The 115343-nt window shown below is 41.7% G+C and carries 92 protein-coding genes, 1 tRNA gene and 1 pseudogene (1 of these 94 running past the window's edge); 54 read left to right on the top strand and 40 right to left on the bottom strand.

Translation table 11 applies throughout. The annotated features are described in order from the left end of the window. Nucleotides 1-410 carry the 5' end (the start) of an AraC family transcriptional regulator gene (locus AAFF35_RS16575; protein ID WP_342327641.1) on the bottom strand. The gene continues 583 nt to the left of window position 1, outside the view, so 410 of the gene's 993 nt are visible here — the first part of the coding sequence; the start codon lies at nucleotides 408-410; the stop codon falls past the left edge of the window. A 190-nt stretch (nucleotides 411-600) separates the two neighbouring features. Between AAFF35_RS16575 and AAFF35_RS16570 the strand changes: the two genes are divergently transcribed. Next, nucleotides 601-1230 carry a methyltransferase domain-containing protein gene (locus tag AAFF35_RS16570; RefSeq protein ID WP_342327640.1) on the top strand — a complete coding sequence of 210 codons (630 nt, stop codon included), beginning with the start codon at nucleotides 601-603 and terminating at the stop codon, nucleotides 1228-1230. 60 nt (nucleotides 1231-1290) lie between these two features. Here the strand turns inward: AAFF35_RS16570 and AAFF35_RS16565 are convergent, their stop codons facing one another. After that, nucleotides 1291-1494 carry a hypothetical protein gene (locus tag AAFF35_RS16565; protein WP_342327639.1) on the bottom strand — a complete coding sequence of 68 codons (204 nt, stop codon included), beginning with the start codon at nucleotides 1492-1494 and terminating at the stop codon, nucleotides 1291-1293. 161 nt (nucleotides 1495-1655) lie between these two features. Between AAFF35_RS16565 and AAFF35_RS16560 the strand changes: the two genes are divergently transcribed. The 9 genes from AAFF35_RS16560 to AAFF35_RS16520 all read left to right on the top strand — a co-directional run bounded on the left by AAFF35_RS16560 (nucleotide 1656) and on the right by AAFF35_RS16520 (nucleotide 14432). After that, a complete protein-coding gene (locus tag AAFF35_RS16560) occupies nucleotides 1656-2030 on the top strand; it encodes a hypothetical protein (protein ID WP_342327638.1) in 375 nt (124 codons plus the stop codon). A gap of 118 nt (nucleotides 2031-2148) precedes the next feature. Then, nucleotides 2149-2730 carry a sigma-70 family RNA polymerase sigma factor gene (locus AAFF35_RS16555; protein ID WP_342327637.1) on the top strand — a complete coding sequence of 194 codons (582 nt, stop codon included), beginning with the start codon at nucleotides 2149-2151 and terminating at the stop codon, nucleotides 2728-2730. A 99-nt stretch (nucleotides 2731-2829) separates the two neighbouring features. Then, on the top strand, nucleotides 2830-3996 hold the full coding sequence (locus AAFF35_RS16550; RefSeq protein ID WP_342327636.1) for a FecR family protein: 1167 nt from the start codon (nucleotides 2830-2832) through the stop codon (nucleotides 3994-3996). A 272-nt stretch (nucleotides 3997-4268) separates the two neighbouring features. Then, nucleotides 4269-7652: a SusC/RagA family TonB-linked outer membrane protein gene (locus tag AAFF35_RS16545; protein WP_342327635.1), complete on the top strand. Its 3384-nt coding sequence runs from the start codon at nucleotides 4269-4271 to the stop codon at nucleotides 7650-7652. Nucleotides 7653-7663: 11 nt separating this feature from the next. After that, the gene (locus tag AAFF35_RS16540) at nucleotides 7664-9172 is read left to right on the top strand and encodes a RagB/SusD family nutrient uptake outer membrane protein (protein ID WP_342327634.1); all 1509 of its coding nucleotides are present in this window, start codon (nucleotides 7664-7666) and stop codon (nucleotides 9170-9172) included. Between the two features lie 17 nt (nucleotides 9173-9189). After that, entirely contained in the window at nucleotides 9190-10032 is an 843-nt protein-coding gene (locus AAFF35_RS16535) for a DUF4843 domain-containing protein (protein WP_342327633.1), read from the top strand. Nucleotides 10033-10054: 22 nt separating this feature from the next. Further along, complete coding sequence (locus AAFF35_RS16530; protein ID WP_342327632.1) at nucleotides 10055-11476, top strand: PKD-like family lipoprotein; 1422 nt, start codon at nucleotides 10055-10057, stop codon at nucleotides 11474-11476. A gap of 23 nt (nucleotides 11477-11499) precedes the next feature. Then, a complete protein-coding gene (locus AAFF35_RS16525) occupies nucleotides 11500-12639 on the top strand; it encodes a TlpA disulfide reductase family protein (RefSeq protein WP_342327631.1) in 1140 nt (379 codons plus the stop codon). An 89-nt stretch (nucleotides 12640-12728) separates the two neighbouring features. Then, a complete protein-coding gene (locus AAFF35_RS16520) occupies nucleotides 12729-14432 on the top strand; it encodes a trypsin-like peptidase domain-containing protein (RefSeq protein ID WP_342327630.1) in 1704 nt (567 codons plus the stop codon). 15 nt (nucleotides 14433-14447) lie between these two features. Here the strand turns inward: AAFF35_RS16520 and AAFF35_RS16515 are convergent, their stop codons facing one another. The 3 genes from AAFF35_RS16515 to AAFF35_RS16505 form a co-directional block, all read right to left on the bottom strand. Beyond that, nucleotides 14448-15566 (bottom strand): FAD-dependent monooxygenase, encoded by a 1119-nt coding sequence (locus AAFF35_RS16515; RefSeq protein WP_342327629.1) that lies wholly within the window; start codon nucleotides 15564-15566, stop codon nucleotides 14448-14450. An 8-nt stretch (nucleotides 15567-15574) separates the two neighbouring features. After that, a complete protein-coding gene (locus AAFF35_RS16510) occupies nucleotides 15575-16729 on the bottom strand; it encodes an MFS transporter (RefSeq protein ID WP_342327628.1) in 1155 nt (384 codons plus the stop codon). Between the two features lie 130 nt (nucleotides 16730-16859). Beyond that, nucleotides 16860-17450 carry a Crp/Fnr family transcriptional regulator gene (locus AAFF35_RS16505; protein ID WP_342327627.1) on the bottom strand — a complete coding sequence of 197 codons (591 nt, stop codon included), beginning with the start codon at nucleotides 17448-17450 and terminating at the stop codon, nucleotides 16860-16862. 203 nt (nucleotides 17451-17653) lie between these two features. On the opposite strand from AAFF35_RS16505, the gene AAFF35_RS16500 reads away from it, so the two are divergent. The 9 genes from AAFF35_RS16500 (at nucleotide 17654) to AAFF35_RS16460 (ending at nucleotide 25425) form a co-directional block, all read left to right on the top strand. Then, entirely contained in the window at nucleotides 17654-18412 is a 759-nt protein-coding gene (locus AAFF35_RS16500) for a hypothetical protein (RefSeq protein ID WP_342327626.1), read from the top strand. A 514-nt stretch (nucleotides 18413-18926) separates the two neighbouring features. Further along, the gene (locus tag AAFF35_RS16495) at nucleotides 18927-19418 is read left to right on the top strand and encodes a TIR domain-containing protein (protein ID WP_342327625.1); all 492 of its coding nucleotides are present in this window, start codon (nucleotides 18927-18929) and stop codon (nucleotides 19416-19418) included. Then, nucleotides 19418-20032 carry a hypothetical protein gene (locus AAFF35_RS16490; protein ID WP_342327624.1) on the top strand — a complete coding sequence of 205 codons (615 nt, stop codon included), beginning with the start codon at nucleotides 19418-19420 and terminating at the stop codon, nucleotides 20030-20032. The genes AAFF35_RS16495 and AAFF35_RS16490 overlap by 1 nt, the downstream gene beginning before the upstream one ends. A gap of 2 nt (nucleotides 20033-20034) precedes the next feature. Continuing rightward, complete coding sequence (locus tag AAFF35_RS16485) at nucleotides 20035-20592, top strand: toll/interleukin-1 receptor domain-containing protein (RefSeq protein ID WP_342327623.1); 558 nt, start codon at nucleotides 20035-20037, stop codon at nucleotides 20590-20592. A gap of 3 nt (nucleotides 20593-20595) precedes the next feature. Next, nucleotides 20596-21378, top strand: a complete 783-nt coding sequence (locus AAFF35_RS16480; RefSeq protein WP_342327622.1) for a TIR domain-containing protein — start codon at nucleotides 20596-20598, stop codon at nucleotides 21376-21378. 1 nt (nucleotide 21379) lies between these two features. Further along, on the top strand, nucleotides 21380-22552 hold the full coding sequence (locus tag AAFF35_RS16475; protein ID WP_342327621.1) for a toll/interleukin-1 receptor domain-containing protein: 1173 nt from the start codon (nucleotides 21380-21382) through the stop codon (nucleotides 22550-22552). A 5-nt stretch (nucleotides 22553-22557) separates the two neighbouring features. Continuing rightward, complete coding sequence (locus AAFF35_RS16470) at nucleotides 22558-23487, top strand: hypothetical protein (protein ID WP_342327620.1); 930 nt, start codon at nucleotides 22558-22560, stop codon at nucleotides 23485-23487. Between the two features lie 54 nt (nucleotides 23488-23541). Further along, nucleotides 23542-24426, top strand: a complete 885-nt coding sequence (locus AAFF35_RS16465) for a nucleoside triphosphate pyrophosphohydrolase family protein (protein WP_342327619.1) — start codon at nucleotides 23542-23544, stop codon at nucleotides 24424-24426. A gap of 30 nt (nucleotides 24427-24456) precedes the next feature. Continuing rightward, nucleotides 24457-25425, top strand: coding sequence for a nucleotide kinase domain-containing protein (locus AAFF35_RS16460; protein ID WP_342327618.1), 969 nt, complete (start codon nucleotides 24457-24459; stop codon nucleotides 25423-25425). 392 nt (nucleotides 25426-25817) lie between these two features. Here AAFF35_RS16460 and AAFF35_RS16455 read toward each other — a convergent pair whose 3' ends face one another. After that, complete coding sequence (locus AAFF35_RS16455; RefSeq protein WP_342327617.1) at nucleotides 25818-27812, bottom strand: DUF262 domain-containing protein; 1995 nt, start codon at nucleotides 27810-27812, stop codon at nucleotides 25818-25820. Next, nucleotides 27812-29638: a DUF262 domain-containing protein gene (locus AAFF35_RS16450; RefSeq protein WP_342327616.1), complete on the bottom strand. Its 1827-nt coding sequence runs from the start codon at nucleotides 29636-29638 to the stop codon at nucleotides 27812-27814. The genes AAFF35_RS16455 and AAFF35_RS16450 overlap by 1 nt, the downstream gene beginning before the upstream one ends. A 1044-nt stretch (nucleotides 29639-30682) precedes the next feature. Here AAFF35_RS16450 and AAFF35_RS16445 point away from each other — a divergent pair. Both AAFF35_RS16445 and AAFF35_RS16440 read left to right on the top strand, forming a co-directional pair. Continuing rightward, on the top strand, nucleotides 30683-32203 hold the full coding sequence (locus AAFF35_RS16445) for an SIR2 family protein (protein WP_342327615.1): 1521 nt from the start codon (nucleotides 30683-30685) through the stop codon (nucleotides 32201-32203). Between the two features lie 56 nt (nucleotides 32204-32259). Next, nucleotides 32260-33495 carry an IS256 family transposase gene (locus tag AAFF35_RS16440; RefSeq protein WP_342327613.1) on the top strand — a complete coding sequence of 412 codons (1236 nt, stop codon included), beginning with the start codon at nucleotides 32260-32262 and terminating at the stop codon, nucleotides 33493-33495. Between the two features lie 226 nt (nucleotides 33496-33721). Here the strand turns inward: AAFF35_RS16440 and AAFF35_RS16435 are convergent, their stop codons facing one another. Next, the gene (locus tag AAFF35_RS16435; protein WP_342327612.1) at nucleotides 33722-35662 is read right to left on the bottom strand and encodes a hypothetical protein; all 1941 of its coding nucleotides are present in this window, start codon (nucleotides 35660-35662) and stop codon (nucleotides 33722-33724) included. A 341-nt stretch (nucleotides 35663-36003) separates the two neighbouring features. Between AAFF35_RS16435 and AAFF35_RS16430 the strand changes: the two genes are divergently transcribed. Next, entirely contained in the window at nucleotides 36004-36627 is a 624-nt protein-coding gene (locus tag AAFF35_RS16430) for a hypothetical protein (RefSeq protein ID WP_342327611.1), read from the top strand. 457 nt (nucleotides 36628-37084) lie between these two features. On the opposite strand, the gene AAFF35_RS16425 is transcribed toward AAFF35_RS16430, so the two are convergent. Both AAFF35_RS16425 and AAFF35_RS16420 read right to left on the bottom strand, forming a co-directional pair. Next, nucleotides 37085-37351, bottom strand: a complete 267-nt coding sequence (locus tag AAFF35_RS16425; protein ID WP_342327610.1) for a hypothetical protein — start codon at nucleotides 37349-37351, stop codon at nucleotides 37085-37087. A 27-nt stretch (nucleotides 37352-37378) separates the two neighbouring features. Next, entirely contained in the window at nucleotides 37379-37978 is a 600-nt protein-coding gene (locus AAFF35_RS16420) for a hypothetical protein (protein WP_342327609.1), read from the bottom strand. Between the two features lie 431 nt (nucleotides 37979-38409). On the opposite strand from AAFF35_RS16420, the gene AAFF35_RS16415 reads away from it, so the two are divergent. Together AAFF35_RS16415 and AAFF35_RS16410 are read left to right on the top strand one after the other, a co-directional pair. Continuing rightward, entirely contained in the window at nucleotides 38410-38622 is a 213-nt protein-coding gene (locus AAFF35_RS16415) for a helix-turn-helix transcriptional regulator (RefSeq protein ID WP_342327608.1), read from the top strand. Between the two features lie 22 nt (nucleotides 38623-38644). Beyond that, nucleotides 38645-39106, top strand: coding sequence for a DUF4265 domain-containing protein (locus tag AAFF35_RS16410; RefSeq protein WP_342327606.1), 462 nt, complete (start codon nucleotides 38645-38647; stop codon nucleotides 39104-39106). Here AAFF35_RS16410 and AAFF35_RS16405 read toward each other — a convergent pair. The 5 genes and pseudogenes from AAFF35_RS16405 to AAFF35_RS16385 all read right to left on the bottom strand — a co-directional run. Continuing rightward, a pseudogene (locus AAFF35_RS16405) lies at nucleotides 39099-39338 on the bottom strand (tyrosine-type recombinase/integrase); the annotation flags it as partial. The gene AAFF35_RS16410 and the pseudogene AAFF35_RS16405 sit on opposite strands and share 8 nt — an antisense overlap. Before the next feature lie 105 nt (nucleotides 39339-39443). Next, entirely contained in the window at nucleotides 39444-41264 is a 1821-nt protein-coding gene (locus AAFF35_RS16400; RefSeq protein ID WP_342327605.1) for a reverse transcriptase domain-containing protein, read from the bottom strand. Between the two features lie 729 nt (nucleotides 41265-41993). Beyond that, complete coding sequence (locus AAFF35_RS16395) at nucleotides 41994-42821, bottom strand: site-specific integrase (protein ID WP_342327604.1); 828 nt, start codon at nucleotides 42819-42821, stop codon at nucleotides 41994-41996. Between the two features lie 242 nt (nucleotides 42822-43063). Next, a tRNA-Lys gene (locus AAFF35_RS16390) sits at nucleotides 43064-43139 on the bottom strand. A 213-nt stretch (nucleotides 43140-43352) separates the two neighbouring features. Beyond that, on the bottom strand, nucleotides 43353-44594 hold the full coding sequence (locus tag AAFF35_RS16385) for a hypothetical protein (RefSeq protein ID WP_342327602.1): 1242 nt from the start codon (nucleotides 44592-44594) through the stop codon (nucleotides 43353-43355). Nucleotides 44595-44655: 61 nt separating this feature from the next. Here AAFF35_RS16385 and AAFF35_RS16380 point away from each other — a divergent pair, with 61 nt between their 5' ends. From AAFF35_RS16380 to AAFF35_RS16350, 7 genes are all read left to right on the top strand, one after another. Beyond that, nucleotides 44656-44859: a hypothetical protein gene (locus AAFF35_RS16380; RefSeq protein ID WP_342327601.1), complete on the top strand. Its 204-nt coding sequence runs from the start codon at nucleotides 44656-44658 to the stop codon at nucleotides 44857-44859. Between the two features lie 191 nt (nucleotides 44860-45050). Beyond that, entirely contained in the window at nucleotides 45051-46613 is a 1563-nt protein-coding gene (locus AAFF35_RS16375) for a glycerol-3-phosphate dehydrogenase/oxidase (protein ID WP_342327600.1), read from the top strand. 51 nt (nucleotides 46614-46664) lie between these two features. Beyond that, entirely contained in the window at nucleotides 46665-48167 is a 1503-nt protein-coding gene (gene glpK / locus AAFF35_RS16370; RefSeq protein WP_342327599.1) for a glycerol kinase GlpK, read from the top strand. A 136-nt stretch (nucleotides 48168-48303) separates the two neighbouring features. Then, nucleotides 48304-49032, top strand: coding sequence for an MIP/aquaporin family protein (locus tag AAFF35_RS16365; RefSeq protein WP_342327598.1), 729 nt, complete (start codon nucleotides 48304-48306; stop codon nucleotides 49030-49032). A gap of 6 nt (nucleotides 49033-49038) precedes the next feature. Next, nucleotides 49039-49818, top strand: coding sequence for a hypothetical protein (locus AAFF35_RS16360; protein ID WP_342327597.1), 780 nt, complete (start codon nucleotides 49039-49041; stop codon nucleotides 49816-49818). A gap of 78 nt (nucleotides 49819-49896) precedes the next feature. Then, entirely contained in the window at nucleotides 49897-50199 is a 303-nt protein-coding gene (locus tag AAFF35_RS16355; RefSeq protein ID WP_342327596.1) for a hypothetical protein, read from the top strand. Between the two features lie 55 nt (nucleotides 50200-50254). Next, a complete protein-coding gene (locus tag AAFF35_RS16350; RefSeq protein WP_342327595.1) occupies nucleotides 50255-50692 on the top strand; it encodes a tail fiber domain-containing protein in 438 nt (145 codons plus the stop codon). A gap of 51 nt (nucleotides 50693-50743) precedes the next feature. Here the strand turns inward: AAFF35_RS16350 and AAFF35_RS16345 are convergent, their stop codons facing one another. From AAFF35_RS16345 to AAFF35_RS16330, 4 genes are all read right to left on the bottom strand, one after another. Beyond that, nucleotides 50744-51775 carry an adenylate/guanylate cyclase domain-containing protein gene (locus tag AAFF35_RS16345; RefSeq protein WP_342327594.1) on the bottom strand — a complete coding sequence of 344 codons (1032 nt, stop codon included), beginning with the start codon at nucleotides 51773-51775 and terminating at the stop codon, nucleotides 50744-50746. Nucleotides 51776-51846: 71 nt separating this feature from the next. Further along, nucleotides 51847-52806 carry a hypothetical protein gene (locus AAFF35_RS16340; RefSeq protein WP_342327593.1) on the bottom strand — a complete coding sequence of 320 codons (960 nt, stop codon included), beginning with the start codon at nucleotides 52804-52806 and terminating at the stop codon, nucleotides 51847-51849. Nucleotides 52807-52951: 145 nt separating this feature from the next. Beyond that, the gene (locus AAFF35_RS16335) at nucleotides 52952-56485 is read right to left on the bottom strand and encodes a M1 family aminopeptidase (RefSeq protein WP_342327592.1); all 3534 of its coding nucleotides are present in this window, start codon (nucleotides 56483-56485) and stop codon (nucleotides 52952-52954) included. Continuing rightward, nucleotides 56479-57381 (bottom strand): ABC transporter ATP-binding protein, encoded by a 903-nt coding sequence (locus AAFF35_RS16330; RefSeq protein ID WP_342327591.1) that lies wholly within the window; start codon nucleotides 57379-57381, stop codon nucleotides 56479-56481. The genes AAFF35_RS16335 and AAFF35_RS16330 overlap by 7 nt, the downstream gene beginning before the upstream one ends. 207 nt (nucleotides 57382-57588) lie before the next feature. Between AAFF35_RS16330 and AAFF35_RS16325 the strand changes: the two genes are divergently transcribed. Beyond that, nucleotides 57589-59085 (top strand): histidine kinase, encoded by a 1497-nt coding sequence (locus AAFF35_RS16325; protein ID WP_342327590.1) that lies wholly within the window; start codon nucleotides 57589-57591, stop codon nucleotides 59083-59085. Beyond that, nucleotides 59082-59825 (top strand): LytTR family DNA-binding domain-containing protein, encoded by a 744-nt coding sequence (locus AAFF35_RS16320; RefSeq protein WP_342327589.1) that lies wholly within the window; start codon nucleotides 59082-59084, stop codon nucleotides 59823-59825. Before AAFF35_RS16325 ends, AAFF35_RS16320 begins: the two co-directional genes overlap by 4 nt. 74 nt (nucleotides 59826-59899) lie before the next feature. Here AAFF35_RS16320 and AAFF35_RS16315 read toward each other — a convergent pair whose 3' ends face one another. Then, nucleotides 59900-60469: a DUF922 domain-containing protein gene (locus tag AAFF35_RS16315; protein ID WP_342327588.1), complete on the bottom strand. Its 570-nt coding sequence runs from the start codon at nucleotides 60467-60469 to the stop codon at nucleotides 59900-59902. Nucleotides 60470-60576: 107 nt separating this feature from the next. On the opposite strand from AAFF35_RS16315, the gene AAFF35_RS16310 reads away from it, so the two are divergent. Continuing rightward, a complete protein-coding gene (locus tag AAFF35_RS16310; RefSeq protein ID WP_342327587.1) occupies nucleotides 60577-62601 on the top strand; it encodes a hypothetical protein in 2025 nt (674 codons plus the stop codon). On the opposite strand, the gene AAFF35_RS16305 is transcribed toward AAFF35_RS16310, so the two are convergent. Then, nucleotides 62598-63212, bottom strand: coding sequence for a hypothetical protein (locus tag AAFF35_RS16305; protein WP_342327586.1), 615 nt, complete (start codon nucleotides 63210-63212; stop codon nucleotides 62598-62600). The two genes, AAFF35_RS16310 and AAFF35_RS16305, sit on opposite strands and share 4 nt — an antisense overlap. Before the next feature lie 7 nt (nucleotides 63213-63219). After that, complete coding sequence (locus tag AAFF35_RS16300; RefSeq protein ID WP_342327585.1) at nucleotides 63220-63885, bottom strand: DUF2625 domain-containing protein; 666 nt, start codon at nucleotides 63883-63885, stop codon at nucleotides 63220-63222. A gap of 105 nt (nucleotides 63886-63990) precedes the next feature. Here AAFF35_RS16300 and AAFF35_RS16295 point away from each other — a divergent pair, with 105 nt between their 5' ends. Beyond that, the gene (locus AAFF35_RS16295; protein ID WP_342327584.1) at nucleotides 63991-64848 is read left to right on the top strand and encodes an SDR family NAD(P)-dependent oxidoreductase; all 858 of its coding nucleotides are present in this window, start codon (nucleotides 63991-63993) and stop codon (nucleotides 64846-64848) included. Beyond that, nucleotides 64832-66355, top strand: a complete 1524-nt coding sequence (locus AAFF35_RS16290; protein WP_342327583.1) for an AMP-binding protein — start codon at nucleotides 64832-64834, stop codon at nucleotides 66353-66355. The genes AAFF35_RS16295 and AAFF35_RS16290 overlap by 17 nt, the downstream gene beginning before the upstream one ends. On the opposite strand, the gene AAFF35_RS16285 is transcribed toward AAFF35_RS16290, so the two are convergent. Further along, nucleotides 66326-68935, bottom strand: a complete 2610-nt coding sequence (locus AAFF35_RS16285; protein ID WP_342327582.1) for a glucosidase — start codon at nucleotides 68933-68935, stop codon at nucleotides 66326-66328. The genes AAFF35_RS16290 and AAFF35_RS16285 overlap by 30 nt on opposite strands. Before the next feature lie 51 nt (nucleotides 68936-68986). Here AAFF35_RS16285 and AAFF35_RS16280 point away from each other — a divergent pair, with 51 nt between their 5' ends. The 3 genes from AAFF35_RS16280 to AAFF35_RS16270 all read left to right on the top strand — a co-directional run bounded on the left by AAFF35_RS16280 (nucleotide 68987) and on the right by AAFF35_RS16270 (nucleotide 72965). Further along, nucleotides 68987-70117, top strand: a complete 1131-nt coding sequence (locus AAFF35_RS16280) for a helix-turn-helix domain-containing protein (RefSeq protein ID WP_342327581.1) — start codon at nucleotides 68987-68989, stop codon at nucleotides 70115-70117. 94 nt (nucleotides 70118-70211) lie between these two features. Next, nucleotides 70212-70400, top strand: a complete 189-nt coding sequence (locus tag AAFF35_RS16275; protein ID WP_342327580.1) for a hypothetical protein — start codon at nucleotides 70212-70214, stop codon at nucleotides 70398-70400. Between the two features lie 168 nt (nucleotides 70401-70568). Then, the gene (locus AAFF35_RS16270; protein ID WP_342327579.1) at nucleotides 70569-72965 is read left to right on the top strand and encodes a TonB-dependent receptor; all 2397 of its coding nucleotides are present in this window, start codon (nucleotides 70569-70571) and stop codon (nucleotides 72963-72965) included. 55 nt (nucleotides 72966-73020) lie between these two features. On the opposite strand, the gene AAFF35_RS16265 is transcribed toward AAFF35_RS16270, so the two are convergent. The 8 genes from AAFF35_RS16265 to AAFF35_RS16230 all read right to left on the bottom strand — a co-directional run bounded on the left by AAFF35_RS16265 (nucleotide 73021) and on the right by AAFF35_RS16230 (nucleotide 81767). Further along, complete coding sequence (locus tag AAFF35_RS16265; RefSeq protein WP_342327578.1) at nucleotides 73021-74931, bottom strand: amidohydrolase; 1911 nt, start codon at nucleotides 74929-74931, stop codon at nucleotides 73021-73023. Nucleotides 74932-75050: 119 nt separating this feature from the next. Then, a complete protein-coding gene (locus tag AAFF35_RS16260) occupies nucleotides 75051-75839 on the bottom strand; it encodes a hypothetical protein (RefSeq protein WP_342327577.1) in 789 nt (262 codons plus the stop codon). 75 nt (nucleotides 75840-75914) lie between these two features. Beyond that, nucleotides 75915-76547, bottom strand: coding sequence for a response regulator transcription factor (locus AAFF35_RS16255; RefSeq protein ID WP_342327576.1), 633 nt, complete (start codon nucleotides 76545-76547; stop codon nucleotides 75915-75917). Beyond that, nucleotides 76516-77349 (bottom strand): ATP-binding protein, encoded by an 834-nt coding sequence (locus tag AAFF35_RS16250; RefSeq protein WP_342327575.1) that lies wholly within the window; start codon nucleotides 77347-77349, stop codon nucleotides 76516-76518. Before AAFF35_RS16250 ends, AAFF35_RS16255 begins: the two co-directional genes overlap by 32 nt. After that, a complete protein-coding gene (locus tag AAFF35_RS16245; RefSeq protein WP_342327574.1) occupies nucleotides 77319-77972 on the bottom strand; it encodes a hypothetical protein in 654 nt (217 codons plus the stop codon). Before AAFF35_RS16245 ends, AAFF35_RS16250 begins: the two co-directional genes overlap by 31 nt. Continuing rightward, nucleotides 77972-78454, bottom strand: coding sequence for a hypothetical protein (locus AAFF35_RS16240; protein WP_342327573.1), 483 nt, complete (start codon nucleotides 78452-78454; stop codon nucleotides 77972-77974). The genes AAFF35_RS16245 and AAFF35_RS16240 overlap by 1 nt, the downstream gene beginning before the upstream one ends. 73 nt (nucleotides 78455-78527) lie before the next feature. Next, nucleotides 78528-80237 carry a hypothetical protein gene (locus tag AAFF35_RS16235; protein WP_342327572.1) on the bottom strand — a complete coding sequence of 570 codons (1710 nt, stop codon included), beginning with the start codon at nucleotides 80235-80237 and terminating at the stop codon, nucleotides 78528-78530. Between the two features lie 12 nt (nucleotides 80238-80249). Next, a complete protein-coding gene (locus AAFF35_RS16230) occupies nucleotides 80250-81767 on the bottom strand; it encodes a hypothetical protein (protein WP_342327571.1) in 1518 nt (505 codons plus the stop codon). A gap of 209 nt (nucleotides 81768-81976) precedes the next feature. Between AAFF35_RS16230 and AAFF35_RS16225 the strand changes: the two genes are divergently transcribed. Both AAFF35_RS16225 and AAFF35_RS16220 read left to right on the top strand, forming a co-directional pair. Further along, nucleotides 81977-82192: a hypothetical protein gene (locus tag AAFF35_RS16225; protein ID WP_342327570.1), complete on the top strand. Its 216-nt coding sequence runs from the start codon at nucleotides 81977-81979 to the stop codon at nucleotides 82190-82192. 48 nt (nucleotides 82193-82240) lie between these two features. After that, a complete protein-coding gene (locus AAFF35_RS16220) occupies nucleotides 82241-83608 on the top strand; it encodes an SMI1/KNR4 family protein (protein WP_342327568.1) in 1368 nt (455 codons plus the stop codon). Here AAFF35_RS16220 and AAFF35_RS16215 read toward each other — a convergent pair. Further along, the gene (locus tag AAFF35_RS16215; protein ID WP_342327567.1) at nucleotides 83599-84099 is read right to left on the bottom strand and encodes a DinB family protein; all 501 of its coding nucleotides are present in this window, start codon (nucleotides 84097-84099) and stop codon (nucleotides 83599-83601) included. The genes AAFF35_RS16220 and AAFF35_RS16215 overlap by 10 nt on opposite strands. 297 nt (nucleotides 84100-84396) lie before the next feature. Between AAFF35_RS16215 and AAFF35_RS16210 the strand changes: the two genes are divergently transcribed. The 11 genes from AAFF35_RS16210 (at nucleotide 84397) to AAFF35_RS16160 (ending at nucleotide 104127) form a co-directional block, all read left to right on the top strand. Beyond that, nucleotides 84397-84990, top strand: coding sequence for an RNA polymerase sigma-70 factor (locus tag AAFF35_RS16210; RefSeq protein WP_342327566.1), 594 nt, complete (start codon nucleotides 84397-84399; stop codon nucleotides 84988-84990). Nucleotides 84991-85111: 121 nt separating this feature from the next. Next, complete coding sequence (locus AAFF35_RS16205; protein ID WP_342327565.1) at nucleotides 85112-86320, top strand: FecR domain-containing protein; 1209 nt, start codon at nucleotides 85112-85114, stop codon at nucleotides 86318-86320. A gap of 256 nt (nucleotides 86321-86576) precedes the next feature. Then, the gene (locus AAFF35_RS16200) at nucleotides 86577-89963 is read left to right on the top strand and encodes a SusC/RagA family TonB-linked outer membrane protein (RefSeq protein ID WP_342327564.1); all 3387 of its coding nucleotides are present in this window, start codon (nucleotides 86577-86579) and stop codon (nucleotides 89961-89963) included. An 11-nt stretch (nucleotides 89964-89974) separates the two neighbouring features. Beyond that, nucleotides 89975-91417: a RagB/SusD family nutrient uptake outer membrane protein gene (locus AAFF35_RS16195; protein ID WP_342327563.1), complete on the top strand. Its 1443-nt coding sequence runs from the start codon at nucleotides 89975-89977 to the stop codon at nucleotides 91415-91417. An 18-nt stretch (nucleotides 91418-91435) separates the two neighbouring features. Further along, nucleotides 91436-92194 (top strand): hypothetical protein, encoded by a 759-nt coding sequence (locus AAFF35_RS16190; protein WP_342327562.1) that lies wholly within the window; start codon nucleotides 91436-91438, stop codon nucleotides 92192-92194. Nucleotides 92195-92256: 62 nt separating this feature from the next. Then, nucleotides 92257-93180: an ABC transporter ATP-binding protein gene (locus AAFF35_RS16185; protein WP_342327561.1), complete on the top strand. Its 924-nt coding sequence runs from the start codon at nucleotides 92257-92259 to the stop codon at nucleotides 93178-93180. Nucleotides 93181-93223: 43 nt separating this feature from the next. Continuing rightward, on the top strand, nucleotides 93224-95533 hold the full coding sequence (locus AAFF35_RS16180; RefSeq protein WP_342327560.1) for a DUF4350 domain-containing protein: 2310 nt from the start codon (nucleotides 93224-93226) through the stop codon (nucleotides 95531-95533). Nucleotide 95534: 1 nt separating this feature from the next. After that, nucleotides 95535-98207, top strand: a complete 2673-nt coding sequence (locus tag AAFF35_RS16175) for a hypothetical protein (protein ID WP_342327559.1) — start codon at nucleotides 95535-95537, stop codon at nucleotides 98205-98207. A 1-nt stretch (nucleotide 98208) separates the two neighbouring features. Beyond that, complete coding sequence (locus tag AAFF35_RS16170; RefSeq protein WP_342327558.1) at nucleotides 98209-100992, top strand: insulinase family protein; 2784 nt, start codon at nucleotides 98209-98211, stop codon at nucleotides 100990-100992. 11 nt (nucleotides 100993-101003) lie between these two features. Continuing rightward, nucleotides 101004-103292, top strand: coding sequence for a Gldg family protein (locus tag AAFF35_RS16165; RefSeq protein ID WP_342327557.1), 2289 nt, complete (start codon nucleotides 101004-101006; stop codon nucleotides 103290-103292). Between the two features lie 37 nt (nucleotides 103293-103329). After that, the gene (locus tag AAFF35_RS16160) at nucleotides 103330-104127 is read left to right on the top strand and encodes a sterol desaturase family protein (protein ID WP_342327556.1); all 798 of its coding nucleotides are present in this window, start codon (nucleotides 103330-103332) and stop codon (nucleotides 104125-104127) included. Between the two features lie 144 nt (nucleotides 104128-104271). Here the strand turns inward: AAFF35_RS16160 and AAFF35_RS16155 are convergent, their stop codons facing one another. Together AAFF35_RS16155 and AAFF35_RS16150 are read right to left on the bottom strand one after the other, a co-directional pair. Further along, nucleotides 104272-104967, bottom strand: coding sequence for a hypothetical protein (locus AAFF35_RS16155; RefSeq protein WP_342327555.1), 696 nt, complete (start codon nucleotides 104965-104967; stop codon nucleotides 104272-104274). 104 nt (nucleotides 104968-105071) lie between these two features. Then, nucleotides 105072-105728: an ankyrin repeat domain-containing protein gene (locus AAFF35_RS16150; RefSeq protein WP_342327554.1), complete on the bottom strand. Its 657-nt coding sequence runs from the start codon at nucleotides 105726-105728 to the stop codon at nucleotides 105072-105074. A 326-nt stretch (nucleotides 105729-106054) separates the two neighbouring features. Here AAFF35_RS16150 and AAFF35_RS16145 point away from each other — a divergent pair, with 326 nt between their 5' ends. Together AAFF35_RS16145 and AAFF35_RS16140 are read left to right on the top strand one after the other, a co-directional pair. Continuing rightward, nucleotides 106055-106861: an AraC family transcriptional regulator gene (locus tag AAFF35_RS16145; protein WP_342327553.1), complete on the top strand. Its 807-nt coding sequence runs from the start codon at nucleotides 106055-106057 to the stop codon at nucleotides 106859-106861. A gap of 61 nt (nucleotides 106862-106922) precedes the next feature. Further along, nucleotides 106923-108521: a serine hydrolase gene (locus tag AAFF35_RS16140; protein ID WP_342327552.1), complete on the top strand. Its 1599-nt coding sequence runs from the start codon at nucleotides 106923-106925 to the stop codon at nucleotides 108519-108521. Nucleotides 108522-108595: 74 nt separating this feature from the next. Here AAFF35_RS16140 and AAFF35_RS16135 read toward each other — a convergent pair whose 3' ends face one another. From AAFF35_RS16135 to AAFF35_RS16110, 6 genes are all read right to left on the bottom strand, one after another. Further along, complete coding sequence (locus tag AAFF35_RS16135) at nucleotides 108596-109582, bottom strand: 2-hydroxyacid dehydrogenase (protein ID WP_342327551.1); 987 nt, start codon at nucleotides 109580-109582, stop codon at nucleotides 108596-108598. A 50-nt stretch (nucleotides 109583-109632) separates the two neighbouring features. Continuing rightward, nucleotides 109633-110958 (bottom strand): paraquat-inducible protein A, encoded by a 1326-nt coding sequence (locus AAFF35_RS16130; RefSeq protein WP_342327550.1) that lies wholly within the window; start codon nucleotides 110956-110958, stop codon nucleotides 109633-109635. Further along, nucleotides 110945-112264 carry a paraquat-inducible protein A gene (locus tag AAFF35_RS16125; RefSeq protein WP_342327549.1) on the bottom strand — a complete coding sequence of 440 codons (1320 nt, stop codon included), beginning with the start codon at nucleotides 112262-112264 and terminating at the stop codon, nucleotides 110945-110947. The genes AAFF35_RS16130 and AAFF35_RS16125 overlap by 14 nt, the downstream gene beginning before the upstream one ends. 258 nt (nucleotides 112265-112522) lie before the next feature. Next, nucleotides 112523-113293 (bottom strand): ABC transporter permease, encoded by a 771-nt coding sequence (locus AAFF35_RS16120; RefSeq protein ID WP_342327548.1) that lies wholly within the window; start codon nucleotides 113291-113293, stop codon nucleotides 112523-112525. Then, on the bottom strand, nucleotides 113286-114194 hold the full coding sequence (locus AAFF35_RS16115) for an ABC transporter ATP-binding protein (RefSeq protein WP_342327547.1): 909 nt from the start codon (nucleotides 114192-114194) through the stop codon (nucleotides 113286-113288). Before AAFF35_RS16115 ends, AAFF35_RS16120 begins: the two co-directional genes overlap by 8 nt. Continuing rightward, nucleotides 114191-115327 (bottom strand): erythromycin esterase family protein, encoded by a 1137-nt coding sequence (locus AAFF35_RS16110; RefSeq protein WP_342327546.1) that lies wholly within the window; start codon nucleotides 115325-115327, stop codon nucleotides 114191-114193. Before AAFF35_RS16110 ends, AAFF35_RS16115 begins: the two co-directional genes overlap by 4 nt. Nucleotides 115328-115343 lie beyond the last annotated feature (16 nt).

The raw sequence follows: 115343 nt of genomic DNA, 5'->3' as shown, positions 1-115343 counted from the left end.
TCTTTAGCAAATTGGACTTCAAAGAAACGGTAATTACTGTTCGTATCATATTCACCTGTACCATCCAGTTCAGGCATATAAATGATGTTTTGCTGGTTGGAATTAAAGATATAGCGTTGCTTGTTCACCTCGTTATATATGGTTCCATTACCAGATAGGGTGAAACGCAACTTAATCATATCCCGTTTATCATTGTTGGGACTGAAATAGATTTGACGCTGTTTGAATGAAATGTCCCCATATACGATATAAAGATCCGGAGTGGTGATCTGCAGGAATTCCGCATCGCTAAAAGAAAAATTGTACCGGTCTCTGCTTTCTTTAATGAATTGTCCCTGATTAGAAAAGGGTTCGAAATTCCCACCTACTTTTTTCCAGGCCCCATAATCTTTACCAACATTAATTGACATAATGGCAATGATAATCATAAAAAAGACCTTTTATGATTCCGATTTTCAAAAATTACAATTTCCTGTAAAAGAAAATCCCTTTTGTGTAAATCCCTGTAATCGCTATTTCTGAATTTGCGCGCCGAATAGGCTCACAAGAAATCGAGACTATTTATAGAATTTATTTGGAAAGAGATTTAGAAAGCAAAATATGGAAGAGCAGATAGATTTTATTAAAGAAGCAGGCAAGAAAAATACGACTGACGTTTCGCCTTTTAGTCGTACGATGATTTCCAAAACCCTGGATCAGCTGGAATTAGCCGACCATGCTTTGGTTTTGGAAATCGGCTTTAAAAGCAGGGAATATCTTCCGTTTCTTTTTAAAAAAGCTACAGGAATTAGTTATTACGGCAATCATATTTCTGAAACGTTGGTAGTGGCGGCTTCATCAGCCCCAGCATTAAAAATAAATGGGGGGACAGCCCAATTTAGCCATGCAAAAGAAGATGGTAAGTTGGATTTTGGAAATAATTTCTTTGATGGTTGCTTTACCGTAAATACCATTTATTTCTGGAAGGATCCCGTGTCTCATTTAAAGGAAATATATCGTGTGCTACGGATCGGAGAAAAACTTAGTTTGTCATTTATAGACAAGAAAAATGGAGCAGAGCTGCCCTGGACACAGGCCGATTTTAATTTTTATGATATTAATGAGGTCAAAACGTTTTTCAAGAAAGCAGGTTTCGTAAATATTGAAGTCAGACAAATGACCGAAGAAGTAACTGGTCAGGATGGGAAAGGAATGATCAGGCCTTTTATTAATGTAGTTGGGAAGAGATGAAGTGCATTAATACATCGAAAAAAAAGTACAGCTGATATTTTACCAGCTGTACTTTGAATTTTAAACTACTTCAACAAGATGCGCGCCTGAAACGCAACTAGCTGACCCAGATTCTTCTACTGTAAATGTTACAGATGCACTGCAATTTTGGGGATTTGAATTTAAGCAACATTTGTAAGTACAACCGCCTGCAAGTCTTGAAGTTTCTCCACCTCCAGTTAGGTTTTTCATTTGATTTCTCGTAAGTGTTTTTAAATTTTTCATAATAGGGTTTTTTGATTAGTTATACTAATATACATATAAATCTCATAAGTGAGAGATATATTTAACCATTTGTTTTTAATCACTTTGGGTTGTAATGAAAGAATGGATTGATACCCACTGAGTGTTTCTGTAGAACCCATTTTGCCAAAGACAAGAGTTACATGAAAAGATCAACCAAAATAATTATAGCCGGCATCTTATTTAGCATCGCATTGGCATTTATTTTTAATCCGTTTTATTGGCTAATGCAACCTGGGCAACAAATTAAGCAACCAGAATTATCATCACAGGAACAAGTATATTTTAAAGAATTGGAGAAAAAATACAATAGCAAAATAGAAAGATTTTATCATAATTATACCTTTCGACTATGCTTGTCCATTGATTTACCCGCAAATAAAAGTCTTGAACAAGACTCCATCTTTACTATTGCTGAGCATATTAAAAATTCCATTCTGAATAAGAATAAAAACTTAAAAAGAATCATGATCTATAGAAATTACAAGACTTATGAATATGTATTTGATGGAAGTTAAAATTTATACTGAAAAGGTCGATTCATCTCTTGTTATGGCTATAAGCTATTTGGTGTTTATAGCAGCCAACTATAGGTAATATTATAAATATTTATAGATTTGGTTGTTAAAGGGGAAGATGTACGCTGACAGTTTAAATAGTTCCGGGGACGATGAGCTTTTGCTCCAACTGAGTGAAGGGAGCAAGCCTGCTTTTGATATTTTGTATAACAGGTACTGGAGGCTTGTTTTTAATACGGCCTTTAAAAGGTTGAATGATATGGAACGGTCTCAGGATATTGCTCAGGATGTATTTGTCCAGCTTTGGATCAGGGGCACAAGGACTCCAATTGAAAATCTTCCGGCTTATTTAAATGTGGCTGCCAGAAATGGGGTGTTCAAACATTTGGAGAAAGAAGGAAGATATGCAGCGCTTCCTGATACAGTAGGTGAATTAGAAGGTACCCAGGGTGATGCCGATGCAAAAATTTTACATAAGGAGTTTCTTCAAGCCTTTCATCAGCTCATAGATAGTCTTCCTGCACAACAACGTATTATCTTTAAAATGCGCTTTGAAGAAGACTTAAGTAGTCAGGAAATTGCGAATAGACTACAAATTTCACCAAAAACAGTAAGAAATCAATTAGGTAAGGCATTAAATACGCTTAGAACTTCACTAATGCTGTTTTATACCCTTGTTTTATATTGTCAGACGCGATAAAAACTGTGTTTTTTGTTGTTGTAGTCTGAAATAAAAATAAATTTCATTTTCGCGTGGGCTATTTTGGGTTTTGTGACTCATATAGGTATAACACGGATAATGAAAAGCGCTTACAAAAATTATTTTAGAGATATTCTTGCAAAATACAGGCAGCATAAGAGCAGTTTGGAGGAAACGAAGTTCCTGGAAACTTATTATGATATGTTTGAGGTCAATGAAGACCTGATTAATTCAGAAAACGAACCCTTGTTTTCTGAATTAAAAGAGGACATCAAGGCAAAGATAGACCAGCAAATTGCCGGGCCAAAGGTAAAGAAGCTAAACTATGGATGGCTCAAATACGCAGCAGCAGTATTGTTGTTGGTTTCCGTTTCCATTTATTTCTTTTCTGACCAGCAAAAGAGTGATCCTATCACTCAAATGGATGCTGCCATTAGTCCCGGGGGTAATAATGCTATTCTTACACTGGCTAATGGAAAGAAAATTGCGTTAAATGATGCCGCCAAAGGCGAAATTTCTAATCAATCGGGCATTAGCGTCAGTAAATCTAAGGATGGGGAACTGATTTATACCGTTGTTTCCAGGGAAGGTGATGAATTAAGCGAAAATACACACAATACCATTTCTACACCTAATGGCGGGCAATATACCATCATACTTTCAGATGGGACTAAAGTGATGCTGAACTCGGCTTCGTCCATGACCTTCCCGACCTCTTTTAAAGCGGCAGACCGTAGGGTTGAATTAAATGGGGAGGCCTATTTTGAAGTGGCTAAAGATAAAAACAAGCGGTTCAGGGTGATTTCCGGCTTGCAGACTGTAGAGGTATTAGGCACCCATTTCAATGTCAATGCCTATGGAGATGAAAAAATCATAAAAACAACATTGCTGGAAGGTGCGGTAAAAGTATTTACTGCTAAAAAATCAGTTTTAATTGAACCGGGAGAACAGGCCGTGCTGGATAAGGTGGATGAAAATTCTATTGCCAAACACCTGGTCAATATCAATAAAGAAACTTCCTGGATCAATGGCATTTTCTCTTTTGAAGGGGATGACCTTAAATCTGTCATGCGGCAGGTTGCGAGATGGTACGATGTCAATGTCATATATGTGGGCCCGATCAGTGAAGAAAAATATTTCGGAGAGATCTCCAGAAACAGTAAACTTTCAGAAGTGATTAAAATATTGGAACTCAATAATGTAAAATTTGAGGTTGCAGGGAAAACCATCAAAGTATCGTATGACCAACGAACTCCTCCGCAATAGTTCCAGAATCAATAAAATAATGAACCTAAATCTTTAACCAACCAAACCAAACACAGATGATAAAAAAGCTACAATAAATCAGGAACCACAAGAGATTTGACTAAAAAACCGGAAGTATCTCACCACTTCCGGTTACAAAAAAAGTCAGCAGCCAGATATTGAGACCGGGCTGCCATTTATTAACTTAATTCTATTCCAAAAGTATGAAATTAACTTTTCTTTACAACCCCGTATTTTTTATGCGGCGGGTAAAGTACAAATTACTATTAGTGATGAAATTAACTGCTATTTTATTACTGATCGGGACGATGCATATATATGCCGCCAGCTATTCACAAAACGTTACTGTTTCCAGAAAAAACACCACACTTGAAACCGTTTTCAAGGATATAAAAAAACAAACCGGCTATCTGTTTTTCTACAGTGGGAAGGTGAACCTGAACAGGCAGATACTAAATGTTGAATTGAAAAATGTCCCCCTGGAAGAGGCGCTTAAAGCATGTCTTACTGATCAGAATTTAACCTTTAACATCGTCGATAAGACCATTGTTGTTCGAAATGAGGTGGTTGGCAATACGACCGAAACTGCCAGCAACCGGATCGACATTACAGGAAAAGTGATTGACCCCCAAAACCAGCTTGGAATTCCTGGTGTAAATATTACCGTCAAGGGGAATAAGAATATCAGGTCTCAGACCAATAGCAAAGGGGAGTTCAAAATTGATGCACAACCGGGCGATATCCTCGTGTTTACTTATATCGGATATAAGGAAAAGGAAGTAAAAGTGGGCGATGCCAAGTTTCTAACCGTGAGCATGGAAGATCAGGTAAACCAGATGAGTGATGTCATTGTTACCGGTTACCAAACGATCAAAAAAGAGAGTTATACCGGGAATGCCATCGTGATTAAGGGCGAAGACCTGCAAAGAACCAATCCGCAAAACGTGCTGAAAGCCATTCAGACATTTGATCCATCCTTCAGATTGTTGGACAATAACCTGGCCGGATCAGATCCAAATGCCCTGCCAAGAATCAATGTGAGGGGGGCTACCGCATTACCTGGCATACCGGCTAACAGGGATGATGTATTGGACCGGAACAATTTGTCCAGTTCTTTTAACCTGCCGGCCTTTATATTGGATGGATTTGAAGTTTCCCTGCAAAAAGTAATGGACCTTGATGTGAACCGCGTTGCCTCCATTACCTTACTTAAGGATGCTGCCGCAACGGCTGTTTACGGATCGAGAGCGGCCAATGGCGTGATGGTGATCACCACCAAAGCCCCTGTAGCGGGAAAACTGCAATTGGGATACAACTATGAACTTACTTTTTCAGGAGCGGATCTTTCCGGTTATCAGGTGCTCAATGCCAAAGATAAAATTGCGTATGAGCAGCTTGCCGGGATGTACAGAACAGGCGGATCAAGCGGCGATACTCCACAGGATGTATTGGATGCACAGTTGTTTTCCAGGTTAAGAAACGTCGCCAGTGGGGTAGATACCTATTGGTTGTCGCAGCCGCTTCGCAATAGTTACGCACAGAAACACGCGCTGAATGCCCAGGGCGGGGACCAGAATTTCCGTTATGGCATTGACATGAGGTACCAGACCCAGCCAGGGGTCATGAAAGGGGCTACAAGAGATCGGTTTAGCGGGGGGATGAATTTCACCTATAATCCTTCTCCCAGACTGATCCTGAGAAATGACCTTTCCATCAACCAAACCAATGCCGTGAATTCGCCCTATGGCAGTTTTTCTACCTATGCGCTGATGAACCCTTATTTTCCTAAAGCCGACAGCACCGGCCGGATCATTCAGGAACTGGCAAACTGGCGGGTAAATACCTTCAGAAACCAGGACAATCAATATAAAAATGTCTATGTATTTAACCCCTTGTTTGAGGCCGGGTTAAACAATTTCGATAAGGAATCCTATCTGGAAATCATCGATGCCTTTTCTGCTGATTATAAACTGTCGCCCAGTCTGCGGATTAAAGGATTGATCAGTTTAAATCAAACCAATTCAAAATCTGATTTATTTCGTTCCCCTTCCAGCAATGAATTTTACGATTATGCGACAGATAAGCTGAATAACAGAGGAACTTACCGGTACACTACGACAAACAGAACTGCCGTTGACGGAAATTTGACCATCAATTACAACAAACAGGTTGCAGACAATTTCTTCAATTTGGTACTTGGGGCGAATGTCCTTTCTGCCAAGTCTGATTTTAAATCTGTGGAAGCTCAGGGATTTTCTAACGACCGGTTTACGAATATCGGTTTTGCCAGGATCTATAAAGAAAATTCCGGACCTGGTGGCAATGTGCTCATCAGCAGAACGGCGGGAGCCTTCTTTTCCGGTAACTATTCCTATAAAAACAAATACCTGTTCGATGGATCTTTCAGGATGGAGGGGTCTTCAGCGTTTGGATCAAATAAGCGTTTTGCACCTTTCTGGGCGGTAGGAACCGGATGGAACATTCATAATGAAGAATTCCTTAAGGGATCCGCAGTAATTAGTCAGCTGAGGTTAAAGGCGAGTACAGGAACGCTTGGTTCCGTAGGATTTGAACCATACATGTCCAGATCCATGTACGGCTACTATTCGCAGAACTGGTATTCTACCGGTATCGGAGCAGCTCAGCTTGGCTATGGCAACAGTAATTTGCAGTGGCAGAAAACCAAAACCTATGATGCAGGACTGGACATCGGCTTGTTTAAAGATCGAGTAGTCCTTTCCCCACGCTATTATTACAAACTTACCAAAGGTCTGATTACGGACATCAGCCTTGCGCCGTCTACAGGTTTCACTACGTATAAAGAAAACCTGGGCGATATGGCCAATAAAGGATACGAGATCTACCTTACCGCCAATGCGATTAATACTTCGGGTTGGAACGTGAACATTACCGGTAACCTGGCCCACAATACCAATACCTTGGTAAAACTGTCCAATTCCTTAAAAGTGCTGAACAGTAAGATCGACGATCTTCAGAATGACCCTGCCTACAATGAGAATGCTGCAAACGGCTTAATCTCCATGCCTTTGCTGCGGTATAACGAAGGCCAGTCGCTGAATACGATCTATGCCGTAAAATCTTTAGGAATTGACCCGGAAAATGGCAAAGAGATCTATGTAAAAAGAGATGGAACTTTAACCTACGACTATGACATTAAAGACACTCAGCCGGTAGGGAATACCACACCTAAGGTAGCGGGTAATCTTGGCAGTAACATCAGCTATAAGAATTTCATGGTCAGTTTTAGCTTTTACTACCGCATGGGCGGACAGATTTATAACCAGACCCTGGTAGACCGAATTGAAAATGCTGATCCCCGGTTTAATGTAGACCGGAGGGCATTGTCGCAAAGATGGCTTAAGCCGGGAGATCCTGCTTTATACAAGAATATACAAGATCTTTCTTTAACCAGAGCGAGTTCAAGGTTTATTCAAAAAGAGAACTTGATAGAGCTGCAGTCGGTTTACCTGTCGTATGATTTTAAAAAGGATTTTGTACGCAAAGCAGGATTCCAGAGCTTAAGAACAGCGCTTACCATGAATGATATTTTCAGGGCATCGACTGTAGAAATAGAGCGGGGTATCGATTCACCCTTCGCCAGAAGCATTACATTTTCTTTACAGGCCACCTTCTAAAAACTACCGACATGAATTCATTAAAATTAATTTATATAGTGACGATCTGCTTGCTGATTTGTGCTTCATGCAAGAAATTTCTCGATGTACAGCCAGAATCTGATGTAACCAAGGAACAATTATTTACCACAGAAGAAGGTTTCAAAGAAGCATTGAATGGGGTGTATACCTATTGTGCCACCCGCGATTTATATGGAGGTAACCTGACCGTGTCTAATCTGGACATTATGGCGCAAAATTATACGCTTACCGATCTTAACCTGCAGAAGATTGCTTCATTTAAATATACCGATCAGACGCTGATCAGCAAATATGATCAGATCTGGATCAATTTCTATAAGGCCATCAGTAATTGCAACGCCATACTTGAAGCGATAGATCAGAAGAAATCCATTTTTCAGGATAAAAACTTTGAGCTGATCAAAGGTGAAGCGCTGACGCTCCGTGCTTACCTGCACTTTGACTTGTTAAGGATGTACGCACCATCCTATAAAAACAATCCCGGCGTTTCGGCAATCCCTTATGTAACCACAGTTTCTATAAAAAGCACTCCTTTCTCTACGGTAACTGAGGTATTGGATAAAGTGATTGCCGATCTTTCTGCAGCTAAAGTACTGCTGCGAACTTCCGATCCTATTTTGAGTCCGGGATACATCATTGGTTATCCGGGAAAAGTTTATCCGGATGAAACACCGACAGCAAAAAAATCAACGGAGACGAGTAGTTCCTCGCTGTTTCTTCAGAACAGAAGGCACCGCATGAATTATTTTACCGTCTGCGGTCAGCTGGCCAGGGTTTATCTGTATAAGAACGACCTGCCCAATAGTTTGCAAAATGCGAGGGAGGTGATCGATGCTAAAAAATTCCCCTGGACGGAGAGTGCAGATTTTAACAATACCAATCCTGAACAGCGGGATAAAATCTTTTATCCGGAGCTGATTACGGCCTGGTATGTTTCACAAGACAACAATCAGGTAGATCATTTCTCCGCCTTGTTTACAAAAAATGATGCCATGTATGTGCCTTCGATTACACAGAAGGACCTGATCTATGAAAAAGGAACAGTTGGTGCAGATGACTGGAGAAGGGCACAATGGTTCCGCGATGTACCCTCATCCAATAATGCCGGAAAAGCTTTTTTACAGAAGTACACGACAAATTCGAGTCCTTTAAAAAATCTTCATCCCACAGTAACGCCTGGCCTGCGGCTCTCAGAAGTCTATTACATTGCTGCGGAAGCCAGTTTTGACAGTGATCCGAACAATGCCACTGCTTTGGTAGACACCGTACGCAAACACCGCGGCATTGGTACGCCATTACCAAAAAACATCAGCAAAACCGAATTTATGACTAAGCTCGTTGGAGAGGCAAGAAAAGAGCTCTACGGGGAAAGCCAGATTTTCTTTATGCATAAAAGGTTAAACAGGGACGTCATTAATGCCAATGGATTGATCTATCCTGCCTCCAACGGCATTTTTGTATCCCCAATTCCGGTTGACGAACAAGCTTACAGAAACTAAATACAGAGATGATGAAAATGAACATATTTTACGTTTTTATACTTGGCTCATTGCTATTTGCCTGTAAAAAAAGCGACATATCGACTTATGAATCCGGCGATAATATTTACTTAAATTATTACGATAAGGACGGTGTTTTTGACACTGCAGCAGTTACTTATTCCTTTTCTACCCGTCCGGGATTGGCAAAAGATACCGTTTGGGTGCCGGTGGTGGTTTCCGGTAAACGACTGAACCGCGACAGGCAGTTTGTTCTGACGGTTGTAGATACGTCGACGACCGCAGAAAAGGAGAAGCATTACGAACCGCTTCAACCTTTTTACATCATGCCTGCAGATTCCGGAAAAATAAAAGTTCCGGTGATCATTAAGAATATCGACCAGGAATTAAGCAGTAAGTCTGTAGCCTTAACCTTTATGCTGAGCGGAAGTACTGATTTTAAACCGAATTTGCCAGCTAAGCTGCGGACCAAAAAAATCATTTATTCCAATAGACTGGAAATGCCTTCCTGGTGGATGTTCTGGCAAGGACAACTTGGACAATACAGCAGGGTAACCCATCAATTGTTCCTCATTTCCGGTGGAAAAGACCTGGTCAACCCAACATTACCCACTGCTTACCTGGAGATCCCGAGAACCTTGTACTATCTGGAAAATGTGAGGTTGTTTGTGAAGGATCCCTTTACCTGGGTCAGCAGAAATCCACAGGCGGGATATGTCCTTACCAAACGTCAGGATGGAACGGAGGATTATGATTTCTACCACACGACATCACCGGAAATCAAATTTTATGTAAAGTTCTTTCCTCAGGTAAACGGGTATTTCTTTATCAATGAGGCTGGTAAGCAGATCATCATGTAGTTCACGTATTAACAAAAAGATCATGAATTTTAAATATATATTTATACTGGCCATCACAGTCCTATTTTATACCTCCTGTAAAAAGGACCTGGGGAACTATTCCTATTCCCCTCCTTCAGTGCCTGTGGTAGAAGGGGTTGCCAATGTTAATTTTCCGGCACTTACCGGCGATACACTGGTGATCAAACCGAAAATTAGTCTGGAAGACGCAGACCCGATGAAAGACCTCAATTTTGAATGGCGGATATTTGTGTTGGAGGAACTTAAGGAAATCGTTTATACCGGTTATCCCTTAAAAATGCTTTATGGACTAGGTCCGGGCGAAAGAGCGGGTACATTGGTGGTTACCGATAAAAGAAATGGCCTTATTTATAAGTTCAAGTTTAAGGTAACCGGCACCACCCAATTTTCTACAGGTTCGGTGGTATTGAGCAGTGATGGCGGCGTTACAAAATTGTCGTTCGTAAAGCCAGACAATACGGTATTGCCAAATATCTATCAAAACCTTAACAACCTATCTCTGGCTGGGAATCCGGTGCAGTTGTACTATTCAAAACCTTTGCCTTTTCAATTGCTGAGCAAGGAAGAATACTGGGTATTATGTAATGATGAGGTTAAGGGAAGTACCATAGTCGACGCAAATACTTTGCTGCACAAAGATAACTTCAAATCGCAGTTCTTTTTGCCTCCTGCTATGGTTTCCCCCGGATATATAGAGCCGGTGATGGGGACGATCTCAAATGGGGTCATCAACAATAAATTATACATCGGTATCACAAGCACAGCACCATTTGCACCAGATTATGGGAAGTTTGCGAATGAACAGAATGGCGATTATCAATTGTCCAGCTTTTTTACGCATGGGAGCTCATTTTATTTTGGTTTCGATAAGAAAGCAAAAGCATTTGTCATTTTTGGTGGAGATGGGAGCTACCTCGGGACCACTTATCTCGTAAAGGAGACCAGTATATTCAACCCTAAATCCATTGGCTTGCAAAACCTGATTTTCATGAAAGCAGGCGAGTCGGGCACTTCTTACGCTTACTTTAAGGAGGCCGAGGGGAATACCTATGAACTGAAGTTCAGCTACAAACTCACCGGCACGGATAAGGAAATTATTCCTGAGCATAAACGTCTCTTTAAGGGCTCCTCATCGGTGAATGCAGACTCAAAATGGGTACGTAACAACCTGAATGTATTCTATTTCTCCTCAAATGATAAAATATGGAGGTATAATCCGGTAAATGAAAGTCTGACGGAGCTTGAAACCAGCTTTAGCGGTAAAAAGGTGACGATGTTAAAAATAAGTGCAGATGGAAATACCCTTTCAGCAGGCGTAAATGGATTTGTATACACACTTGATGTAACCGTGGGTAAAAATGGGAACATCACCAACACGATCAGTGGCATTCCCGGTGAACCGGTTGATTTAGTCATCAGATAAAAACGATAAACACATAGAACACAATGAAAATAAAACTATTGATAATTGCTGCATTAGCACCCTTTGTGGCAGCAGCACAGACACCTAATTTTACCATTACCGGCAAAATTGGCAACCTTAATGCACCTGCAAAGGTCTATCTTGATTACAGCTCAGAAGGAGAGGGGAAATCGGACTCTGCCACCTTTGTAAACGGGACATTTAAATTTACAGGGAATATAAAAGGAATCGCTTCTTCCAGAATGACACTTTCGCGTGAAGGGATCAGAGATAAGGAAATTTATGCCAGCGGCATCGGAGATGTAATTTATATGAACTTCGGTAAGGAAAACATACATATCAGTTCTCCGGACTCTTTATATAATGCAAAATGGACGGGATCAAAAGTATATGAGGAGATGAAAGCCTTCGAAAAGGAAGTGGGGCCAACAGTGATGACGGTGCATCATAATGCCAATGTGCTGCTGAAAAAGGCTACACCTGAGCAGCAAAAAGACACTGCTTATTTTAATGTTCTTGATAAAAAAGTGAAGGCACTAAGGGTTTCCCGCGGACAAAAGATGTTGCTGTTCGCGAAAAATAATCCAGGTTCTTATTTTGCGTTGCAGGCTTTATCTGAATCTGTAAGTGGATATGGTGTAAAGTCAGACATCGCATTGCCTCTATTTAATGGTCTCACTGAGCCGCTGAGGTTGTCTTATACTGGTCAGGGTCTTTATAAAATTCTGAATGCCACTACCATCACTGCGCTGGGTTCAAAAGCCCCTGATTTTACACAAAAGGATGTAAATGGCAAATCTGTGTCGCTATCAGATTTTAAGGGAAAGTATGTATTGGTGGAGTTTTGGGCCAGTTGGTGTTCTCCTTGTCGCGCGGAGAGTCCTAATTTGTTGAAACAATATGCTGCCTATAAAGATAAGGGATTTGAGATCCTTGGTGTTTCTGTAGATCATGATAAGGCTAAATGGATCGAGGCGATTAAAAAAGATGGCTTAACCTGGCCTCAGGTCTCTGACTTAAAAGGTTGGGAAAGCGACGCAAGAAAGGTCTATGGCATATCAGGTGTGCCTGCTAATTTTTTGATCGCGCCGGACGGTAAGATCATTGGCAGTCACTTAATGGGTGAAGTGCTCAATAAAAAACTGGCTGAGTTAATGAAATAGGTATTCTATTCTGCTATTGCATACTTGCCCGGACAATCATTTAATCATCGTTTAATCCGATTGCCGGGCAAGTATTTTTTTAAACGCTAATGACCATTCTTAAAAATAGTTTTAAAGCCGCTGTATTCTTTTTTCTTTTATGTGGCCAATCTTATGGTCAAAATATTCATTCCCGAAAATTAGAACAAACGCTAGGCAAAGCGATAGAAAAGGCTTATGTTGCCAGTGTAAGGATCTGGGGTTTTGATACTTTAAAAAAGGTTCAGACAAGTGCGCAGTTTAGTGGGGTTGTTGTGAGCGCCCAAGGCCATATTTTAACAGCTGCACATGTGAATGAGCCCGGTAATACTTATCTGGTCAGTTTTCCCAATGGGAAATCCCATATTGCAATAGGCCTGGGTGAAATCGAGTTTACCGAAAATAAGCGCTTCCCTGATGTTGCTGTCATGAAAATGACCGGAGCGGACATTTGGCCTTATGCGGAAATGGGCTGGTCATCATCATTAAAGGTAGGCGAGCCTTGTTTAAGTATCGCTTATCCGGAGACCTTAAATCAACCCTTGCCAACCATCAGGTTTGGCCGGATTACGAATAAGAAAAATGAGTTTGGCTTTATACAATCCACCTGCATTATGGAACCCGGAGATTCCGGAGGTCCACTATTTGATCATTTAGGACGGGTTATCGCTTTACATAGCGCAATTGGAATCCTGGAAGATGAAAATTATGAAATTCCAATCGATCTCTACAGGAAGTACTGGACCGCTTTAAATATCCCTAGAACCTATGGTTTACTCCCTTCAATTGAAGATGCTGTGGGTACTGATCCATATCGGTCAAGGATGATGAATGGTTTTGCCCTCCTCAAAGATCAACAGCCTGGCTTTGCTCGTTTACCTACTCCGTTAAAGCAGAGTTGTTTACGGGTCAGCAGCGTGATAAATGGTAAAACACAACAGATCAATGGAACTTTATTCTCCATGTCTGTAAGGTCTGCAGGTACCAATAGCAGTTTTGTGATCAGTAAAAGTTCGCTGATTGGTGACCATCTGGTTGTATTGGCCGGAAACAAATCTATTGTCCTTAAAGTGATTTTCCGGGACTCAGAAAATGACCTTGTTTTATTGCAGCCGCTAAGCACAATTAAGGGAGGAATACCATTAAAACAGTTTAACAGGGATAGCTTATCATTTCAGGATTTTGGTAAATTCCTGATTTCTCCACAATCAGTCTCCGATGGTCAGATCAGTACTGTCGGAAGTATGTATTTTAAATCTCTAAAGAGATTTAGCATTGGATATTTGGGTGCTATGGCTACGTTCAAAGAGAACAATATTGTGATTACCGCGGTGCAACCCGGTTCTCCGGCAGGTGTAAGTGGCATAGCGGTAGGTGACCGGATTTTAAGTGTCAATGCTGTAGCGATAAATAAGCCTGAAGATTACGGCGCTGAGTTGATGAAGTTCTGGCCATATGATCAGCTTACTTTTGGCATAAAGCGTTTGGATAATCTGTCTTCAAAACAACTGACCTTGGGCGTTTATCAGGCTCCTTTGTCAGATCATCCTGCAGAACAATTTCCGGGAGGTAAAAGCATCAGACGTGATGGGTTTAGCCAGGTATTTAGTCATGATGCTAAAATCAAACCTGATGAATGTGGCGGTCCTGTTTTTGACATTAATCATCGTTTCTATGGCATTAATATCGCACGTTTCAGCAGGGCCGCCACATTTGTTATTCCTGCAAATGTGATACTGCGCTTGATGGAGAAGTATCAAAGTAGCGTGATGTGACCATATGATCACCGTTTAATGAGGTCCGAGTCCACTCTGGGCGGCCAGTTGCCTGCCATGCATGTCCAGCGAGATGGCATGTCGGATCTGGTATTTGTTCCAGTTTTGCAAAGCAGTATTCAGGTCCTTTTGTTCGCTTAAGTTCATGGCAAGGGAAATGGCATCACGGTAGGCTTTGGCGGTGCCGGATGCGGTATGTGGCCTGACCAGGTTGGCTGCATCACCAAGGATGGCGATACGGCCTTTAAACATTTTCGGTACTGCCATGTCCAGAATGACTTGCACAAATGGGTTTGGTGTTTGCTGCACCCGGTTTTTTAAGACTTCCGGCAGTTCCTTTGCTGCGCGTTCATTAAGCTGGTGTTGTTGATCCGGACTTAAAAAGCCGGCTGGAACGGTAAACTGGCGGTGGGTACCGTTTTTGTCGGTTAACAGTTCTTCCAGTTGCTTTGTGGTTTTGTTCTGATACCAAACCCAGTTGTATAAGCGCTGACCTTCCCTCAGATCGCCATTTATTCCAGGAACCAGGTAGGAGAGGAAGTGGGAATTTTGATAGTGATGGATGGAGAATTTATCGCTGAAGAAGCTGACTTCATCCGCGGTGAGTTCACTTTCGGGGATCAGACCACGGTAGGCTACATAGCCCGCATATTGTGGGTTTATTCCAGGTGCGACGTAGTTTCTCACAGTAGAACTTAGCCCGTCGGCGCCAATGATCAGGTCAGCTGTTCTGTGCTCGCCGTTTTTGAATCTTGCGGTTACCTTATTTTCTTCTTCATTGATGCTTTCGAGTTCAAAACCTGCGGAATAGCTGGATGCGGGGAAGTAATCTTTCAGCTGTCGCCAGATGTAGTTCCAGGAGGTAAACACCGTGTCGTTTGGGTACAAAAGCGCCGCACGACCCTTATCATCGAGGATCTGTCTTTTCGTCGCTGAAACGCCGAAAACGGATCGGGTGCTAATGCCTTGTTCGATGAAGTACTCCATCATGTCGTGCTGGATGACAAGACCTGCGCCTCTGTCCTTCATTTCTCCTGCGCTGCGTTCATAAATATGAACATCGTGACCTGCGTCCATTAATGCAATGCCTGCGCTCAGCCCTCCAATAGAGCCTCCGATTATAATTATTTTCATGATAGCTGTTATTTAGTTTTGGTTGTAAAGACGTTGATGATGGTGATAATGGCCATTACTCCCATAAATGAGGTTGACCAGCTCCAGCCGCCAGCGTTATAGAGCTGGATGGCGATAAAAGATCCCAGGGCGCCGCCGATGAAATAGCTGGTCATGTAGACTGTGTTGATCCTGCTGTTGGCTGTGGGATCCAGCGTGTAAATAATTGCAATGTTGGTGACCTGAGTTGCTTGCACACCAATGTCGAGCAGCACTACGGTAACCCAGATGGCTGCAAGGGAAACTGGAAAGAATTTCAACACGATGATACTGATCAGGGTTACGCCGGTGGAGAAAAGGAGGGAGCGACGTGGAGAGCCTTTGTCCGCGAGTTTACCAAAAACCGGTGCAATTAGTGCACCTGCTGCGGCAAGCAGGCCAAATAAGCCAATCTTCGCGGCGGAATAGTGGAAGGGTGCAGCACTGAGGTAGAAAGTCAGGGTTACCCAAAAAGCGCTTAGAGTTCCAAAGGCCAGCATGCCGGTAAATGCGGTACGACGCAGCAATGGGAATCTTTTGAATTGGGTGATTGTTGATTTTAGCAACGAGGGATAGCTGCCGGTAAAACGTTCGCTAGTGGAAGGGAAGTCTGCCTGCATGAGTATGCCTGTACCTAAAACCATCGCTGCTGAGATTAGGTATACGTATTGCCAGCCTAAGGTGCCGGTGATGAAGCCGCTGAACACACGTGCAACCAGGATGCCAACGAGGATTCCTGTGAAGATCTGGCCCACTATTTTACCTCTGTTTTCTGTGACCAGGCTGGCGGCCATTGGCAGGATTACCTGGGCGACTACGGAGAAAACGCCGATCAGCAGGCTTCCGGCATACAGGGTATACAGATTGGGAGAGAAGGCGACGAGTAAAAGCGATAGGATGAGTCCGCCCTGCAGGTATAAGATGAGCTTTTTGCGTTCGATCCTATCGCCCGCCGGTGTGAGAAAAAATAGTCCGATGCCGTAGCCGATCTGGGAAAGCACTGATATGGTTCCTGCTTTTTCTGCTGTGGTATGGAATTGGGTGGCGATGGCTTGTAAAATTGGTTGACTGTAGTAAACATTTGCGACCGCGATGCCGGCTGTTGCCGACATGATTAAAACCTGGGTTCTTGTTAGTGATGCCATTTTGTTGGGTGTTTTGTGATTTATATTGTCGCTTCCGACAATACAAATGTGGCGAACCCCATGGCCGTTTTTCAACGAACTGGTTTAGGAAATTCCGGCGAACTGGATTAAGAAAAAAGGTTGAACCAGATTAAGTTTTTGTGGATACGCGCCGGTTACGCAGTTTGGAGAGGTATTCTGTAGTCATGCCGAGAAAAGAAGCTAATGCGTACTGGGGCACTTTTGTGACGATGTCGGGATATCTTTCCAGAAATATTTCATAACGCTGTTCGGCTGTTTTAGTGAGATTGGTAATTACGCGTCTGGCCATATAGGCTGCGGTGCCTTCGGCAAGAATGCGGAAAAAGGTTTCAAAAACATGCCGTTTTTGTTTGAGCGCAGATTCGGCTTCATGGGAAATTTGCAGGATAAGGCTGTCTTCCAGGGCGACGATGAACATGGAGGCAGGCTGCTGAAAGATATAGCTGTTGTAGTCTGAGATCCACCAGTCACTGATTGCAAATTGGATGGTGTGTTCCTGACCTTCATCGCCAATGACGTATGCACGAAAAGTTCCTTGGACAACGTAGAAACGGTTTTTTGCCACAAACTCAGGCTGGACAATGAATTGTCTTTTTTTTACTTTAACTATTTTGAAAGCTTCACAGAATTCAGTCAGCTCATCTTCAGTGATGGATAGTCGTTTCTGTACGTGGGCTTTGAGTTTGTCGTATTCACTCATCGAAATGAATTGCTTGTTGGGCTAAGATAGGTATTTTCTGATGTTCTTCTTGTGTGTACTGAGGCAGTCTATCGATGTTCGATTCCAGGTAAACCACCTTTTTTGATTTTTCTATATAAAAATCCACTTACGGTTTCCCGGATTTATAACTGCTGAGTTGTGTCTAATTTAGTTCCAATCAAATGAATAAAACAATATAAATTATGGCATTATTAGATCACAACGGGGAAAGTGAATTTCCCTTCTCAAAAAACAAGGTTTTTGATGCATTGTGCATCGTTATCCCATCTATTTCAGGACTTAAAGTTGAAAGTGCAGACCGGTTGATTGGACGTATTCTTGTTAAAGGCGGGGTTAGTCTGGCTTCCTGGGGTGAGAATATTCCTATTCAGTTGACTGAAATAAGTGAGAATAAAACGCGAATTCAGATCACTTCTACTCCTAAAACCGGGATCATGATGGGAGGTGCATTTGACATGGGAAAAAACAGGAAGAATATTGAAAACATATTGAATGCTACTTCAGGTTTTCTATCCAATGGATACGATCGCAATTCGAACGTAAGTCATCTGCCGCAACAGGTTATCGTACCGAAAAAGAAATTGACATTTGGTAAAGGGGTTTTGTATGGGTTTTTAGGGTTTCTCGGGATAGGTATATTATCTGCAATGTTTGGAAAAGAAGAAACCGTATCTACGGAAAAGATTGCAACAGAACAGATAGGGACATCTGTAGATGTTACTCCTGCAGAAGACAATGTTAAAGTGGACAGCGAAGAGGAGGAGGTTCTGGCAAAGCTGAAAGCAGACTGGCCTGATGATTATAGTACACAGGAATATTGGGTAAAGACAGAGCTCGAAGATTATAGATACATGAAAGAGGTGCCTGCAGGATCATTAAAATCTAAAGTTCAGCGGGATTGGCCTTTAGACTTCTCAACTCAAAAATATTGGTATAGTTAACAGATAGAAGCACAGAAAAGGATGAAATAATATGATGAAAGCAGTTAAAGGTTTTTGGTTACTTGTCAAAAGAAGTACAGCCGATAAAATATCAGATGTACTTTAAGTCTTACGCTGCAGTTAAGGTAGAACCTGCAGAGCAACTAACTGTTCCCGATTCTTCTACTTTAAATGTTACGGATTCGCTGCAAATTTGAGGGCTTACGTTTGAGCAACATTTGTAAGTGCAAATGTTTAAAAAGAATACTAAATGAATTTTTCAGTTGTATAGATTTGTTATGTAAGGTAAAAATATTGTTTGTATAATATCATTTAGCGTGTCATTACGGGAAACAGTATGAATAACAATTTATTCTGTTGTATTTTTCAGAAAAATGACGCCGTGTAATAGAAATTGTATTAAACTAATAATCATATTTATTGTTTTTTTGTTGTAACTTTCAATTATATTTGAATTTATACCATTAGTAATCAGTGTTATAAGTCTGTTTTTTTTAACCTTAATTTTTTTGTTATGTATGCTACAAAAAATATTTTCATTAGTCACCACCACAAAGACGATAAATCCGTAACTGATTTTACCAACCTTCTTGCGGGTAAAAATTACAATATTAGAAATAGTTCGATAAGAGTAAATGAAAAAAACAAAGAACGACTTGAAAAGAAACAGATTCCCAGAAAAACTTTGGAAAGATTATTAAGTATGAAAATGCGTTGGGCGGGAACAGTAGTTGTACTTATTGGTTCAAAAACACATTCAAGAGAATGGGTTAACTGGGAAATAGAGCAAGCTGCACAGCAAGGAAAAAGAATTCTTGGTGTCTTTATGCATGGAGGTAAGGACGTTAACATTCCAGAGAACTTAGATAAATATGGTGATGGCTTAGTTGGATGGAATTCTGCGAAAATTATTGCTGGTTTGGAAGGTGAGGATGTGGGGTGGTGTAATTCAAGCGGAGAGCAACGAAGCCCAGTTAATAATGTTAAAAGAGTCGTTTGTCAATAATGGGTATTTATGGATATAAAATTACCAGAGACTACGGTTTTGCTCCCAATCCCTTTGGTACTTACTGTACATTAGCTTGCTGTAAACCCCATGTTAGGAAAAAAGCAATTGTTGGGGATTGGGTTATTGGTACTGGGGCGATAGAAAATAATCTACTTTATCACCTAATTTTTCTAATGAAAGTTACTGAAAAGCTTACTTTTCAAGAGTATTGGGATGATGTAAGGTTTGATTATAAGAAACCAAGATTGAATGGCAGTATTAAACAATTATATGGAGATAATATTTACCACCAAGATGGAAATGAATGGTGTCAATTAGATTCTCATCATAGTCTTCCTGAAGGGGTGCTAAACGATAAGAATCTTAAGCAGGATTTAAGTGGTAACTACGTCTTAATTTCTAATGAGTTTATTTATCTAGGTGACAAGAGCCTGAAAGTTCCAGAAAAGTATATTGAAATATGTCCAACCGCTCGGCATAGAGATTACATTACAGTAAAAAATGAAGAATTGGCTGAAGAATTTATAACGATGATTTTTAACCTTTATAACCCTGGTTTAAACGGAAAACCAATTAACTGGAAAGAGCATGAACAATTACAACTACTTTAATAATGGCATTAAATAGATCTCATCACCATACAAAATACGACACAAGAGGCCAATTTGCTTCATTAGGAATTAAATGTGTTTTTATTTCTCATCAACAAAAAGATAAAGAATCTGCAAAAAAAATCGCTGATTACTTAATGGAGGCTGGAATCGATGTATACTTTGATGCATATGACAACGATTTAAAAATTCATCATCAATCAAACAATGCAAAAGCTGTAACCGACTCCATTAGAAAAGGTATAAATAATAGTTCCCATATGGTAGTCTTATGTTCTCCAAATACATTATATTCTACATGGGTGCCGTTTGAGATAGGATATGGTTTTGACAAAACGGATCTATGTGTATTATGTTTGAAAGGTATTCAAAAAGGTGGATTACCTGAATATATAAAAACAGCCAAAATTATTAGAGATATCTATGACTTGAACAATTTTGTAAGAGATATGACTGGATTGGGAAAAGATATATTATTGAAGTCTAATCTAATAGAAGAGTTCAATAGCCGCGCAAATCCTTTGTATGATTATATGGATGGACTAATCAATGAGAGCTAGATTATGAAATGGACAGATTTTTGTGTCAGTAAGTTAACATTAAACGAAAATGGAATGATTGACAGTATCATTTATAGGGAGGACTTGGTTGATACGTTGAGCGCGAACTCAATGGAACAAAGTAGAGATTGGATGGTAAATAAAATACTTGAAGGAAAAACATTTTGTTCTATAAAAAAGGTAGACGATGGAAAATGGCACTACATCGGGAATTTTTCATACGATGGAAAGATATTTGAATGGTTTAAAATACCTAAAAACCTCCCTAAGAGAAAAACTTTTAAAAGTTATTATCATTACGAAGATCAAGACTATAAAGAGAAGTTTAAAAACTTATTTGATGATTTAATAATACATAAATCGGTTGAAGATGGAGATATTGATGCTGATAACTCTGATGCGTATATCAAGCAGCTAATACGTCAGGGATATCTTAATGATACTACTGTATTAATTGTACTAATTGGACCTAATACAAAACATCGGAAGCATGTTGATTGGGAAATTTCTGGAGCACTTAACTATAAAGTCGGCGATAAGTACTCAGGCATTTTAGGGTTGAAATTACCTAATCATCCTGATTATGCTACAGGTAGTCACAGTTATGATTTATTGCCAGCACGTTTATCAGACAATTTGAAATCAGACTATGCAATTATAAGGGACTGGACTGACGATAGAATAAAAATGCAGGAATATATTGAGCTTGCTTTTGAAAGACGCGACACTCATTTAACTAAAATAGATAATACCAGAAAACAAATGACTGAAAATACTAATGAGTAAGATGAAATATCCACTGAATATTTATATCGTTTGGCATCCCAATTCAGCTATTTGCAAAGAAATTGGTGAAGAACTTTATTCTACATTTTGTAGGGATTATAAAAATCCTTTATCAAGAGGGATTGGTATTCCTGTTTATTTTAGAAGCATTATTCTTGAGGATAGTAAACCTTTAAACATAGATTTAAAAAATTCAGAAAAAAATGCTATCGTCTTACTTATTGATGAAGAGTATTATTTGGATGAAAACTTCAAGAAATATACTGAAGAAATTGCAGGTAAAGTAGATGGAAACAATCGAATTTTCCCCATTTCTCTTTTTGATAAAGCTTATTCAATTGGTTGTAATTTGAGTACACTTCAATTTATTGATGGAACAAAGTTCTTTGACAAAAAACTAAACTTCGAAAAGAAAAAGCACCTTGATAAGGCCATAAGGAAAATTAAAACGGAATTATTACATGATTGTTGTAGATTGATTTTAGATTTTCATCCAAAACAGAATGATAGAGAGAACCATAGAATCGGTTCACCTGTAAAATTATTTCTAAGCCATGCAAAAAAAGATGGTGAAATAACTACAATTAAATTTAAGAAATTTATTGAGGATAATCTTAAACTGGATGTTTTTTTTGACACTGTCGATATAGCAAATGGATATGATTTTGCTGAGCAATTTAAACAGGAAATTAGACATTCAGCTTTGGTTGTTTTCCATACAGATGAATATTCAAATAGAGAATGGTGTAGGAAAGAAGTCTTGATTGCAAAAAAGCATAAATCTCCAATAGTAGTAGTACACAATATTGTAGAGGGAGAAAAAAGAGCGTTCCCATATCTGGGTAATATGCCAACAATAGTTATTGCTAAGGATGAAATTTTAGGGTTTTACAAGATTATAAATTTAACCTTATATCAAGTCTTAAATAATCTATATCAGGGGCGGCTTTTAGAGCATTACAGAAATATTCATTATCAAGAAGAAAGTGAAATTAAAATTTTAACATCTCCTCCAGAGTTATTTAATTTTCTTGCTATCAAAGAGTATAAAAATGGACTAGATAAAAAATTAATAATGTTATATCCTGATCCTCCCCTTGGAATTGAAGAATTAAATATTTTAAATGAATTGGATGAAGATGTAGAATTTACAACACCTATTAATTTGAATTAAGCCTAATGGAAAACGATAAAATAAATATTTCTGGAGTTGAAACAGACCTAGTTGAAACTACAGAGAAACCTGTAAAACTAGGCGTTTTGAATGGTAAAAATGTAGCAATATCTGTTTCTGTTAGTGAGGATTTAGAAAAAAATGGTTTTTCTGAACAGCACCTGAATGATATTTCTATTGAAATTGCAAGATACATTATTGCTAACGATGGAGTCGCTATGTATGGTGGAGATTTAAGAGTGGGCGGATTTACATATTATTTTTCAGAGTTATCAAATCAATATAAAAAGCCTAATGATAAGTCTTTTAAATTTATCAACTATTTTGTTTTTCCGAATACAAAGGCGCTAACAAGAGATGTTAGAATCGATTTTCAATCAAAGCAAATTTTAGTCAAAGAAATCGAATTGCCTAAAACACTAGTTATAGATAGGAATAGGGAATATAGTCCGTTAGGAAATAATGAGGACAGATTTACATTATGTGAATGCTTTAGAAATTTAAGGGATCAAATGACTAAAGACTGTAAAGCTCGGGTATTGGTGGGTGGAAAAATATCTAATTATTTGGGGTACATACCTGGCATAATTGAAGAGGCATTAACTACATTGATAGAGAACAAACCAGTTTTCCTAGTTGGTGGATTTGGTGGCGCGACGTCGAAGCTTATAGGATTAATTAAAGGAGAAAGTGTCGATGAACTAACTGATGATTTTCAATACAATACTATATTTTTAAAAGGCTATAAAGAGTATATAGTGGGTAAGTATAAGTATTCAAACTATGAAGATATTAAACAGGAGTTTGCTAACTACAACGTCGAAAGGCTTTCGGAATTGAATAAGCTAAGTGTAGAAGAAAATGAAATACTGTTTGAAAGCAAAAATATTCATGAGATTGTCTACTTAATTATGAAGGGCCTTAGGGCTATTTAAATAACTCGAATTAACGTCAAAACTAAATTATTCAAATACAAAATATTCTAAATTATGGAGTTCTCAACTTACCAACAAGAAGCAAAAAAGACAATTCAAGATTATATACAGGGTAAGGAAGCTAATAAGCTAGTTCCTTTTCTCGGGCTAATTGGGGAGGCGGGATCAGTAATTACTGAATTAAAGAAAAATTTAAGAGATGGTAACTCATATACAAATTATAATAATAAGCTAAAGGAAGAGCTAGGTGATCTTCTATGGTATATTTCGACAATTGCTACTGAAAACAATCTTGGGTTATGTGAAATAGCTGAATCAAATTTAACAAAAATAAAGGATAGATTTGATCTGGAGCAATCTGGAGATTTCATTATTTATGACGCTGAATATCCTACAGAGGAACAATTTCCACGTGAGTTTGAAATACAGTTCGATGTTATATGCGAAGGTGGTAGAGAAAAAGTAAGGGTTACAAATAATACCAACAACTCGAAATTAGGCGATGATATAAGTGATAATTCCCATAAAGAAGATGGATATAGATTTCATGACATTTTTCATTTTGGTTATGTAGCTTTTCTTGGCTGGTCTCCAGTTGTAAGAAAATTAATGGGTATAAAAAGGAAAAGTGATAGTGCTACAGATGAAATAGAAGACGGTGCAAGAGCAACCATTACTGAAGAGCTAATTAGCCTCTATATATATAGCCACGGCATGGATCACCAATTGTTTAAGTATAGCAATAGCGTTGATACGGAAATTTTAAAGACTGTGCAAAAATTAGTTAGCGGTATTGAGGTTAAAAACTGTACTCAAAAGCAATGGGAAACGGCAATAATAAATTCCTATAAAGTCTATGATGAATTAAAAAGAAACAATGGAGGCCGGGTATTAATCAGCATTAAAAATAGAAGGCTTATTTATCTTGGTAAATCTTAAATAACACTTATTTTTGACAAAAAAATTGATTTGATTATATATAATAAGACAACAATACAACCAAGTATAGTATATAATACCTACTGGCAATTTGCGGTGGAGAGGCAGAATATTTTCTTTAATAAAATCAACAATAAGAATGTTCTGACAAGTGACCCCATACTTTTAAAACATAAATTCACTAATGTATATCGGGCGTCAGATCGAGTTAGTCAATATTTAATTAAAAACGTAATTTACCGAGGAGATCAAAATCCTAAAGAAGTTTTATTTAGAATTCTACTTTTTAAGATTTTCAATAAAATACAAACTTGGGAATTGTTGGAAAATGAGTTAGGAACTCTTTGTTGGAGCGAATACTCATTTAATCACTACGCTGGAATTTTACATGATGCCTTAAAGGCAAAAGAAGCCATTTATTCTGGAGCTTATATTATGGCATCTGGAAAGAGCACTTATGGTTTTATTAGAAAGCATGAAAATCACCTCAAAATCATTGAGCAAATGATTTCGTCCGGCTTAGCAGATAAAATTCAAGATGCAGAATCTTTAGAGAATGTTTATCGCTTGCTCTTGTCGTATCCAACTATTGGTGCATTTTTAGCCTATCAATATGCTATAGATATAAATTATAGTGAAATTATCAATTTTAGCGAAATGGATTTTGTTAAGCCTGGCCCAGGAGCAAAAGACGGAATACGAAAATGCTTTAAAAGTTTCGGAAACTATTCTGAAGATGATATTATTCGATTTGTAACTGAAAATCAAGATCAAGAATTTGATCGACTTGGCCTTGAATTTAAAGCTTTATGGGGAAGACCTTTGCAGTTAATTGATTGTCAGAATTTATTTTGCGAAACTGATAAATACGCCAGAGTTGCTCACCCTGAAATTATTGGTTTGTCGGATAGAAAAAGGATAAAACAAATTTATAAAAAAACCAATGTTGATATTCAATATTGGTATCCACCTAAGTGGGGCATAAACCCACAATTTTAGATTGCATAGGTTAGGTTTCCTGGCCAGAAAAATTAACAAATTGATTTTGGCATTGAATCGGTAGTAGCCGATCTCTTGATATTTTAATAAAATCATTAAAGCTTTTCTTGGTTTGAGCATAATTGTTGTTGAATCCATGGATTAACAACATGATTGAATGGCTATCAGTGGGCAAGGCTCCTTTTTGCCTATAAACGGCCAGCAAAAAAGGTGTTTCTTAGTTTAAGTTCAAAAGAAATGGTTTATATATGGCTATTTTTTATGAGATTTGATCTCGCTGATTAGGTCATGAAATAGACTAAAAAAAACAGATAACCAACGGTATAAAAGAGCTTAAAGCTTGCACCGAATTTCGCTATCAGTAATCGGTGCAAAGCTAAAGTTGTTTGTCGTTATTTGATCATTTTTCGTAGTTCCTTAAAACCACCAGAGGCTTTCTGTTTTTCAAGTAGAAAGATAGAAGCAATAGATTCATCTCGGAAGCATGCCTGTTTTTTGCTGCAATAGTTGAGTATCTTGGGGTTCTTAATGAAATGATATCGCCAAGAGTTTTCAATATTTTCTTCTTTGTATTCATCTATGATTTGTTGAAGGATAGATTGCTGTTCAGCTAAGTTTTCTGATTCTTCTCTTTTAATATAGTCTTTAAGGAATTCCTTAAGTATAATCATATTGGTTTGCCGTTCAAAAATCTCGCGCCATTTATTTGCACCTTGGCCGAATGACCAACGGGGTGCCTGGAGGGTGGGTGAGTAGCCGTCTTCTTCGGAATAATCTCCTTTACTCAATAATGCCCTTCGCATCATGTCATCTGCATTGGAGAAGAGCTGTTTGAAGGTGGCAAAATACTTGTCGAATTTTCTTCTGTCCAACAGGTCTTTTCCGGAATGTATTGGGCTATAATCAATACAGGTCCAGAGCAAGCTAATCTTTCCGTTACAAATTGGGAAATCCTCTGCCTCCCAGAATAGTTCTTCGAGTTCCTGTCTATCAAAGTCAGGCCCGTCATTGCCATAAGCAAGCAGCTTTTTTATTTCCTCCGGTGTCAGTATGGTCTGATTGGTATCCATGTCAATATATCTAGTCAGATCAGTTATATCGTTATGACCGTCTTCGATAAGTCTATCTGTCAATTGCACGCTTAGTATAAAGGCTTGGTAGGGTGACTTTGAGATGTTGTCGAAGTTGGCAATATTGTAATAAAAACGTACTACTCGCAGTAGTTCTCGCTCAGTTGCTTCTGGGAATTTTACTGAATACATCATCACTGGGAGTATTCGTATATAGTCCGCTGCGGTAGTATCGGTTGAGAAGAAACTCGCTGTGAAATACTTTGAGGGAAGTTTTTCTAATACGCGCATCAAGGCTTCATAGTAGGTGTGGATGAGTTGTAGACTCAGGCCATCGGGAGTGATTTTATTTTTTTCTCGGATCGCTCGTAATGTTGTTTCCAGGCTTGCTAGGGATGGATATTCTTGATTGGTTATGATCTCTACTGATTTTATCCATTTTAGGAATTCATCGAAACCTTTATCTGCACTTGGCCTTTCTCCGCGCTTAATCCAGAAGAAACTCTGCCATTTTTCCCAGGTTTCGCCCCACGTATTTTTCTCACTTTCAGCTACATGTTCTAGAAGCTGAGCTTTGATGTTTTCATTTGGCTGTACGGATTCGCCTCTACTGTTCATATAGAGATAAAGGTCTTCGCCTTGTTCGCTTTCACTGATGTCGAAATAAAAAATCTCTATCTGGTCTTCCACAAATTGTTTGGAAAGGGGGGTGTTGCTCAAAAATGTAGCGATCTGCGCATAATTGTCGATTAGCGAACAGATGGTTTGATCGGCTTTATAGCTGTTAAAATACCAGTATTGATTTTTAATCTCGCTAATGCTCCCGCCATTTAGTAAAAACTTTACGAATTCATAAAGAAATACATGGGAGTTTTCTCTGACTTTGTAGTCTACCTTTAGCTGTTCATATGGGAAATACCGTCTTCTGAAGAGTTCTGTCTCGTTTTCGTTTATATGTACTGCCAATAGCAATAAGAAAATTGTAGTTAGTCGCTGCTGGCCATCGATAAGAATATACTTACTAATCTGTTCGGGATCGTGATAACCATAGATAAAGCCGATGTTGCAGAAGACCTTGCTGTTTTCCAATTCCCGGAGCAGAGATTCGCGCATTTTTGGACTAAGTTTTTGCAGCATCTCCTCAGGGTAGGATTCCTTGGTTTCATTCCATTTTTCCTGGTCCTCTATAAAGGAGTTCAGTAGTTTTTTGACATTTTCGATTTTCCATACGTAATCTCGCTGTATTTCAGGAACTAGTATTTGTTCTAGGTTCTGGAATGTGAAAAAATCCTTTATGCTATATTTTGCTGAATTCATTATTTGATCCCTTCTTTGGTTAGATTAGTTATTTTATCCATTATCCATGTTTGGTGAGCACTCATGTCATTTTCGGTCCAGACCGATAGGTCACTGGTCATTTTGTTAGAGAGCAACTTTGAAAATACATCGTACGTATGCTTGGGAACGAAACTGCCCTTGCTGATCCGCCCAACGATGTTATGTCGCTTCTTGCCGAACATTCCGTTACTGTTTGAGCTATTGTCAGAGGAAGTAAGAAGTGCCATGTTGCCGATTGTGTTTAGTTTTTCGCTTCTGATTACCTTGAAAAGGAGTTCTTTTTCCTCATCGTCAAGAGTGCAGGTATTCTTCTGCATCTTGGTTCTCAGAGAATTGAGTTTAGTAAGTTTGATTTCCCCAAATTTTTCTTGCAATGCACTTTCATCCTCTAGTCGATTTTCTAATAGACTGTTCAGCAGTGAAATGTCAGCACTGTCCAATCCATCTGGAAGTTCTGCAGGATTCTGTGGAAAGATGTGTTCCAAGGACCAGTTTTGTGCACTAAATGATGCAAAGTCAAACCGGTTCTTACTTTGGAAGATGCTTAGGGCAAGCAAAAGAGAATGGATCTGGCTTTCGTTTTCTCGATAATCCAATTCTTGGATGTCGTTTGGAATAAGGGCAAGTGCCAGGTTGCTCAATTCCTTCCTTAACTCTTCCATTGGACTTTCTAATAATGGTAATAAGTTGTTGAGGGTATGTGGGGTTCCTTTTGCTGAAAGGATGTAGCCGATCAAATTGTAAATGTTTGGGTCACTAAGCCAATTTTGCAGGATGTACTGAATCTTTTTCAATTCATCAAAGAGTTCTCCTGCGGATGATTTCTCTGTCTTGATCCTAGATTGGAAGAAGTTGAATAGTGCGTATTTGTCATTGCCTGAATTGAGCGGCAGGAATTGGTGTCTGGCACCAAGCATTTGCAATAGTTTATATACTGGGTTTTCTTCTTTGTTGAAATAAAGGGCTCTCGCATCGGGTGATAAGGCCCAAAGTATAAGCTCGTCCCATTGCCGGCCGAGTAGGGTTCTCTTTTTGACGATCTCGGCATAGCTGATCTCTTTGGTTGAATGTTGTTTTCTTGCCGCTTTGGTCAAGAATAATCCTTTGATAAGTTCAACGTTGGTTAGTTCTATCTTGTTAGTATTTAGGTTGCTGAATATCTTTTCGCAGCTTACGTTTCCTTCTACGTTATTTAGTATCAGCATAACGGCTTCGTGAAGGTATTTACAAAAATTTATAGCCGGGTCTGGTTCGTTAAGGCCCGCACTACGGAGTTCGGTATCTAGCCGTTTGATCGCATGAAAAAGAAAGTAAATGTCCTGCTCATCATAGCTAATATGCTCCTTGACAAAATTTTCCCAGTCCAGTTTAAGTAGTTCTCCGATATTTTCATAGATAAAACGATTAAAAAAGTCTGTCACTTTATCACGTACCTCGTATAGAAGCCGATGCTTGGCTATAGATGGATTTTCTTGCGGATTGTAATGTTCTAGGACGCTCGACAGTAATGTAAGTGTGGTTAAGCGCTGTTGACCGTCGATGACCTCAAGTACGGGGTGCTCTTGAACGGTGTTTTTCTTAATTGTTATATACTGAAGATAGTATTCGCTACTTCTGGCCTGATAAGCCTCGATCAGGTCGCGAATCAATACGCTGACTGCCCCATTTGGCATATCTGCGGACCACTTGTAACCTCTTTGGTACGGGGCGATGTAATAACGTGCAGCTTTGTGCTGGTACAGCGCAGAATCTGGAGAGTCTGTGCTGAAGATGTGTTTGATCGGAAAAACCAACTGATTGCTCATTTAGATTTTGTATTTAGAATGAAGTGTTGTTGGATGATAGGACTTAGGCCCTGTTCAAATGCTCACTACGTGAGCAATAAGTCTGCTGACTTTGTAAACGCCCGGAAAATTTATCCTAGCCGATTGAAAAATGATGCAGATAATTTGAGATTTTCATGAGAGTGTCCTTTTGTTCGCAAGTTAATTTATTGATTTCATTTTTTCAATTTTATATTGAATTTGTTTTTTAAACAATATGTTTGATAATGACTTTTATTAAAAGATTATTTGTTAATAATATTATTAATTATATATTAAATAAAATTTTATGATTAACAAGTTTTGAGGCTCAACGCCTAGCATGATTCCCAAAACCCCCACGTACTATTAATCCCACATATCCTTTTTTAGTGATTTACAGATTGCTTAGTTATAGGTTAAGTTAAGACCATTCAACTTTCCAGTAGGGGCTTAATCATTTTACATCAGGAAGCCGGAGAAAGTATTTGTAGGGCTTTTTACTTTCCTTTAATTAAAGGAGATTTCCTTATCAATATCGTCATGTCCCCACCCAATATTAAGATTAGTCCTTTTACATAAATAGGAGGATATGCTTATATTGTTAATTTTGTTCAGAACGAAGATGTAGTAAGGAAAAAATTCTCAGCGATTGCTTCTTCTATCCAACAACCTGGGGTGCAATGGTAGGCTAGGCCATTATCCTTGATCATGCCAACGACGGATATATATGGAACAGAAGATTTCCATGAGGTGGCTATATGGGGGATGGAATTAAACTAATCCCTAAAGAGTGGCTGGTGGGAAGGTCATCGTCTAAAATAAAAATTCATAAAAGAAGAAATAGTCTTTGAATATTGATGCTTGTCAATATTAATTGTTAGATTACAAGTCTAAATTCTCTCCTCATGCACTATTTTATATTAAACTGTTATGAGCACATATTGTAAATGCCATATGCTGACGCTGCAATCATCGATTGTCCAGGTTTTTAGTAGTCGGGAATTATCTTAAATAAAATAGAAAACAACTTAAATTTTATTCTCAATGTTGATAGACGAAATTTTGTCAAAATTTATTGATTCAGGGCCAAGAAGTTACTATTCATTTGAAACTTTTATCCTTAACTTATTAAAAATACATATAGAAGGACTAGGTAAAAAATTTACAATTTCTAATAATATTAGAATCCCGGGAGATGCAATTGCAGATGAAGGATTTGATGATTTTAAGGGAAGAACTCTAATAGATGTCAAATTAAATTTGGACAGAATTTCTCCTAAAATTTTCATTGAACAATTTCAAAATAGATTAAATAGGTGGGAAATTCTACCTGAAATAAAAAATATTTTAATAATAAACGGGAGGCCTATATCTGGGAAGTCCAAAACGATAATTTTAAATGAATTGCAAGTTCTGGCCGGTGATTTACAAATCACATTATGGGAACCTGAGGATATCAATAGAATTGTTTCCAAGCATCGAAAGGAAGCTAATAAGATTGCGAGTAATCTATTCTCTTTAAGGTTAGAAAGTGCTGTAAAAAAAGACAATAGAAATTGGAAGGAAGAGAGGGATGAGAAGATCGAACAATTAAAAGAATTTTACGAAAGAGGTCAATTCTCAATGTTTCTAGGGGCTGGTGTTTCGAGTAGTGCTGGTATGCCAGACTGGAATACGTTATTAAACTCTTTATTTGTATCTTACCTTTCCAATGAATTTACGGATTCTGAATCCATATCAGATGACGATATTAAACAAATTGTAAGTAGATTAAATGAGGTGGATGAGCCTTCTGCGTTAATGGCTGCGAGATATTTGAGAAAAGGGTTATCGAAAGAAAGAACAGAGGTGAAGATTTTCACAGATACCATTACGGATAACTTATATAAATTAAGAAACAAATCAAAAAATATAAGTTCTGATTTAATCCAATCAATATCAAATTTATGCATGCCAAGAAGAACTGGAGCAAAGGTTAGGTCTGTTGTGACATATAACTTTGACGATTTGATAGAACGAGAACTTGATCGAAAATCAATTAGTCATCATAGTATTTATACTGATAACGAATTATCTGACCCGGATGAATTACCTATTTATCATGTCCATGGATTTTTGCCGGAAGATAAGTCAAAATATGATCTTTTAGATAAAACCACTCTAGTGTTTTCTGAAGAAGGTTATCATCAAATTTATTCTGATTCTTATCACTGGTCAAACTTAGTTCAGCTTTATAATTTTAGAGAATATAATTGTTTAATGATTGGATTATCAATGACAGACCCAAACCTAAGACGTTTGTTAGATATCTCTGCTAGAAATATTGAAAGTAGTAGGCACTTTACATTCTTAAAAAGAATATCCATAGATGATTTTTGTTATTTTACAGATAAAAAGAGTAAGGAAAAAAAGCAAATCGTTCAAAATATTAAAGGAGCTGAACAGTTTTTGAATAGGCATCATAAATTAAATGAAGAATTAATGAAAGAATTAGGAGTTTCAATTCTTTGGTACACTAATTATGATGAAATTCCAGATATCTTGAATAAAATCAACGTAAAGTAGACGAGGGTGTTTCACAAACTGTGTCAATAGTGTAACTTTAAACTATCGACATAATTATGGCAACACAAGAAGACTTTGATTTCGAAAGCTTCAAAAAGGAAGCTATAGCTGGCTTATATGCCGGGAAGAAAATGACTGGCACGGATGGGGTACTAGCCCCGATGATGAAACACTTTCTGGAATCTATGATGACCGGAGAGCTGGAGCACCACATTTCAGAAAGTAAGCTAGCCGGTCATTCCAACCGTAAGAACGGGAAAAGTAAGAAGACGGTTCGCAGCTTGAGCTCGGGAGAGTTTGAATTGGAAACCGGTCGGGACCGCCTGGGCACTTTTGACCCTAAGGTTGTCCCCAAACGCCAACTGATCATTACAGAAGAACTGGAAGGGAACATCCTCTCGATGTATGCAATGGGGATGAGTACGCGTGCTATGCGTGATTATATCCAGGAAATGTACGCCATGGATATTTCTGCAGCTGAGATCTCACGCATTACTGACAGCGTACTACCAGCCGTGCAGGAATGGCGCAACAGACCCTTAGAAGCAGTTTACCCCTTTGTCTTCCTGGATTGCATGTTCTTTAAGGTCAGGGTAAATGGTGTAGTGGAAACCCGTGCGATCTACAATATCCTGGGTGTGGATATTGAAGGCAAAAAAGATGTTTTGGGGCTTTATACGGCTGAAAACGAAGGCGCCAAATTCTGGCTTTCGGTACTCACTGATCTAAAAACGCGTGGTGTTGAAGATATCCTGATCGCCTGCATTGATGAACTAAAGGGCTTCCCTGAAGCTGTAGAGGCTGTCTTTCCAAAGACCAGGGTACAGCTTTGCATTGTTCACCAGATCCGCTGTTCTATGCGCTATGTTCCTGAGAAAGATAAAAAGGCAGTAATGGCCGATATGAAGCCAATCTATCAGGCGAATAATGAACAGCTGGGATATGAAAAATTGCTGGAGTTCGAAGAGAAATGGGGGACGAAATATCCCCTGAGTTGTAAGTCCTGGCTGGACAACTGGGTAAACCTTTCTGCATTCTTTGAATACGATCAAGGGATCCGTAAGATTATTTACACCACCAATCCGATTGAGGGCGTACACCGCCAAATCCGCAAAATCACCAAGACCAAGGGGGCTTTTTCTTCTGAGCAGGCACTGATGAAACTCATGTACCTGGTCATCAAAAATATCAGTAAGAAATGGACGATGCCAATCCATAATTGGGGACCGGCATTTTCACAACTTTATATTAAATTTGGTGACAGAATTCTTCAAGAGAATAAAGGATTCTGAGAGGCGTTAATTTTTGAAACTGACACAGTTCATGTTACACTCCCAAGTAGACAGTACCTATGTTAAAATATTCGAACCTAAGATTTGTTATTTGGAAGGTACCCTATATTGCATTTTCCAATTGTACTCACCGAATCACTTACCTTTTTTTATATACGTTTTTGCAGCAAATGCTTATCACGTAAAAATGCAAATTTTGTATAATAAAGTCAACGCTTTGAAATGGTTATTTCCAAACGTTTATATCCTCCTTTATCTTTTCCTTCGCTTTATTAATATATTGAGTGTCGGTTGCACCATAGAGTTTATAAAAATTTGATCTCTTAATTAACCACAAGTAGTATCCCTTGAAAATTCTTGAATATAAGTTGGTCTTAGTAGAAATTGAAAATTTTATGCATTCAATTACTAATGTCCCGCCAATGATTATTGTTAAATTAGATGTAATTGATTTTAATAATAAGATTGATAAGGGTATTAAAACTATAGTAAGAATAACATCTAAGATTTTCACCATATTTTTTGACCTATTAAAAATCTTATCGATATCCATTATTGCCTTATCTAATGCAGCTTGAAACATTGTATTGCCTTGTTTTGTTGTCTCAAACATCTTATCAAGATGGGTTTCAGCAAATTCTTTAATGGACTTATATTCAGGCTGAGAACGAGTAGATTTTAATGATTGTTCATATTTTTTATCTGAATAAGCTTTTATTAAATTTTTAATACTTTCAGTATGAGTAGTATAATGCCTTACTTCATCAATATATGTCAAAACATCTTTGCCATTATATTTAAACTCAGATGTGCGCCTTTTTAGAAATTTATTAAAAGCCTTGTAATCACGCTCATCCTCATTCTCAGAAAGAGCGTTATGCAGAATATATAATTGAGAGGGCAATATTGTTTCCGCTATTTTTTCACTATTCTCTTTGGCCATTATTTGATTTAAAGTACGATCTGTTGTTAAATAGAAAGACTTTATGTCAGAATAATTATAGTCATTATTGCCTCTTAAATGTCTCACAACTAATACATTTTTTGCATCTACTTTTGCAGCAGTCTTAGTGTAATGAGAATGACCATTTAACAATTCCTTTTTTTTATCAAATAATTTTTTTTGCCAATGATCAATCGTTTCTGCCTTTATTTTGACGTCTATCGACTCAATCTCGAACTTTTTAAACAAGCTTCTTAAATCCGCTAACAGCTTCATTTGATATTGTTCAGGAGACTTAACTTCTTTCTTCAGTTTACAATTAGCATAATGGACAATAAATCCATTGTTGAATTCTACTCCCCCTTCTGAAATTAATTCTTCAAGTATTTGAAGTGAGTTGTTCTCAGTTCCGTGTTGTATCTCTACAATACTTGAATTTATTTTCCTAGTGACTTCTTGATATGTTTCTATGCAATATTTGAATTTTATTCCCTGGTGGATACACGATTCTATCAATTTTAATAAACTGTCTTTTCTTTCTTCTCCTCCAACTCCAAGCAATCTGAAAATTATGTTTGAATCTAAACAATATTCCTTACCAAGGAAAATATCTTTGGTGAACTGTTTAACCCCTTTACCAGAAGTTATAATTGCGAATTCAACTGCTTTAAGGAAAACATTAAATAGAGCAATATCTTTTTGATGGTAATTTTCATCCAAAAATTGATTAAATACTTCAATTTCTTCCTTTTTGAATTTATGGTGAAGACTTTTAGGAAGTATAGATTTAATATCACTTAATGTAAAAGAGTTCACATTCTCATATATTGATTCACATAATATATCTAGGATTGAGTCTTTAAAAGTTGGATCTAATGTGTTTTTCTTAATGAATTTCTCTATATAATATTCTATAGAATGATTTAAAACCTTTGAATTAATTTCTTCGTATTTCTCAGATTTCAGTTTTAACAAAACATCGTTAGAACCCGAAACAACTATAAAGTCATCGTTTTTTTCTAAAATTGAATAAAATAAATCAGGCTCAATTTTGATATTTAGTGTGTCGACCAGATAGCGATAGCATTCATCCCTTGAAACTTCAGTATTTCCTTTTTCATATATTAGCTCAAAAATTAAAGAGGTGATAATTGCATTATAATTTTTTGATTTGTTATCATCCATCATGCAATTCAACCTAAAAAGATTGAAAGTTCCTTCCATATAAGAGACTGTTAAATTTTTTTGTTTAAATATATAAAATACATTATATAATATGATGGAATAAAGGATTGAACTACAGCATTCTATTTGGCGATAGAGCCCGAATGAATGAGATTTATGTTATCTTTCTAAAAGATTAGAAAGAATATTAAGATATCATGATTTATAACCGCGGATCATCATGGATTGGCTTAAAAAAATGGCTAGCGCAATGATCTTTATTGAGTAGAATTAGATACGCTATCTTTTTCGGATTGATTGTTTGCTATTTACAAACTTCTGAAGTAAATTTGTATGAACTATAGCCCGGTTCGGTTCCGGAATACAAATGCCGAGTATTTATGGAAATAATCAGAAATTTGGACAAACTGTCGGATGTCCTAACACCGGATGCGATTGTACGCGTGCAGAATGAAGCGTCTAATTATCTAAAGCAAGACAATTTATTTTTTACAGTGTTGTCCTATGAACAGGAAGGCTTGACAGTTAAAGTAGAACAAGACAGACCACTTACTGAAAAGATATACACTTTTGATGAACTGGTTTTTATTGCCAAGGATTTGTTTGGACGGTATATCATCAATGAAGTATTTGCCCATCCACATCCTTATGTAGAATCTCCAGCTGAGGTGGTAAATGGTAAATGGGTGCAGCTCCACATGAACCACTATGAAATAAGACTTAAAAATGTAGCTTTTCAAACGGGTATCGATAAAACCAATCTCTCCGCATGGATCAATGAGAAAAGGCCGATGAGTCGAATCGTAAAGGCAATGTTCTTTAATTTCTTTAAAGTTTACGCCATCAATGATCTGGTGACCAATTTAAGTGGAGAATATAAGGGGTATTATTACATTAAAAAATACTTTGGTATTGAACTTGTTGAAAGACTAGTATCCTTGACCAAACATAAAGATGTAGTGATAACAGAAAGCGGGGAGGATATCAAAATTTTTATTCCTTAATGATAAATGGATTCATTCTCGAATTTTAATAAAAGGCATCTTCGAATGCCTTTTATTGTTTTGGTGGTTGTCGAATTAATTCCACGTTTTCAACGAGGTAACCTAAGCTTATTTGAGGACAAGTCAAAGGAGCAAGCGGAAGTTGGGCAGAGCCCTACTTTATGCCCTCTAAGGTATCGCTAGACGGGTTTCAAGGATCCTCCGGGGATCCTTTGGCGTATTGAAGGCTGTTAGAAGGGTGAAACTAGGATACCACAGGGGATTCCCTCTATATACTATGTTTGGTAAGTTGTAAAAACAGGAGGATAGAGGTTTAGAATGGCGTTATCTTACAGAAGGATTTCCCCTCGCGCATTTTCGGCCTGCAAAACCCCTAACGCTCATTACTCCAATTGGGTTTTACTTTGGTACTTACGGAATTGTCCTCTGCACTAAACGACGGTAAGATGTTTAACGCTTAATGAAGGAGCTCTTTTAGGCTTCTGGCTTCTGGATTTTGCCTCGCCAGTGTTCCCGGTTCAAAATCAAACAATTGTTCCATGAGGACTACTTTTTCGTAAGGAATGTCCTGAACATCATCGACCAGAATCTTCCTATAATTGTGAAATGTGTTTAAGGAAACGCCCAATAGGTTTGGAAGAAGTTGTATTGCTTTACGGTATTGCCATACGTTTAGGTTGTACAAATATTCATTGATCCTGTATTTGCTAATCTGTTCTTTCATAACATTAGTTTTAAGGGTGTAGGTAAGTTAGTTTACGGTTGTGGTATTGCTTACATAGAGTACTGTTTGAGTAATGTCAATCAGATAGATGACCTCTATCAGCTTTTCCAGATACTCTTTCACAAGTACCATTGCACTTCCATCTTCAATAACTTCGTCAATGGTAATCTGACGATAGGCATATTCTACAATCCTGCTCAACATTAACCGCCATTCGTTCAGACTGAGGAAACTGAAAAAATCTTTAAAAAAGCAATGGGTATTTTTGATCTCCTCCTCAGAAAGACTTTTAAAATGGGTGCTTATTAATACATTGTAATAACGGGTGAGGTCTTTTGCACATGGTGAGGCGTTGGACGATTCACAATGGAGTGAGAATCTTGTGCCCTTACAAAAGAAGATGTGTCCAGCTTCTAAAAATTTAAGTAAGCATCGGTATTTATAAAAGTACTCTTCGCTTTTCCCATATTGAGTTGTGCTGCATGCCGAGCGGATCATGTGATGGATTTGTGTGCGAAAGGCTTCTATGTCAATTTCATATCTGCAAAAATCCGCAATGAAGGTGTGAGGGTTTAAGATCTGCTTATCCGTAAGCTGATTGTACCGAAGTTTGTTTTTGTTGCTCATTATTAAAGGGTTTTAATAACAAGCCCCGGACTAAATAATTATCGCAGCTGTTTTTAAATAGGGCTGGTAACTCGCTTAATCTGTTGCAGCTAGGTTCTGGTAAACCACCAAACCTTTCGGAATGGATCTCAGCAACATACATAAGCGAGCACCAGCCCTATTAATTTATAGGGTGGTGGATGCTACACTTACGCTCGCTGAGATTAAATTTACCAGATTTAGCTGCGAGGCTCGTATGCAATCCTAATTTTTCGTGACTAGAATTACAAAAGTATAATATTTAATTAATAACAATTTTTATCAAACTTAGTATTTAGTAATGTAAAACACAAATTAAATAATAAATAACATTAATATATTGACGTAATACATTATTTAAATGAATAATATGATTGTTTCGTGAGTGCTATATTTGTTGTACATCAGTTTATATGAGTAAAATAACTTATAACCGCATTAAGTCAGTATTGGCTGAAAAAAAGAAGACGAACAAGGATTTGGCAGATGCTTTAAAGATCGCACCTGAAACAGTTTCCAGTTGGTGTACAAATTCGGCACAGCCATCTATTAAAAAACTGTTTGAAATCGCCGTTTATTTGGACGTAGAAGCAGGTGATTTATTGGTTTCTTCCAAAAAAGCATAAATTCAGTTATCTATAGATCAGAATGGCAGAAGAAGAGGTTAAAGTACTTTTTCAATTTTACAGTAACGTGCTGGATCAGGAAACCGTTGAAACAATGTGGGCTGTAACTATTGATAAAGAGAAAGGATTGTACAAACTCGATAGTATTCCTTTTTATGCTCCCAGTGTGGCAGCCGATGATATTATATATGCAGAATTTGATGAAGATCAGGAACGGTTAACTTACAGATATACCGTAGAATCTTCTGGAAATTCTACGGTACAGGTTGTGATATTGGATTCTGCAACAGAAACTAATGACATTAGAAGCCTGTTTGATGCTTTAGGTTGTTCTAGTGAGAAAGCCCATGAAGGGTATTTTGTAATTGATGTTCCATTTGCTCTGAATTACACCTCTGTTCAAAATAAACTAACTGAATTACAAGAATCAGGCATTTTAGATTATGCAGAACCGTGTTTATCTGAAAAGCATAGCATCAGCTAAAATTCAGAAAACTTTTCTTCCTCAGTTCATTCATGTCAACACCGACTTTTGTATCCAGAATCTTTGCGTAGTGCTGAGTAGTTCTAATATTGGTATGGCCGAGCATCTTTGATACACTTTCGGTCGGCACTCCATTTAACAGCATTACCGTAGTAGCAAAAGTATGACGGGCAATATGAGAAGTTAGTTTTTTATCAATTCCGAACAGGTCTGCTATTTCTTTCAGTAGGCTAGGCCAACAGCGCTTTGCCACCTTACGGTGGTAAGTCTCTGCTAACCAGCCCCGAACCGTACTTACATGTCTCTATGTATACGGCTCTCCATTGTCAACATAACTTTACTTGTCATAGCTTTTATGGATTAATGCATCACAATCGTGACAGACTGCGAGGGTTTTACGGTGGCGTTTGATCATCACTGCATTCCATCTGGTGTCATCTTTAAGCTGATTGATGTTACGTACGTGATGCATCACGAGGTCTCCCACTACATCGCATAGTTCACACTTTCTCTCTTTGAGCCTTTCCACAAGTGTGGGGGCAGGAAGATACATGGTGTTGGGTGTCTTGTCGTAGTGATTATCCTCGTAGATATCTGTGAAACGTTTACATCTGAATCCACCATTGTACCACACTCTTTGTTTCCCGTTGCCTTTATTATCCCTGTAGGGGATGACCACATCCGTCCCGTCTTTATACTTCTCAAGTATTTGTCCGACGGTTCTTTTGTGCTTACGGCCGAGCGTTTTGAGCATGCTATATTTCATGAAGTAATTGAACTTCCATCCCCAATAGCTGATGTTGTCTGCGATGGAATAGTAGTTGTAGAATCCCCGCAATTCAAGATTGTATTGCGCCATGATATCTGCATCTTGTCTATTCACCATATACTTGCGAGACGAGGGTTTAAGCGTTTGTTTCCTGTCTACTTGTGTGATAAGCACAGCGTTATAGGATTGAAGTCGCTTAAGTACGGTTTCGTAAGATAAATTTAAGACAATTGTTCCTGACCAGGGACGGCGCTGTAGTCCACATTGTGTACGCGTGTGGTCCATAGACCGGCGTGCATTGATTTCGTATCCAAGGAATTTTGCGGGTTCTTGTGCGCTGGTAATCAAAGTCTTCTCTTCAGACATTTCCAATTTGAGTTTTTCACTCATAAAAGTCGTAATATCAGCCTTGATTTTCTCATATTCTCCCTTGCTGCCGATTACTCCGATGAGAAAGTCATCAGCATACCTTATGTACTTCAATCTTCTGAACGTGTCATCCATGTCCCTTGTTGCTGGAATATCCAGCATTTGCTTACGCATTTCGGCCATTTTCAATTTCAGTTCAGCTTTGCGGTTTTCATCCGTTTCCGCTTCCAGTTTCCATCTTAATGCATTTCTCTGATTCCGGTTACGCTGATACTCACTGGTTAGTCTACGTGCTTTGCCTTTATTGAAACTTTCTGCATACTCTTTTACATACTTGTCGAACTTGTCAAGGTAGATGTTAGCCAGGATAGGACTAATGATTCCGCCTTGCGGTGTTCCCGAGTAGGTGTTGTTGTACGTCCAGTTCTCAATATAGCCAGCATTCAGGAACTTACGGATTAAACGAAGGAAACGTTCATCAGAGATACGTTCTCTGAGGATATCGATCATTACATTGTGGTTGATATTGTCAAAGAAGCCTTTGATATCGCCCTCAATGAACCATCGTGTCCCCTTGAATGTAACCTTAATGTCCCTTAATGCCGTGTGGCAGCTTCTGTTGGGACGGAAGCCATGTGACGTGTCTTCAAATTGCCCCTCATAGATGGCTTTCAGAATCATATGTACCACTTCCTGCACGAGTTTATCCTCAAAAGATGGAATGCCCAGCGGGCGTTTCTTTCCATTCTTTTTGGGGATATATACCCGGCGGGCAGGATAAGGCTGATACGATTCGTCTCTCAGACTTGCTACAAGTTTCTGAATGCGGTCAATGCTCATTCTGTCGACGGTTCTGCCGTCGGCGCCCGGCGTCATATTGCCTTGATTGGCATATTTACGCTGATAGGCAATGAAGAACATTTCCTCATTAAACAGAATTCGGTAAAGCCTTTCGTAACGGTAACCCGAATCTTTGCTATGTTCGCATAAAGCGTTTAATACTTGCTCTGGATCTCTCATACGTCTCACACGTTTTCCATAGTTTGTATTAGGTTGACAACTGCTTCCCTTCGCCATGTACAGGGTGTTACCCTGCTCGGACTACTACGGAAGCTCCGTTTCCATATCGGGTATTCAGTATCTTCATACATAGCCTGTTTTCATGGGCATCCCGACTTAGGAAATCCCCGTTTAGTTTCGTAATGACTTTTAGCGCGACAGACTGTCGGATGCGACTTTCGTTCTTTTCTCCGCTTATTGAGGTTGTGCCGTAGCGGTGTTCTATGCTCTCAAAGGCTACCTGTCAAATGAGAGAGCTACGGTGTGACAATACAACTGCCTTTCGTCACAGGTCCAACATGCCCCACTGAACTATCGTTCAGCCAGTATAGGCTTCATCCTTGTGTCTGTCTTTCTCCCCAGCGATGCACTCGCCTTTGGCAATTAAAGCGGCCATGCTGCAACCGACATGCTACACTCCCTATTGGGTTTCCCCTCCAGATAAGTCGGTCGGGAGTAGACTTGGAACCTAGTCTAGTCTCTTGCTAAAGAGACATTCATTACGCAACCTTTACGGGCGCACGGTATTCATTCATCTTTTGGTTGCTGGGTACAGGAAGCAAATTCCCATTATTGATACAGACCTTGTTTTCTGCATACTGATCTATTATGTTAATCGCTGTAGGCAGTAGGGGGATAGCAGAGCGGGTCTTTGTCTTTTGTCTGTTAATGAAAATCCATCGTTCTCCGTCATTGCCTTTTTGAATATGTTCCTGTTTTAATTTGAAAAACATCCACATAGGCCAATCCGGTAAAGCAACAGAAAATAAATACGTCGCGTACCTGCCTTAATCTTTCAGATATAAACTGTTTTGCTGCGATCTGGGAGAGTTCTTCCTGATTGAGGTAATAGCGGTCAACATTCTTTGTTTTTCCCTTGTAAACGATAAATGGATCTTTTTCCATCCAACCCTTTTCTAAACAAAGCCGAAGGATTTTTCCCAGATTCTTGATGTTTTTAACGACATAGTTATTCGCACAATTTTTATCAGATCTTAGATAATGGTCAAAGTCATTTAGAAAGGCCTGATCAATATTCCTGATGTTTATATCAGTTACCCCATATTTTGAAGTGACGAAGGCTGACAAGTGGCTCTCTAATACTTTATAGCGGTTTAAAGTGCCCTGAACATAATCCTTACCAACCAAAGATTTCATCTTCTCATTGTGATCTTTAATTGCTTCCATTAAGGTATGAATGCTATCAGCTTTGCCCAGATACTTGTTTTTAATTGCTTCGGCAGTAATAAACAAACCAGAATTAACTACCGCCTGATGTGCAAGATAAACAGATTTTTGCAATTGATCCAGATATACATTCAGCATCTTAACATCTTCTTTAGATCCAATAACACGCCCAGCCCTGGCATTCCATCGGCCAGGTTCACAATCCCGACTGGTTGCGATTTCCGCACGTTTGCCCTGAACGGTAATTCTCATGTAGATAGGAACGTTGCCGCTGATGTAGTTCTTTTGCTTTTTCAGATAGAAAAGCAGGCTAAAATTAGTTTTCATCATTCAATCATTAAGGGTGAAACAAAATTAGCTTTGCTGCTTAACGTCTACAAGATGTTTAATTTATAACCACCTGTTCAATAGTTGATTATGTCGGATTTGGTGAGTAGGACTGATCTTTAAAACTACTCACCGAATCGCTCACTTTTTATATGCGAATCTGTGCAAGTTTTGTTACCCTTGAAAAAACAAAAACCCTGCTAACATATCGTTTGCAGGGTTTTGTACGTTTTTGATATTGAATCTGGTGATCCCGCTGGGATTCGAACCCAGGACCACTACATTAAAAGTGTAATGCTCTACCAGCTGAGCTACGGAATCTTCTTCGTTGTTTTGAAGAGCGGCAAAGATAGAATTTTAAAATTAAGTTGCCAACCTAATCATGTTAAATTTGAACATTTATTGGCAAAATATTGTAAAGCATTGAAATCCAGCTAAAATGTTTTTGCGTAAAAAACAGAAACAATACCCAGTCTCAAAATTAAAGAGGAAAACAACAGAAAAGCCTGCTTTTCCTCTTTAATAAAATCTCGTTTATTGAAGCTTGTTTACGCCCATTAATTTGCTGCCGCCTTTTAAGCGGAAGTTTTCTTTCGTTACACCGGTTTTTGGATCCAGTTCATATAAACTTGAGAAGCTATCCACAGCATTGTTCGAGATGAAGTATATTTTGCCGTCCGCATGGAACGGTTGCTGGTAGCAGAAGAAGTTGTCTACCGGGATGTTTAACCTCGTCGCTCTTTTAGATACAGCATCGATTGAAGTCCAGTACCAGATGTCATCACGGTATCTCGTTCCATGTGTACCACCGCTGTAATATCCGGCAGGGAGGGAAGAGATCTTTGTATAGATCTTACCATCATAAGCGAATAAAGCATTGAAATCACTTGGGTATTGGTAATCTTTTATGCTCAACTGAAATGTAGCGTCAAAAGCAGTGGAGCCTTTTTTAATCCGGAGAATCTTTGATTCAGGAGTTTGAGTCTTCATATTGCTCACTGCTACTACATACAGATCTCCGGTTACCGCGTCAACATTCCACAGTGGATGATCGCCAAAAAGCCCCAGATTAGATGCTTTACCGTATTGCGTGGTGCTTTCGTATTTCTGACTGGCAATGTCAATCACCGCGATATATACATTTTCATCGTTCGGTACAATCTGCCATGCCGCCGTTCTGGTGCCATATTGAAGGTCCACAAACAGTTTCCCTTCTTTCTCTGCAATCACCAATTGTCCTGCTGCTTCGTAAGAAGCGCCTTTAGTTAAAGCACTCAGGTCGATTTCTCCCGTACGAACCATCGTGGTCGGATTAAAGGTTTGAATTTTCATTCTTCCTCTGGAAGAGTCCCAGTAATAACCTTTATCCGCGCTGCTGATGTGGAAATTTCCTTCTTTCGCATCACTGCTGAAGGGTGTTTCCAGGAATCTACTTTCTATCACAGTTCCCGAAGCATTTACTTCCAGGCGCTGAATGCCCTTTTTAGCGTTACTGTTTAGCTTATAGATGAACTTGCCGAATACACGGCCACCTGCAGCATAACCTAGCTGATAGCCACCTTTAAGACTTGATATTGGAAATTCTCCGGTGGGAAGACCTTGAGAAGGGCTGATTAATCCGGACCAGGTCGCTTCTCCGTTATAAATGATCCAGGTGCTTTTAGGATTTACGGTTGGTGGGGGCGTCACTACTTTAGTTTCCTTCTTGCAAGCAAAGAGGATCGCGCGTATGGCTATAAGTAGAGAAATCTTTGAAATGCAATCTTGCCTGTGCATTGCCAAACAGGGGGGGATTGGCCAGGCGTCCTTTGTATAGCGGTGTCTAGAGTCTAATTTTTTGCAAGAGCTGTTTTATGATCAGGCCGAGGCGACTGTCCTTTCGGATGGTTTCGTTTTAGAAACGACTACTTCTTTAGATCATGAATTTGGAACGATCAGCTATCAGGAAAGCGGATTAGGGATAGGATCTGTGTTAATTTCAAATGCTTTCGTAAAAGGAAGGAGAATCTGTGCTGTTTCGTGGTGTGGTTATTGCTGCTAAATGATTTGAATTATTCTGCTTAAACATTCATTGACATGCTTTTTTAAGTGTTTTCGGGCTTGCTGATTTCCTAATAATTGCTGAATTCAGAAAAAAACTTAGGAATAATTTGGAAATGAAAGTATAATAAGACAAATTTGTGAAAGTAAATGAAACTATTTGAAAGTTTCATTTTATTAAAAGATGCTATTATGAATAGACTTCAATTGATACAGAATTTAGCTGACGGTACCCAATGGGATGTGATCATCATTGGTGGCGGGGCTACAGGTTTAGGTATTGCAATGGATGCGGCCACCCGTGGTTACAAAACTTTGCTGGTAGAACAGGCGGATTATGCCAAGGGAACTTCCAGTAAGGCGACGAAACTGGTACATGGTGGTGTGCGTTATATGGCGCAGGGCGATCTTGGTTTGGTCCGTGAAGCTTGTCATGAGCGGGGATTGTTGTTGAAAAACGCACCTCACCTGACAAAAAACGAAACCTTTGTGATCCCGAACTATTCCTGGTTCAACAATGTGAAGTATACCATAGGATTAAAGTTTTACGATTTATTGGCGGGCAAGCTGAGTCTTGGCGCTTCGAAATACATCAACAAAAAGAAAACCATTGAAGCCTTACCTTCTATCAAACAGGAAGGTTTAAAAGGAGGGGTGGTTTATCATGATGGTCAGTTTGACGATTCCCGTCTGGCGCTGAACATTGCACAGACTGCGATTGAAAACGGAGCAACCGTGCTGAACTACATGAAGGTAGAAGGTTTGCTGAAAGATGCTAAAAAGAAAGTGAACGGGGTTAAAGTGAAAGATATAGAAACCGGCAACAGCTATGAGGCGATTGGAAAGATCGTGATCAATGCGACCGGTGTCTATGTAGACAATATTCTGAAAATGGACAAACCGGAAGCGCCGCATTTGGTGCGTCCGAGTCAGGGGGTGCACATCACCCTGGACCGTTCCTTTATGATCGGTGAAAATGCACTGATGATTCCGGAGACGGATGATGGCAGGGTCCTTTTTGCTGTGCCATGGCACAATAAACTGATTGTCGGTACCACAGATACTTTGGTAGATCATGCCGAACTGGAGCCAAGAGCCCTGGATACAGAGATTGAATTTATCCTTTCTACCGCAGGTAAATACTTTGTTAAAAAACCGCTTCGCTCAGATGTATTGGCTGTGTTTGCGGGCTTGCGTCCATTGGCGGCACCGAAAGCAGAAGGAGCGAAGACTAAAGAAATTTCCAGAAGTCATAAGATCATTGTTTCGGATTCCGGAATGATCACCATTACAGGAGGGAAATGGACTACTTTTCGCCGGATGGCACAGGATACGCTGGACAAGGCGATTGAAAAGAACTTCCTTCCTGCAAAAAAATGTGTAACCGAAGAACTGCACATCCATGGCTACGTGCCGGAACCAAACCGTGCCGATCCTTTACATTTTTACGGCGCTGACATCGCAGGAGTACAAAAGCTGATCAACGAAAATCCGGCCTTGCTGGAAAGATTGGTGCCGGAATATCCATATACCAAAGCCATGGTGGTATGGGCGGTTAGAAATGAATATGCCCGAAGGGTAGAAGATGTTTTAGGCCGTCGTTTCCGTTTGTTGTTCCTGGATGTACATGCCGCAGTTGCAGCAGCTCCGGCGGTTGCCGAAATCATCGCGGAAGAGTTGAAACTGGATCAGGCTTGGGTAGCGCAGGAGTTACAGGACTTTAGCAAACTGGCCAAAACGTATACGCTCGTTTAGTTTTTGAGATTAACCAAATTAAATTTTATACCTAATTAAACCTTATATCATATGAATCCAGACCAAAAATTCATACTCTCGCTAGACCAGGGCACCACGAGCTCCCGTGCCATCATTTTTAACCATGATGGGGAGGTTGTTGCGGTAGCGCAAAAGCCATTTGAACAGATTTTTCCTAAACCGGGATGGGTGGAACATGATGCGAATGAGATCTGGTACTCACAGTCGTCCGTAGCGGCAGAGGTGATCGCGAAATCAGATTTGAACGGACACAACATTGCCGCAATCGGCATCACGAATCAACGCGAAACGACGATTGTATGGGATAAAGAGACGGGAATTCCGGTTTACAATGCAATTGTATGGCAGGACAGAAGAACGGCTAAATACTGCGACGAGCTGAAGGAAAAAGGATGGTCGGATAAGGTAAAGGAAAAAACAGGATTGGTCATTGATGCCTATTTCTCCGGAACTAAGGTAAAATGGATCCTGGACAATGTGAAAGGGGCAAGGGAAAGAGCAGAAAACGGAGAACTTTGTTTCGGTACCGTAGACAGCTGGCTGGTATGGAAATTTACCCGTGGCGCGATGCACATCACCGATGTGTCTAATGCAAGCCGCACCCTGATGTTTAACATCCACACGATGGAATGGGATAAGGAATTGCTGGAACTGTTAACGATTCCGGAAAGCATGCTTCCTGAAGTGAAACAGAGTTCAGAAATCTACGGAGATACGGTTACGACACTTTTTGCCACTAAAATCCCGATTGCAGGTATTGCCGGTGATCAGCAGGCGGCACTATTCGGACAGATGTGTGTGGAGGAAGGGATGACTAAAAATACGTATGGTACAGGATGTTTCATGCTGATGAATACCGGACATAAACCTGTGCTTTCTAAAAATAACCTGCTCACTACAGTGGCCTGGAAAATTGGTGGTAAAGTCACTTATGCGCTGGAAGGTAGTGTTTTCGTAGGTGGTGCGGCAATTCAGTGGTTGCGTGATGGTCTTGGCATTATCCGGACTTCGGCAGAAAGTGAAAAGCTGGCCGCTTCAGTAGAGGACAATGGTGGGGTATATTTTGTACCGGCCTTAACTGGTTTAGGTGCACCTTATTGGGATCAGTATGCCCGTGGCGCGATCTTCGGAATTACGAGAGGTACAACTTCCGCCCACATTACCCGTGCGGCATTGGAAGGCATCGCTTTCCAGGTGCGCGACCTACTGAAAAGCATGGAATCAGACTCCGGAAAGAAATCCACAGAACTTCGTGTAGATGGTGGTGCAGTAGAAAACAATGCATTGATGCAATTCCAGGCGGATATTTTTGGCAGCGATGTAATCCGTCCTAAAGTATTGGAAACGACGGCACTTGGTGCAGCTTACCTGGCCGGACTGGCAGTAGGGTACTGGAAAAGTGTAGACGAGATCAAGAAACAATGGGCGGTGGAAAAGAAATTTGTGCCGGAGATGGACAAAGAAAAAGCGAAAGAACTGCTTCATTACTGGAAAAAAGCGGTAGAAAGGACCATGAACTGGTCGGAAGAATAAGAGAAGAAACCCCTTAAATTTTAATAAAAACGCCTTGCTTTTACGCAGGGAGAGCCGTTCATTTTGAACTGTTTCTCCCTGCGGGGGAAGACTATTGCCTAAAATTTTCAATCCATAACAACCAAAAATAAACACTATGACACCATTTATTGCAGAAATGATTGGTACTATGCTGCTCATTCTATTGGGCGACGGCGTAGTAGCCAATGTGGTCTTAAAAGACACAAAAGGAAATAACAGTGGCTGGATCGTGATCACGACCGCCTGGGCGCTGGCGGTATTTGTTGGGGTAGTGGTGGCGGGACCGTATAGCGGAGCGCACCTGAACCCTGCAGTAACGGTAGCATTGGCCATCAGCGGTGCTTTTCCCTGGGCAGAGGTTCCCGGATACATTGTTGCTCAGTTTTTAGGCGCAATGATGGGTGCTTTTCTGGTATGGCTTACCCATAAGGACCATTTTGACCGTACAGAAGATGCAGGCGCGAAGATGGCGGTCTTTTGCACCGGGCCGGCGATCAGAAATTACGGCATCAATTTCATTTGTGAACTGGTAGGAACCTTTGTATTGGTCTTCACTATTTTTCACATCACGGGAGCGGAAATCGCGAACACCAAACAAGTGGTAGGACTGGGGTCTGTAGGGGCTTTGCCTGTGGCACTGCTGGTTTGGGTGATTGGCCTTTCTCTGGGAGGGACGACAGGATATGCGATTAATCCGGCAAGAGACCTTGGGCCAAGGATCATGCACCTATTGCTTCCGATCAAAAACAAAGCGGGAAACGATTGGGCTTATGCCTGGATTCCGGTAGTTGGACCACTTACAGGAGCTGCACTGGCCGCATTCCTTCATTTGATGTTAAAATAAAGAAATATGAATAGGTTAAAGAATTGTGGGGTAGCTGTTGCTTTGCTGTTGCTATCTGGTCTGACACTTCAGGCACAAGATAGTACCGCCCTGAATCAGAGCGAAAAAACGATTAAAAAATACAAACCTTTTGATGCGAATTTACAGCTTCGGAGCTTGTACATCTGGAGAGGTTTTAAAGTGTCGGATGCGCCGATCTCAGATGTAGACCTGCATTACAAATCCAAAGATGGGAGCTTTCAGGCAGGATTCTGGGGCGGTGCAAGTCTGAACGGAAATTATAAGGAGTTCGACTATTATGTAAGCTATACGAAGAAAGGATTTACGCTGAGTGTCTGGGACATTAACAATTTTAGTGATTTCCCGAATGCGAACCTCTTCAATTATAACAATGGATCGACCTCGCATTTTATTGACGCAGGGATTGCTTACAAATTTGATTTCAAACTGCCGCTAACCTTAAGCTGGAATACGATTGTGGCAGGAAGAGATACCTATGTGAAGGCGAACGGAAAGCGGGCCAATGCGTATTCGAACTATGTGCAGCTGGATCAGGTGCTTTGGCAGGATGAGGAAAACAGCAGCCTGCATGTCTTTGTGGGTGGTGGTTTTGCTTTTGGCCGGGAGAAGAACTTTTATGGCGATCATCCGAACATCGTGAATAGCGGCCTTACTTATAATAAAGACCTGATTTTGTTTAAATACCACCTTCCGGTGGCTGCAACGGCGATGTTTAGTCCGGAGCATAAAACAGGTACACTTCAACTGGTTGCGAATATCTTTTAAAGCGACGGGTTAAATAATTCAGGGGGAAAATGGAGAAAGTATGACCATTTTCCCCTCTTTATTTTGCAAATTTGCAACGTGATTAAAAAACTAAGCTGTCTCCTGCTCCTGTTCTCTTTCCTGTTGGTAAAGAGTGCTCCGCTGTATGCAGCTGTTTTTAGTCAGACGGAACAGGTTGCTGATCAGCAGGAGGAAGAAATTCCTGAGCAAGATCAGAAAGCAGGAGAAAGGGCAGAAGTCCTGGATGAGGATTTTCCAGATCCTGCTATGCTGGCTGTTTCAATGGTTCTTATTGATCCCGTATTTCCTCCTTTTTCCTTTCCTGATATGGCAAAGGTCTACATTACACTGAGCAATCCGCCTCCGGATCTTAAAGGGTAAATCACCCGAAAATACATCCCAATATTCAAGAATTTCTACTTTAATTTATATCTATATGAAATATCCTTTAGCATTTAAAGGTTCTGTATTAGGACTTTTATGGTGTGCTTCTGCAGTAACTGTTCAGGCACAAAAAATTGACGAGAGCGCGTTAAAAGTAAATGTCGACAAGATCGGTCATTCTACCGAGCAGTTGAAAAAACTGGAACCGGTGACCTTTAAATACGATACCAAAAAATACAATTTCCTGAAACTTCCGGCGGGACAGCAGTACGGCTTTTTAGCGAGTAATGTACAATCGGAGTTCCCGGCAATGGTTTATGAAAGTGCGAAGAGCTATCCTGCAGGAAAGAACGATTCGAAGATCATGCGCTACAATGAGGTGGAAACCGCACAGCTGATTCCGGTATTGGTGGCTGCAATTAAAGAACAGCAGGCCGAGATTGAGCTGTTAAAGAAAGAAGTGACCCTCTTGAAAGAGAAATCCAAATAATAGTTTTTTTTAGTTTTGATACAGTGAAAAGGCCATCTTCGGATGGCTTTTTTATTGGAGAGGAGCCAGGGCGACGAGCATCATTTCTTTTTCCTTACCCCTCAGCTTAATCGAGCCCAAAGTCTGCAGGGTGTAATTGCTGGTGATGCCAAGTTCCGTGATCAGGTCTGCAGAGGCAATGATTTCCTGGTTAAACTCTTTACAAAGGCTTTGGATTCTGGAAGTGGTATTGAGCACATCGCCGGAATAGGTGATGTCTCTTTTAATGATCCCGATTTCTCCGGCAATGACCTTTCCGCAATGAATCCCTGCTTTAAAGGCGGGAAGCACCCCATAAAGATTTAGGTATTTCTCCCGGAGGCTGTTGATCTGTGTTTTGATGTCGAAAAAGCAATTGATGCATTTGCCGTTTTCAATGCCATCTTCATATTTCCAGGCCACGACTACTTCATCTCCAACATATTGATAGATTTCGCCCTTATTGTCGATGATGGGATTGGTAATGTCGCTGAAGAAGTCTTTTAACAACTCATGGTATTTCTGGTCGCCGAGTTTTTCGGCGATACTAGTGGAGGAATTGATGTCCAGAAACATGAAGATTCTGCGCTCTTCTTTTGGGATATTGTATTTTCCGCGGATGATGTCCCAGAAAATGCCATGGCCAAACTTGCTGTTGATCTGTATGAGGAATTGAGTGATGGCCACTATGACGGACCATACCAATCCGTTTTTAGCCATTCTGAGCAGGTCAGGCTTACCCATCAAGGTGAGGATGACGTTGATGATGATAATGATAAGAATGAAGGAAAGGGTTACAGCAATAACGGTATAGGCATAGGATTTATCCTGGTATTTGACATTGATGTAAAAGACCAGGACACTGCCGCCAACTATGGCTCCGAAGAGTCCGGCGCCCATATTTATAGCAAGCGCTATTGGAAAAGAATAGCCAGGGGCGGGCCCCTGTGCACTATGGGTCATCAGTACGAGGTGATCATATAGGGCAATGATAAAACCGATGATCATCCAGGAAACGATGATGATGCAAAGTTGTTTTATCTTGAACTGCATTCTTCTGTTCATGGCCATGAAATGTGCTGCCTTTGTTTTTGGTTAATTTAAATTTACACAAAGGGAAGCAAAGAACAACTAAATTATTGTCCCCTGGACTTGTAGGACTTGACCAATATGGATTTCTTATTGATGATTTTGTATTCTTCGTAATGGGTGGCATTGTCGTTTTCGAAATCACTTACTTTTTTTATGAGGTAGAACTTGCCATCCAGCCATTTGTAGCTGTGTGTGGATTCATTGCCGCTTCCATCTGCATAGTTTTTCAGGATCAGCTTGTTTTTAGCATCAAAACTTAAAACTTCCAGTTCTTCGAGTTCCGGACTGCGGATGTATTTCTTTTGAATCGGGTGGTAGAGGTAATACAGATAAGCGATATCTCCTTTTGTTTGCTCGGGCAGGTAGGTTTGTATCTTTAGGTCCAGTAAGCCGTCGAAATTTAGGTCTTCGAGTTCCAGTTCCGCGGTTCTGTCATAGATGTATTCATCAAAGCCTTTTAAGGATTGAATCAAACTTCCTTTTTCATTAAAGATATCCAGTCCTTTGATCTTGTCAATTTTCCAATCCGGGTAGTTGACCGTAGATTTATCGATGGTATATTGTGAGAATTTGTACCTGTGTTTGATTGGGTTATAAGCTTGTTTGTTTTCCCGGCAAACTAAGGAAGCCGCAAGTTTTTTATCTGCTTTCGCATTTGCCCATACCCCGGATAATTCCCAGTTTTTACCCATTTCCAGGGTGAGATAGCCCGATATGGTCGTGATTAGCTTTTCGTTTTTTACCGTGTAGTTAACTTCAGTGAGGGTAAGGGTATTGTTGTTTAAGGTTCCTTTTAAATGGATCGCGTTGTTACTCCCGCTTTTGGTATAGTAATAACTTCCGCTGATGGAATCTTTGCCAGCATAGCTGGTAATGGTCATTTCTATAGGATACTTGTCGATTTTTCCACTAAAATGACGGGTAATGGCAATGCTGGATTTCTGTGCCTGGCCTGTGAGTACGAAAAAAGTAAGGGTTAATAGTAGGGATGATGTTATTCTCATTTATTGCTGAATTTTAATGCTTCCCTGCCGGAGTTTTTGTTGCTGTTTTTTTTAAAGCAGGGAAGGCCGAAAGGTAGCAAATTTGAGCGGTATTAGCTATCGGAACCGGAGCATTTGCCCCGATCCCGGTACTTAGATCGGCTACTTATTTGACTTCCTGCATATTATCGCTTTGGTCTTGATCCAGCACATAACCATAAGGGTCGATCCCTGTTGATTTGGGCTTTTTATTAAGAACAATGGTCATGATCGTTTCTTTTTTATTGAAATGGTGTTTCTGAAGATAGAAAGGGTTTGGACGTTGGTCCCAGCTTCCTGGCTGATGCTCAAAAAAGGCGATGCCAAAATCTTCATTGACCGATAACGCTTTTTGCCCGGATGCCTGTAACTCGTTTTTATCAATGTTGACCTGTAGGGTAACGCGGTATCGGCCATCTTTTAACGGTTTACAATTTAAGGCTTTGATTTTTAACGAATAAGTGATGACTTTCCTCAGGGCTTCGTCGATGACCTGCTTCTGGGGCGCTGAAGCGCCGAGTTGCAACTCCTGTATCAGGTCCTCAGCCAGGGCTTTTCTTCCCGGAGCGCTATGTTTATCAAGCAGCCTGCGTAAAGCTGCACTGAGCTGTTCCTCTCCAATGGCTTCAGAAATTGCATACAGGCTGAGTCCTCCTTTCTGGTAACGGACAAAGGCCTGGTCTGAAGTTATGGCCAGAGGTAGCTCCTGATCAGACATATTGCGCATGTTGAAATACAATAGATTATCCGCTTTTAAGTATGGACTTAAATAAGCTTTTCCAAAACGATGCTCTACGACTTTGGCTTCTGTATATTTTGCCAATGACTCCGTAAGGAAAGCCGCGCCCGGAGCGTTGGCAGGAGAAAGCTGATGTGCCCACCATTGATGTGCCGTCTCATGTGCTGTGGTTGCATAGGTATAATTCACCTTGGAAGTATCACGGTAATCGCTTAGAAATATGATTTTTTCGGAGCCGAACAAGACCCCCGGATAGGCTGTTGCAGCACCACGATATTGCGGGATTTCTGCAAAAACAAGCTGTTTTAAAGGGTAGGGGCTGAAATGCTGGTTTCCATAGTCCAGCGCATCTTTCATGCCCTGCAGGATGGCTGGAACATTATATTCATGTCCTTCCTGATAAAATACCTTTAGCTCCATGCCTTTGTACAGTGCTTTTGTTTGGCTGTACTTTGCCGAGCTGAAAGCCAGCATAAAGTTAACCGGTTTTTCGGTTTTATAATGGAAATACCTGCGTTTGTTCGCCGTCCAACTGTGCTGTAAAGTGCCTACGCTGACTACATACTGATCCGGAAGCGTAGAAATCGTACTCTCATAATCGATTAAATGGTACTGTTGATCTGGAATATTCGCCATGGACTGCATTTCCGGTAACCCTGCTTTTTTCCTGGCAATGGCATCATCATTTTCAATTCCGCTGTTATAACCAACTGAGGGCAGGTATTTCTCCAATTCAATATAACTTCCGTTTTTGAGCAGGGAGTTTTCATTGTTAAAAGGCATAAATCCGGTACGGATAACTTCCATAGAAAAGGACATCTTTAAGCTTGTCCCGGGTAATAAGGGCTGTTTCAAAGAAATCCAGTATTGGTCAAATTCATCATCATGGACCTGTTTGGCCTCGGTTTCGATGTTGAAGCTTGCCTTATGCACCTCCTGATCTATGCTTAGCCAGATCTTTGAAATCGGCTTTTCAGATTCATTCTTCATCAGGTAACTGCCGCTGACCGTATATTTTTGATCCTCCGGATAAAGGGCGATCTGGGTTTTTACAGCGGTGATGACCGGCTGGGGAAGGCTATCCAGCGCTTTATACTTTTTTTCATAACGCAATTGCCAGTCCTGCTGTGCCTGACTGCTTTTGTATTTTCCAATGATGTTCGTCTGCTGGTAAATGTAAACTCCCGAGCCGAGCCATACGGCCAGGCTTAGGGCGAAAACCAACCGGCCTGTTTTTGTCCAGTGTTTTCCGATGGACTTTATGCGTTCCTTAAAACTATGTTGCCGGCCATTCTGCCACATGGAAATGGCCAGGAGAGACAGCATCAAGGCAAAAGCGGTCCAGTAGACCATATACCAGTTGAAAGCCATCGCATAATGCCCAAAGCCGTTTAGTTTGGAATATTCCAGACGGGGCACACTTGCATAACGCAACAGGTAATGTTCAATTCCTATACTTCGGCTAAATGAAATCAATCCGGCAACACAGAGGTTGACCATCATGCCCAGGTATTTGTTGGGGATTAAGGTCTGGATGAATACCGCCAGCAATGCAAATAAGAATAAAGGCACACCCGAGTAATAGTACAAAGAAAGGTAAGCCGGCAGGTCAATGTTCAACTGTCCATTGAAAAGGGGTGTGGCTACCCCAATGCCAATATTGAGGCTGATGATGGCCAGGACCATCAGCCCAAGCGTAACTGCCTTGGAAGCCCAGAAAATCAGGTTTGGCGCAGGACTGCTGTAAACCAGGGATTGTATATTGACACTGCGTTCCCGGCAGATGAGTTCAGCAGCATAAAAGACGATCAGTAACATTGCCGGACGAACCGCCATCAGCTGTTCTACGATGATTTCAGCGACAGGATAGGAATGGATGTCGTAGAACCCGCTGAAAAGATGGTCCTTTAGCTCTATCGTCATCAGGAAGGCCCAGATCAGTAACATCAGAAAAAAAGGAAGGTGTTTGAATACTGCGCTGATTTCCAGTTGGAGTTGTTGCCGGAATGCCGCCTGATAATAGCTGTTGCCCGAGGGCTGGACCCGATGCCTTCTGTACCAGACCTTTTCCACCGCTCCGGTTATTGTCTTTGTACCTTTGCTTTTCACCGCTGAGGAAGCGCGAAATTTGAAATAGCGATAGCTGATCGCCAAAAGTAACAACGCAACTCCGGTCCAGGCCAGGCGGTTCAGCAGAAAATCGCCCTGAAGTCCAAAGAGCTGTCCATTGCGCTGGGCGGTGGTCCAGGAACGTGTTTCCTGAAAAAACGGCGCCAGTCCGAAAGGGTCCGCTAAGACCGTCAACAGATCCGGCTCTGTCAGCTTTAGTGCGGAATTGGCAATTAAGGGTGAGTTTCCGAGAATGGAGCCCAGTAAGTATAACACATACAGCAGCACTCCGGATACATAAACCAGTTTCACATTTCTGCTCAGGATGGCCACTGCAAAAAGGAGACTGCTGATCAATACTACTGTTGGTAATGCAAGTACAAAAAGTGGTTGCAGGAAATATACCGGATTAAAGGGGCCAAGCTGAGCCGGATTCTGGAACAGGGAAGCCGTAAATAGCCCCAGTACTGCAATGGCCAGGATCATAAATACGGAAATGATAAGTCCCAGAATTCTGATCGTGAAATAAGGCAGGCGTTTGATGCCTGTAGTAAACAAGAGGGATTCCATTTTATACGTGGTATCTCTCAGCACCACATTTGCGCAGAACAATGTGCTTACAAAAATGGAGAACAAAGCCAGTAAGCCCACCATCGTACTGACCACATAAGGTGCATTTTTATGTACTTCTTCACTGCCGAAACTCAAGGTCGTGGATAGGAGTCCCAATATAAAAAACAGGAGGACCGCAATCTTAAACGTAATCTGGCTAAAGTGGTACTTCAACTCAAACCAAAGCATGGGCCTTAACATGATGTACCTTCCTTTCCGGCTCCCTGCGCGCCAAACAAGGCAGAAAAATAAACCTCTTCCATCCCTGGATAGAAAGGTTCAAATCCTGTGTCCGGGCAACTTTCTGCCAATACATGCAATTGTGTTTTGCCCATTAAGCTTCGGGTGGAGATCACGTTTAACGATGATTGATAGATTTTAGATACCTCTTTGGAGACCGTTTTGCGCCATACCTGTCCCTTTAGGGTTTCTGTCAATTCTGCCGGTTTGCCCTGAAGGATCACCTTCCCCTGGGCCATCACCGCCATTTCAGGGCAAAGGTCTTTTACATCCTCCACGATATGGGTGGAAAGCAGGACCACCACCTGTTCCCCGATTTCGCTCAGGAGGTCATGAAAGCGGTTGCGTTCCTGTGGATCCAGTCCTGCGGTAGGTTCATCTACGATGATCAGCTGTGGATTTCCCAACAGGGCCTGTGCAATGCCAAAGCGTTGTTTCATCCCTCCGGAGAAGGTGCTGACGAATTGTTTACGAACCTCATATAGATTGGTTTGCTGTAATAAGGCCATCACCTGTTGTGTTCGCTCTCTTTTGTTGAGTAAACCTTTTAACAGTGCGAGGTGGTCCAGTAAATCCATGGCGGAAATTCGGGGATAGACACCAAAATCCTGTGGCAGGTAGCCCAGCTGACTGCGCAGTTCCTGGGGATGAAGGTGAATATCTGTTCCGGAAAATAATACCTGCCCGCTGTCAGGACGTTGCAGGGTGGCCAGGGTTCGCATTAAGGAGGATTTGCCTGCGCCGTTAGGTCCCAGAAGCCCGAATAAGCCGTTTGAAATATTTAGGGAAACGTGGTCTAAAGCTTTGATCCCTTTGCTATAGCTCTTATTGAGCCCGATGATTTGTAATCTGTACATAATCGTGTTGGTATGAATTGGATGTAAATTAGCAGGGCTGGGAAGGCCGAGCAATTATAAGTGAGGAAGGAGGGAAGTGTCGTGATGAACGGCCATTATTGACTGATATCCGCATTCTTTTACCTTCATCATTAAAATCAGGACGTTTGTCATTAAGATTTGTAGTTGCCACATATTCAGCCTTCCTTTATACCTCTTTAAGTGTTTATGAGTAAATTATCAGCTAAATCAAACCGGATCTTCCGGCATCAGGAATTTCTTTTTTTTGTAGGTCTGGTCCTTTGGATTGCCATTCTTTACAACCTGGAAGAGGCCGATTCCAGCTGGAGCAACTATTTTAAAGGAATTCTTGTTTTTGGTATGGCTCAGCTTCCTGCACTGCTTTTCTCCTGGCATAAAGCCGGGTTAAAGGCCCGCTTCAGCAGGAAACGCTATATCGGTTATTGGCTGATTTGTTTTGGTGTTTGTCTGCCGGTCAGTACGCTCCTCACGATCTGGCTAAAACCCTGGGGCTTTTTTGAAGGCGTCATCTTTGTATCTGGTATTTCTGCACTGGTATTGGAAGTGATACTGGAGGTTAACCGTTACTATCAACTGCAGGTAAAGCATGTGAACTGGCTAAAAAGACTGGATCTGGACGGCGCCATCCTCCTCAGTCTGGTGTTGGTTTCGGTGATGCTGGGTGCAATGGGTGTTTCTTCACTGGAAAAGCCGGAGTACCTGGAAAAGGGTTACCTCCTGATTTACCTCGAACTGAACTTCCGCTTGATCTTCCATAACTTCTGGACTTTCCTGAGCTATAGCTTTCAGTTTCTATTGATGTACCTCTGTGGTTACCTGTTGTTTTATATCAACAGTCATTTTCTGGTTTCCAGAATTCTAAAAGAACAGGGAAGGGTGATGTATGCGTTGAGCCTATTGGCCACAGTAGCCCTTTTATATCCTGTCCTCGGGCAATTTCTAATCAGCCTGCCGATCAACAGCCTCATGGGAGAAACCATTTCCAGCAATCCTTTTAAAATGGAAAATGCGTTTTCAGCGGCAGGAATTATGGTGGTCAGTCTGCCCATCGTACTGGCCCTGCAATGGGCAAGGCAAAACAGCCGGATCGTTGCACTGGAAAAGGAAAAAACACAGACAGAGCTGGATTTGCTGAGACAACAGCTGAACCCGCATTTCTTCTTCAATACGCTGAATAACCTGTACGCATTAAGTCTGCAACAGGCAAAAGAAGCGCCGGAGAGCATTCTCCAGCTCTCTGAATTGATGCGTTACGTGATTTACAGAGGTAAAGAAGATCTGGTGGGAATTGCGGAAGAAGTAAAATATATCCAGGATTATATACAGTTGCAACGGCTAAGGCTGAGGAGGAACCTGAGCCTGGAATTTGTGATCGATATCGACAATGAAGCGCAGCCCATTGCACCCTTACTGTTGATCATTTTTGTAGAAAACGCTTTTAAGCATGGCATCGAGCCAGCAGAAGAGGGCGCGGTATTGAAGCTTTTCCTGAAATGTAAAGCCGGAGTACTTTATTTCAGCTGTGAAAATTCATTTGAGCAACCGGCAGTCGGAAAAACTCCGGGCATTGGTTTGATAAATCTGGAAAGAAGGCTGGCTTTGTTGTATCCTGGCGAACACCTGCTGAAAACAGAAATAAATAAACCTATTTTTAAGGCGGAATTATACCTGAACCTGTTATGAGCATGCGCTGTTTAATCGTTGATGATGAACCTCTGGCACACGATGTGATCTTGAAATACCTATCAGATGTCTCTTTTTTAGCGAACATCGGACAGTGTTACCGGGCGACAGAAGCGTTGGAGTTTTTAAGCAAGAATACGGTAGACCTCATTTTTCTGGATATCCGGATGCCTAAGCTGAATGGCCTGGATTTTTTAAGAACATTGCAACAGCGTCCCCTGATCATCATTACTTCTGCCTATGAAGAACATGCTTTGGAGAGTTTCGATCTGGATGTTTGTGACTATCTGTTAAAACCCTTTCACTTTGACCGCTTTTTAAAAGCCGTAAACCGGGCACTCGCAGAGCATACTTTAAAAAGTAACGCTGGAACAAAAACTAACGTTGGAACCGCAACAGCAAGCCCAGTTCCAAATGTGGCTACTGAACCCGGGCAGATCTATATCAAATCTGATAAGAAATTTGTGTTGCTTCGATTGGATGAAATCTGTTATCTGGAAAGCCTGGGGAACTATGTAAAGGTCTGGGAAGAACAACGGTTTCTACTTACGCCGAGAACCTTGAGTAGCTTTGAAAGTCAGCTGCCGGCTGAAAACTTTGTAAGGATTCATAAATCCTACATCTTAAACAAGAAGTTTGTGCATTATATTGAAGGAAACACCATATACCTTAAAAACGCGACGCAACTGCCTTTAGGGAAAAACTATAAACACCTGCTGAAACAACTAATCCAGGGATAAAGCAACTATTACAAGGGTAAAGCAATTGCGGTAAGACAGAAATAACTTCCTGAGAAACAACAGGCTTTGCAAGGCTAAAATTTTCGGCCTAATCCCTTCTTAAAATACAAATCCCATTTCTGCTGCTCCTCTTCATATTGCCCGTGCTCTGTTTCCATATCATATTTTTTATGGAGTCCGGCCAATTCCTTCATCAGGGAATCGTAGATGTTTTTCACCTCATTCTTATAATTAGCGATGCTGTACTTTCCTTTAGATAAACGGCTATAAAGCATTCTGCCATAGATAATGGCCAGATCTGAATGTCCCTGTTCATGATTTAACAATGCTTTTTTACCCGAAGCATCCAGACTTTTTAATTTGTTTGGATCCAGGAAGGTTTGCAACGTATCCAATGTAACCCCTACTTCAAATTTAAGAGAGAGCTGGTTTCCACGTTGTGTGGCCCTATATTTATGCATCGTCTGGTGTGCCGTATAAGCAATGTAACTACGTTTACTATTACTCCGCTTAAGGAATGAATCCCATCTCAATGTGATTCTGTCCAGGTTGTTTTGCTGACTAAAGACTTGCCGGGGATTTAAAATTGCCAGAATGATGCTACTACATCCAATAATGTAAATTTGTTTAAGGGAAACGCTCATGTTTTACAAAGAAATAAAAAATTAGGAATAGAAGCTTCGTTCATTCCTGGAAATATTTGGCTAATTTGCTGACGGATCCTGATCCATGCCTATAAAAAAATTAATTGATGAGTTCTAAAACGCCTGCCCGCATTGCGACGATATTCTTTTTATTGATATTACTATACCATACTGGATTTGCACAACGGCTATCTGGAGATGAACTGAATCGCATTGCACAATCACTATCCGATCAGCAGGTATTGACGCCAAAAGGAAAGGCCGAATTGCTCCGTTTTGCAGAGAAAAAACCTTTAGAAGTATACAAAGGCTTCGATAAAGCCTTTTTGGACGAGGCCCGTTGTCCGGTCTATTTTATGAAATCTTTTACAGATATCCTTCCCGGCCGGGGAATTTTTCCCATCAGCTATTTTGATTCCCTCTTAAATTTAAAACCCGATTTTGAAAAGGAATATGCCATCAGGGAAGAGCGTTTCCTTGCCGGTAATTTTCCAACCCGTACGGATGTTTTCAATTTCCTGTATACGGCGGCCGGCTTTTACCGGGACGGAGTTTCTGGTACTGATTCCACAAAAATATTAGCTGATCGTTTTGGAACCTACTTTGGCCCGGCTATGGAGCCACTTTACAGGGACAGCACGATTGAGTTTCGCGTTTCTTTCGATAACGATACAAAAGCGCTGGAGGATGAGCGGGTTAGACAGGTCAAACCTTATTTAGGATGGCTGACTATTTTTAAGAAAGCAGGTTTGCTTGATTCGGCGGATACGAGAATGGAGGATAGGTTCAATAACGGAAGGAAGATCATCTCCTGGGTAAGTCACCGCCAAATGATGGACGACATCAGCGCCCTGATCACGTACCATGATAAATTTCCTTATTACAAACAACAGCAGCTTTCTTTACTGGATAGTCTTACCGCCAGTGGTTTTATAGACAAAACTGCGGCGACAAAACTAGCTGGAAATTATAAAACAGACGTTCTTTTGAACATGAATGACCTGGCGCTACAAACGAAAAATTACCTGAGCCTTGATTATGAAACCGAGATCAAACCATTTGATTACCTGACCAGAACATATTATGGCCAGATCCCCATTGATAACATAAAACAGCTTTATGAGCTCGTCCTGAAAAAGGCATCATTGCTCTTGAATTTCAAATATTCAGATCTTGAAGTTCATGTGTTAAAAGACGAAGCAGCGCAAATGGAGTATCCGGACAACCGACAGTTCTATATTTATGTGAAGATCAACGACATCCTGTATAAGGAAATGATAAAGGAACGGGAATTAGAAAGCTGGATTTTGCCTCAGAACTTTCAATTTCTGAACCATTATCTGGAAGACCAACACGATCCGCGCCGTCTGTACTTTACCCAGCATGGTTTGTTTACAGGTTATGAATCGCAGGAACAAGAAACCATACTGATGACCCTGCTCAACGAGAAAGAGGAAGCTTTTGCCAGAAATATGTACCTGGCAAGTAAAGTCAATGCCTGTTATAATGGTACTCCCGGAGATTATAGTTATACCGCCTGGGAGCGCTACGACCTGACCCAGCGATTAAACCGGAGCCAGATTACGGAAGCTGTAGATCTCTTTTTAAACACGAAGCTGATTAAAAATCCGGCTCAGAAAATGCAGTTGATTGCTGCGTTCAGAGAGAAAAATCCGGTAACTATTTCCAATATACTATTAGAACTTCCCAATGCGTTTACCTCCGGTGCCGGCCAGACTGTGGAAGGTTTTTTATTCGATGTAAATACTAAAATTAAAGCGCTTCAGCAGACAGAGAAGGAGCTGCTTACAGATTATGCTCATACACAGGCTTCAGCGAATGAGAAAACGGAACAGGATTCATTGACCTTTTCTTTCCGCTGTCATCAAAAGAAATATGAGTTTAAGGTGGAGACTGAAGATCAGGCCTGGGAGAATAACCTGTTGATCAATACCATCAACAAAGCTTTACTGGAAGCTCAGATTCCTTATGCCATTTACTTTCTGCCAGAGGAGAGCAGCTTTTTTCGTCAGGATTTACATGGCAGGAATTATGTGTTGCTTTCTCCGGAACAGGCAGAGGTAATGGACAATAAATACCCGGATCTGTTCAAAGCCGAAGCGGAGCGTTAAAGCCCATCCAGTTCCTGCTGCAGGTTTCTCTTTGCAGAGGTTTCCAGCATCTTGTAGAAGTGATCTGTTTTGTAAATTCGGTCCATCTGTAAGAAATGTTGCAGGACTTTTTTCCTGCCTGGTTTGTAAATCAGGTCCGGATAAATAGAATACTCTTTTCTTACGCCTTCGGCGTAAGCGGAATAGACATGCCAGTCCTGCCCTAAAACAGACAGGTCGGCATCGGTAAAATAGTTGGTGTCGGGATCGGCGTCAGGAAGATGTCTTTTGGTTGCCAAGATCTGTTGTTTACAAAGCTGAAAAAGCCCGGCTGGCACCGCAAGCGCGCTGAGCCTGGCTGCTGCAAGTTCCGCGCTTTTCTCTTCATTGTTGTCTTTTAAAGGGTTGTAAACGATGTCGTGATAATAAAGCGTAAACAAGACAGCCTCCCAATTCTGAATCTGATCCTTAACCGCTTCCAGCTGATACAGCAGGTTTTTAAGATGCTTTAAGGTATGGTAATGTCGTTTAGGCGCCGAATGAGCGGCCTCAATTTCTTCCCATAACTCATTGATCAGCAGGTTGTCGTCTGTGTAGGCAGATGCCAGCTTTACAAAGGTTTCTTTTAACATCGCGATTTTAGAGTTGTTCCCTGAAGGAAAGGTTTAGCTGGTACAGCTCTTCTACAGAGATTAGTTTCCGGGAATTTGTTTCGATATCCTTGCCTTCTGTTGTCCAAAGAAAAGGAACAAAGCTGAAAGCCTGATCTCCCGAAGCGTTTGAAACTTCTGTTCTCCAGTCTTTCCACCTGAAACCACGATAGAAGGAGTCCAGGTCATTACCGAAGCAGAAAGCCAGGAATTCAGAGTAGGATAGGTCCAGCGCTTCATAAGAAAGTGTATCCGGTGCAAAGTAATAGATCTTTCCTACGTCTTCACCAAGGCCACCACCATTTAAGACAAATGAACCACCAAGGATATCATCTGCGACAATTAAAAATTCCGGGGCATCTCCAAAATTGTCAAATGCTTTTCCTTTATTCCAATCCGGTAAAGAACGGTTTAGTTTCGGACTTCCTGAGCCAAGGATCCTGATCCAGCCATCTTCGATCAGGATGCCGCCGGTCATATATATAATTGCGCCCATTGGCGAACGTGTGCTCACCTGAGTTTTATACAACGCATCCTTTGCTTTTTCCGGATCAAGGGCTAAAATCTCCACTTTATTTGCTGCTGTGGCGATCCATTCCTGAACTACCGGCCATCCGGGATCTGTTTCATTAATCAGTTCTTCTACTTTACGCATCTGAGTTTTTCGATTTAATATGCGCTCAAGTTATTAAATTTCCCTTAACTTCATATCTTTTAAAAGTAAGAAATCTGACCAGAGCCAGGGATAATCTGTAAAATATTGGAAAAGAAGAAAATACTGGAACGGTTCCTGTTTCCATCGGTAAAAGTAAAGCAAAGCGACCTCAGCAAGGCGATGGCCGGCAAAACTGTGTTGATCACAGGGGCCAGTTATGGCATCGGGGAATGTGTGGCCTCTGGCCTGGCAAGGGAGGGGACGACCTTACTTTTGGTGGCCCGCACAGAAGAGAAACTACTTGCTTTAGCGCAAGGACTCGGGCAGACAGGAGCCATCATTCATACCTTTTCTGCAGACCTCAGAAAGGAGGAAGAGATAAACGCTTTATTCGAATACATGCGATTGCATTCCTTAGAAAAGCCGGACATTCTGATCAGTAATGCCGGAAAGTCGATTCACCGTTTTGTTTACGACGCTCTGGATCGTTTTCATGATTTTAAACGGACCATGGCGCTCAATTATGACGCTCCGGTACAACTGATGCTGAAACTGATTCCGGCATTAGAGGAGAGAAAGGGGCAAATCATCAACATCTCTGCCATCAATGTGTTATTGGCACCCGCTCCGGGATGGGCTGCTTATCAGGCTTCTAAAACCGCATTCGACCAGTGGTTTCGTTGCGTCTCGCCGGAATTAAAGGCCAGGGGGATTGCCTGTTCATCGCTCTATTTCCCATTGGTCCGCACCCGTATGATGGCGCCGACTGCGGCATATCAGGAGATGCCGGCAATGCAACCCGAACAAGCGGCGCAAATTATCTTTCGGACGATCATCAAACGGAGCCGGATTTATTCCCCCTGGTGGATCTTTCCTGCGCAGGTTTTCTCGGTACTGTTTCGCGCTCCCTGGGAATACTTAATTACTGCTAACCTCAAGAAAAAAAATGCTAAAGGCCATTAGACTGCTGAAAAAAGCCAAACTCTTTTCTGTCAGCGGCATCTTTTATTTGCTGAAAGCATTATTCAGAAGAGGGGTAAACCTCGTAGCCATTTTACGCCTTGGCGCCTGGTTGCATCCTGATCGCCTTGCGTTGGTCCATGAACGAGACCGCTTTACTTATCTGCAACTCTATCGTCTCGTCAAGAACCTCGCCATCAGGCTGAATGAAAATCACAGGATAGAAAAAGGGAATAAAATAGCCATTATCTGTGCGAACCATCCTGCATTTATCAGTTCCCTTTTTGCGGCTGCTTACCTGGGAACCGATGTGTACCTGCTCAATTCAGAAATGGGAGGCGCACAGCTGAAACGGCAGGTGGATCAACATCAGTTTGATTTTATCATTTATGACCCTTCTTTTCTTCCGCTTATTCTGGAAATGGGGTATGAAAAGCGAAGCCTTGCTGCTGATGGAGAAGCGGAAAACACCGTAGCCCGTTATTTAAAAGATGCAGCCTATCTGCCAACTGAAAAAAAGATAAAAAGATCGAGCTTCAACAGGGTGGTAATTCTGACCTCAGGAACAACGGGGCTTTATAAATCTGCTGCCAGGAAAGCATCTGTTTCTGCCTATACCGGATTGTTTTTATCCCTGCTGGACCGCCTGAAATTTGAAAATTATCAGTCTGTATATGTCGCCACGCCAATTGCCCATGGTTTTGGTCTCGCTGCACTTTGTTTCTCCTATTTGATGGGGAAGGACGTTTATATCCGGACCGGATTTGACCATGAGGCTGCTTGTACACTCATCCGGGAGCAACAGATTGAATCCGTCACCCTCGTGCCGCTCATGTTGCGGCGCATGCTGGATCACCATAAAGAAGCCCTGCAATCGCTGAACTGTATCGTTTCCGGAGGAGCAATCCTTTCTCCCGCTTTAGCCGAAGATGCGATTCAGGCTTTAGGCAATAAGCTGTACAATCTTTATGGCACTTCTGAAGCCGGCGTTTGCTTGCTGGCCAGCCCGGAGGACTTGAAAAAATACCCCGGAACGATAGGGAAACCATTAGATGGGGTTAGTCTTGAGATCAGGGAGGGGCAAGTCTGGTTAAAATGTGCCTGGTCTGCGGAAAAGGAGCAATGGATCAGCACCGGAGACCTGGGTTATCAGGACGAAGCTGGTTATTATTACCTGCTGGGCCGTTCGGATGAAATGGTTGTTTCGGGAGGCGAGAACGTTTACCCTTATGAATTGGAGCTCCTGCTGATGCAGCACCCCTTGATCAAAGCCGTATTCGTAACCGGAATTGAAGATATCGCATTCGGACAACGCCTCGCTGCATTGGTGGTCCTTCATGATCGGGAACGGCCGACAAAAGAAGAAATCCTTTCCTGGCTTTCCGGAAAGGCAGCGCGGTACCAGATGCCGAAACACCTGGTCTTTACGGAGTCGATCCCTGTAACTTCCATGGGGAAGCCCGATAGAAAAGCCGCCAGGTTATGGCTCGATCAGGAGGTTAGCGATTAATGCCGTCCAGCCGGTTTGATGAGAAGCGCCCAGTCCTTTGCCATTGTCTCCGTTAAAATATTCGTTAAAAAGCAGATAATCTTTAAACTCCGGATCGGTTTGTAATTTTTCATTTGCGCCAAAGCAAGCCCGTTTGCCCTCTTCATCCTGTTTAAAGATCGAGATCAGTCTTTGGGAGAGCGCATGGGCGATCTCTTTCAGAGACAGGAAGTTTCCAGAGCCTTTAGGGTATTCCACCTTAAAATCATCGGAATAATAGTCATGAAAGCGGAGGAGACTCTGGATGATCAGGAAATTGACAGGCATCCAGATCGGGCCACGCCAATTGCTGTTGCCGCCGAACATGCCACTATCGCTTTCTCCCGGCACATATTTTACCACGAATTCTTCCTTTTCTGTTGGAAATACATAAGGTTGCTGTTCGTAGCTTTTGGAAAGGCTTCTGATGCCATAATCGCTTAAAAACTCCGCTTCATCCAGCATTCTGTTCAGGATCAGTTTCATCCGGTGACCGCGAAGCAGACTCAGCAAGTGCTTGTCGTCGGTTCCTTTTTCTGTCCAGCGGGAAACCAGGGAGGCCAGATCCTGGCGATGTTCCAGAAACCATTGCATTCTCGCGGCAAATTTAGGCAGCTTCTTTAAGGTCTCATCTGTGATCACTTCTACCGCAAATAAGGGGATCAGACCCACCATACTGCGGAGTTTCAGCTTTACCGAATGGCTGTCTCCGGTAGACAATTCATCGTAAAAAAAGCCATCTTCTTCATCCCAGAGTCCGGTATCGCCATCCCCCATGATGTTCATCACTGCACCTGCGATATACAGAAAATGCTCGAAGAATTTTGAAGCCATATCTTCATAGACCTTGTTATGGAGCGCCAGTTCCAGCGAGATCTGCATCATATTGAGGGCATACATCGCCATCCAGCTCGTTCCATCTGCCTGTTCTATGCGCATGCCCGAGGGAAGTATGGTATTGCGGTCAAACACACCGATATTGTCCAGGCCAAGGAAACCGCCGGAAAAAATGTTACTTCCTTTATCGTCTTTTCGGTTTACCCACCAGGTAAAGTTGATCAGGAGTTTTTGGAAAACAGATTCCAGAAAAAACAGGTCGCCTTTGCCGTTATTTTGCTGTTTGTCCATTTTATAGACCTCCAATGTCGCCCAGGCATGAACCGGAGGATTCGTATCGTCGAAATTCCATTCGTAGGCCGGCAACTGTCCGTTTGGGTGCATATACCACTCTTTACAAAGTATGGAGAGCTGTTGTTTGGCAAAGTCGGCATCTACCAGCGCAAGGCTGAGGCAATGAAAGCCCAGGTCCCAGGAAGCATACCATGGAAATTCCCATTTGTCAGGCATCGAGATGATGTCGGCATTGTTGATGTGCTTCCAGTTCAGGTTTCGGGAGCTGCTATGACCTGCCGGAGGAGGGAGTTCTGCAGGGTCGCCTTTCAGCCAGCGGCTCACACTGTAATTGTAAAACTGTTTATTCCAAAGCAGTCCTGCTAAAGCCTGACGTTGAATTAACTGCTCCTCGGCAGATTTCGTTTTCTTTTGTAAATCCCGGTAAAAATCGTCCGTTTCCTGTTTGCGCAGTGCAAATATCTTTTGGAAATCGGCGAAAGGTTTGTTTCTTGCTCCTTTACACAACCGGAATTGCAAGGTTGTGGATCCCCCCGCCGGGATCTCGAAATGGCATAATGCAGCCACTTTGCTACCTGTTTCTTCCGGGTTGACCGCTTTCTTTAGCTTATCTACCACAAAGCTATTGATGGCATCTTTATAGTATTTTTTGCCATTATCGTAGTTATACAGCCTCATGGTATTGCTTTCATTCTCGGTAAACAACCATTGTGAGGGATTTTCTGCGTAAAAAAAGTAATCCCCTAACGTATGGTGCTGAATGGCCAGTTCTGTTTCATTTTTTGCAGAAATGGACAGGTCTTTATCGTGATGGCCCCAGGACCAGCGGTTGCGAAACCAAAGGGTAGGAAGGACTGTTAAGGGCGCTGTGTTCTCGCTTCGATTATGTGCTGTAATTTTAATCAGGATATCTTCCGTATCAGATTTTGCGTATTCGATAAAAATATCGAAGTACTCATTGTTGTCGAAGATCCCAGTGTCTATCAATTCAAATTCCGGGTCTTCTTTGCTGCGGCGGGCATTTTCCTGCAATAGTGATTCATAAGGAAATACCTGCTGCGGATATTTGTACAGCATTTTCAGGTAAGAATGGCTAGGTGAGGAGTCCAGGTAGTAAAAGAGTTCTTTGACATCTTCACCATGATTGCCTTCCGTATTGCTGAGGCCGTAAAAGATTTCTTTAAGAATGGGGTCATTTCCATTCCAGAAAGAAGGGGCAAAACACAGCAACTGGCGGTCGTCGGAGATGCCGCCAATCGCTTCTTCTCCCCATCGCCAGGCTTTACTTCTGGCCATATCATGGGTGCTGGATTGCCAGGCATCGCCATTATCACTATAATCTTCCCTCACCGTTCCCCATTGGCGGTTCGAGACGTATGGTCCCCATTTTTTCCAACCCTCTGTTTTAATGCGCTTTGCTTCCTGACTCATCTGAATGATTAAAATTGATCCTTAAAGTTAGCACTTTAATCTTTTCTTAAAATGCAGATCAGTGTCAATTTTAAAGCCATTTGCAGTACCTTTGATCAGCCTCAACCTCTAAACCATTTTATGAACGTCGGTAAGGAACTTTTGTTTTTTTTTAGTGCTTTAGGAGCATTTAACGGGTTAATCCTGAGCTTGTATTTTTTCTTGTTTACCCGTAAGAAGTACCTGAGCAGTTATTTTCTTGGCGCATTGTTGTTTGCTTTAAGTGTGCGGATTGGGAAATCTGTTTTTTTATATTTTGATGGGACGCTTCCGAAGATTTACCTGCAGATTGGTCTTTCCGCCTGCTTTTTTATCGGCCCTTTCCTGTATTGTTTTCTGAAATCCGCCGTTCAGGGATTGGAAGTCATGCCCAAATCCTGGAAATGGATGATTGCTTCCTTGTTTCTCCTCGTACTCGTTGCAGGTATTGCTTATCCCTATGAAAACTATTCCTGGCTCTGGAATCAATATTTTAGCAAGATCATTTATTTGCAATGGCTTATTTATGTGCTCATTTCTTCCTTTGTGATGAAAGGTATACTGAAAAATCTGTTTACAAAAGGGCATCAGCTGAATGCTGCTGAGATCTGGCTGCTTATGATTTATGTTGGAAATGTAGTGATCTTTATTACTTTTTTTTTAAGTCTGATCCGGGCGCCGTTTTCCTCCTATATCAGTGGTTCCATTGGTTTTTCTCTCATTTTATACCTGATTATCTCTGTACTTTTATACCGCAAGAAGACCGACGATTTGTTTCTGCTCGCTCCGAATAAATATTCAGGTAAAAAACTGAATGACCAGGATGCAGGAGTTTTACTTGGGAAGCTGGAAAAGCTCATGAACGAGCAGACCGTTTACCGAAATCCGGATTTAAAAATAGGGGATTTGTCAAAAGGAATCAATGTGACCAGTCATCAATTGTCGCAGTTTTTGAATGATAACCTCGGAAAAAACTTCACCACCTTTGTGAATGAGTTCCGGATCAAAGAGGCTTGCAGGATCATTTCAACAGACCATAGACTTACCCTGGAATCTATAGGTTACGAGGTCGGTTTTAACGCGAAGTCGACTTTCTTTGCTGCTTTTAAGAAATTTACAGGAACTACGCCCTTGAATTATCAGCAGAATACGTTGAAAAAGTAATTATGTAGGATTAAATGTCTTATTTTGATTTTATTGATATTTGATTGAAAAAATAATATTTCTTATTTTGGCTCAAAGCTAAAATTTTAAATATATGAAAACTCAACATTCTAAAACTCAAATTCAGGGCGCTTTAACCAAGGCTGATCTTTCAAAAATTATGGGCGGCAATTCAAATCCAGAAGATGAAAATGAGACTTCGGCACATAAACGGATTAGTGACGTTGCACCGATATTAATCGGCGGAGTTTTGATCGGCGCTGCTGCACAGGTGGCGAAATAGGCTGCTGTTCTGAAGGACTACTTTAAGCAAAAGGGGCTTTTTATATTGTATTGAAGGCCCTTTTTGTGTTAATTTATAAATCCGCACTCCTGATTTCTGTTTCCTGCACCTCTTGCCGGAACCTGCTGCAGACATTTGTGAAAAAGAGAAACCAAATCCTATTCACAAATGAAAACCCTGCTCATCGCATTCCTTAGTCTGTCGACTTTACTCTTCCATTCCCTAAAATTAAAAGGCCAACATATCCGAAGCATTTCTGCAAAGATAGTCGATTCAAAACAGGAGCCCCTGATGGGAAATGCATTGCTCCGTTCCCCTGAAGATCCTGCTTTTGTGAAGGGGATTAGTTTCCTGAATGGCAGCTTTGAGTTGTCGGATCTCCATCAGAAAGAACTGACTTTGAAACTGACCTCCTTGCTTTTTGCCGATACCCTGATCATCATAAAATACAAAGGCGCGGCGCATATTGATTTGGGAACCATCATCGTTAAAGCACCTTCTGTTCAGTTGAACGAGGTACAGATCAGTGCTCAAGTGCCATTAACCAGGTCTCTGGCAAACGGCAACCTGGAAGTGAAGGTGGCCAATACCATCCTTGCAAATAGCGGTTCCTTAACGGAGATCCTCAGCAAGGCTCCCAATGTCATCATCAATGACGGGCAGATTGCTGTGGCAGGCAAGGGCGAGGCCAGCATTTACCTCAATGGCAGGCTCATTACTTCCGAGCGGATGTCTGCGATTCCGGCCTCGCAGATAGAAAAGATTGAAATCATTTCCAATCCTTCTTCAAGATATGATGCAGAAGGAAAGTCGGTCATTAATATCATTACCAAGGTCAATACAGAGATGGGGGTGCTCGGATCTGTTAGTCAGCAGGTTACAGTATCTAAGTTTGCCGGATTGAATACCAATACCATGTTTGACTTCAACTACAACAAAGGAAAGCTTGCAGTGGTAGGGAATTACGGGCTGTTTCAGGGAAAGAACCGGGAGCGGCTCTACACCACCAGGACCAGGCCTGCTGAAGAAGATTACCTGCGATCGGAATTAACCACAAACTGGAGGCGTAAACTCCGTAACTTCTCCAACTTTGGATTGGGCGTCCAGTACAATATCAGTAAAGACAAAAACGTTTCTTTGGGCTATAGCGGGAATTTAGAAAAACAGGGGGGGAGTCAGGACAGCAAAAACAGCATTACCACCAGGGAAGGAACACGCTTTTATACCAGTGATCTCAAAAAGAACGAACAGCGGTTAAACCAATCCTTTACCCTTAATTATAACCAGACGATAGATACTCTGGGTTCCGTGTTATTTATCGGCAGTCAGTATTCTGATTTTCATGCCGACATCAATGACCTCATTGATGAACGGAGTCTGATTGATGGAGCAGATGGTTTCAGGGCCATAAAAAATGATATGGAGCATCAGATTTCGATTTCCAGTACCCAGGCAGATTATACCAAAGTCTTCCGTAGCAGAGAGAAGCTGGAGTTTGGACTTAAATTCAGCTACGTAAATACCAATTCGGGTACAAATTTCCTGATAGCAGATCATGGTGGAGATTTTAAGCCAGATGAAAACTTGTCCAGTGATTTTGAATACAGGGAAAAAATCCCCGCTGCTTACCTCAATTACAGCGGTTTGATCATGGGCAAGACGAACTTTGGAATAGGCTTCAGGGGAGAGTGGACCGATTATGTGTTAAATACAAGTGTGGCCGGAGGCCAGGTGATCAGGGACCATTATTTTAATCTCTTTCCGAACCTCTTGCTCAGCAGGATGATTACTGAGCGGCTTAAATTGAGTGCCGCCTATGTGTCGAGGATTACCCGGCCGAGGTATCAGGCATTAAATCCCTTTGTAATTTATCAGGATCCTTTTACCACCATAGAAGGTAATCCCAACCTGCAGCCAGAGAAAGTCCATGCTTTCGAATTGGGCGCAAATTACCGGAAAATCGACCTGAGGGTAGGCTACAACTATGTGATAGACCCACTGAGTGCCGCTGCTTTGAGAGGCAGTACACCAAACAGTTATGTTTTAAAAGGCATCAATCTTGATAAAAGTCATGCTTATTTCGCAGCGCTTTCGGTCTCGACAGCTGTCGGATTCTGGACCGCCATAAATACCGTTAACCTGAGCTATATCAAAATGATAGACGATCAGTTTTTCTTTGTATCTCAGCCTTCAAGGCCGCAGTGGTATTTGTATTCCAATAATACCTTTAATGTGAAAGACCTGTTTAAATTACAGCTATTGGCCTGGTATCTTGGAGACCGCTCTTCCGGACTGTACCAGGACCGAAGCCGGTCTTCTATTAGTATAGGTATTGATAAAGACCTTTTCAAAGGCGCACTGAAGTTGAAGTTTCTGGCAAACGATATTTTTCATCAAACAAATAGTTCCGGAAATTACAGCGTTGGGCAAACCGATATCTTCTACGACAGAACCTATAACAACAACTATTTCAGACTGATGGCCAGCTACAGTTTTGGGAAACTGAAAAACAGCAGTTACAAAAATAAGGCGACAGGACAGGCGGAAAACAACAGGGCAAACTGATAAAAAGGTCTATCCATTTGCTGTTTTTAGCAAGGATAGACCTTTTTTATACGTGTTAAGCGTTATTTAAAACCGGTTCGGGAACAGAAAGTTGATGAACCATTACTCCCCCTTTCCAGGTTTCCAGGACTTCGATATCACGCATCTTCATGTAATTCGATGGCAGATGGAGCGGGTCTTGTTTGAGGATGACAAAATCTGAGAAATGGCCGACTGCCAAACTGCCTACCCATTTTTCCGCATAGCAATGGTAAGCCGCATCGGTGGTTACCGCACGCAGGGCTTGCTCCGGACTGATACATTCTGCCGCATTCAGGACATGATCCTCAGGATTGCCAGGAGCTGCTTCCATGATTCTGGTAATCGATTGTTCCATCATGCGTAAGGGGCCAAGCTGGGTCACCTCACAATCGGTATGCAGGGAGATCCTTAAACCCGCATCAAGTGCAGATTTGCAACGGTCCAGAATTTCGGCTTTTTCGTCAAATATGGCGGTACGGAAAGCGTAACCCCAGTACCCAACATGTCCGATCAGGAAACTTGGCAGAATTTCCAGTCTTTTCATGTCCTTAATGTTTTGATCTGAAAGCAAGGAGGCATGTTCTATCCGGTGTCTTACCGGGCTGCCAGTTTGGTTTTTGATCACCTCTTCATATACCTTGATGGTAAAGTTGATGGCCTCATCTCCGTTTGCATGGGTCATGAGTGGCCAGCCCCATTTTATGGCAATGGTATTCAGGAGTGCTCTGTAGGGCGCCGGAACTTCGACAGGTTCAGGATCCTGGTCTGTTGTAAAATTAAATTTTCCTTTAGAATCCGGCAGGCAGCAATAATGTTCAGACTGGTAGCCTGTTAAACCCTGGTTAGAACCATCCGAGATGATTTTTGCATTCCCATAGTAAATATCTGAGTATTCGGTAACCGGTTCATATGGCGTTAGTTTATCGGCATCTTTTTGTGAACTGCACATCTTTGCCGCACCAATCCGGATGTTATTCGGGTAAAAATGAAGGTAGATCTTGAGCAGGCTTTTGAACGCATCATTCATTCCTGCATCATAGAGGAAGGTATTTCCACGTTTATTTGCTTCAGCGATAAATGCTTTCAGATGAGAAAAACAACCAATCACCATTTCTGAAAGTTGTGTTAGCGGAATGGTCTTCAAAGCGGGTTCCATTCCAACACCTTCCTGCAGTTGTCCGTGGTTACTTGCTTTATATTCCTCGAAAGTCATTTTGTCGCTGATGTCTGGCGTATGATCATAGGTAAGCTTTAGGGCCTTGGTGTTTACATAAGCGGTATGCATAGAGGCGCTGAGCATCAGCAGGGGTACATCATTGACGATTTCGTCTAATGAATCGCAGGTAAAAGTGGTCAGGCCGATGTTGTTCGCCGCATTGGGATCGTATACGAAAGGCATCAATGCCGGATCGGCTCCTTTACCCAATAACCAGGCTCCTTTGTCGTATTTCTCTTTGTTGGGGCCATTCCGTTCCTTTTTGATGATGGAGCCAATCGTATCTGGTGTATATTCTGGTTTTAATTTCTGGTTATCGAACCTGCTCAAATCCAGCCATCCCATCAGCAGGGCAGTCGGTACGATATGAACATGCGGGTCTATAAATCCAGGGAGCAGGACTTCATAGTCCCGGAGCTGTTTAAATTTGAAAACGATTCCTTGTTTAAGCATTTCTGCTTCTACTGCGGTTTTGCTGCCGGTAGCGATGACTTTACCATCGTGAATGCCGATCGCTTCGACTGTATCCATTCTTCCATCCGTAAGCGGTCTGATGGTACCACCTGAAATGACCAGCGACAAAGCTTCCGGGACGACCTGATGGGTTAATCCTTCTGCAGTTTTTAAGATTTTTTCGGGATGAAATAATTCCTCTTCGAGGATGTTCCACATGGGGTTGTTGCATGCACAATGCGTACAGCCAAGGCTGGCTGAATTTTGATTTTCCATAATGAGAGCGTTTAGTATAGGGTTCTAATTAATTCAATAATAACAATTATTTACGTATAAAGCAATAGCCGTATGCGTATTTTAAGCCTGAATTATTGGAATAACAGCCTGGTAACAGGTTACTTTAATCGTTTTGTGATTTCAGTTGCCATCTTTTTTGTTTTAGCAAAAGTCAGTAAGCTTTCCAGGGTTTGGCGGTTTGTTCTTTTGTGTTCCATCACATATTCATGGAAGTATTTATCTCCTTTTTTAAGCAGCTGATGCACTTTGTCGGGGTTGTTATAGCTGGCATCAAATTCAGCCATCATATCTTCCAATCGATAATGGTCTTCGGCCGTTTGCCCGGAAGTATCCTGTATAAAAACCTCGACCAAAAGCTTGTCGGTTTCCGTAGCATATAAAAATACATACAGCGTTTCATCCCAACCCAGATGTTCTCTATTGGTGTTGTTTTCAGGGATGTAGAATTGTGTCGAAAAGTAAAATAGTTTTTCTTTATACTTTGGAATGCTGGCTTCTGAGGCTTTCCATTTGGGTGCCCGGTGCAGGTAAAGGATGTCTTTTTTCTTCAACATATCTACGCATTCATAGTCGTCAGTTTTATCTGAGGTGATTTTATACATAATGGTGTTGTGCTGAGTCAGATGATACTGGATACTTTCTTTGGTTTCCAGATTTTTCTCTACCAGCATCAGTTCCAGTCTCTTTAATTCACCATATTTAAAATGTACTTCTCCTGTTTTTACCACTGCGCCAAAGAAGTATAATTCGCGGGGTATTTTACTTTCCAGTTTTTCTAATTCCTCTTGTCCGAGGATAATTTTGCCGATAAACAGGGTAGGAATACCTTTTATTTCAGGATTAGGGAAGCCAAGATCTAGTGGCTCTTCTTTTATGTTTAAATTCATCGGTTAAAATTGGGATTGTTTCCCAGGGAGGGCATAATAAGATTTTTTTTTCAGCTTTTACTTTGTTAAGGAACATTAGATTTCTACGATCTTGTGTTTGATAGCGTATAATACCAGACCAACCCGATTCTTTACCTGGAGTTTTAGGAACAAGCTGTCACGATATCCATCTATCGTACGTTGACTCAGGAACATTTGGTCTGCAATCTCCTTGTAGGTAAGTTCTGAGCTGGCCAGTTTTAAGAATTCAAGTTCACGCTCACTGAGCTTGATTTCGGTATTGCTGCAATATCGGTCGGACATGTAGCGCATGACAAACGATGGGAAATAAACTTCGTCGGTGGCGACTGAATCCAGTGCATTTCTGAAGGCTGATGGATCGGAATCTTTAAGGAGGTATCCCTTAATTCCTTTTTTTATCACGGATAGGACAGTGTCTGCATCTTCTACCATCGAAAGAATGATAACGGCAATACCGGGGTATTCCTTCTGAATCCTGCTTGCGACCTGTAGTCCATTCATAACCGGCATATTCATATCCAATAGAATGATTCGGGGTTGTTGTTTGGAAGATAATCGTTCGAAGAGTTCTTCTCCGCTACCCACATCAAAAATCACCTCATAGTCCGAAAATGTCTCGATGAGGGATGCAATACCTTTTCTAAAAAGCTGGTGGTCATCTACCAGGGCGATGGATATTTTGTTCATGGCTATTGAGTATGCTATTGTTACGGTCGAGGCTGATACTAACTGAGCAGCCATTACCCGGCTGACTGTCGATTGCGACACTGGCACCAATAAGCGCAGCGCGTTGTTTCATGTTGGAAAGACCGAGACCTTGCGGTTTTTTCACCTGATTGCTATCAAAGCCATTTCCAAAGTCCTTAATGTGCAGTGTAAATAGTTCTCCATGATAGCCAAGGATAATTTTCATGGACTTGGAGCCGGAATGCTTTATGGTGTTGTTCAGTATTTCCTGAAACATCCTGTAAAGAATCAGGTCGGTCTGTGGGCCCAGGACAAATGGTTGACCGGTCAACTGGAGCTCGGTCTGAATAATGCCGCTTCGGTTAAGCCGGTCGGTTTCATCATTGATGACCTGATAAAGTCCGGCAATCTTAATTCGCTCAAAACTAAGGCTCTTGGAAAGGTCTCTCAAGTCGGTGATTACTCCGGCGATGAGCCGTGTGCTTTCGTTAATCTTTTCGTCCTTTTCCGGAGTCGGGAGCGTCTTGGCAATATTCAGGGATAGCTTTACAAAGGACAGTACTTGTCCGAAGTTATCGTGGATCTCCTGACTGATGTTATTTAGGGTCTGATCCTGGATCTCCAGCCTGGTTTCCAGAAGTTGCCGCTCAAAGTTTCGGCTGAGCTCTTCCTTGTTTCGGTTAAGGATTCTCTTTTTTCTGACAAAAACCAGGAAAAAAAGGGTAGTAAATACCGCGAGGATCACCAATGTGATACTGGAGACGATAATGGCTAGGATGATGTCTTCGTCGGCCTTTTCCATATGATGAGCGCAATAGATATCAAAAGATACAGTAGGATACTCAGGTAGCGTGGTACCAGGTTATAGAGTGGAATACCAAATAGGCTGAGTGCGTTGAAGCGAATATAGTGATAAAGTGAAAAACAGATGGCAATCCCAGAATAAAAAATAAGCACTCCGGCGGCGATAAACAGTCCTGAGGAATAATGACGTTCGCTGACATACTCATCATTCTGCAGGTAATAATAAAAATGAAGGCAGGAAAAAAAGACCTGGATGATGCCGCCAATTGCAACGATGTAAATGTTAAAGTCCTTGAAGCTGGTTAGGACGTGAAAGAGCAGGGAAAAGCTAACGTAGATGGAGGTGATCAGAAATAAGACGAGTTGATGTTGCTTTTCAGTAGCAAACCGGTAGAAGATAAAGGCATAAAACCCATTGCTGAATAAATTCATCAGGTTATAAATCCAACTTGTGTTGTAGTGATGCAGCGAATAGAGGTATTTTGCGATTAACTCTACACAGAGTATAATCAGCAGGTAAGGTAAAAAGGCAATCAGAAAAGAATGCCTCAGCTTCCCGGAGCAAAAGATGCAGATCAGTAGGCTGAGGAACTCAAAATAATGTTGGATACTAAACTCCATTAGGGATGTAATTCGCCCATATTGAAGGGGTCAGTGGTTCTTTGGTCTCTATTGGTGCTGGAGATCAGTGTCTTAGCGCGGTTCTTGCCTTTGAATGGATAAAGGAATAGGCTGACTCTATTTCTCAATGAATCTGGCTTCTTGTATTTGCGAAGAATGGTGTCGGTATAGATGCCCAAGCATATTCTCATGTTATCATAATCTACGGTTTTCTCCAGTTGATTTATCCATTTTATTAATTCCCCGCGCTTAAAGACGATGGAATTTGTTCGTGGAAGGAGTCGGGGATCGGTCTTTTCGTAAAGTTCTACGCAAGAATCGGCAAGGATAAAATTTACCGGTTCATTGTCTATAGCTTTTGCATTCAGGAACTTTTTTTCCTGGTGTTTTTCCTCTGTTTTAGTTTCAACTTTTGGTTGACAGCTGTAGAATCCTGTAAGGACAATCAGCATAAGGAGGGCGGTGGTGAGTTTGTTCTTCATGATGGTTAATTTAGTAAACTTGTTGTTAATATTAAAGGTTTATTGGTTGTTTTTCAGTGGTTTAGTTGCTGTCTTACTTTTTTCTGTTCAAAAGCGGGATGTTGTAGGACAATGCGATGAAGGCTGCACCCTTTAAGACTTTGTAGGTGTCTAAACTGGTATCGGAAACGGCCGTTTTGGAATCTGTATATTTTCCGCTAAGCTGGTTTATTTTGCCGAAGCTATAACCTCCTGAAACAGCGATCCTATTTACCCGACCTATAAGGAGGCTGCCACCTAGCAGATAGCGCACCTGTGGGGTGTCTTCAAGTGTAAGTCCGACTCCGAGGCTTAGTGCAAAATTCACATCTCTGGTCCATCGGCTGTAGAAGTGAAGCAGGGAAGAGAAGCCCACGTTTCCCTTTGATTGCTTTTCGGTAATAATGGTTTTGTACCTGGAGTAAGTTGTAGTGCCATCGGTAATAATGGCTGTACTGTCGGTTCTGAGTGCATACTTTTGCTGTTGATGAAAGCTATAGAAAAGCCCCGGACTGACGTCCACCTTGAATCCGCCAAAGATCGGAAAGGATACTTTTGTTGTATCGGTGTATATCGCTGTTGCAATCCCTTTTTTGGGGCTGATGCGAATGTCGAGAAGTAGTTCATCTTTGTCTGGTACCTGTTTGATCTGGTAGCGCAGGGGCGTAACTACGAAATTGTCAAATTCCCGGAGTGTTTTTAGGATCGGTTTGAGGTAGATGGAGTCAGGAGCGCTGAATTCATTGATGATATAGTCGCCAATAGTGCCCGGATAGGAGGGGTCCTTTTGCTTTAGATAGCTATGTACGGCATCAACCACGGCCTGTCGTTCAGTCATAAATTGGCTGGCAATAATACCGTCCTTGTATCGGTAGCTGTTCAGGTAATTGCCCAATTTGGTGTTAATCTGTTGAAGATAACCCAGTATTTTTTCTTTTCTTTTGATTTCGTCGTCGTCGTATATGGTCCCTGAGAATGCGACAGCCTTTCCCAATAGTTCAGACGGATTTAATAGAAATTTCTCCAGGATTCCATCGGTTTCTTCATTAACCGATCGAAACCCGCTTGAAATATTTACGTCATAGCGCAAGGGGTTCGGTACCGGAATGAGTTCGAGGCTTAAAGGCTGGCCAACGCCGATGTGAATTGATTCGGTATCTGTAGTTTCAGCGTTTGATCTCTTTGGAAAGCTAAACCTAGGACTTAGTTCGTCATTAAAGGTGTATACCAATGAAAGTTTCCGCTTGCCAGTATACAAGAATGAATGGTTTTTTGAATCAAATGAGGGTTCTTCCCGACTTAACGCAGGGAGGTGCAGATCGTTATCGGCTACTGGGTGATAACTGACGGTTCGCCGGATGGCAGGAGGCACTGTTTCATCAGTCATTTCAATGACCGGGCTGTAAGGTTCCCCTTTTTCCAGGATGACCATCTTAAAGGAAGAGCCGAGGCCATCAAGCTTAGGTTTGAGATCAAATTCAATCGTGGCGGGATTGTTGTCCGGGATATAGCCCTTGATATGGGCTGCGGTATTTTCGGGATGCTCTCCATTGGTGCTGACCACAAGAGTCGTCAGTTTTGATCGGGCAGTTGAGGCCTTGCTAAAATGGATTCGCAAAATGGTTCGGTTCTTTGAATAACGTCCTGTTTTTTCCAACTTTGGAATCCTATCATAGGTTTGTTCGAGCACAAGGGTTGTGTCTGTGATTTGTGCCCTGATGCTAAAAGCGATCAGTATCAGGGTAAAGCTGAGTAAGTACTTCATGAGGCGGTTTGGTTATAAGGTTACAAATAATGCGTTTTTGATATACTGGAAAGGGAGTACATAACTTCCTTCGTTATCTCCTGAGGTAATAATTCCGATTATTTTTCCATTTGGACTGAGGACGGGCGCGCCACTATCCCCCTCTTTACAGAGCATGCTGACCTGTATTAGTTTGTTGAAGGTATAACTGAACCTGACTGGTCCGTTTTTGAATACAACCTCCGTAACAGGAACATCCAGGTCATTGATGAAGCCAGTTAGTTTACCCGTGACACAGCCAAAGGAGTTGACAGGCATTCCGACATATAGATCCTTCAGGTCTGTTTCTCCGGTAACGAGTGTATCGTTGAAGGTTTGCTGGAGAAGGTCTGTCTGATTGATACGGGCAATTGCGGCGTCTATTCTTGGCGAAAATACCCCGGCAGTTACATTCCCATGCGTGGAAATGCCGGATCTGGAAGCGGGCAGCGTGCTTGCGGGAGCGGAGATCAGCGTATCCGGTCCATAGGTAGCGAGGTCAATCTTAACCGTTCCCTGTTGAAGTACATTGGGATCCAATCGTTCCGGAAAGAGTACGTGGAAACAGGAAAGCAGAAAATACTGATCTGGAAGGTTGCTGAATGTCTGTTTTACCCGCAAGGACACCGTTCCGAAATTGCTGGCATTGTCCCGGGAAACACTTGTGCCCAACTTTACTCCTGTCTTGATGAGGGCTGATTTTTTCGCAGGCGACATCAGTGCGCTTATTTCGCCGGTATCAACAACATCAGTTTGTAAAACTGACCCCCGATACGTAATTGAGGTCGGAATAGTGGCTGTGCTGCTGAGCTGTGCTGGTGCTGGCTTTTGACGAACCTTAAAGATGATCGCTTTTTTTGCTACCGGTGATCCTCCGGTACGTTTAAGTCCCACGGTGCATCCCACAATATTTGGATAGTCAAGTTTCCAGTCCTGATAATGTTCAGCGATCGCGGAACGCATTAAGAGATCTAATTCCTGATCACTCATTGTGCTGGTATTGGCCTGGATCTCCTGACTCTTTTCGGTTGTGAGCATTGCTCTGTAGTTTTTTACCTGTAGCAAAAGGTCGAGGGCATCATGCCAAAACTTAGAACCAAAACTGATGAAAGCTCCGGTCAGTAGGCAGCCAAGAAGCGTGAGTAGTAGTTTTCCGAAAGCTTTCAGACTCCATTCCCAGCTAATCGATGTGCTCTCCAGGTTCCAGGTCAGGTATTTATTTGGGCTGTCTATATGCTGAAGCAGGGTAAACAGATCTGCATGAAAGCATATTGCAATAAGACAGCCGAAGAAGAGGTTGATCTTTAGGACACGAAACTCCCGCTGTTTCTCTTCCTGTGGATCTGTCTTCTTCAAACTGGTATTCCCAAAAGTAAACCATTTCAAAATCGATCCCCGACCTCTTAATCGTTGGCGACTGCCAGAAAGCTTGAGCTTGAAAAAATTAGCGATACGTTCTGATATTAAACTAAGTACAAAGAGTATGGTTATTAGTTTGTATAGATTTTCCATGGTACTTGATTTTTTGCTGTTTTTTCCTTTGAATTGTTGATACTAAGGTAGGGGGCTTGTTGTTCCGGGATGGGGGTGTTTTCACCCAATTGATGTGGGTGTTTAGCCGGGAAATATTTGTGACTGTGGAAAAATATTCAAGTATCCTTGTTTAGGAGGAATGATGATGTTTTGAAGATTAAATTAACTTTAGGTCTAAAACAAAGACCATGAATCTGGAGGTAATCGAAGAGTATAAACAATTGTTCAGAACTGACACCGGTTTGGATGCCGAAGAAAATGCGGCCGACTTCGCAGGATGGCTATTTCTCAGACGGCAAGCCGCAATGATGGAAATCATTCAGGATTTAACGGAAAGGCATCAAAACCAGCCTGCAACAGTGGCGCTGATTAAAAGCATCATGAATCGACTTTTACTTTGTTAACGATATATTTTTGCAATTTGCGCAGGAAAGGACAGACCCCTGGATTTTATGAACACCTACCCAATTGCAGCATATAGCGACCAGATACAGAGAATAAAGAAAAAAATACTTGAAGCCAAAGATGCCGATAAAAATTACATCGCATTTGGAGCAGACCAGCATAAATATCAATTGAACAAGCCGGCAACAGCAGAAAAGATTACAGAGATTGAAAATAAATATTCAATTGAACTGCCAGACTGTTACAAATCATTTGTTTTGACTGTTGGAAATGGTGGTATTGGCTGGCAAGACTCTTCAGCAGGTCCTTTTTTTGGGATTTATCCCTTAGGAGAAAATATGAATGAATTAATTAATGTTGATGCAGAAAAATATTTAAAGAACCGCTGTGTGATCCATCCAAAGATGACCAACGAATTTTGGGAAGCATTATCCCAAAAAATAAATGGTGATGAAACCATGACTGATGAGGAATATGATCATGAACGAGGTAATTTATGGGCTGGAATACTTCCGGTAGGATCGCAGGGTTGCAGCTATTTGCACGGAGTAGTTTTAAACGGGCCGTATAGAGGTCGGGTGGTAAACTTAGATATAGATGGGCAAAAGCCCAACTTTGCTTTTGAGAAAAATTTTCTGGATTGGTATGAAAGGTGGTTAGATGAAGTGATTTCAGGCGAATTAATTGACGGTGGTACCGGATGGTTTGGATATCAAATGGGGGGTACTGAGGAAGAATTGCTGACCATCTTTACATCTTCGACAGATCTCGCGGAAAAGGACGACTGTTTAAATGGCTTGCTGAATAAAAAAAAATTAAAGCACCAAACCTTAAGCCACATTGAAAGATTAATCGATGTTAATCCTGCATACAAAAACAAATTGATTCAAAACATTTGTAAATCTGACTATGAGCGGGCCAAACCACATTTAATGGAATTGCTGAAAACAGACTTGCTTTCTGTCTTCAGTTTCATTTATTGGTATGCAAAGGATCGCGCTAAGGAATGGCTAAAAGTTATTGAAGCGCATATTTTTAGAATTGAAGACGAAGAAACATTCCGGTTTTTTACTTATTTACTAAAAGAGACCAACACGAATTATGGCAGCCTTATTACACCATTTGCCAGTCACCCTATAGACGAAATCAGGCTGCAGTCACTGTATACTTTGGGTCAGTTAAAAAACAAAAAAGATTATATCGAAATATTTATTGAAGGGTTAAGAGACCCGTCAAACCGGGTAATACACGCCTCATTGCAAGCCTTATCAGGGTTAAAAGATAAGCGGTTATTGGCCTCTTATAAAGAGCTCGCTGAAAAGTTTCCGATAGAACAAGACTATATCCTGGCAAACCTTAATCATAGATTAGCTGACTATGGTTTGACCAATAAGACGATTTTAAATCATTTCTGACTTTCTTCATAAGTAGGACCATACAGGCCTGGCACTTTATTTCCCGTTGCCCGCAGGTAAACGATCAATTCGCCACGGTGGTGATAAATATGGTTAAAAAGAAAGCCACGGGTTACCGTGCCTCTGGGCATGGGGCCAAGGAGGATTTGTTCTCCGGCTTTCATCGTCCAGTTGTCTTGTAATTTTTGCTCAGTCAGCGACGCTAAGGCCGTCCTGGCTTTTTCAACATTACGTTCAAAAAGCGAAAGGGTTGCTTGGATGTCATTGGTATCGCCCCGTTCAAGCTGATCAGCCACTATATCATAAACATCTTCAGTCAGTGTGCCGACGTACCAGTAATAAATGGTAGCAATGTGTTGGGCAAGTTCGCCCATCGTCCAGGAAATATCCGAAGGCTTATAAGCAAGGTCTTTTTCCGGAACGGCCTGTAACAATTTCCGCGTGTTATTTACTTCATTTTCGAATTCAGCTGACAGATATTGGAGTATCATAACCAGAGGTGATTTAAAGGTTCATAAATAATAACGGCTATAAAACAACTGCCATCGCCAATAAGTTTTCAGCTGCTGCGCTAATTTGCTTTTTCAGAAAGAAAGGAAGAAGTGGAAAATGCAATGCACTGGTAAATCAGGGGCGACAAATTCAGCTGTGATTGTAAAAAATATTTATGTACGTTTGTTAAGGGGCGATTAAGATGTTGTTATCTAACAGGTAACCACACGTCTCCTAATGATCAAATCTTTTTTTATTTCTTTTAAATTGCTGGGGGGCATTGATTACTGATTATAATGAAAATGTATTCTGAATTTACGGATTCTGAATTGGTCCGTCTTGTAAAAGACAGGAATCATGAGGCTTTTGCAGAGATCTATAATAGGTATGCAGTGCTGATGTTTTATAAAGTAAATCAGATGTTAAGGGACGAAGAGCCATCTAAAGACCTGGTGCAGGATTTATTTGTCGCCCTTTGGGATAAACCGGAACTCATTCAGGAAGACAATAACCTTGCCGGCTACTTATATATAGGCGCCAGAAACCGCGTATTGAAATTCATACAACGCAACAAGCTCAAAAATGACCACATCGCTTCCTTAGCAAAATATGCTTCAGAAATCAGCCTGGAAACGATACAGGATATTGATGAACGCGAGTTGAATATCATTATACAGCGGGAGATTGACAATTTACCGCCTAAAATGAAACTCATATTTGAAATGAGCCGTAAGGACAATCTTTCTCATGCTGAAATTGCTGATAAACTTGGGCTTTCAGACCAGACGGTGAAAAAACAAGTGAACAATGCCCTGAAAATTCTTCGTTCAAAACTAGCTCTTTATGCACCCTTCGGACTGATTATCATTGAACTTTCCAAAAGAAATTAAAATATTTCTTTCTGAAAATCAGTTAATTACATTTATTTTCAAATTTTTATGATTTCCATCTACGCCCTGAGGGCCTTTCATCGCTATTACTTATAAATCAGGAATAAACTGATAAATGCAGATGAATAGGGAACAGGTAATAGAATTGATCAGGAAGTATAATGAGGGCAGTGCCTCAAAAGAAGAAATACGTCTTGTCGAAAACTGGTTTGTGAAGCAATCTGAGCTTCGGCAACGGGAGCCTGAGGATGTTGACTATCTGGATGTAAAACGACAGATGTGGCTAAATATTGATCAGCAAATTGATCGGCCTGTGCTGGAACGCCGTTTAGACATTGCTCCTGCAAGAAGATCAAGGTTAAGATTTAGAATCGTTGCTGCAGCTGCGGTATTCATCATCGCGATCACCGCTGTATTCTTCTATAGCAATTATAAAGATGTTAACGGACCTCAGATCGTAGAAAACGACATTAATCCTGGTAAAAATAAAGCGGTGCTGACTTTAGCCAACGGACAAAAGATCAGTTTAACCGATGCGCTTAACGGAGAGCTGGCACAACAAGCCGGGGTGACCATCAGCAAAACTGCAAACGGACAATTGATTTATCAGGCTGCGCCAAATTCTTCCGGAAAAAACACCGCTGAATACAATACCATTGAAGCGCCTCGCGGCGGACAGTGGCAGGTGATTTTGCCGGATGGTTCGAAAGTCTTTTTAAATGCTTCTTCCAGCTTAAAATATCCGGTCTCTTTTGCCACGAAAGAAAGAAAAGTAGAATTAAAAGGGGAAGCGTATTTTGAAATCAGCCACAATAAAAAATCGCCGTTCCGGGTCATTGCAAAAGGACAGACTGTGGAAGTTTTGGGAACCCATTTTAACATCATGTCTTACGATGATGAAAAAACCGTTAAAACTACCTTGTTATCCGGAAGTGTCAAAGTTTCTTCCAATGGAAGCAATGTTGCGGGAGTCAATGCTGTCGGAATTAAGGCGGCTAAAACTGCTGCCGAATTCCTGATTCTGAAACCGGGTGAGCAATCCCAGGTATCTCCGGGCAATATGAAACTGATTCATGATGTAGACCTGGAAGATGTCCTCGCCTGGAAAAACGGGTATTTCAAATTCAATGAAAACTTAAGGTCCATCATGACCAAGGTTTCCAGGTGGTACGATGTAGAGGTGGTTTATGAAACACAGCCGGATCCTGAATTCAAATTTAAGGGAGAGATTTCCAGGGACAAAAACATCTCTGAATTACTAAATATGCTGGATTATACTGGAAATGTACATTTTAAGATTGAGGGAAGGAGGGTGATCGTTAAAAAATAGATACTATTTAAGCGACGTAATCCTTAAAAAAAGAGGCCAGAAGTGCTCGATACACTCCTGACCGATGCCGGAATACGTTAACAAAAATTTTGAGATCCTATCAACTAAACCAGACAAACAAACTTAGCAAATATTGTGAGTTAAAGCAATGCTATGGTTTCATCAACCGCTAAGAATTTGTCGCAAACCAGATGAAATGTATAAAACCTATACGAACCAACCCGTACTCAAAAAGTATGCGAATAAGATTTTGCTAATGATACGATTCACCACCGTCATTTTAATAGCTACAATTATGCAGGTAAGTGCGAGCAGTTTTGCGCAGCGCATTACCCTGAATACCAAAAATACAGCGTTGGAGCAGGTATTGAAGGACATCCGGCTGCAAAGTGGTTACGACTTCCTTTTTAGCGAAGGACTGATCAGGTCCAGCAAGCCGATTTCCATCTCTGTAAAAAATGCAGCGATAGAGGAGGTGCTGGAAAAGTGTTTCAGCGACCAGCCGATTACTTATAAGATTGAAAATAAAACCGTTTTACTGAAGGCCAAAGCCCCGACGCTTATGGACCGTGTGGCGGCAGTTTTTGCTGTCGGCATAGACGTGCAGGGAAATATCATCAATAAAAAGACCAATGAACCACTGAGTGGGGTTACGCTTAAGGTGAAAAATAAAAGAATCAATGCCGGCTCTAATGCGAAGGGAGAGTTTCATCTGCCAAAGCTGGAAGAGAACAGTGTGATCACCTTCAGTTCTGTTGGATTTGATTCCCTGCAGGTGAGGCTGAGTGAGTTTGAAAAAATGGAGGTCAATACCAGCTCCTTTGTTAAAAATATAAGCGTGGTGAAAACAGCTACCGGCTTTTACCTGACCATTATGATGGAGCCATCGGTATCTTTTCTGGATGAAGTGATGGTGCAGGCCTATGGAACCACAGACCGCAGAAGCAGTACCGGTAACATTGCCAGGATCAGTTCAAAAGAGCTGGAACAACAGCCCTTAATGAATCCCTTGCTGGCTTTGCAGGGTAGAATACCCGGTGTAATCGTTACCTCCACCGCCGGTTATGCCAGCAGTCCGGTGAAAGTAGAAATCAGGGGAAGAAAGACCATTAATTCTGCTTTCGTTTCAGAACCTTTGTATGTGATTGATGGGGTACCTCAAAATACCCTGGACCTGGGCGGAACTTCCAATTATCAGACCGGTTCTCCCGGTGTTGTTCAGGACGGATTTTCTCCTACCGGAGGCCAAAGCCCGATGTTTGGCATCAATAGTAAAGACATAGAGAGTATTGAAATTTTGAAAGATGGTGATGCCACTGCGATTTATGGTTCAAGGGCAGCGAATGGAGTTATTCTGATCACTACAAAAAAAGGCAAGCCAGGCGCTACTAAATTTTCGGCAGCCCTGGAACAGGGATTTTCTGCCATCACCCGCCATTGGGAGGTACTCAATACAGCCGAATACCTGCAACTCAGAAAGGAAGCATTTAAGAATGATAACCTGATTCCAAATCTCGAAAATGCGCCTGATCTGGTATTGTGGGACCAGAATAAATATACAGACTGGCAAAAAGTACTTTTGGGAAATATTGGGAAACAATCCAATGTTTCGCTGAGCCTGAGCGGTGGTGATGTGCAGACTCAGTTCCGCCTCAGTGGCAATTATGTAAAACAGACAGAGATCCTGACCAGTAAAGGAAGCAACCAGGTGGCCGGACTGGCCTTTAACATGGGGCATAAAACTACTGACAGGAAATTTCAGGTAAATTTTGGGGTTATCTATTCTTATACTACGGTCAATACCACCACCATTCCTGCTGCGGTTAATTTGGCGCCCAATGCACCGGATATTTATGGACCTGACGGGCTACTGAATTTTGCGCCATGGAGAGGTCCCGATGGATCAAGTAAGTTCCCCTTCGGCGGACTTGAAGGTCCGTATTATTCTGATACCCATACCTTCACCGGTAACCTGAACCTGAGTTATGAAATATTAAAAGACCTGAATTTTTCTACCAGATTTGGTTACGGCTATACCAATAATGCCACGAAGTATTTCAGTTATATTTATGCGCAGGACCCGATCACTAACCCAACAGGATCTAACCGCTTTGGAAGCACCAACAACCTTAATGTAGTCGTAGAACCACAGCTAAATTATAAACTGAAAATAAGTGAAGGCAATCTGGAGTTATTGTTAGCAGGCTCTTTGCAAAAAAATGTAACCAAAGCCAATTCATTGACGGGCTTTGGTTATGATAGTGATGATTTTATTGAATCCATTAACCTGGCGCCTCAGATTTTCAACCCTACCGGAGAGGTGGGCTACCATAAACTGGCGGCGGTATTTGGCAGGATTAACTACAATTGGAAATCAAAATATATTGTCAATATGAACTGGCGCAGGGACGGATCTTCCCGCTTTGGACCTGGCAACCGCTACGGTGATTTTGGCTCTGTTGCAGGTGCATGGATTTTAACGGAAGAAGCGCCGATCAAAAAAGCCCTTCCTTCATTTATCAGTTTCTTAAAGTTGCGGGGAAGTTATGCCTTGACGGGTGGCGATGCGGTAGGTGATTATAAATACCTGGCACAATGGGCTAAAAATAAGCCATATAGCGATCCATTGCCCGACTATGATGGCACTGCTCCTTTAATCAGTTTACTGGCGGTAAATCCAAATTACAAATGGCAGGTGAATAAAAAACTGGAAACTGCCATACAAATTGGTTTTTTAGACAACCGGATCAATGCTCAGTTTGCGATATACCGCGAAAGGTGTGGCAATCAGCTGACGGATTTCCCTACGCCGGTATATACTGGTTTTCCTACGGTAATGGCCAACTGGCCTGCAGTAGTAGACAATAAAGGCTGGGACATTACCATCAATGCGGATGTGATGAATACGGATAAATTTAACTGGACGGTATCGCTTTTTGGTTCCAGAAACAAGAATATATTGGTCTCGTATCCTGACCTCGCACATTCCCCGTATGTGAACACGCATCAAGTGGGTAAATCTATCAATACCCAATATCTTTTTCATTATTTAGGCGTAGATCCGCTGACTGGATTTTACAAGATGGAAGATTACAATGGAGATGGTGTTGTTGGTCAGAATAGCGGCCGCGCCGGCGGTGGTGACCAATATATTGCATTAGATCTTTCTCCAAGATTTACCGGAGGGTTGACTAATGTGTTGACCTACAAGGGGCTCAGCCTGAGTACATCTTTCAATTACAATAACTTTATCGGGGCTGATCCCAATTTTAGCTCAGATGTCTATCCGGGTGCCCCGGGAAATTTGCCAAAAAACGTGATCGGAAATTACTGGAAAGCCCCGGGTGATCATGCCTTATATCCAAAGCCAACTACTAAATTCAATGATGGAACCCAGCTGTTTTTTAATTCTGATGGGAGGTATAGAACGGTTTCTTATCTCCGCCTGTCTAACGCGGCACTTTCTTATGAGCTGGATCAGAAATGGGCAAAGAAATTGGGCGCAGGGTCGCTGAGGGTATATGTAAATGCTCAGAATGTATTTGTGATCAGCAATGTTAAAGGGCTCGATCCTGATATTCAGCAATTTGGGGCGCTTCCACCCGCCAAAATCTATTTGTGTGGCCTTTCGGTAAATTTTTAATTCCTAACGAGATGATGATGAAAAGAAATTTAAACAGATATAGCTTTATGGTGGTATGCATCCTGATGTTTTCTTCCTGTAAAGACTTGATTGACATTCCTGATCCAATCAATACCACTACTACGGACAAGGTTTTTGATAATGATAACCAGGCAAATTCTGCTATGGCTGGTGCCTATTCGCAATTGATCAATGAGCAGGTACTAAATTTTGGAAATGGGGCAACGACGACCTTATGCAGCCAGTCGGCCGACGAGTTGAATGTCTCTGGCGTAAACATTAACGCAGTGTATGCGAATAAATTGATCTCGTCAGAGCAGGCGACATCCAATATCTGGACTACTGCCTATAAGAATATTTATAATGCCAACGCCGTTATTGAGGGAATTGCAGCTTCTACTTCTTTAAAGCTCCACAAGGAGGTCAGAATTAAGCTCACTGCCGAAGCTAAGTTCATGAGGGCTTATACCTATTTCTACCTGGTTAACTTTTTTGGAGATGTACCATTGGTACTGACCGATGATTTTAATAAGACGGTTAAAATGAGTCGTACGCCAAAGGCGGAAGTCTATGCACAGGTGTTAAAGGATTTGCAGGATGCCAAATCAGATCTTGCCGCAGATTTTTCCGGATCAAAAACCGGAGAACGCATCCGTCCGAACAAATGGGCGGCAACGGCCATGCTGGCCAGGGTCTATCTTTTTATGGGCGATTATACCAATGCCGTTGCCGCTGCAACAGAAGTGATTGATCAAAGTGGGTTATTTAAATTGAAGGGGGATTTAAATGAGGTGTTTTTAAAGAATAATGAAGAGGCCATCTGGCAAATGCAGCACAGTAACCTGACACTCGTACGTGGGAACGCCACACCCGAAGGTTATGTGATCAAGCCTTATCTGTCGGATATAGTGAATGAGTATTTTGGTGTTCGTCTTGCGGACGACCTTATTCAGAAATTTGAAAACAACGATAAGAGAAAGTCTTCCTGGCTGATGCCGGTGACTAAAGCCGGGGAAATCAATTATTTTGTCTATAAATACAAAATAGGGATAGGAAATTCGTCCATCGGAGGTCCGGTTACAGAGTACTACACGATGCTGAGACTGGCAGAACAATACCTGATCAGAGCAGAAGCTTTAACATTGGGCAGTCAGCAATTGGATCTTGCGGTTGCCGATCTGAATGTAATCCGCCGTCGTGCGGGTATTGATGAACTCCCTGCAGGACTTTCCAAAGAAACAGTAATCGCTGCGATTGAGAAAGAAAGAAGAACAGAGTTTTTTTCTGAATGGGGCCACCGTTGGTTAGACCTGAAAAGGACCGGAAGGGCACACGATGTGCTTTCTGTAATTCCTGTTAAACAGCCCTGGGCAGGAGATTACCAGCTGCTGTATCCAATCCCTTTAACGGAGATACGGACAAATAATAAACTGATTCAAAATCCTGGTTACTAATCCCCTAAACTGAACGACATGAAAACTTATAAACTGAACATTATATTATCAATCAGCTTATTGTGCTTTGCTTTTGTTTCCTGTAAAAAAACTGAACAAGTACCTGTGATTAGTCACCTGTCGCTATTTAATGCGATGCCTGGAGATACGAAGTTGTTGACTAGTTTTAGAGGAACCAAACCTTTGGATCGTTATTATGACGGACTGCTTTTTTATTATGCTGTTTTTAGTGGATTGAATAAATACGCGATTACTAAAGAAGAACAGCCCTTAGCAATGTACCGCTATCCGGATACATTGCCAACGAGTAAGCCGCTATACGACCTGAACCTTAAATTAAAACAAGGGAGCATCAACAGGTTATACTTTATGGGAACGGTTGAGCATCCTGATTACCTGCTTTCTACTTTTGTTCCTCCTGCTTACAATGTCGCCGACAGCACATTCGGTATTAAATTTCTGAACCTGTCTTATCAAAGCAAACCTATAAATGTTTACCTGGTTAGCAATGGGGAACGTAAAGAAGTAGAAGGGCTGGCGTACAAAGGGGAGACGGAATATAAGCGCTACGCTGCAGCCTTAAAAACCGGAGAATATACTTTTGAATTCCGGGATCAGGAAACACAAAAACTCCTTGCAAGTTATACCACAAATGGGGTAGGCTTTGCCAAGGATAATTTATGGCGTTTCCGGAATTTCACCCTGGCCCTGATCGGTTTACCCGGTGAAACTGCTGAAGTATTAAAACAAAAACCTTTTTTGTTAGACGACTATTAATCAAAAGCAGGCTTTTTTAAGCCTGCTCTCCAATAAATCTTCTTAATCCAAATTTAACTACTATGGAACCAATCGTTCGTATTAGCGGTCTGTCGCACCGTTATAGTACCAGCTGGGCTATTCGTGACATCAATATAGAGATCCCAAGGAGTGGGATTGTAGGACTGCTAGGCTCCAATGGGGCTGGAAAATCCACAACCATGAACATCCTTTGTGGCGTCCTATCGCAAACCGCCGGGGAAGTGATCATTAATGGCATCGACCTGAGTAAGGAGCCCGAACGGGCCAAACAAGAGATCGGGTTTTTGCCTCAGACCCCGCCATTGTACATGGATTTAACGGTAGATGAGTACCTGAGGCATTGTGGAATTCTGCGTTCGATAGACACTAAACAACTGAAATCTGCCATGGAAGAAGTGAAAGAACGCTGTGGATTGACACATATCAATAAGCGGCTGATCAAGAACTTATCCGGTGGGTATAAGCAAAGGGTGGGAATTGCCCAGGCCATTATTCACCATCCAAAATTAGTGGTGTTTGATGAGCCGACCAATGGCCTCGATCCCAACCAGATCATCGAAGTTCGCGGCCTGATTAAAGACATTGCTGCAGAGCGGGCGGTGATCCTTTCTACCCACGTCCTTACCGAAGTTCAATACCTGTGTAAGCAGATCGTGATGATCGAAAGCGGACGCATCGTTTTTTCGGATACGATGGAAGCTTTTGACAATTATGTGGCACCGCATAGTATGGTGGTGCTGATGGAAAATGCACCTGCGGAGGATCGTCTGATGGCCATAGAAGGCATTACAAGAGTGGAATACCTGACGGAAAAGCAACTGAGGCTCTATTTTAACGGCGACCGCAGTATTTCTGAAACCCTGGTGCTGGAAAGCGCAAAGCAAGGATGGCGCTTGCGTGAGCTGAGTATGGAAAAAAGCTCATTAGATGAAACTTTTGCCCAATTGTCCAGGATCTCGAGCTAAGCATCATCACACAAATGAAGCCGTAACTAATAAATATATTCGAATGAAAAAAATAATACAAATAGCCAGACTGGAACTCAGCCTGCTATTTTATTCCCCTATAGCCTGGTTGCTGATCATGATCTTGTTTCTGAAAATGAGTTTTGATCTGATCCCTGCTATAGATGAAATACAACATATACAGCAATATGTTCCTGCTTTTTCTTTTTTAACAGACAAATTGTTTACCACGAGCCTGAGGTTAGGTAATCTTCCCCTTGGGATCTTTTTTGGAATTCTTTCCAGCTTGTTTCTGTATACTCCTTTGGTTACCATGGGAATCATCAGCCGGGAAACCAGCAGCGGAAGCATTAAATTGTTGTACTCTTCTCCTGTAAAACTGAGTCAGATCGTTTATGGCAAGTTCCTCGCCATGCTGCTCTATAATTTGGTGATCATCGCGTTGATGTGCCTCTTTCTGCTGATCGGTTTCGCATGTATAGATAATTTTGATTTTCCGCATCCTCTTGTGGCATTGCTTGTGGCGTATTTACTCTTAAATACTTATGCGGCAATCGGGATCTTTATGTCCAGCCTCACTACGTATCAGGTGGTTGCGGCGATCTGTACTTTTGCGGTACTCGCTTTCATGAACTATATCGGGAATTTCGGACAAGGTCTTGATTTTGTGCGCGACCTGACCTATAGTCTTTCCATGCCCAGCAGGGCAGAGCGCATGGTGGCAGGACTGCTAAACAGTCGTGATGTGATCTATTACTTCGTGGTTACGGGAATTTTCCTTGGTTTTACGATTGCCAAACTACAGCTGGCCAGGGTAAGCAGACCCTTTATTTATCATGCGGGTAGGTATTTGCTGGTGCTGAGTATTGGATTGGGGGTGGCCTATCTGAGTTCCCGGCAGCCGGTAATTGGCTATTATGATGCCACATTTACCAAGGCCAATACGATTGTTAAAGCAACTCAGGAAGTCTTAAAAAAGATGGGTGATGAGCCGCTTGAGGTAACTGCTTATATCAATGGATTACATGGTTCCTATAGTTTTGGCGCTCCTGTTGGACGTATTCCAGCTACTGCCCGATGGGAACCTTATTTGCGCTTTAAGTCTAATCTTAATTTGAAATGGGTCTATTATTACGATTACAGAGACCCTCAGTTCTATGTCATGAATCAAGGGAAAAGCCTAAAAAACCTGTTTGCAGAACAGGCAAAGGCTGCTGACGTTGATACGGCCGGATTTTTAAGTCCGGAACAGATCCGTAAAGAAGTAGACCTGCGCGGGGAGAACGACCGCCTGGTATTTCAGCTGAAGTATAAAGGTAAAACCACTTTTCTAAGGACTTTTGATGATGCTTCTTTCTGGCCTGATGAGCCGGAGATCGCGGCAGCCTTGAAACGCCTCATTGTGACGCCGCCAAAGGTTGTTTTCGCTACAGATGGTTATCAGCGGAGCGTGGATAAGGCGGGCGACAGAGATTATAAAATGTTGGTTAACAATAAGTTTTCCCGGAATTCGATGATCAATATGGGCTTTGATATCGACAGCGTTTCCTTAGAGAATGAACAGATTCCGGCGGGCATTTCCGCATTGGTGATTGGTGATCCCAGAGTTCAGCTTAGCCCGTCTGCATTGGCCAAACTTCAGAAATATGTTGCTGAAGGTGGCAACCTGATGATTGCTGGCGAGCCGGGTAAACAAGCCATTGTTAATCCATTACTGGATTCCCTGGGGGTAAAAATGCGTAGTGGGACGCTGGTGCAAAAAAGCAGTGATTTCTCTTACGGATTGGTTACGCCAACCTTAGCTGCTGCAGCAGTGGTCATGAGTCCGGCCCTTGAAAAGGCTTATAAAGAAAAATCCAAAATCTCGATGCCAGGTGCAGCTGCGCTGAGTTATGATAGTAAAGGACCATTTGCGATCCAACCGCTGTTAATGACGAATGAAAAGACCGCCTGGATCAAAAAAGGACAATTTGTACTGGATTCTGCCGCTTTGGTGTTTGATGCCAAGATGGGTGACGAGCGGGGAGCTTTTCCTTCCTCTTTGATGCTGAGCAGGAAATTGAAGAACAAGGAACAACGGATTGTGGTAACCGGTGATGCCGATTTCTTTAGCAATAAAGAGCTGGCAAGGAGTAATATAGAGGTCATGAACGGCTCTTTTGCCATTAGTGTTTTTGGCTGGTTTGCTGATGGGGTATTTCCTGTAGACATGACCCGCCCGCCATCGAGAGATAATAAACTGCTGCTGACCAAAGCAGGGGTGAGCACTTTAGAGATATTGTATTATGGGCTGATTCCCGGCACCATATTCCTATTGGGAATGGTGTTGCTGATTCGCAGAAAACGTAAATAAAATGAGCTTTATAACTGATAAACAAACGATCGATGATTTGAATATCTTCTCCAGATCGGGGAGCGATTCCATCTACTATATTTTTAATAAAACCTATACCCAGGGTGGCGCTACGCTACTGGAAGACCTGTTTCGCAATCCGCTTTCAGACGAACAACTGATCAATGAAAGGGTAGCGATATTGCGGTATTTTCAGGAAAGCAAATCTGCTTTCCCATTACAGGGAAACCGTTTTGAAGAAGCGGAAAGATACCTGGGCAATACCGATCCCCGCAGTCGCCTTTCCAATCAGGGCTTTAGCATGGCCGACTTTAAAGCTGCCGGTGAGAGTGTGATCGCATTGACCGGGATCTTACAGGGATTGAAAAGGTTTATGCTGGAGATTCAGCCAAAAGTAGGAGCGAATCCTTATGGCAAAGAAGTAGAAAAGGTACTGGCACTGGTTAATTCCAGGGAGCTGGAAATCATCTTTGCAGAGCATGGAAAAGGAAAGATCTCTTCCGGTAAGATTGTAGAGTACGACAATATTTTGCGCTTTCAGCAACGTCCGCTGATGGAAAAGATCCTGCAGCACATTTACTACCTGGATGTCTACATTTCCATCGCCAGGGTAGCGGAAGAACGTGGATATCAATTTGCTACTGCTTTAAAACGCGATGCCAACCGCTTAAAGCTGCAGGGCGTGCGCCATCCCTTGCTGAACAAACCGGTTACCAATTCTTTGGAGATGAACCCGGACAGCAATATTGTGTTCCTGACCGGGGCCAATATGGCGGGGAAATCGACCTTTATGAAATCACTGAGCATTGCCATGTACCTGGCGCACCTGGGCTTCCCGGTTGCGGCAAAACAAATGGAATTCTCTGTTTGTGATGGCATGTATACGACCATTAACCTGCCAGATAACCTGGCCATGGGCGCCAGTCATTTTTATGCGGAGGTCCTAAGGGTCAAAAAAGTAGCTGTTGAACTTGGTGCCGGAAAAAACCTGTTTGTCGTTTTTGATGAGCTGTTCCGTGGTACCAATGTGAAGGATGCTTATGAAGGCACCATTGCGATCATGGAAGCTTTTGCCAGTAAGCCGCATTCTTTATTTGTGATCTCTACCCACATTATGGAAGCAGGAGAAGTGTTGCAAAAGAAATGCAGCAATATGATTTTCCGCTATCTGCCTACCCGCATGGAGAATGGTAAACCGGTGTATACTTATACACTGACGGAAGGGATTACCGACGACAGGCATGGGATGATCATCATCAACAATGAAGGGGTTCTGGAGCTGATCAGCGATAAAAAAGAAGCAAAAAAAGCACAGCACAACCTGACTGCAGATAAGCAAACGATCGAAGATCTGAATTTGCAGGGCAAGTTTAAACAACAATCTATTTACAGTCTGTTCAACCGCCTGCAAACCAGGGGTGGAGAGAAACTGCTGGAAAGTATGTTTGCCCATCCCTTGAATCAGCCGGAGCTGATCAATAAACGCAGTGCCTTATTCGCGTTTTTTCAGCAGCACAGGGTGATTTTTCCGGTGATCCGCTCACAGGTAGAGTCTATGGAAGATTACCTCTCCGGCGGAGCGGGCGCAGCACTGCCAAGCGTGGCTTGGGGAATATTCCTGAAAAAAATCCAGCAAACACTCTTCCATAGTGCAGAATTGCTGCAATTGCAGGCCGGACAATCGGTGACGATTGAAGTGCTGCAGGCTTTCCAGGTATTCTTTTCAGAACTAAAAATCAAAACCGGTATTGCTGTGTATCAGGCAGAGCTGGATCTTGCAGAAAAGATCCTGCAGGATTCCAGGTTGCAAGGCATCTTGAATGCAGGAGAGGAGCAACCTTCCTTAACGCAGCTGATCAGGAATGACTATGTGATTCGCCATGCGATGATGAACCAGATGGAAAGCTTGCTGAAACTGATCTATGAGCTCGATGTTTTTGTAGGCGTAGCAGCGGTTGCCGCAGAACAGGACTTTGTGTATGCAAAGGCATTGCCTGCGGAAGAAATGGTATTGCGTATGGATGGTTTCCGCCATCCAGGATTAAGAAATGGGGTGGCAAATGACCTGCACTTAACCAGAGATAGGAACGTATTGTTCTTAACCGGTGCCAACATGGCCGGTAAATCCACTTTTATGAAGTCGATGGGTATTGCGGTTTACCTCGCCCATATGGGCTTCCCGATAGCGGCTAAACAGATGGAGTTTTCGGTTAAAGATGGTTTGTTCTCCTCGATCAACGTTTCTGATAACCTGGATATGGGCTACAGTCATTTTTATGCAGAGGTATTGCGGACCAAAACCGTAGCCAAAGCGGTTAGTGAGTCCCTGGACCTATACGTATTATTTGATGAGTTGTTTAAAGGTACAAACGTAAAGGATGCTTACGATGCCACGCTGGCGGTTACGAAAGCCTTTGCAGAAAACAGGAACAGCTTCTTTGTGGTCTCCACACATATTATTGAAGTGGGTGCAGCTTTAGGCAAAATATGCGATAACCTGCAGTTCTCCTTCCTGCCAACGGTGATGAAAGATGGGGTGCCAACCTATCCATATACACTGGCTTCGGGTATCACGACCGACAGGCAGGGAATGATCATCATTGAAAATGAAAAGATCGTCGACATCATTAAAGCAAACGATCCGGTAAGTCATAAACCATTATTATCACGATAACATGTTCATTAAATATAAATCTTTAAGTCTTTTACTTTTAGCTGCCCTTTGTATTCCTTTGGCCTGTAAAACAAGCCTGGATACACAGCCATTGCAGCTGGATCCGGAAGTAAGAATGGGTAAGCTGCCAAATGGCTTTACCTATTATATCCGCAAAAATAAAACACCCGAAAAGCGGGTGATGATGTACCTGGCCAGTAAAGTGGGCTCCATTCTGGAAACAGATCAGCAAAGAGGCGTAGCCCATTTTGTAGAGCACATGAGCTTTAACGGAACCAAACATTTTCCTAAAAAGGAGCTTTCTGATTACCTGGAAAAGTCGGGAGTACGTTTTGGGGCAGACATCAATGCCAATACCGGTCTGGATGAAACTGTTTACCAGCTTCCATTGCCTTCGGACAATCCGGAACTGCTGGCCAATGGCCTGCAGATTATGCGCGACTGGGCGCAGGATGCCAATATTGAAGCAGCGGATGTAGAGCGCGAACGTCACGTGATCCTGGAAGAGAAACGTTTCCGTCAGGGACTTACACAGCGTTTACAGGAAAAAAGTATTCCCTTTTATACCAATAACTCCCGTTATGGTTCGCGTTTCCCCATCGGAACGGAAGAAGTTTTGTTAAAGGTGACCCCGGAAGAAATCCGCAGTTTTTATAAAGATTGGTACCGCCCGGATCTGCAGGCCGTATTGGTAGTTGGAGATGTAGATGTAGACCAGATGGAGAAAGACATCAAGGCAAAATTTTCAGACCTGCGCAATCCTGAAAAGGAAAAAGAGCGACCGGTTTATCGGGCAACGCTGACCGGTAAGAACCAGTATATGCAGTTCATAGATGAAGAATTGGGTGGTATTTCCATGGAGATCACGAAGAAAGAGCTGGCTGATACCATCATCACCGCTGCAGATTACAGAACCAGTCTGCTCAAAAAATTGCTGGCAGAGCTGGTCAGTATCCGGTTTAGAAGATTACCGATTGTTGGTTTTAATCAATTGACAGGCGGATTGAACTCTTTTTCTGTAAACCTGACCACCAAACCCGCGGAGACAGAACAAGGATTGAAAAGTATATGGCTGGAACTTCGCCGAATGGAGGAGCAGGGCTTTACCAAATCAGAACTGGAAAGGGTTAAAAAAGCCCATCAGTATCAGACGGAGGAAGCTTTGAAAGAAAAAGACAAGACTGCTTCGGAAGTACTGATCCGGCCGTATCTGCAGCATTTCTTAACCGGTAATGTGGCACCTGGCATCATTAAAGAAGCCGAGCTGACCACCTCATTGCTTCCTGACGTGACATTGGATGAAATCAATGCGCTGATGAAGAATTACATGAAAGCTACCGATCGCGACATCATTGTGAAATCTTCGGAGTACAATAAGGCGTTTCTTCCGGATGAAGCAACCGTGTTGAAATGGATAGAAAGTGTGTATACCCAAAGTCTGCCTCCTTTTGAAGAGGACAACCTGGACCTTCCGCTGCTTAAAAACGAGCCTGCTCCGGGAAAGATCAACACTGTTGAAACGGTTAAACAAGTTGACCTTCAAAAGATCACGCTGAGTAATGGCCTGACGGTGTTATTGAAAAAAACAGATTTCCAGAACGATCAGATCCTGATCAAGGGACTTGCAGAAGGAGGGACCTCTTTATACAGTGATGCAGATTTCGAAAGTGCCCTTAATGCCGCGAGTATCGTTGCTGCTGCCGGTGCAGGGAATTATGATGCACTGCAGCTCGGTAAATTTATGACCGGAAGAAAGGTTCAGCTGAGTCCTTTTATCGTTGATCAGTACCAGGGATTCAATGGCAGCACGACAAAAGAAGACCTCCCGGCTGCACTGGAATTGCTGCATGCTTATTTTACGGAACCCCGTAAGGATGAAGAATCCTATCAGACGCTTTTGGGAAGAACCAAAGAGCAGCTGATGAATAAAGAAGATGGGCGAAGTCAGGTTTTTATGGATACGGTAGGCCTGGTGTTAGGGAATTATCATGTGCGCAAAAAACCACAAAGCATCAGTCGCCTGGATGGAATTAAACTGGACAGGGCTATTGAGATCTATAAAGAACGTTTTGCCGATGCATCGGCTTTCACTTTCTTATTTGTAGGAAATATAGAAGAGGCCAGGATTAAACCTTTACTGGAAAAATATCTGGGATCACTGCCTTCGAAAAGGAAGAACGAAACCATCCGGGATCTTGGAATTAACGTTCCTTCTGGTCGCATTTCAAAAACCGTGTATAAAGGGACAGAACAGAAATCAAGCGTAGTGCTGGCTTATTCCGGTGCTTTCGATTACAATTTTGAGAATACCATTAAGATGAATGCCATTGCAGATGCGCTAAAAATCAGCCTCACCCAGCGTCTTCGTGATCAGGAAGGAGGGACCTATACGCCGAATGTGCAGATGAACTTGTCTAAATATCCGAAAACCAGGTTTGCCATGCTCGTTTCTTTTGACTGTGCCCCTAAGAATGTGGAATCGCTGATTGCTTCGGTACAGGATGAGCTCCGCAAAATGAAAACATCAGGACCTTCTGCGGAAAACCTGCAGAAATTTAAGGCTGTGCGTAAAGTCGGACTGGAAACAGGCGCCAGGAACAATGAGTTCTGGCTGGATTACCTGGCTTCTCAGGTGATGAATAAGGAGCCTTTAACCCAGTTTTTTGAGTATGATGCGGCCTTAAACGGCATTACCATAAAATCAGTTCAGCAAGCTGCGGCGACTTACATTCAGGATAAGAACTACGTAAAACTGGTTCTGATGCCGGAAAAAACTAACCCTTGATTATAGAAAATATGAAGAAAATCATACAGATAGCCAGGCTGGAACTTAGCCTGCTATTTTATTCGCCGATTGCCTGGTTAATGTTGCTCATCCTGTTTGTACAGATGAGTATGGGCTTTACCCCAAAATTACCTGATTTAGCCCGTGGGCGAGAATTTATGGGTCTGACGGAGCGTCTATATATGAGTATAGATTATGGGGGTGTCCTGAGTGCTATTCTGGATAAACTGTACCTCTATATTCCTTTGATCACGATGGGGATCATCAGCAGGGAAACCAGTAGCGGAAGTATCAAATTACTGTATTCTTCTCCGGTAAAACTAAGCCAGGTGATTTACGGGAAATTTACAGCTATGCTCGTTTATAACCTGATGATCATCGGGGTGATCGCGCTGTTTGTAATGATTGGCGCTGTTTATATCCCGCATTTTGATTATCCACATGTTTTAGTGGCACTATTGGCCATTTATTTAATGCTCAATGCTTTTGCGGCCATTGGGATTTTTGTATCCAGCTTAACTACTTATCAGGCCGTTGCCGCCATCAGTACTTTTGTGGCACTGGGTTTTATGAATTATATCGGTACCGTTGGACAAGGGGTTGATTTTGTGCGCGACCTGACCCATAGCTTGTCTATGCCCGACCGGACCGCACGTATGATGGCCGGATTACTGAACAGTCGTGATGTGATTTACTACCTCGTGATTTCCGGGATGTTCCTGGCTTTCACGATTACCAAGCTGGAATTAGAAAGGCTATCGAAAACCGTAATGCAACAAGTGATGCGATATGGCCTGATTGTATTGACCGGCTTAGCGATCACCTATGTGACTTCCCGTCAGCAGATGATTGGTTATTACGATGCTACGGCTACCAAGCAGAATACCATCAGCAAAAATACACAGGAAATCCTCAAAAAGATGGGTGATGAGCCTGTAGAGGTGACCCAATATATCAATGGTCTGGAAGATTCCTATAATAAAGCTACACCGAAACAGCGGATCGAGGACATTGCCCGTTGGGAGCCTTACCTGCGTTTCAAACCAAATATTAAGCTAAAATGGGTATACTATTACGACAGCATACCAGGGATTACGGAGCAATTGAAAAAACAGAAGGTCACTTTTAATTATTATGTGATGTTCATGTCGAACCTGATGAAACTCGACCTCCGTAAGTTTCTGACACCTGCAGAAATCAAGAAGAAGATCAACCTGGAAGGGGAAAACGCACGGGTGGTGATGCATTTGAAATATAAAGGTAAAACGACATTTTTAAGGACATTTTCTCCGGATAGTCATTTCTGGCCTAAAGAGGCGGAGACCGGAGCAGCATTAAAACGCCTGATCGTGAATGCGCCTAAAATTGTTTTTGCAACCGATGGCTATCAGCGCGGGATGGACAAAATAGGGGATAGAGATTATAAAACTTTAACCAATACCAAGCTGAGCAGGGGATCCATGATCAACCAGGGATTTGATGTAGACAGTGTTTCTTTGGAAAATGGGGAGATCCCTGCAGGTATCGCGGCATTGGTGATTGCTGATCCTAAAGTGGCATTTGGTCCGGCTGCCCTCAGTAAGCTGCGGAAATATATCGGTCAGGGTGGAAACCTGATGATTGCAGGGGAGCCGGGTAAGCAGGGCGTCATCAATCCATTGCTGGATTCCCTTGGGGTAAAAATGCTGGACGGAACACTTGTTCAGGAGAGCAAAGATTATTCGAATGACCTGGTGGTTCCAAATTTAGCGGCAGGAGCAGTGGCGATGACTCCGGAATTGCAACCTTATTACCTGCGTAAATGGGTGGTTTCCATGCCTGGAGCAGCGGCTTTAAGCTATGATCCTAATGGTCCTTTTGTTGTACATCCTTTATTAACGACCAATGCGGAAAGCAGCTGGTTGAAAAATGGAAAACTGGTGCTGGATTCGGCAGCAGCAATATTTGATGCTAAAGCCGGCGATCAGCGGGGAAGTTTTCCGACCGCATTGATGTTGTCCAGAAACCGGAACCATAAAGAACAAAGGATCATGGTGTCTGGTGATGCCGACTTTTTGAGCAACGCGGAGTTGTCGCGCATGAACATGCAAACCATTAACGGAGGTTTTGCTTTAGGGGTGTTCAAATGGTTTGCCTATGGGGAATTTCCGATAGATACGAGCAGGCCGGAAACTAAAGACAATGTGACTACGCTGACCAAGACCAGCGCAAAGACATTACAGGTATTTTATTATGGGATCATCCCCGGGGCCATCTTCCTGCTTGGATTGGTGATCCTGATTCGCAGAAAACGTAAATAATATAGAAAACCTAAATCACTCAGAAAAATAAGTAATTATGAATCAAACTTTTGAGCATATCATTTTGGCATTTCTCCTCACGATAGGTCGTTATTTTTTTATTGCAGGTATCTTTTTTTTAGTTTTTTACCTGCTTTTCCCCAAGAGCTTGCTGCGAAATAAAATTCAAGGCAAGCTGGCGGGAACGGCCGATTTCCTGCGCGAGATCCTGCATTCTTCCGTGTCCAGTATGGTGCTGGCCGTGATGGCATTAATGGCCCTGTCTGAAAACATACGGGGATATACGTTTATCTATACCGATTTGCATGCCTATCCGCTCTGGTGGATTCCGGTCAGTTTATTACTCACCTTAATCGTGCACGACACTTATTTTTACTGGATGCACCGGATATTGCACCATAAAAAGCTGTTTAAGGCGACACACCTGGTACACCATCAATCTACCAATCCTTCGCCATGGGCTGCTTATTCCTTTCATTTTTTTGAAGCGATAGCGGAAGGAGGAGTGATGATCGTATTGGTCTTTGCGATGCCTTTGCATCCTTTAACATTGATGCTGTTTGCCTTTTCTTCTTTTGTGATCAATGTTTACGGACACCTTGGTTATGAAATTATGCCAAGAGGATTCCGGAATACTTTCCTTTTCGAAATCATCAATACTTCTACTTTTCATAACCTGCACCACCAGAAGTTTAAAGGAAATTATGGATTGTATTTAAGGGTATGGGACAGGTTGATGAAAACAGAACATCCGGATTATGTGAAAGATTATGACCGCATACAGGAGCAGCGATTTGGGAATTTACAAAACGATACCCTTGTTAAAGCAAAATAATGCATTAAATAGCATAATGCATTAAATGCTTTATTAGTTAGCGTAGCATAAAGCACATTGTGTAGTAAAAATCAAAGCCGCACTCAGATCTTAAATGCGGCTTTGATTTTTTATGATGATCAGGCTATGACAGCCGGTTATGGCTTATCTGCCGAAAACACGGGGAAAGCGACGGCGGTTTTCGTCGATAAAAACGGCGAGCTGGTAATTCTCCTCCGAATCGATCGGCAGATTTTCGATTTCCTCGATGCCACAGGCATAAGGCTTTTTACCCACTTTACGATTGCCTCCGGCGAGGAAGGTCTTGCGGTTAAACACATGCAGGATGCCGTCTTCTACAAAGGTATTTGGCCGGTCTTCGCGGATGAAGTCCGTATCACTGTCATAATATCTGCGGTTCAACGTCTTGATGCTGAAGACTGAATCGTAGGGGCGATCTTCCGGATTAACCACATACTTGTCGTAGGTTTCGATCACATAGTCGATCGTTTCTTGTTTCAGGAAAGGGAAAATCGGTCCGAGCTGCAGGAAATGTTCTCCCTCCACATGTTCGAGCAGCGCTGCGGTCATCCGGTCGGAAGTCAGTTCCAGTTCGATCTCCTGAGGTTCTGCCTGGTAGAGGTTCATCACTTTTACTTTTCCGGAGCGGGAGTAGTCGCTTTTAATTCTGCTGGAATCGGTGTTGACAATGATCTTACTAACCTGTGGGATAGCCTCGAGCTTATCAATCATCACACTGTATAGCGAGCTGCGGGAGATGTGTTGGAAATGTCTGTCGGGAAAAAAGTACCCGGCCTCTTCCGGGATTGAAATGAGTGCCGTCAATGAAAAGTTATCCATCGTTTGAGAGTTGGTTGGTTTATAAGGCTAATGTACGAATCGCAGGGCGCTGTTGCTTACCCGATCGAAAAAAAGACCATTTTTACCATCGATGAAGGTGCTGACTACACCTTTAATAGCTCCTTTAGTGCTTCATCTTCATCGCTTAGCATGTCGTACACTGTATCTCCATCAACATTCGGTATATTTTTATCTGCACCGGATTGAATCAAGAGTTTGACGCATTCCAGACTGTCGTTCAAACCTTTTGAGCCTCCACTCTTTAAACCATGAATTGCCCAGAAGAGTGGACTGGCTTTAAAATCTATACATCTTTGATTAATTGCTGCGCCTCTTGCGATGAGTTGCTCAACAACTTCGCTTCTTCCACACCAACAAGCCCAATGCAATGCGGTTCCTCCATGACAACCTGCATGATGGATGTTGGCGCCCTGTTCCATATAAAAGATGGCAACTTTATCCGCATTCAGGCTCGATGCAGCCGTAAGTGGGGAATCGCTTTTTTCTGCTAATTCGCCGCCATTGATATTGGCGCCATATTTAAGAAAGATCTTTGCCATCTGAATGGCCTCTTCTTCAGTACAGGTTCCGGAAAATACACCATCGCATATCCGGTGCAACGGATGTGCTTTTGTTATGTTTTGGTCGTCATATCGAATTCCCTCATTAGCGAGGCCTGGTTGATTGACCAGCGCGGCTTCTATGTCTTTATAGGCTTTCGCATCGATCAGTTTTTTCATTTTTTGTTCTTCAGTTTCCATATTGCCCGGGTATTGTCCTATACATTCTTGTTAATAGCAGCAGTGCTGGTCAGGTCCTGCTTCTTGCGTAATCGGCTTCTGGCGGCAACACATGGCGGTTGTTTTTTATTTTAAATATGCAAAATTATACTTTCAACTGCTTATACTTAAGTTTTTTAAGTAATCATTTTATCCTGGTTTTGATGCTGAGTTTGGTGATCCTGCCAGCATTCATACCTGAGGTCTTTAAACTCGAATCACCGAAACACTCCGCTTGTCCTGCTGATTCCATCTTTCTGCAAAGGTAGGGTGTAACAAATCTTGGCGCTAAGCTTCTAAATCAGGTTATGGAAAAATTGAGTTCAGGTGAGTTCTTCGGCGTGACAAGTCAGAAGCTGGAAACAGGCGGACTAATTCTGACCAACACGGCCTATACCCACGATTATGTGGACTGGCACCACCATGAGAATGTCTATTTCACCTTTCTACTGAAAGGAAAAGTAATCGAAGGGAATAAAAAAGGCAAACTGAACCTCTCGGCAGGAAGCCTGTTATTCCATAACGCCCAGGAATCACATTACAACATCAAGCCTCCGGGAGAAACCCGTGGGATGCAGCTTGAGCTTCAGCACCGCTGGATCAATGAAATGTATCCTGATGTCGATGTACAAGAGGGAAGCTTTGAAATATCTTGTCCCAGAACAAAAATCTTGTTTTATAAGCTGTTGGGAGAAAGTAAGATTGCGGATGATCTAACCATACTTGGGATTCAAAATCTGGTCATGGAGGCCATTAATCCACTTTTTTCTGATACAAAGGAATCCCGGTTTAGACCCTCTTGGGTCGGTAAAGTAGGCGAGCTGCTTCAGGACAATTATCTTTGTCCGCCGGATCTGAAGGCGATCGCTGCCGTAGCAGGTGTCCATCCGGTCCATTTATCAAGGTCGTTCAGCAAGTATTTCGGTTGCACCATCGCCGAATATATTCGCCTGTTAAAGGTAGAGAGGGTATTTTCTCAGCTCTCTGTTAAAGGAAGTTCACTGAGTACAATTGCCCATAGCTGCGGATTTGCCGATCATAGTCATATGGTCAGGTGCTTCAAAGCTTTTAGCGGGAATACGCCACTATTTTTCAGGCGGCTCCTGAAGTTTTAGCCAGATGTTAATCTCGTTCTATATTTGGCCCTTGCAGTACCTTATTTTTACACAAAAAAATATGATCCGGAAATTTTACGCCATAGTCCTTCTTTTTACGCTTCCAGTTTTCGCCTTGCAATCCTATGCACAGAAACTGGCTTTTTTTGATGTCAGACCTGCAAGGGAGGGTCTTCAGACTGTTCCGGCCATCTCTTCCTATAATGTCGGTTCAGACAAGGACCTTTACCTGCTGTTGTCGCCGGATGCTTCTCTTCAGGCTGAACTTGCCAAACTTGCCCCTTCAGTAAAAACGGAAGAGCTATTGGCTATCGGTAATTATAGCTTTGATTTTTATGTAGACGGTAAAAAGGTTTATACTGAAAACCTTGGGCCAGGGGCGATCCTGCCACAAGATAAGACCACTAATCGCCCGATGGATATCGTTTTGATCAGCTCAAACAGGTCGGGATTATGGAGCATTAACCTTTGGGACCGCTTCATGGCAAAAGCAGGGATGTCGCTTTTAAGTACAGCGCCAAAGCTGCTGGAAATACGGGTCAGCGTTTATGTGGAACAAAACGGAACAAAATATAGTGCAGTGCAGGCACAGGCAGGAATCCATATCACAAGAATTCCAAAGAAAATCGATCCCTTGACAATGGGGCCACAAGCCATAGCCGCAGGAAGTGGCTTTAAGCTTTCCAAAGCGAAGCTGAACAGGAAACTGATTGTTGCGCTCAATACAAAGGTGGCCGATCAGACGTATCGCATGATCAATGGGATTGTGGTCATGAAGAAGGGGGAGTTGCTTCTGGAACAGTATTACAACGGGGAAAAAAGAGAAACGCTGCATGATCCCAGGTCGGTGAGCAAATCGATAACCGCGACACTCACGGGAATGGCCATCAGGGCGGGCTTTATCCGTTCTGAAAACCAGGTCCTGAAGGAATTCTATAAGCTTCAGGATTATGCCAACTATAGCAGCAAAAAGGATAGTGTAAGCATTGTAGATCTGCTGAGCATGAGTGCCGCATTTGAGGGGAATGACGAGGTGGAAAGCTCTGCAGGAAATGAAGAGAATATGTACCCAACAGCCGATTATACCAAATTTACACTTGACCTTCCGATGGTTGCTGGTCGCCAAAATGGTAAAAGCTGGTCATATTTTACCGCGGGCACCAATCTGGTGATGGACATTCTCGACAAAAGTATACCAGGTGGTGTAGAGGCATTTGCTAATAAAAACCTTTTTGCACCATTGGGCATAGCTAAATTTGAATGGGCACGGACACCACAGGGTAAGCCGTTTGGTGGTGGTGGGCTCAGGTTACGTGCGCTTGATTTTGCGAAGTATGGTCAGTTGTATTCAAATGGGGGCGTGTACAATGGCAAACGCCTGCTCGAAAAATCCTGGGTAGATAAAAGCTTTTCCCCCTTACAGGTCCTTCCGGCGGACAGACCTGGTTTTTACGGACTTCTTTTTTGGAACAAGGCTTTCGTGATTGCTGGTAAATCTTATCAGGTATATTATAGCAGTGGAAACGGTGGAAACAAGATCTATGTGTTTAAGGATCTGCCCATTGTGATTGTGATTACCGCCTCGGCCTATGGTAAAGCGTTCGCGCACGCCCAGGCTGATGAAATCGTAGAAAAATACCTGCTGCCGGTAGTTTTATAGTGAAAACATTTAAAATGCTAAAAAAATCACAATGAACCACCAGATATTTGAACCGAACAAACGAAATCATCTTCCTAAGCTTTTACTTCATTAACAAGCGCTGATCCGGATTCAAATGCAGCTGCATTTGCAAAGGTGATCTCTGCGATTTGCTGCATCGCCTCCCTGGTGAAAAATCCCTGATGGGAGGTGATCAGCACATTCGGAAAAGAAATCAGTCTTGAGATCAAATCGTCCTGTATAATGTCACCCGAAAGGTCCTGGAAGAAAAGCTTTGATTCCTGCTCATAAACATCGAGTCCAAGGTAACCCAGCTGAGCTGATTTTAAGGCTTCAATTACGTCTTGAGTATCAATGAGTCCCCCACGACTGGTATTGATCAGCATGGCACCCTTCTTAAATAGTTTAAGCGTATTCGCGTTGATCATGTGATGCGTGTCTTCAGTCAGCGGGCAATGTAAGGAGACCACTTCTGCATCTTTAAGTGCTTCTTCCATAGTGCCGTAAGATAGTCCTTGTTCAATAAGTGCTGGATCTGGCCAGGGGTCATAGGCAACCACCTTACAACCGAATCCTTTTAATATTTTGTAAAACGCTTTTCCGATATTCCCGGTTCCGATGAGCGCCACTTTGCAGTTGTGCAGGTTAAATCCCATCAAGCCTTCAAGGGAGAAATTCCCTTCCCTGATTCGGTTATAAGCCTTATGTGTTTTACGGTTAAGCGTGAGGATCATTGCCATCGCATGTTCAGCTACGGCTTCCGGAGAATACGCAGGAACCCTAAGGACCTTGATTCCTACCTCAGCAGCAACTGCAATATCAACGTTGTTAAATCCGGCACATCTCAACAGGATCAGCCTTATTCCATTCGCTTTCAATGCCTGCAGGACCTCCCGGTCTGCACTGTCATTTACGAACAAACACAAGGCATGGAAGCCTTTAGTAAGGGCTACATTCTGTAGATTGAGCGCAGATTCAAAAAAAGTTAACTCATGATTGGTATTGTATTCCTGGAGGAAATCACGATCATATTTACAGGTACTGAAGACAGCAATTTTCATAAGCAGGGGTTTTATGCAAGGTACTTTATTTACAAGACAAGACGGACATTTTACGAAGCTCCCGGAACCTTTACCGGTTTTTCTAATGGGTTTATTCGTTTTAAGATCATGGACAATACTGTGGCATAGACCACATAAGCGACAAAAATATAATAGCCGGGTTGCAATGAGGTGTTATTTTGTGTGACCGTAGAAAGCAATTCCTCCTGTATATTCAGCCCTGAGAGCTGACTCTGCAAGATCCCGTTTAAGCCAATATAAGTCATCGCAATGCCGACAACCATGACATCAGCCATATCCCATTTGCCTAAATCCAATGCTAGAAACCGGATCAGCTTATTTTCGGCGTATTTATCCCTTCCCCAGATCAGGATGCCTTTGCCAATCATTCGAAGCACAGGCAGAATGATCACGAAGAGCAGGATGAGGATGCCAACCAGTACGGCATCCGGTTTAGGTTGTCCAATTAATGACCTGACTATGCCGGTGATACTTTTACTCTGAAAAAACAACACCTGGTTGGTAAAAGCTAACTTTTCGCTAAGCAATGTTAAGTTTAAGGACTGGATGCGTGCATCAACTTCTATAATCGTGGCTGTAACACCTACCAATAAGAGGACAAAGGCAAACAAAAGAGAAAGGATATACAGTGTGGTATGAAGCCGTACGTGTTTTCTAAGGAAGAACCAGAGGCAGAGGGCCAATAGCACACAGCCAATCATTGCATAAGTGTATTTGTGGGTGAGTGTCTGTATGCTGGCTAGCTGAGAATTGACGGTTTTTTCAAAAGCATGAGTGGTGGATACCCCGTATTTTTTATAAATGTGCCTGTTTACGGTAACACTGGCCGGTTCGGTGTTGTCGAAAGTTTGCTTCTCCAGCTGGTCAACTTTACTACTGATGATGTTTTTGAGCCTTTTCTTGCTTGCAGGTTTATTGATTCTGGCAACGATAGTAGCGGCGAAAGCGGGCACCTCGGCCTGGATTTCTTCCTGGTCAACCATGGCATTGAAAGCGAGTTTTTTGAGTTTGCCGCCAATGCTCTTCTGCGGTTTATTGAACTCATTTACAGCTTTGCCAAGCAGACTGTTTAATTGTTTCTCCACCTTTTTCTGGAGTTCTTTTTTCTGAAGGGTGGTCATGTTAAACTCATTGACTTTTCCCTCCACCACAGCGGCCATTTTTTCGCGCCACTGGTCTACAGATAAGATGCCGAAGGTAATGTTGTTGGCTACACTATAATCTGACTTGATTTCTTCCTGCCGACTGGAAAGCGTAGATACACGGTATCCAAACCAGGCCTCCCCGCAAAGCAGCAGACTCAGGCCAACCAGAAGTATAATGTTGGGAAGGACTGTTTTCTTAGTGGCTTTCATGAGGAGAAATGAATTTTAGGATGGTGGATAAAATAAGACCATATAATACAAAGCTGATGAAGATGATAAATCCTGGCTGGAGTGCAGTATTGTTGGTGGTCATGACATTCAGGTCGTCACTTTTTATATTCAGACTCTGCAACTGACTATCTAGTAATCCGTTTAAGCCAATATAAACCATCAATATGGCGATAACGATGACATCAGCCATGCTCCACTTACCCGATTGAAAGGCAAAATACCTGATGACCCTGTTCCGGGCAATTTTCTTTTTACTCAGGAGGTGGATGCCGGTAGCGCTGAGCTTCATGATAGGGAAGAGGATGCTGAAAATCAATATCAAAACCCCCACCAGGACCGCATCCATAGCTGGTTGGCCAATCAATACGCTGACCACGTCCAGAATGCTCTTGCTCTGAAAGAACAATACCTGGTTCTCAAAGACCACATGTTCGCCCAGCAGCACAAAATCGATGGCTTTGATGCGTGCATCGACTTCTATCATGGAGGCCGTTAAGCCTATAAAAAGGAGAATGAAGGCGAACATCAGTGACATGATGAAAAGAGGGGCATGCAAATCAACGCGTTTTCTTAATATCCACCATAACGATAAAACGATGGCGATACAACCCAGCATCGCGAAGGAGTAATTGTAAGTCGAAGTCCTGATGTGCGACAGGGAAGCGTTGAGTTTAGCGTTTAATTCTTCATTGGAGGATGCGCCATATTTTTTATAGATCTTTTCCGTTGCCGCCTTGGTGGCAGCTACGGTACTGTCCAGGTATTCTGCACGCTCCAGTGCATCAAACTTGGACATCACCACTTTGCTGAGCTGCTTTTTATTGGTCGGATTGTAAACCTTGGCGATGATCTTTTTTGCGAAAGAGGGCGCCTGCTTCCGAAAGTCATCGGTATTTACGAAAGTTTTAACCAGGAATTTCCTGATTTTCCCGTCGATGGTTTTTTTAGGCTTGTTGATCTTTGCTTCCGCCTTATCAATCAGGGTGAGGATGATTTGCTCCACTTCCTTCTGAAGATCTTTCTTTTGTTTTGCGCTTAGTGTAAAATCACGGATCTGGCGACTCACGATCGCGGAGACTTTGTCCCGCCATTGCTCCACAGAGAACAGTCCTGAGCTGATGTTGTTGATATTGGAGTAATCTTCTTTGATCTCTTCCTGCTGGTCTGAAAGCTGGTGTAACTGGTAACCAAAATACCCTTCCGCACTTAATAAAATTGCAAGCCCGAAAATCAGCAGGAGTTTTGAAAAAAGCGTTTTTTTGCTGGAGGTCGTAGTTGTATGCATCGGCTTCTAAAAGGGCTGTGAATCGCTAATGGTTAATTTAGCTTGTTCAACAAAACCGAAATGGTAATTGTTTTAAATGCACGTTAAAGAAATTAATAAAATTAGAGATGCTGTAGCATTTAGTGTGGTAATCGCTTACCATTTTATTCCATACGTTTTAGCTGCAATTGCTATATAAAAATATAGCCATAACTATTTGTATTTGAAAATCTTATGTAAAATAAATTACGTGTTGGAGATTCATTAATATTAACAATCCTAAATTATTCTTTTTCGCTTAAACAGATAATAGCTAAGCAGTATAAATAAAATTATCATGGCAATATTACTGTAGTCAAGCCGCGCAAAAGAATTATTCTCGCTCATAATATTTTCAAAAGATTTGTAAGTTCCCGTATAGGGAATGAAATCCGAAAATTCCTTCCGCGCCACTACTATCGAAAATACTACCATGAACATGCTAAAACCAATAGGGTAAATAAAACTATTAAGAGCAAGGCTTATAGATAGCTGAATCATTGAAATAGCAGACAGGGCGATAAATAGTTTAAAAAAAGTATAAAAAATAACTTCCCGATAATCATAATTTTGAAACCCAATTTCAGGATACATCAAGCTTAAAAAATATCCGCTCAGTAAGAAGGCTAAATAGGATAGTATTACTGAAAACAAAATTACCAATGTAATAAAGAGTGCTTTAGAAAAGAATATTTCAGTTTTAGATATTGGGATGGTGAAAAGAATTTTATAATTATTGTTTTTATATTCAATATCACAACAGGCATACACAAAAATAGCAACGAGAATAGGATACAGGAGATTATAGAACTGGAAAACATATCTCCCTAATAGTACTGTCCATGGATTTGTAAGCGACTCCGCAAAAACTTCTGTGTTAGCCTTGTAAATAATGTACCCGTCAACCATAAACACTAACAAGACAGGGAGCAGCAATACGCCAAAAATTTCTCTGTTTTTTGAGAGTTTGTACTGTTCGGATGAAAAAGTCCTAAAAAAAGTATTAGTCATTTGTTTGAGAAATTAAATTGATGAATATCTGTTCCAGATTAGTGTTTTGGGCTTCAATTTCGTAGATTTCAATCCCATTATGGACTAGACTTTTTAGAAGTGAGTTGAATTGTTGATCATCGTTTATCTTAACTGAGATTTTATTATTTCCCTTATTTTGAATTGAAAAACCTAAAGTCGATAATATAGTGATTGCAGTTTCCGCATCATTAACCTTTAAGCTAACATACCTTTCCACCTGCCCTAAAAGGTCGTTTTTAGTTCCCTGGAATATCATTTCTCCCTTTTCAATGATCCCTATGTGTGTTGCTACTTTCTCTAGTTCACTTAAAATATGGCTTGAAAGGAAGATAGTTTTCCCCTGTTCATTGAGATTTTGGAACAGCTTTCTCATTTCAAAAATGCCTTGTGGATCAAGTCCATTCAATGGTTCATCAAGAACGAGCAGTTGGGGATCGTGAAATATGGCCATAGCAATTCCTAATCTTTGCTTCATTCCCATAGACAATTTACTGGCTTTCTTCTTTTTCTGTTCATGGAGATCAACCATTTCCAGAACTTCCTCAATCCTCTTTGTTCCTTTTTTATGGATAATGTCCAGGTATTTTAAATTCTCAAATACAGTCAGTTTATTATAAAAACAAGGGGATTCAATAAGGTTTCCGGTAATCGCATGAATCTGTGTAATATTTTGTTTTAAACTTTTACCCTGGACAAAAATATTATCATTCTTATCTTCCAAAAGCCCTAGAAGAAGTTTAATTGTAGTTGATTTTCCCGCTCCATTTCTTCCCAAGTAGCCGTAAATACTGCCTTTTGGGACATTCAGGTTGATGTTATTCAAAATGGTTTTAGAACCAATTTGAAAACATAGGTTTTTCGTAGTTATACTCTCAATCATTTTTTTTCTGGATAAGAGGGATTTTTATTTATATCAATATAGAAGATTCCGTCGGTGAATTTACTCCATTGTTTTTTTTGGTCCATTCCCTGATTAATAGTGGAGACGAAATGGTTTTTCAAAAACGAATTTGCAGGTATCTTTTTAAAGTCAATAAAAAAATAGGGAGATTTTGTATGGTGAAAATCATTCTCTATCGCGAGCTTTCCCGGCTTATTAACAATTTTGTCTTCAGCATAAAGTCGCGCATAAGATGAAAAATTAAGCATATAAGATGCTATTCCATATTTCTTTTTGATATAGGCACCCAATGGTAGAAAGTCTTTATTATGTCTGCTTGAAAATGTATGGATATTGGCACACCACACAATTATTTTTTGATCTTTATAAACGGAATCAATCTGATAAATAAGATTTCTGGCCATCAGCGAATCCCTATAATTCATGCTCTGCCATGTACCCGGCTCATATTCCCATGATTTGTGGTAATTATTTCTTACATCATTAAGATATCTGGCATAGATGGTATTTTCTTTAGTCGGTTCGAGCTTTAATACTGCCTGCTCCAATCTACTGATCTCTTCAAGAAATTCTGTTTTCTGTTGAGCATTCAGTGTTTTGTTTACATAAGCGTTGTCTAACAAGAAATTAAGGTTGTCTTTATATTTATTGAAGAGCGGATATTTTTCAATGCTTATTTTATTTTTTTCAAAAAAATGTTTTAGTAGACTTGTCCGTTTATCCTCCAAAAGGCCTCCTGAAAACTGGATATCAAATCCACCTATTTCGATAGGTGACGATGATAATTTTGTTTTTAGATAGTACCTGAAAAGAGGCTGTGTCTCCTTATTTGCCCACCAAAAATAAAACAACCCAAGTCCACCAACTGAATCAGTCGCGATTTTTGACTTGTTATGTTTATTCATTTCCTCATTCATTATCCAGGTATCGTATTGCCCTGCTTCATATAAAACAATATTATAACCATGATTTTCATGTAAATATTTAATAAGTCTACTTTTTGCCTTTAAGGTTTGGCCATCGTAATGAGTATTTTCTCCTAACATCAAAACCTTATTTCCCAGAAGGATGGTGTCGAAAATTTTTAAGTCATTGTCATTAGCTTCGTCCATGGACAGACTTTTAATA

Source organism: Pedobacter sp. FW305-3-2-15-E-R2A2 (genome assembly GCF_038446955.1).
Lineage (GTDB): Bacteria > Bacteroidota > Bacteroidia > Sphingobacteriales > Sphingobacteriaceae > Pedobacter.
This window is presented reverse-complemented; position numbering and strand designations above follow the sequence as displayed.

Coding starts and splice junctions, on each gene's coding strand:
- AAFF35_RS16570 (WP_342327640.1), top strand. CDS start 601: ATGGAAGAGCAGATAGATTTTATTAAAGAAGCAGGCAAGAAAAATACG.
- AAFF35_RS16565 (WP_342327639.1), bottom strand. CDS start 1,494: ATGAAAAATTTAAAAACACTTACGAGAAATCAAATGAAAAACCTAACT.
- AAFF35_RS16560 (WP_342327638.1), top strand. CDS start 1,656: ATGAAAAGATCAACCAAAATAATTATAGCCGGCATCTTATTTAGCATC.
- AAFF35_RS16555 (WP_342327637.1), top strand. CDS start 2,149: ATGTACGCTGACAGTTTAAATAGTTCCGGGGACGATGAGCTTTTGCTC.
- AAFF35_RS16550 (WP_342327636.1), top strand. CDS start 2,830: ATGAAAAGCGCTTACAAAAATTATTTTAGAGATATTCTTGCAAAATAC.
- AAFF35_RS16545 (WP_342327635.1), top strand. CDS start 4,269: ATGAAATTAACTGCTATTTTATTACTGATCGGGACGATGCATATATAT.
- AAFF35_RS16540 (WP_342327634.1), top strand. CDS start 7,664: ATGAATTCATTAAAATTAATTTATATAGTGACGATCTGCTTGCTGATT.
- AAFF35_RS16535 (WP_342327633.1), top strand. CDS start 9,190: ATGAACATATTTTACGTTTTTATACTTGGCTCATTGCTATTTGCCTGT.
- AAFF35_RS16530 (WP_342327632.1), top strand. CDS start 10,055: ATGAATTTTAAATATATATTTATACTGGCCATCACAGTCCTATTTTAT.
- AAFF35_RS16525 (WP_342327631.1), top strand. CDS start 11,500: ATGAAAATAAAACTATTGATAATTGCTGCATTAGCACCCTTTGTGGCA.
- AAFF35_RS16520 (WP_342327630.1), top strand. CDS start 12,729: ATGACCATTCTTAAAAATAGTTTTAAAGCCGCTGTATTCTTTTTTCTT.
- AAFF35_RS16515 (WP_342327629.1), bottom strand. CDS start 15,566: ATGAAAATAATTATAATCGGAGGCTCTATTGGAGGGCTGAGCGCAGGC.
- AAFF35_RS16510 (WP_342327628.1), bottom strand. CDS start 16,729: ATGGCATCACTAACAAGAACCCAGGTTTTAATCATGTCGGCAACAGCC.
- AAFF35_RS16505 (WP_342327627.1), bottom strand. CDS start 17,450: ATGAGTGAATACGACAAACTCAAAGCCCACGTACAGAAACGACTATCC.
- AAFF35_RS16500 (WP_342327626.1), top strand. CDS start 17,654: ATGGCATTATTAGATCACAACGGGGAAAGTGAATTTCCCTTCTCAAAA.
- AAFF35_RS16495 (WP_342327625.1), top strand. CDS start 18,927: ATGTATGCTACAAAAAATATTTTCATTAGTCACCACCACAAAGACGAT.
- AAFF35_RS16490 (WP_342327624.1), top strand. CDS start 19,418: ATGGGTATTTATGGATATAAAATTACCAGAGACTACGGTTTTGCTCCC.
- AAFF35_RS16485 (WP_342327623.1), top strand. CDS start 20,035: ATGGCATTAAATAGATCTCATCACCATACAAAATACGACACAAGAGGC.
- AAFF35_RS16480 (WP_342327622.1), top strand. CDS start 20,596: ATGAAATGGACAGATTTTTGTGTCAGTAAGTTAACATTAAACGAAAAT.
- AAFF35_RS16475 (WP_342327621.1), top strand. CDS start 21,380: ATGAAATATCCACTGAATATTTATATCGTTTGGCATCCCAATTCAGCT.
- AAFF35_RS16470 (WP_342327620.1), top strand. CDS start 22,558: ATGGAAAACGATAAAATAAATATTTCTGGAGTTGAAACAGACCTAGTT.
- AAFF35_RS16465 (WP_342327619.1), top strand. CDS start 23,542: ATGGAGTTCTCAACTTACCAACAAGAAGCAAAAAAGACAATTCAAGAT.
- AAFF35_RS16455 (WP_342327617.1), bottom strand. CDS start 27,812: ATGAATTCAGCAAAATATAGCATAAAGGATTTTTTCACATTCCAGAAC.
- AAFF35_RS16450 (WP_342327616.1), bottom strand. CDS start 29,638: ATGAGCAATCAGTTGGTTTTTCCGATCAAACACATCTTCAGCACAGAC.
- AAFF35_RS16445 (WP_342327615.1), top strand. CDS start 30,683: ATGTTGATAGACGAAATTTTGTCAAAATTTATTGATTCAGGGCCAAGA.
- AAFF35_RS16440 (WP_342327613.1), top strand. CDS start 32,260: ATGGCAACACAAGAAGACTTTGATTTCGAAAGCTTCAAAAAGGAAGCT.
- AAFF35_RS16435 (WP_342327612.1), bottom strand. CDS start 35,662: ATGGAAGGAACTTTCAATCTTTTTAGGTTGAATTGCATGATGGATGAT.
- AAFF35_RS16430 (WP_342327611.1), top strand. CDS start 36,004: ATGGAAATAATCAGAAATTTGGACAAACTGTCGGATGTCCTAACACCG.
- AAFF35_RS16425 (WP_342327610.1), bottom strand. CDS start 37,351: ATGAAAGAACAGATTAGCAAATACAGGATCAATGAATATTTGTACAAC.
- AAFF35_RS16420 (WP_342327609.1), bottom strand. CDS start 37,978: ATGAGCAACAAAAACAAACTTCGGTACAATCAGCTTACGGATAAGCAG.
- AAFF35_RS16415 (WP_342327608.1), top strand. CDS start 38,410: ATGAGTAAAATAACTTATAACCGCATTAAGTCAGTATTGGCTGAAAAA.
- AAFF35_RS16410 (WP_342327606.1), top strand. CDS start 38,645: ATGGCAGAAGAAGAGGTTAAAGTACTTTTTCAATTTTACAGTAACGTG.
- AAFF35_RS16400 (WP_342327605.1), bottom strand. CDS start 41,264: ATGAGAGATCCAGAGCAAGTATTAAACGCTTTATGCGAACATAGCAAA.
- AAFF35_RS16395 (WP_342327604.1), bottom strand. CDS start 42,821: ATGATGAAAACTAATTTTAGCCTGCTTTTCTATCTGAAAAAGCAAAAG.
- AAFF35_RS16385 (WP_342327602.1), bottom strand. CDS start 44,594: ATGCACAGGCAAGATTGCATTTCAAAGATTTCTCTACTTATAGCCATA.
- AAFF35_RS16375 (WP_342327600.1), top strand. CDS start 45,051: ATGAATAGACTTCAATTGATACAGAATTTAGCTGACGGTACCCAATGG.
- glpK (WP_342327599.1), top strand. CDS start 46,665: ATGAATCCAGACCAAAAATTCATACTCTCGCTAGACCAGGGCACCACG.
- AAFF35_RS16365 (WP_342327598.1), top strand. CDS start 48,304: ATGACACCATTTATTGCAGAAATGATTGGTACTATGCTGCTCATTCTA.
- AAFF35_RS16360 (WP_342327597.1), top strand. CDS start 49,039: ATGAATAGGTTAAAGAATTGTGGGGTAGCTGTTGCTTTGCTGTTGCTA.
- AAFF35_RS16350 (WP_342327595.1), top strand. CDS start 50,255: ATGAAATATCCTTTAGCATTTAAAGGTTCTGTATTAGGACTTTTATGG.
- AAFF35_RS16345 (WP_342327594.1), bottom strand. CDS start 51,775: ATGAACAGAAGAATGCAGTTCAAGATAAAACAACTTTGCATCATCATC.
- AAFF35_RS16340 (WP_342327593.1), bottom strand. CDS start 52,806: ATGAGAATAACATCATCCCTACTATTAACCCTTACTTTTTTCGTACTC.
- AAFF35_RS16335 (WP_342327592.1), bottom strand. CDS start 56,485: ATGTTAAGGCCCATGCTTTGGTTTGAGTTGAAGTACCACTTTAGCCAG.
- AAFF35_RS16330 (WP_342327591.1), bottom strand. CDS start 57,381: ATGTACAGATTACAAATCATCGGGCTCAATAAGAGCTATAGCAAAGGG.
- AAFF35_RS16325 (WP_342327590.1), top strand. CDS start 57,589: ATGAGTAAATTATCAGCTAAATCAAACCGGATCTTCCGGCATCAGGAA.
- AAFF35_RS16320 (WP_342327589.1), top strand. CDS start 59,082: ATGAGCATGCGCTGTTTAATCGTTGATGATGAACCTCTGGCACACGAT.
- AAFF35_RS16315 (WP_342327588.1), bottom strand. CDS start 60,469: ATGAGCGTTTCCCTTAAACAAATTTACATTATTGGATGTAGTAGCATC.
- AAFF35_RS16310 (WP_342327587.1), top strand. CDS start 60,577: ATGAGTTCTAAAACGCCTGCCCGCATTGCGACGATATTCTTTTTATTG.
- AAFF35_RS16305 (WP_342327586.1), bottom strand. CDS start 63,212: ATGTTAAAAGAAACCTTTGTAAAGCTGGCATCTGCCTACACAGACGAC.
- AAFF35_RS16300 (WP_342327585.1), bottom strand. CDS start 63,885: ATGCGTAAAGTAGAAGAACTGATTAATGAAACAGATCCCGGATGGCCG.
- AAFF35_RS16290 (WP_342327583.1), top strand. CDS start 64,832: ATGCTAAAGGCCATTAGACTGCTGAAAAAAGCCAAACTCTTTTCTGTC.
- AAFF35_RS16285 (WP_342327582.1), bottom strand. CDS start 68,935: ATGAGTCAGGAAGCAAAGCGCATTAAAACAGAGGGTTGGAAAAAATGG.
- AAFF35_RS16280 (WP_342327581.1), top strand. CDS start 68,987: ATGCAGATCAGTGTCAATTTTAAAGCCATTTGCAGTACCTTTGATCAG.
- AAFF35_RS16275 (WP_342327580.1), top strand. CDS start 70,212: ATGAAAACTCAACATTCTAAAACTCAAATTCAGGGCGCTTTAACCAAG.
- AAFF35_RS16270 (WP_342327579.1), top strand. CDS start 70,569: ATGAAAACCCTGCTCATCGCATTCCTTAGTCTGTCGACTTTACTCTTC.
- AAFF35_RS16265 (WP_342327578.1), bottom strand. CDS start 74,931: ATGGAAAATCAAAATTCAGCCAGCCTTGGCTGTACGCATTGTGCATGC.
- AAFF35_RS16260 (WP_342327577.1), bottom strand. CDS start 75,839: ATGAATTTAAACATAAAAGAAGAGCCACTAGATCTTGGCTTCCCTAAT.
- AAFF35_RS16255 (WP_342327576.1), bottom strand. CDS start 76,547: ATGAACAAAATATCCATCGCCCTGGTAGATGACCACCAGCTTTTTAGA.
- AAFF35_RS16250 (WP_342327575.1), bottom strand. CDS start 77,349: ATGGAAAAGGCCGACGAAGACATCATCCTAGCCATTATCGTCTCCAGT.
- AAFF35_RS16245 (WP_342327574.1), bottom strand. CDS start 77,972: ATGGAGTTTAGTATCCAACATTATTTTGAGTTCCTCAGCCTACTGATC.
- AAFF35_RS16240 (WP_342327573.1), bottom strand. CDS start 78,454: ATGAAGAACAAACTCACCACCGCCCTCCTTATGCTGATTGTCCTTACA.
- AAFF35_RS16235 (WP_342327572.1), bottom strand. CDS start 80,237: ATGAAGTACTTACTCAGCTTTACCCTGATACTGATCGCTTTTAGCATC.
- AAFF35_RS16230 (WP_342327571.1), bottom strand. CDS start 81,767: ATGGAAAATCTATACAAACTAATAACCATACTCTTTGTACTTAGTTTA.
- AAFF35_RS16225 (WP_342327570.1), top strand. CDS start 81,977: ATGAATCTGGAGGTAATCGAAGAGTATAAACAATTGTTCAGAACTGAC.
- AAFF35_RS16220 (WP_342327568.1), top strand. CDS start 82,241: ATGAACACCTACCCAATTGCAGCATATAGCGACCAGATACAGAGAATA.
- AAFF35_RS16215 (WP_342327567.1), bottom strand. CDS start 84,099: ATGATACTCCAATATCTGTCAGCTGAATTCGAAAATGAAGTAAATAAC.
- AAFF35_RS16210 (WP_342327566.1), top strand. CDS start 84,397: ATGAAAATGTATTCTGAATTTACGGATTCTGAATTGGTCCGTCTTGTA.
- AAFF35_RS16205 (WP_342327565.1), top strand. CDS start 85,112: ATGAATAGGGAACAGGTAATAGAATTGATCAGGAAGTATAATGAGGGC.
- AAFF35_RS16200 (WP_342327564.1), top strand. CDS start 86,577: ATGATACGATTCACCACCGTCATTTTAATAGCTACAATTATGCAGGTA.
- AAFF35_RS16195 (WP_342327563.1), top strand. CDS start 89,975: ATGATGATGAAAAGAAATTTAAACAGATATAGCTTTATGGTGGTATGC.
- AAFF35_RS16190 (WP_342327562.1), top strand. CDS start 91,436: ATGAAAACTTATAAACTGAACATTATATTATCAATCAGCTTATTGTGC.
- AAFF35_RS16185 (WP_342327561.1), top strand. CDS start 92,257: ATGGAACCAATCGTTCGTATTAGCGGTCTGTCGCACCGTTATAGTACC.
- AAFF35_RS16180 (WP_342327560.1), top strand. CDS start 93,224: ATGAAAAAAATAATACAAATAGCCAGACTGGAACTCAGCCTGCTATTT.
- AAFF35_RS16175 (WP_342327559.1), top strand. CDS start 95,535: ATGAGCTTTATAACTGATAAACAAACGATCGATGATTTGAATATCTTC.
- AAFF35_RS16170 (WP_342327558.1), top strand. CDS start 98,209: ATGTTCATTAAATATAAATCTTTAAGTCTTTTACTTTTAGCTGCCCTT.
- AAFF35_RS16165 (WP_342327557.1), top strand. CDS start 101,004: ATGAAGAAAATCATACAGATAGCCAGGCTGGAACTTAGCCTGCTATTT.
- AAFF35_RS16160 (WP_342327556.1), top strand. CDS start 103,330: ATGAATCAAACTTTTGAGCATATCATTTTGGCATTTCTCCTCACGATA.
- AAFF35_RS16155 (WP_342327555.1), bottom strand. CDS start 104,967: ATGGATAACTTTTCATTGACGGCACTCATTTCAATCCCGGAAGAGGCC.
- AAFF35_RS16150 (WP_342327554.1), bottom strand. CDS start 105,728: ATGGAAACTGAAGAACAAAAAATGAAAAAACTGATCGATGCGAAAGCC.
- AAFF35_RS16145 (WP_342327553.1), top strand. CDS start 106,055: ATGGAAAAATTGAGTTCAGGTGAGTTCTTCGGCGTGACAAGTCAGAAG.
- AAFF35_RS16140 (WP_342327552.1), top strand. CDS start 106,923: ATGATCCGGAAATTTTACGCCATAGTCCTTCTTTTTACGCTTCCAGTT.
- AAFF35_RS16135 (WP_342327551.1), bottom strand. CDS start 109,582: ATGAAAATTGCTGTCTTCAGTACCTGTAAATATGATCGTGATTTCCTC.
- AAFF35_RS16130 (WP_342327550.1), bottom strand. CDS start 110,958: ATGAAAGCCACTAAGAAAACAGTCCTTCCCAACATTATACTTCTGGTT.
- AAFF35_RS16125 (WP_342327549.1), bottom strand. CDS start 112,264: ATGCATACAACTACGACCTCCAGCAAAAAAACGCTTTTTTCAAAACTC.
- AAFF35_RS16120 (WP_342327548.1), bottom strand. CDS start 113,293: ATGACTAATACTTTTTTTAGGACTTTTTCATCCGAACAGTACAAACTC.
- AAFF35_RS16115 (WP_342327547.1), bottom strand. CDS start 114,194: ATGATTGAGAGTATAACTACGAAAAACCTATGTTTTCAAATTGGTTCT.
- AAFF35_RS16110 (WP_342327546.1), bottom strand. CDS start 115,327: ATGGACGAAGCTAATGACAATGACTTAAAAATTTTCGACACCATCCTT.